At 63.4% G+C, this 113,890-nt stretch carries 106 protein-coding genes and 1 riboswitch (2 of these 107 cut by a window edge); of the genes, 40 read left to right on the forward strand and 66 right to left on the reverse strand.

The window, feature by feature from the left end; translation table 11 throughout:
• Window positions 1-1,439: the 3' portion of an urease subunit alpha gene (gene ureC, locus N8H22_RS01470; protein ID WP_264588852.1), read on the forward strand. The gene continues 262 nt to the left of window position 1, outside the view; 1,439 of the gene's 1,701 nt are visible here — the last part of the coding sequence; its start codon lies beyond the left edge, outside the window; its stop codon occupies window positions 1,437-1,439.
• 31 nt (window positions 1,440-1,470) lie between these two features.
• Here ureC and N8H22_RS01475 read toward each other — a convergent pair whose 3' ends face one another.
• On the reverse strand, window positions 1,471-1,914 hold the full coding sequence (locus tag N8H22_RS01475) for a hemerythrin domain-containing protein (protein WP_264588853.1): 444 nt from the start codon (window positions 1,912-1,914) through the stop codon (window positions 1,471-1,473).
• An 82-nt stretch (window positions 1,915-1,996) separates the two neighbouring features.
• On the reverse strand, window positions 1,997-2,263 hold the full coding sequence (locus tag N8H22_RS01480) for a DksA/TraR family C4-type zinc finger protein (RefSeq protein ID WP_264588854.1): 267 nt from the start codon (window positions 2,261-2,263) through the stop codon (window positions 1,997-1,999).
• Window positions 2,264-2,506: 243 nt separating this feature from the next.
• Here N8H22_RS01480 and N8H22_RS01485 point away from each other — a divergent pair, with 243 nt between their 5' ends.
• Entirely contained in the window at window positions 2,507-3,217 is a 711-nt protein-coding gene (locus tag N8H22_RS01485) for a TorF family putative porin (protein ID WP_264588855.1), read from the forward strand.
• A 2-nt stretch (window positions 3,218-3,219) separates the two neighbouring features.
• Here the strand turns inward: N8H22_RS01485 and N8H22_RS01490 are convergent, their stop codons facing one another.
• Both N8H22_RS01490 and N8H22_RS01495 read right to left on the reverse strand, forming a co-directional pair.
• A complete protein-coding gene (locus N8H22_RS01490; RefSeq protein WP_264588856.1) occupies window positions 3,220-4,083 on the reverse strand; it encodes an oxaloacetate decarboxylase in 864 nt (287 codons plus the stop codon).
• A gap of 122 nt (window positions 4,084-4,205) precedes the next feature.
• Window positions 4,206-5,075 (reverse strand): DMT family transporter, encoded by an 870-nt coding sequence (locus N8H22_RS01495; RefSeq protein ID WP_264588857.1) that lies wholly within the window; start codon window positions 5,073-5,075, stop codon window positions 4,206-4,208.
• 171 nt (window positions 5,076-5,246) lie between these two features.
• On the opposite strand from N8H22_RS01495, the gene N8H22_RS01500 reads away from it, so the two are divergent.
• The 5 genes from N8H22_RS01500 (at window position 5,247) to N8H22_RS01520 (ending at window position 8,650) form a co-directional block, all read left to right on the forward strand.
• The gene (locus N8H22_RS01500; RefSeq protein WP_264589321.1) at window positions 5,247-5,732 is read left to right on the forward strand and encodes a GNAT family N-acetyltransferase; all 486 of its coding nucleotides are present in this window, start codon (window positions 5,247-5,249) and stop codon (window positions 5,730-5,732) included.
• Window positions 5,733-5,881: 149 nt separating this feature from the next.
• Window positions 5,882-6,382: an urease accessory protein UreE gene (ureE, locus tag N8H22_RS01505; RefSeq protein WP_264588858.1), complete on the forward strand. Its 501-nt coding sequence runs from the start codon at window positions 5,882-5,884 to the stop codon at window positions 6,380-6,382.
• Window positions 6,383-6,402: 20 nt separating this feature from the next.
• Window positions 6,403-7,077, forward strand: coding sequence for an urease accessory UreF family protein (locus tag N8H22_RS01510; RefSeq protein WP_264589322.1), 675 nt, complete (start codon window positions 6,403-6,405; stop codon window positions 7,075-7,077).
• 357 nt (window positions 7,078-7,434) lie between these two features.
• Window positions 7,435-8,049, forward strand: a complete 615-nt coding sequence (ureG, locus tag N8H22_RS01515) for an urease accessory protein UreG (protein ID WP_151320346.1) — start codon at window positions 7,435-7,437, stop codon at window positions 8,047-8,049.
• 28 nt (window positions 8,050-8,077) lie between these two features.
• On the forward strand, window positions 8,078-8,650 hold the full coding sequence (locus N8H22_RS01520) for a HupE/UreJ family protein (protein ID WP_264588859.1): 573 nt from the start codon (window positions 8,078-8,080) through the stop codon (window positions 8,648-8,650).
• Between the two features lie 20 nt (window positions 8,651-8,670).
• On the opposite strand, the gene N8H22_RS01525 is transcribed toward N8H22_RS01520, so the two are convergent.
• The 6 genes from N8H22_RS01525 to N8H22_RS01550 form a co-directional block, all read right to left on the reverse strand.
• Window positions 8,671-8,913 (reverse strand): DUF2789 domain-containing protein, encoded by a 243-nt coding sequence (locus N8H22_RS01525; RefSeq protein ID WP_264588860.1) that lies wholly within the window; start codon window positions 8,911-8,913, stop codon window positions 8,671-8,673.
• 80 nt (window positions 8,914-8,993) lie between these two features.
• A complete protein-coding gene (amn, locus tag N8H22_RS01530) occupies window positions 8,994-10,466 on the reverse strand; it encodes an AMP nucleosidase (protein WP_264588861.1) in 1,473 nt (490 codons plus the stop codon).
• A gap of 196 nt (window positions 10,467-10,662) precedes the next feature.
• Window positions 10,663-12,174, reverse strand: coding sequence for a succinate CoA transferase (locus tag N8H22_RS01535; RefSeq protein WP_264588862.1), 1,512 nt, complete (start codon window positions 12,172-12,174; stop codon window positions 10,663-10,665).
• Between the two features lie 535 nt (window positions 12,175-12,709).
• On the reverse strand, window positions 12,710-13,822 hold the full coding sequence (locus tag N8H22_RS01540) for a hypothetical protein (RefSeq protein WP_264588863.1): 1,113 nt from the start codon (window positions 13,820-13,822) through the stop codon (window positions 12,710-12,712).
• A 57-nt stretch (window positions 13,823-13,879) separates the two neighbouring features.
• The gene (locus N8H22_RS01545; protein WP_264588864.1) at window positions 13,880-15,526 is read right to left on the reverse strand and encodes an acyl-CoA dehydrogenase family protein; all 1,647 of its coding nucleotides are present in this window, start codon (window positions 15,524-15,526) and stop codon (window positions 13,880-13,882) included.
• Window positions 15,527-15,672: 146 nt separating this feature from the next.
• Window positions 15,673-17,676 carry a hybrid sensor histidine kinase/response regulator gene (locus N8H22_RS01550; protein ID WP_264588865.1) on the reverse strand — a complete coding sequence of 668 codons (2,004 nt, stop codon included), beginning with the start codon at window positions 17,674-17,676 and terminating at the stop codon, window positions 15,673-15,675.
• 214 nt (window positions 17,677-17,890) lie between these two features.
• Here N8H22_RS01550 and N8H22_RS01555 point away from each other — a divergent pair, with 214 nt between their 5' ends.
• The 10 genes from N8H22_RS01555 (at window position 17,891) to lnt (ending at window position 27,532) form a co-directional block, all read left to right on the forward strand.
• Window positions 17,891-18,685, forward strand: coding sequence for a bifunctional hydroxymethylpyrimidine kinase/phosphomethylpyrimidine kinase (locus N8H22_RS01555; RefSeq protein ID WP_264588866.1), 795 nt, complete (start codon window positions 17,891-17,893; stop codon window positions 18,683-18,685).
• Between the two features lie 14 nt (window positions 18,686-18,699).
• Entirely contained in the window at window positions 18,700-19,341 is a 642-nt protein-coding gene (gene thiE / locus N8H22_RS01560) for a thiamine phosphate synthase (protein ID WP_264588867.1), read from the forward strand.
• A 56-nt stretch (window positions 19,342-19,397) separates the two neighbouring features.
• Window positions 19,398-20,681, forward strand: a complete 1,284-nt coding sequence (gene hemL, locus N8H22_RS01565; RefSeq protein WP_264588868.1) for a glutamate-1-semialdehyde 2,1-aminomutase — start codon at window positions 19,398-19,400, stop codon at window positions 20,679-20,681.
• A gap of 8 nt (window positions 20,682-20,689) precedes the next feature.
• Window positions 20,690-21,313, forward strand: a complete 624-nt coding sequence (locus N8H22_RS01570) for a hypothetical protein (RefSeq protein WP_264589323.1) — start codon at window positions 20,690-20,692, stop codon at window positions 21,311-21,313.
• 119 nt (window positions 21,314-21,432) lie between these two features.
• Complete coding sequence (locus N8H22_RS01575; protein WP_264588869.1) at window positions 21,433-21,972, forward strand: tetratricopeptide repeat protein; 540 nt, start codon at window positions 21,433-21,435, stop codon at window positions 21,970-21,972.
• 147 nt (window positions 21,973-22,119) lie between these two features.
• A complete protein-coding gene (gene miaB, locus N8H22_RS01580; protein WP_264588870.1) occupies window positions 22,120-23,448 on the forward strand; it encodes a tRNA (N6-isopentenyl adenosine(37)-C2)-methylthiotransferase MiaB in 1,329 nt (442 codons plus the stop codon).
• Window positions 23,449-23,578: 130 nt separating this feature from the next.
• Complete coding sequence (locus tag N8H22_RS01585) at window positions 23,579-24,586, forward strand: PhoH family protein (RefSeq protein WP_264588871.1); 1,008 nt, start codon at window positions 23,579-23,581, stop codon at window positions 24,584-24,586.
• Window positions 24,579-25,061 carry an rRNA maturation RNase YbeY gene (ybeY, locus tag N8H22_RS01590; protein ID WP_264588872.1) on the forward strand — a complete coding sequence of 161 codons (483 nt, stop codon included), beginning with the start codon at window positions 24,579-24,581 and terminating at the stop codon, window positions 25,059-25,061. Before N8H22_RS01585 ends, ybeY begins: the two co-directional genes overlap by 8 nt.
• Window positions 25,062-25,071: 10 nt before the next feature.
• Window positions 25,072-25,911 carry an HlyC/CorC family transporter gene (locus N8H22_RS01595; RefSeq protein ID WP_264588873.1) on the forward strand — a complete coding sequence of 280 codons (840 nt, stop codon included), beginning with the start codon at window positions 25,072-25,074 and terminating at the stop codon, window positions 25,909-25,911.
• A gap of 109 nt (window positions 25,912-26,020) precedes the next feature.
• A complete protein-coding gene (gene lnt, locus N8H22_RS01600; RefSeq protein WP_264588874.1) occupies window positions 26,021-27,532 on the forward strand; it encodes an apolipoprotein N-acyltransferase in 1,512 nt (503 codons plus the stop codon).
• Window positions 27,533-27,541: 9 nt separating this feature from the next.
• Here the strand turns inward: lnt and N8H22_RS01605 are convergent, their stop codons facing one another.
• Together N8H22_RS01605 and N8H22_RS01610 are read right to left on the reverse strand one after the other, a co-directional pair.
• Window positions 27,542-28,303 (reverse strand): YdcF family protein, encoded by a 762-nt coding sequence (locus N8H22_RS01605; RefSeq protein ID WP_264588875.1) that lies wholly within the window; start codon window positions 28,301-28,303, stop codon window positions 27,542-27,544.
• Between the two features lie 62 nt (window positions 28,304-28,365).
• The gene (locus N8H22_RS01610) at window positions 28,366-28,815 is read right to left on the reverse strand and encodes a hypothetical protein (RefSeq protein WP_264588876.1); all 450 of its coding nucleotides are present in this window, start codon (window positions 28,813-28,815) and stop codon (window positions 28,366-28,368) included.
• A 256-nt stretch (window positions 28,816-29,071) separates the two neighbouring features.
• Here N8H22_RS01610 and leuS point away from each other — a divergent pair, with 256 nt between their 5' ends.
• From leuS to N8H22_RS01635, 5 genes are all read left to right on the forward strand, one after another.
• On the forward strand, window positions 29,072-31,678 hold the full coding sequence (gene leuS / locus N8H22_RS01615; protein ID WP_264588877.1) for a leucine--tRNA ligase: 2,607 nt from the start codon (window positions 29,072-29,074) through the stop codon (window positions 31,676-31,678).
• Between the two features lie 43 nt (window positions 31,679-31,721).
• Window positions 31,722-32,327: an LPS assembly lipoprotein LptE gene (gene lptE, locus N8H22_RS01620; protein ID WP_264588878.1), complete on the forward strand. Its 606-nt coding sequence runs from the start codon at window positions 31,722-31,724 to the stop codon at window positions 32,325-32,327.
• Between the two features lie 42 nt (window positions 32,328-32,369).
• On the forward strand, window positions 32,370-33,401 hold the full coding sequence (gene holA / locus N8H22_RS01625) for a DNA polymerase III subunit delta (protein ID WP_264588879.1): 1,032 nt from the start codon (window positions 32,370-32,372) through the stop codon (window positions 33,399-33,401).
• Window positions 33,402-33,510: 109 nt separating this feature from the next.
• A complete protein-coding gene (gene arfA, locus N8H22_RS01630; RefSeq protein WP_264588880.1) occupies window positions 33,511-33,669 on the forward strand; it encodes an alternative ribosome rescue factor ArfA in 159 nt (52 codons plus the stop codon).
• A 62-nt stretch (window positions 33,670-33,731) separates the two neighbouring features.
• Window positions 33,732-35,015: a lytic murein transglycosylase gene (locus tag N8H22_RS01635; RefSeq protein ID WP_264588881.1), complete on the forward strand. Its 1,284-nt coding sequence runs from the start codon at window positions 33,732-33,734 to the stop codon at window positions 35,013-35,015.
• 89 nt (window positions 35,016-35,104) lie between these two features.
• On the opposite strand, the gene N8H22_RS01640 is transcribed toward N8H22_RS01635, so the two are convergent.
• The 13 genes from N8H22_RS01640 to N8H22_RS01700 form a co-directional block, all read right to left on the reverse strand.
• On the reverse strand, window positions 35,105-35,449 hold the full coding sequence (locus tag N8H22_RS01640; protein WP_264588882.1) for a hypothetical protein: 345 nt from the start codon (window positions 35,447-35,449) through the stop codon (window positions 35,105-35,107).
• Window positions 35,450-35,683: 234 nt separating this feature from the next.
• Entirely contained in the window at window positions 35,684-36,655 is a 972-nt protein-coding gene (gene lipA, locus N8H22_RS01645; protein WP_264588883.1) for a lipoyl synthase, read from the reverse strand.
• On the reverse strand, window positions 36,652-37,308 hold the full coding sequence (gene lipB, locus N8H22_RS01650; protein ID WP_264588884.1) for a lipoyl(octanoyl) transferase LipB: 657 nt from the start codon (window positions 37,306-37,308) through the stop codon (window positions 36,652-36,654). Before lipB ends, lipA begins: the two co-directional genes overlap by 4 nt.
• Entirely contained in the window at window positions 37,308-37,592 is a 285-nt protein-coding gene (locus N8H22_RS01655) for a DUF493 domain-containing protein (protein WP_264588885.1), read from the reverse strand. Before N8H22_RS01655 ends, lipB begins: the two co-directional genes overlap by 1 nt.
• Window positions 37,593-37,658: 66 nt before the next feature.
• Window positions 37,659-38,816 (reverse strand): D-alanyl-D-alanine carboxypeptidase family protein, encoded by a 1,158-nt coding sequence (locus tag N8H22_RS01660; RefSeq protein WP_264588886.1) that lies wholly within the window; start codon window positions 38,814-38,816, stop codon window positions 37,659-37,661.
• A 54-nt stretch (window positions 38,817-38,870) separates the two neighbouring features.
• The gene (locus tag N8H22_RS01665; protein WP_264588887.1) at window positions 38,871-39,860 is read right to left on the reverse strand and encodes a septal ring lytic transglycosylase RlpA family protein; all 990 of its coding nucleotides are present in this window, start codon (window positions 39,858-39,860) and stop codon (window positions 38,871-38,873) included.
• Window positions 39,857-40,837 carry a lytic murein transglycosylase B gene (gene mltB, locus N8H22_RS01670; RefSeq protein WP_264588888.1) on the reverse strand — a complete coding sequence of 327 codons (981 nt, stop codon included), beginning with the start codon at window positions 40,835-40,837 and terminating at the stop codon, window positions 39,857-39,859. The genes N8H22_RS01665 and mltB overlap by 4 nt, the downstream gene beginning before the upstream one ends.
• Window positions 40,838-40,884: 47 nt before the next feature.
• Window positions 40,885-42,030 (reverse strand): rod shape-determining protein RodA, encoded by a 1,146-nt coding sequence (rodA, locus tag N8H22_RS01675; RefSeq protein WP_264588889.1) that lies wholly within the window; start codon window positions 42,028-42,030, stop codon window positions 40,885-40,887.
• Window positions 42,027-43,919 carry a penicillin-binding protein 2 gene (mrdA, locus tag N8H22_RS01680; RefSeq protein ID WP_264588890.1) on the reverse strand — a complete coding sequence of 631 codons (1,893 nt, stop codon included), beginning with the start codon at window positions 43,917-43,919 and terminating at the stop codon, window positions 42,027-42,029. Before mrdA ends, rodA begins: the two co-directional genes overlap by 4 nt.
• A gap of 15 nt (window positions 43,920-43,934) precedes the next feature.
• Window positions 43,935-44,402, reverse strand: coding sequence for a 23S rRNA (pseudouridine(1915)-N(3))-methyltransferase RlmH (gene rlmH / locus N8H22_RS01685; protein ID WP_264588891.1), 468 nt, complete (start codon window positions 44,400-44,402; stop codon window positions 43,935-43,937).
• 3 nt (window positions 44,403-44,405) lie between these two features.
• Complete coding sequence (rsfS, locus tag N8H22_RS01690) at window positions 44,406-44,765, reverse strand: ribosome silencing factor (protein ID WP_264588892.1); 360 nt, start codon at window positions 44,763-44,765, stop codon at window positions 44,406-44,408.
• 15 nt (window positions 44,766-44,780) lie between these two features.
• Complete coding sequence (gene nadD / locus N8H22_RS01695) at window positions 44,781-45,425, reverse strand: nicotinate-nucleotide adenylyltransferase (RefSeq protein WP_264588893.1); 645 nt, start codon at window positions 45,423-45,425, stop codon at window positions 44,781-44,783.
• Entirely contained in the window at window positions 45,418-46,686 is a 1,269-nt protein-coding gene (locus N8H22_RS01700; protein ID WP_264589324.1) for a glutamate-5-semialdehyde dehydrogenase, read from the reverse strand. Before N8H22_RS01700 ends, nadD begins: the two co-directional genes overlap by 8 nt.
• Before the next feature lie 181 nt (window positions 46,687-46,867).
• Here N8H22_RS01700 and N8H22_RS01705 point away from each other — a divergent pair, with 181 nt between their 5' ends.
• On the forward strand, window positions 46,868-48,187 hold the full coding sequence (locus N8H22_RS01705; protein WP_264588894.1) for a bifunctional DedA family/phosphatase PAP2 family protein: 1,320 nt from the start codon (window positions 46,868-46,870) through the stop codon (window positions 48,185-48,187).
• Between the two features lie 60 nt (window positions 48,188-48,247).
• On the opposite strand, the gene N8H22_RS01710 is transcribed toward N8H22_RS01705, so the two are convergent.
• From N8H22_RS01710 to N8H22_RS01720, 3 genes are read right to left on the reverse strand one after another with little or no spacing between them, the layout of a single operon-like run.
• A complete protein-coding gene (locus tag N8H22_RS01710) occupies window positions 48,248-48,838 on the reverse strand; it encodes an LON peptidase substrate-binding domain-containing protein (protein ID WP_264588895.1) in 591 nt (196 codons plus the stop codon).
• Window positions 48,839-48,848: 10 nt separating this feature from the next.
• On the reverse strand, window positions 48,849-49,568 hold the full coding sequence (locus N8H22_RS01715; protein WP_264588896.1) for an LrgB family protein: 720 nt from the start codon (window positions 49,566-49,568) through the stop codon (window positions 48,849-48,851).
• Complete coding sequence (locus N8H22_RS01720; RefSeq protein WP_264588897.1) at window positions 49,565-49,927, reverse strand: CidA/LrgA family protein; 363 nt, start codon at window positions 49,925-49,927, stop codon at window positions 49,565-49,567. The genes N8H22_RS01715 and N8H22_RS01720 overlap by 4 nt, the downstream gene beginning before the upstream one ends.
• 171 nt (window positions 49,928-50,098) lie before the next feature.
• Between N8H22_RS01720 and N8H22_RS01725 the strand changes: the two genes are divergently transcribed.
• Genes N8H22_RS01725 through N8H22_RS01735 form a run of 3 tightly spaced genes read left to right on the forward strand, consistent with a single transcriptional unit; the run spans window position 50,099 to window position 52,940 of the window.
• Complete coding sequence (locus N8H22_RS01725; protein ID WP_264588898.1) at window positions 50,099-50,554, forward strand: MaoC family dehydratase; 456 nt, start codon at window positions 50,099-50,101, stop codon at window positions 50,552-50,554.
• A gap of 45 nt (window positions 50,555-50,599) precedes the next feature.
• Entirely contained in the window at window positions 50,600-52,279 is a 1,680-nt protein-coding gene (locus N8H22_RS01730) for a C13 family peptidase (protein ID WP_264588899.1), read from the forward strand.
• A gap of 19 nt (window positions 52,280-52,298) precedes the next feature.
• Entirely contained in the window at window positions 52,299-52,940 is a 642-nt protein-coding gene (locus tag N8H22_RS01735) for an oxidoreductase (protein ID WP_264588900.1), read from the forward strand.
• A gap of 98 nt (window positions 52,941-53,038) precedes the next feature.
• On the opposite strand, the gene orn is transcribed toward N8H22_RS01735, so the two are convergent.
• Together orn and N8H22_RS01745 are read right to left on the reverse strand one after the other, a co-directional pair.
• Window positions 53,039-53,581, reverse strand: coding sequence for an oligoribonuclease (orn, locus tag N8H22_RS01740; protein ID WP_264588901.1), 543 nt, complete (start codon window positions 53,579-53,581; stop codon window positions 53,039-53,041).
• A gap of 28 nt (window positions 53,582-53,609) precedes the next feature.
• Window positions 53,610-54,419, reverse strand: a complete 810-nt coding sequence (locus N8H22_RS01745; RefSeq protein ID WP_264588902.1) for a class I SAM-dependent methyltransferase — start codon at window positions 54,417-54,419, stop codon at window positions 53,610-53,612.
• Between the two features lie 123 nt (window positions 54,420-54,542).
• Between N8H22_RS01745 and rsgA the strand changes: the two genes are divergently transcribed.
• Window positions 54,543-55,574, forward strand: coding sequence for a small ribosomal subunit biogenesis GTPase RsgA (rsgA, locus tag N8H22_RS01750; RefSeq protein ID WP_264588903.1), 1,032 nt, complete (start codon window positions 54,543-54,545; stop codon window positions 55,572-55,574).
• A 28-nt stretch (window positions 55,575-55,602) separates the two neighbouring features.
• On the opposite strand, the gene motB is transcribed toward rsgA, so the two are convergent.
• Window positions 55,603-56,607, reverse strand: a complete 1,005-nt coding sequence (motB, locus tag N8H22_RS01755) for a flagellar motor protein MotB (RefSeq protein WP_264588904.1) — start codon at window positions 56,605-56,607, stop codon at window positions 55,603-55,605.
• Window positions 56,608-56,616: 9 nt separating this feature from the next.
• Window positions 56,617-57,468 carry a flagellar motor stator protein MotA gene (motA, locus tag N8H22_RS01760; RefSeq protein ID WP_264588905.1) on the reverse strand — a complete coding sequence of 284 codons (852 nt, stop codon included), beginning with the start codon at window positions 57,466-57,468 and terminating at the stop codon, window positions 56,617-56,619.
• Window positions 57,469-57,625: 157 nt separating this feature from the next.
• Between motA and N8H22_RS01765 the strand changes: the two genes are divergently transcribed.
• The 6 genes from N8H22_RS01765 (at window position 57,626) to N8H22_RS01790 (ending at window position 66,233) form a co-directional block, all read left to right on the forward strand.
• A complete protein-coding gene (locus tag N8H22_RS01765; protein ID WP_264589325.1) occupies window positions 57,626-59,149 on the forward strand; it encodes an HDOD domain-containing protein in 1,524 nt (507 codons plus the stop codon).
• A gap of 45 nt (window positions 59,150-59,194) precedes the next feature.
• Window positions 59,195-60,010, forward strand: coding sequence for a rhodanese-like domain-containing protein (locus N8H22_RS01770; protein ID WP_264588906.1), 816 nt, complete (start codon window positions 59,195-59,197; stop codon window positions 60,008-60,010).
• An 11-nt stretch (window positions 60,011-60,021) separates the two neighbouring features.
• On the forward strand, window positions 60,022-60,885 hold the full coding sequence (asd, locus tag N8H22_RS01775; protein ID WP_264588907.1) for an archaetidylserine decarboxylase: 864 nt from the start codon (window positions 60,022-60,024) through the stop codon (window positions 60,883-60,885).
• Window positions 60,886-61,185: 300 nt separating this feature from the next.
• Window positions 61,186-62,910, forward strand: a complete 1,725-nt coding sequence (locus N8H22_RS01780) for a molecular chaperone (protein WP_264589326.1) — start codon at window positions 61,186-61,188, stop codon at window positions 62,908-62,910.
• A gap of 61 nt (window positions 62,911-62,971) precedes the next feature.
• Window positions 62,972-65,038 carry an EAL domain-containing protein gene (locus tag N8H22_RS01785; protein ID WP_264588908.1) on the forward strand — a complete coding sequence of 689 codons (2,067 nt, stop codon included), beginning with the start codon at window positions 62,972-62,974 and terminating at the stop codon, window positions 65,036-65,038.
• Window positions 65,039-65,159: 121 nt separating this feature from the next.
• Window positions 65,160-66,233, forward strand: coding sequence for an NAD(P)-dependent alcohol dehydrogenase (locus N8H22_RS01790; RefSeq protein WP_264588909.1), 1,074 nt, complete (start codon window positions 65,160-65,162; stop codon window positions 66,231-66,233).
• Window positions 66,234-66,286: 53 nt separating this feature from the next.
• Here N8H22_RS01790 and serB read toward each other — a convergent pair whose 3' ends face one another.
• Window positions 66,287-67,501: a phosphoserine phosphatase SerB gene (serB, locus tag N8H22_RS01795; RefSeq protein WP_264588910.1), complete on the reverse strand. Its 1,215-nt coding sequence runs from the start codon at window positions 67,499-67,501 to the stop codon at window positions 66,287-66,289.
• 175 nt (window positions 67,502-67,676) lie between these two features.
• Between serB and N8H22_RS01800 the strand changes: the two genes are divergently transcribed.
• Entirely contained in the window at window positions 67,677-69,200 is a 1,524-nt protein-coding gene (locus tag N8H22_RS01800) for an AhpA/YtjB family protein (protein ID WP_264588911.1), read from the forward strand.
• 162 nt (window positions 69,201-69,362) lie between these two features.
• Here the strand turns inward: N8H22_RS01800 and N8H22_RS01805 are convergent, their stop codons facing one another.
• The 9 genes from N8H22_RS01805 to N8H22_RS01845 form a co-directional block, all read right to left on the reverse strand.
• Window positions 69,363-70,070: a PqiC family protein gene (locus N8H22_RS01805; protein WP_264588912.1), complete on the reverse strand. Its 708-nt coding sequence runs from the start codon at window positions 70,068-70,070 to the stop codon at window positions 69,363-69,365.
• Between the two features lie 193 nt (window positions 70,071-70,263).
• Window positions 70,264-72,522: a DNA topoisomerase IV subunit A gene (gene parC / locus N8H22_RS01810; RefSeq protein WP_264588913.1), complete on the reverse strand. Its 2,259-nt coding sequence runs from the start codon at window positions 72,520-72,522 to the stop codon at window positions 70,264-70,266.
• On the reverse strand, window positions 72,519-73,046 hold the full coding sequence (locus N8H22_RS01815; RefSeq protein ID WP_264588914.1) for a TIGR02281 family clan AA aspartic protease: 528 nt from the start codon (window positions 73,044-73,046) through the stop codon (window positions 72,519-72,521). The genes parC and N8H22_RS01815 overlap by 4 nt, the downstream gene beginning before the upstream one ends.
• Window positions 73,043-74,026, reverse strand: a complete 984-nt coding sequence (locus N8H22_RS01820) for an esterase-like activity of phytase family protein (protein ID WP_264588915.1) — start codon at window positions 74,024-74,026, stop codon at window positions 73,043-73,045. The genes N8H22_RS01815 and N8H22_RS01820 overlap by 4 nt, the downstream gene beginning before the upstream one ends.
• The gene (parE, locus tag N8H22_RS01825) at window positions 74,023-75,909 is read right to left on the reverse strand and encodes a DNA topoisomerase IV subunit B (protein ID WP_264588916.1); all 1,887 of its coding nucleotides are present in this window, start codon (window positions 75,907-75,909) and stop codon (window positions 74,023-74,025) included. Before parE ends, N8H22_RS01820 begins: the two co-directional genes overlap by 4 nt.
• A 15-nt stretch (window positions 75,910-75,924) precedes the next feature.
• The gene (locus N8H22_RS01830) at window positions 75,925-76,542 is read right to left on the reverse strand and encodes a YqiA/YcfP family alpha/beta fold hydrolase (protein WP_264588917.1); all 618 of its coding nucleotides are present in this window, start codon (window positions 76,540-76,542) and stop codon (window positions 75,925-75,927) included.
• Window positions 76,543-76,619: 77 nt separating this feature from the next.
• Window positions 76,620-77,435, reverse strand: coding sequence for a 3',5'-cyclic-AMP phosphodiesterase (cpdA, locus tag N8H22_RS01835; RefSeq protein ID WP_264588918.1), 816 nt, complete (start codon window positions 77,433-77,435; stop codon window positions 76,620-76,622).
• A 112-nt stretch (window positions 77,436-77,547) separates the two neighbouring features.
• A complete protein-coding gene (locus N8H22_RS01840) occupies window positions 77,548-77,994 on the reverse strand; it encodes a DUF1249 domain-containing protein (RefSeq protein ID WP_264589327.1) in 447 nt (148 codons plus the stop codon).
• Entirely contained in the window at window positions 77,991-78,608 is a 618-nt protein-coding gene (locus N8H22_RS01845) for an NUDIX domain-containing protein (RefSeq protein ID WP_264588919.1), read from the reverse strand. Before N8H22_RS01845 ends, N8H22_RS01840 begins: the two co-directional genes overlap by 4 nt.
• 216 nt (window positions 78,609-78,824) lie before the next feature.
• Here N8H22_RS01845 and N8H22_RS01850 point away from each other — a divergent pair, with 216 nt between their 5' ends.
• Window positions 78,825-79,562 (forward strand): RsiV family protein, encoded by a 738-nt coding sequence (locus N8H22_RS01850; RefSeq protein WP_264588920.1) that lies wholly within the window; start codon window positions 78,825-78,827, stop codon window positions 79,560-79,562.
• A 57-nt stretch (window positions 79,563-79,619) separates the two neighbouring features.
• On the opposite strand, the gene thiC is transcribed toward N8H22_RS01850, so the two are convergent.
• Window positions 79,620-81,503, reverse strand: coding sequence for a phosphomethylpyrimidine synthase ThiC (thiC, locus tag N8H22_RS01855; RefSeq protein ID WP_264588921.1), 1,884 nt, complete (start codon window positions 81,501-81,503; stop codon window positions 79,620-79,622).
• Between the two features lie 101 nt (window positions 81,504-81,604).
• A riboswitch (TPP riboswitch) is annotated at window positions 81,605-81,711 on the reverse strand.
• A 153-nt stretch (window positions 81,712-81,864) separates the two neighbouring features.
• On the opposite strand from thiC, the gene N8H22_RS01860 reads away from it, so the two are divergent.
• A complete protein-coding gene (locus N8H22_RS01860; protein WP_264588922.1) occupies window positions 81,865-83,316 on the forward strand; it encodes a TolC family outer membrane protein in 1,452 nt (483 codons plus the stop codon).
• A 67-nt stretch (window positions 83,317-83,383) separates the two neighbouring features.
• Here N8H22_RS01860 and waaA read toward each other — a convergent pair whose 3' ends face one another.
• Window positions 83,384-84,652, reverse strand: a complete 1,269-nt coding sequence (gene waaA / locus N8H22_RS01865) for a lipid IV(A) 3-deoxy-D-manno-octulosonic acid transferase (protein ID WP_264588923.1) — start codon at window positions 84,650-84,652, stop codon at window positions 83,384-83,386.
• Window positions 84,653-84,847: 195 nt separating this feature from the next.
• On the opposite strand from waaA, the gene N8H22_RS01870 reads away from it, so the two are divergent.
• The 3 genes from N8H22_RS01870 (at window position 84,848) to N8H22_RS01880 (ending at window position 87,804) form a co-directional block, all read left to right on the forward strand.
• Window positions 84,848-86,023 (forward strand): FAD-dependent oxidoreductase, encoded by a 1,176-nt coding sequence (locus N8H22_RS01870; protein WP_264588924.1) that lies wholly within the window; start codon window positions 84,848-84,850, stop codon window positions 86,021-86,023.
• A complete protein-coding gene (locus N8H22_RS01875; RefSeq protein ID WP_264588925.1) occupies window positions 86,020-86,829 on the forward strand; it encodes an aldo/keto reductase in 810 nt (269 codons plus the stop codon). Before N8H22_RS01870 ends, N8H22_RS01875 begins: the two co-directional genes overlap by 4 nt.
• An 87-nt stretch (window positions 86,830-86,916) precedes the next feature.
• Window positions 86,917-87,804: a metal ABC transporter ATPase gene (locus N8H22_RS01880; RefSeq protein ID WP_264588926.1), complete on the forward strand. Its 888-nt coding sequence runs from the start codon at window positions 86,917-86,919 to the stop codon at window positions 87,802-87,804.
• Window positions 87,805-87,855: 51 nt separating this feature from the next.
• Here the strand turns inward: N8H22_RS01880 and hldE are convergent, their stop codons facing one another.
• The 4 genes from hldE to msbA all read right to left on the reverse strand — a co-directional run bounded on the left by hldE (window position 87,856) and on the right by msbA (window position 93,435).
• On the reverse strand, window positions 87,856-89,277 hold the full coding sequence (gene hldE, locus N8H22_RS01885) for a bifunctional D-glycero-beta-D-manno-heptose-7-phosphate kinase/D-glycero-beta-D-manno-heptose 1-phosphate adenylyltransferase HldE (protein ID WP_264588927.1): 1,422 nt from the start codon (window positions 89,275-89,277) through the stop codon (window positions 87,856-87,858).
• A gap of 63 nt (window positions 89,278-89,340) precedes the next feature.
• A complete protein-coding gene (locus N8H22_RS01890) occupies window positions 89,341-90,735 on the reverse strand; it encodes a PIG-L family deacetylase (protein ID WP_264588928.1) in 1,395 nt (464 codons plus the stop codon).
• A gap of 3 nt (window positions 90,736-90,738) precedes the next feature.
• Window positions 90,739-91,635 (reverse strand): antimicrobial resistance protein Mig-14, encoded by an 897-nt coding sequence (locus N8H22_RS01895; protein WP_264588929.1) that lies wholly within the window; start codon window positions 91,633-91,635, stop codon window positions 90,739-90,741.
• On the reverse strand, window positions 91,636-93,435 hold the full coding sequence (gene msbA / locus N8H22_RS01900) for a lipid A export permease/ATP-binding protein MsbA (protein WP_264588930.1): 1,800 nt from the start codon (window positions 93,433-93,435) through the stop codon (window positions 91,636-91,638).
• Between the two features lie 34 nt (window positions 93,436-93,469).
• Between msbA and N8H22_RS01905 the strand changes: the two genes are divergently transcribed.
• A complete protein-coding gene (locus N8H22_RS01905; protein ID WP_264588931.1) occupies window positions 93,470-94,084 on the forward strand; it encodes a lipopolysaccharide kinase InaA family protein in 615 nt (204 codons plus the stop codon).
• Here the strand turns inward: N8H22_RS01905 and N8H22_RS01910 are convergent.
• From N8H22_RS01910 to glnE, 18 genes are all read right to left on the reverse strand, one after another.
• Window positions 94,069-94,953, reverse strand: a complete 885-nt coding sequence (locus tag N8H22_RS01910) for a phosphotransferase (RefSeq protein ID WP_264588932.1) — start codon at window positions 94,951-94,953, stop codon at window positions 94,069-94,071. The genes N8H22_RS01905 and N8H22_RS01910 overlap by 16 nt on opposite strands.
• A gap of 147 nt (window positions 94,954-95,100) precedes the next feature.
• Window positions 95,101-95,934 (reverse strand): lipopolysaccharide core biosynthesis protein, encoded by an 834-nt coding sequence (locus N8H22_RS01915; protein WP_264588933.1) that lies wholly within the window; start codon window positions 95,932-95,934, stop codon window positions 95,101-95,103.
• Window positions 95,925-97,130 (reverse strand): O-antigen ligase family protein, encoded by a 1,206-nt coding sequence (locus tag N8H22_RS20095; RefSeq protein WP_264588934.1) that lies wholly within the window; start codon window positions 97,128-97,130, stop codon window positions 95,925-95,927. Before N8H22_RS20095 ends, N8H22_RS01915 begins: the two co-directional genes overlap by 10 nt.
• A 65-nt stretch (window positions 97,131-97,195) precedes the next feature.
• Window positions 97,196-97,852 (reverse strand): HAD family hydrolase, encoded by a 657-nt coding sequence (locus N8H22_RS01925; RefSeq protein ID WP_346658357.1) that lies wholly within the window; start codon window positions 97,850-97,852, stop codon window positions 97,196-97,198.
• Window positions 97,852-98,598 carry a 3-deoxy-manno-octulosonate cytidylyltransferase gene (locus N8H22_RS01930; RefSeq protein WP_264588936.1) on the reverse strand — a complete coding sequence of 249 codons (747 nt, stop codon included), beginning with the start codon at window positions 98,596-98,598 and terminating at the stop codon, window positions 97,852-97,854. Before N8H22_RS01930 ends, N8H22_RS01925 begins: the two co-directional genes overlap by 1 nt.
• Before the next feature lie 6 nt (window positions 98,599-98,604).
• Complete coding sequence (locus N8H22_RS01935) at window positions 98,605-100,218, reverse strand: aldolase catalytic domain-containing protein (RefSeq protein ID WP_264588937.1); 1,614 nt, start codon at window positions 100,216-100,218, stop codon at window positions 98,605-98,607.
• The gene (locus tag N8H22_RS01940) at window positions 100,211-101,500 is read right to left on the reverse strand and encodes a capsule biosynthesis protein (RefSeq protein ID WP_264588938.1); all 1,290 of its coding nucleotides are present in this window, start codon (window positions 101,498-101,500) and stop codon (window positions 100,211-100,213) included. The genes N8H22_RS01935 and N8H22_RS01940 overlap by 8 nt, the downstream gene beginning before the upstream one ends.
• A complete protein-coding gene (locus N8H22_RS01945) occupies window positions 101,500-102,381 on the reverse strand; it encodes a DUF6625 family protein (protein WP_264588939.1) in 882 nt (293 codons plus the stop codon). Before N8H22_RS01945 ends, N8H22_RS01940 begins: the two co-directional genes overlap by 1 nt.
• A 6-nt stretch (window positions 102,382-102,387) precedes the next feature.
• Entirely contained in the window at window positions 102,388-103,500 is a 1,113-nt protein-coding gene (locus tag N8H22_RS01950) for a glycosyltransferase (RefSeq protein ID WP_264588940.1), read from the reverse strand.
• Window positions 103,487-105,241 carry a carbamoyltransferase gene (locus N8H22_RS01955; RefSeq protein ID WP_264588941.1) on the reverse strand — a complete coding sequence of 585 codons (1,755 nt, stop codon included), beginning with the start codon at window positions 105,239-105,241 and terminating at the stop codon, window positions 103,487-103,489. Before N8H22_RS01955 ends, N8H22_RS01950 begins: the two co-directional genes overlap by 14 nt.
• Window positions 105,242-105,425: 184 nt before the next feature.
• Complete coding sequence (locus N8H22_RS01960) at window positions 105,426-106,862, reverse strand: lipopolysaccharide kinase InaA family protein (RefSeq protein WP_264589328.1); 1,437 nt, start codon at window positions 106,860-106,862, stop codon at window positions 105,426-105,428.
• A 5-nt stretch (window positions 106,863-106,867) separates the two neighbouring features.
• Window positions 106,868-107,605 carry a lipopolysaccharide kinase InaA family protein gene (locus N8H22_RS01965; RefSeq protein WP_264588942.1) on the reverse strand — a complete coding sequence of 246 codons (738 nt, stop codon included), beginning with the start codon at window positions 107,603-107,605 and terminating at the stop codon, window positions 106,868-106,870.
• Window positions 107,602-108,408 carry a lipopolysaccharide core heptose(I) kinase RfaP gene (rfaP, locus tag N8H22_RS01970; protein ID WP_264588943.1) on the reverse strand — a complete coding sequence of 269 codons (807 nt, stop codon included), beginning with the start codon at window positions 108,406-108,408 and terminating at the stop codon, window positions 107,602-107,604. The genes N8H22_RS01965 and rfaP overlap by 4 nt, the downstream gene beginning before the upstream one ends.
• A 70-nt stretch (window positions 108,409-108,478) precedes the next feature.
• A complete protein-coding gene (locus N8H22_RS01975; protein ID WP_264588944.1) occupies window positions 108,479-109,600 on the reverse strand; it encodes a glycosyltransferase family 4 protein in 1,122 nt (373 codons plus the stop codon).
• Window positions 109,600-110,601 (reverse strand): lipopolysaccharide heptosyltransferase I, encoded by a 1,002-nt coding sequence (gene waaC / locus N8H22_RS01980; RefSeq protein WP_264588945.1) that lies wholly within the window; start codon window positions 110,599-110,601, stop codon window positions 109,600-109,602. Before waaC ends, N8H22_RS01975 begins: the two co-directional genes overlap by 1 nt.
• Entirely contained in the window at window positions 110,602-111,636 is a 1,035-nt protein-coding gene (gene waaF, locus N8H22_RS01985; protein ID WP_264588946.1) for a lipopolysaccharide heptosyltransferase II, read from the reverse strand.
• A gap of 78 nt (window positions 111,637-111,714) precedes the next feature.
• Window positions 111,715-112,638 carry a branched-chain-amino-acid transaminase gene (gene ilvE, locus N8H22_RS01990; RefSeq protein WP_264588947.1) on the reverse strand — a complete coding sequence of 308 codons (924 nt, stop codon included), beginning with the start codon at window positions 112,636-112,638 and terminating at the stop codon, window positions 111,715-111,717.
• Window positions 112,639-112,684: 46 nt separating this feature from the next.
• Window positions 112,685-113,890, reverse strand: the 3' end of a protein-coding gene (gene glnE, locus N8H22_RS01995) for a bifunctional [glutamate--ammonia ligase]-adenylyl-L-tyrosine phosphorylase/[glutamate--ammonia-ligase] adenylyltransferase (RefSeq protein ID WP_264588948.1). It continues 1,731 nt past the right edge of the window; only the last 1,206 of its 2,937 coding nucleotides appear in the window; its start codon lies beyond the right edge, outside the window; it ends in the stop codon at window positions 112,685-112,687.

Consider the following 113,890-nt stretch of genomic DNA (forward strand, 5'->3'; position numbering starts at 1 on the left):
AGGACGGCCGCATCGCCGCCATCGGCAAGGCCGGCAACCCGGACATTCAGCCCGATGTGACCATCGCCATCGGCGCCGCGACGGAAGTGATCGCCGGCGAAGGCATGATCCTCACCGCCGGCGGCATCGACTCGCACATCCACTTCATCTGCCCGCAGCAGATCGAAGAGGCGCTGATGAGCGGCGTCACTACCATGATCGGCGGCGGCACCGGGCCGGCCACCGGCACCAACGCCACCACGGTGACGCCCGGCCCCTGGCACATGGCGATGATGCTCAAGGCCGCCGACGCCTTCCCGATGAACATCGGCTTCACCGGCAAGGGCAACGCCTCGCTGCCCGAACCGCTGATCGAGCAGGTCAGGGCCGGGGCCATCGGCCTCAAGCTGCACGAGGACTGGGGCACCACCCCGGCGGCCATCGACAACTGCCTGAGCGTCGCCGACCAGTACGACGTGCAGGTGGCGATTCACACCGACACGCTGAACGAGTCCGGCTTCGTCGAGACGACCCTCGGCGCGTTCAAGGGCCGCACCATTCACACCTACCACACCGAGGGCGCCGGCGGCGGCCACGCGCCGGACATCATCAAGGCCTGTGGCTTCGCCAACGTGCTGCCCAGTTCGACCAACCCGACCCGGCCGTTCACCAAGAACACCATCGACGAGCACCTGGATATGCTGATGGTCTGCCACCACTTGGACCCGAGCATTGCCGAGGACGTGGCCTTCGCCGAGAGCCGGATTCGCCGCGAGACCATCGCCGCCGAAGACATCCTGCATGACCTCGGTGCCTTCTCCATGATCAGCTCCGACAGCCAGGCCATGGGCCGCGTCGGCGAGGTGATCACCCGCACCTGGCAGACCGCCGACAAGATGAAGAAGCAGCGCGGCGCCCTGCCCGGCGACGGCGCGGGCAACGACAACTTCCGCGCCAAGCGCTACATCGCCAAGTACACCATCAACCCGGCGATCACCCATGGCGTCAGCCACGAGGTGGGCTCGATCGAAGTGGGCAAGTGGGCCGATCTGGTGCTCTGGCGCCCGGCGTTCTTCGGCGTCAAGCCGACGCTGATCCTCAAGGGCGGCGCCATCGCCGCCAGCCTGATGGGCGACGCCAACGCCTCGATTCCCACACCGCAACCGGTGCACTACCGGCCGATGTTCGCCAGCTACGGCAGCTCGCTGCATGCGTCGAGCTTCACCTTCATCAGCCAGGCCGCCTTCGAGGCCGGCGTGCCCGAGCAGCTGGGCCTGAAGAAGAGGATCGGCGTGGTGAAGGGCTGCCGCCAGGTGCAGAAGAAGAACCTGATCCACAACGACTACACGCCGGACATCCAGGTCGACCCGCAGAACTATCAGGTGCGCGCCGATGGCCAGCTGCTCTGGTGCGAGCCGGCCGAGGTGCTACCGATGGCGCAGCGGTACTTTCTGTTCTGATCATGCTCCCGCCCGTGCACGCAGGAGGGCCTCAGCGCCCTTCCTTGAGCGCGGCATACTCATCCAGATAGGCCTTGGCCAGCCGCTCCTTGTCGTTGTCGTCGAGCAGCTTGCCGGCCATCTGGAAAAACTTGTGCTCCTCTTCCTCGAGGTGATGCTCGACGGTCTCGCAGAGCTTCTTCGCCAGCGCCAGCCAGGCGGGGCTGCTGAATTCAAGCGCCTCGAGCTCCTCGATCATCTCGTCCATCTCGTGATGCTCGGCGATGGCGTGGCGCGACAGGTCGACGCCCAGGTCGTCCTGCATCAACGGGATATAGAAATGCCGTTCCTCGGCGGTCTCGTGCGCTTCCAGCTCGGTCTTGAAGCCATCGAACAGCTCATGGCGCTCCGGTGAGTCGCCGGAGGTCTGACACAGTTTGGCGGCCAGCTCGCGCTGGATCTCGTGGCTCTGGCGCAACGCTTCGAAGATGGTCATCAGTCAGTCCCTATTTTCCATTGGTGACAGCCTTGGACCCTCCGGCACGGCGCCGGTGCCTTGCCAGGCGACTATGCACAGCTCAACGCAGCTGGCTGTCCTTGCTGCCCCGGCGGTTGTAGCCGCTGAAGCGGGCGTCCTGACGATCCTGTTCGCGCTGGCAGTTCACGCACAGCCGTACCCCCGGCACCGCGCGGCGGCGCGCCTCTGGAATGGCGGCGCCGCATTCTTCGCAGTGCGCCAGGCTATCGCCCTGCCCCAGCTTGCTGCGTGCGCGCTGAACCGCATCGTCAATGGTGCTGTCGATCTGCTCCTGTACCGCGCCGTCGCCTGCCCAGCCATTGGCCATAAGCTTCTCCCGCCTGCCGCTGCGGCAGGCTTGCGTGTGCCACCCATAGTTTCGAGTGTTGCCGATCCGCAGGGTTCGGCAAACCGCCGTCGCGCCGCGAGGCCGCCTGTCGACGGCGGGTGGTGAATCGACAGGCGGACCGTGACCGCCAGGCAGTGCTGGTTATCCTGAACCGCTGAAACAGCGCCTGAGCGTCGTCCCGCGGCGGCTGTTGAACCATGCATTCGTCAGTTTTCGGGGGAAATGATCCGGCCACTCCCGCTCTTCTCCATCGGCCTCGCGCTGCTCGCGGGCTGTACCTCGCCCGGCGAGACGCTGGAGCGCGAGGTGGGCGAGTTCGATCTGCGTCTGGGCCGCGATGCGACCCGCAGCATGGCCCACGGCCTGGTGCAACCGGCCAGCACCGGTGTCTTCCACGGCGGCCTGGACCTGAGCCATGCCAGCGGCTGGTACACCGGCCAGTGGTCGCCCAGTGCCGGCATCAGCGCCGACAGCGAGCTGGAGGTGAACTCCTACCTGGGTTACGCCAGCCAGCCTGTGGCGGACATGCCGGGCTACGAGCTGGGGGTGATTCACTACAGCTTTCCCGGCTTCAGCGAGTGGAACCGCAACCAGTACTACGCCGGGCTGAACCTCGCCGGCCACCAGCTCGGTGCGGCGCTGAGCAGTGCCGCGGAGCGCACCGACAGCACGCTGTACCTCGATCTCGGCAGGGTCACGCCATTCGGCGTCGGCGTCCGCATGCAGTACAGCCACCACGTCCTGGAAACCCCACGCCAGCTCGACGACGGCGAGTCACTGCGGGTATTCGGCGACTGGTCACTGAACCTGTCGCGACCCTGGCTCGGGGGCCAGCTCGATCTTTCCTACAGCGACTCGAGCCTGCGCGGTTGCGACATCCGCCCCGGCTGCGACGGCCTGTTGCAGTTCAAGGCGGAGCGGCCGCTGTACTGAGGCTATTCCTTAACCTGCATGTATTCCTCGGCCCAGACCATGTATTCCGCCGCGGTGGAATATTTCACCGAGAGTTCGGAGGCGCTGAGGTCCGAGGCATCGATCTCGCGCTGCTCGCGCAGGCAATCGTAGGTCGCCTTGATCGCCGCGAAATAGGCCGCGTGGCCGTTGACCACGATGCGCACGCCGAGCGCCGCCAGCCGGGCATTGTCGCGCAGGCGCGGGTTGCCGTAAGTCACCAGCATCAGCGGGATGCGGACCTTATCGGCAACTCGCTCCAGCTGCTCGAAATCCTCGATGCCGACCAGGCAGATAGCATCGGCACCGGCCTTCTCGTAAGCCTCGGCGCGGGCGATCACTTCATCGATACCGATCACCCCGGCGTTAGTGCGCGCGATGATCGCCAGCTCGGGATCGATGCGCGCCTCCAGTGCCGCACGGATCTTGCCGACCGCCTCGAACATGCCGATCAGGTCAGTGGATTTGCGACCGAATTTGGCCGGCAGCAGCGTGTCCTCGATGGTCAACGCGGCGATGCCTGCCCGCTCGAGCTCGATCACCGTGCGCATCACGTTGAGCGCGTTGCCGTAGCCGTGGTCGGCATCGGCGATGATCGGCAGGCGGCTGACACGGCCGATACGCGTGGCCTGCTCGACGAACTCGCTGAGTGTGATCAGCGCGAAATCGGGGGCGGCCAGCACCTGCAGGGAGGCGACCGAACCGCCGAGGATGCCCACTTCGAAACCGAGATCGGCGGCAATGCGTGCGGACATGGGGTCAAACACCGAGGCGGTGTGGTAGCAGTGCTCCGAAGCCAGGAGCTTGCGGAATTCGCTGCGCAAGGAGTGATGGGAAGTTCGCTGCATAAATGGTTACTACCTGAATTGAGCACGCAAGGATCGAGAAGCCCTTGTCGATTCGTTGGAAGCTGCCCGGCGGGTCAAACGACACATTGCCGTGCAGCCGAAGCAGCCGGTCGGCACCGGCGTCAGCGCGGAGCCCCCGGGCGCTGCTGGACATAGGCCATGAACAGGCCGCTGCCGATGATTACCGCCATGCCGAGCAGCGCACCGGGGTCGGGCGCGTGATCGAAGACCAGGTAGCCGACGATCCCGGCGAAGATGATCTGGCCGTAGGTGAACGGCGCCAGGGTCGCGGCGCTGGCGAAACGGAAGGCATTGGTCAGCAGCAGGTGGCCGAGCATGGCCATGCCACCGAGCGCCCCCATCAGCGCCGCGTCGTGCAGCGTCGGGGTGCGCCAGTTGAAGATCACCAGCACGGTCATCGTCACACAGCCGACCAGGCTGGTGAGGTAGTTGCTGGTGACCGGGTGATCGGTCCCGGCCAGGCGTCGCGTGATCAGCTGATAGACGGTAAACGAAAGCGCGGCACCGAACGGCAGCAGTACCGCCGGGGTGAACAGCGCGGAGCCCGGCCGCACGATGATCACCACGCCGAGCAGACCGACGCCCACGGCAAGCCATTGGTTGCGATTGACTCGCTCACCGAGCAACGCCGAAGCGACGGTCACCAGCAATGGCGTCAGAAAGATCACCGCGGTGGCTTCGGCCAGCGGGATGTAGTGCAGCCCGTTGATGAACAGCAGGCTGACGCCGACCAGGCTCAGCCCGCGCAGCAATTGTGGCCACGGGCGCAGCGTGCGGAATACGCGCTGACGCATGCGCGGCACGAACAACGCCGTCATCAGCACGGTCTGCGCGACATAGCGCGCCCAGATGACCATGAACACCGGGTAGATCGCAGAGAGGTGCTTGGCCAGGCCGTCGTGACTGGCCAGCAACAGGCCCGACAGCAGAATCAGCAGAACGCCGTAAAGCGGATGGGAGTGATCGTTCAAAGAAGCCCCGAAAACTTGTTAGCAGCCTAATTATTATGCCTGCAAATACGCCCGCAGTCAGGCGACACCGCCCAGGAGGGCATCATTTGGCGTATGATTACCGGCTTTTTCGCCGGGCCGCACGGCAACCTGCGGCGTATGAGTGATGTTGCGATGTACACGTTAAGACCGATGCAGGAGCACGACATTCCCGCGGTGCTGGCCATTCAGGACGAATGCTATGCCGCCGAGGTGCTGGAAGAGGAAGCGGTGATCCGCTCGCGCCTCGCTGCCTTCCCCCGGCTGGCCTGGGTAGCCGAAGACGAACAGGGTGTATGCGCCTACCTGTTTGCTTACCACTCGCGAGTGGGCAAGGTGACGCCGCTGGATGGCGAGTTCCAGCAGCACGAGGAAGCCGACTGCCTGTACCTGCACGACCTCGCCGTGGCACGCCGTGCCGGTGGCCGCGGTATCGGCCCGGCGCTGGTCCAGCGGAACCTGCAGCAGGCGCAAGCGGCCCAGCTGCGCTATTCGGCGCTGGTATCGGTGCAGGACTCCGCCGCCTTCTGGGCGCGCCAGGGCTACATCGAGCACGAGCAGCTCGAACCGCAGCAGGCCGGCAACCTCGCCAGCTACCAGATCCCGGCGGTGTACATGGTGCGCAGCCTGCACCAATAAGAAGCACGCCTGCGCAATGCCGCCGGCGTACGCACCACAGGCGTGCGCGACCGGCCCCATAATCATGCACGCCCAGGCCAAAACCCGTCTGCCAAGCGGGTTGGCAAGCCGCTTGCTGTGTCCCGGTATCACACGACCGGGACCTTCCAATGCTGGTGATCCACCAACGTACCGCCGCTCGCTCCGAGTGGCAGGCCGAACTCGAACTGACCTACGACGCCCGCAGCAAGAGCCGCCTGCGCTGCTTCAGCCGTAACGGCGAGGAAGTCGGACTGTTCCTCGAGCGCGGCCAGCCACCGCTGCACGACGGCGAATGCCTGCTGGCCAACGATGGTCGGGTGGTACGCGTGCGCGCCCGTCCCGAACGGCTGCTGCACGTCACCTGCGCCAATGCCTTCGAACTCACTCGCGCGGCCTACCACCTGGGCAATCGCCATGTCGCCCTGCAGGTTGGTGATGGCTGGCTGCGGCTGCTCGACGACTACGTGCTCAAGGACATGCTGCTGCAGCTGGGCGCTACGGTGCAGGCTGTCGAGGCTCCATTTCAGCCCGAACACGGCGCCTACGGTGGCGGTCATCATCATTCCCATGCCGGCGAGGCGGAATTCAGCTACGCACCACGCCTGCATCAGTTCGGCGTACGTCCGTGAACGCCGTCGCGACGAGCAGCCTGCATCCGGCCTGGGCACTGCTCCGGCTGGCCAGCCCGCAGCTGCCAATCGGCGGCTACAGCTATTCCCAGGGGCTGGAAATGGCGGTGGAGAACGGCCAGGTGCACGGCCCGGACAGCGCCCGGCGTTGGCTAGAGGATCAGCTGCTGCTCAACCTCGCGCGCTTCGAAGCGCCGCTCCTGCTCGCCCATTGCGAAGCCGCCGTGGAGGATGACTGGCCGCGCCTGTTGCAACTGGCCGCGGAACATCGCGCCAGCCGCGAAACCCGCGAGCTGCAACTGGAGAGCCGGCAGATGGGCTATTCGCTCGGCCAGCTGCTCGACGGCCTGCCGGAGCTCGATCAGCCGGCGCGTGACTGCCTGGCGGCTGCCGGCGAGCCCGGCCTGGCCCTGGCCTGGGCATTGGCCGCCCGCGCCTGGCGCATCCCGCCGACCGAGGCGCTGGCCGCCTGGTTGTGGGGCTGGCTGGAGAACCAGCTCGCCGTGCTGATGAAGACGCTGCCGCTGGGGCAGCAGGCGGCTCAGCGGTTGACTTCGGCGCTGTTGCCAAGCCTCGATGAGGCCGCTCGCATCGCTGCCGAGCGGGCGCCCGAAGATTGGGGGAGCCTGGCGTTCGGGTTGGCGCTGGCGAGCATGGGGCATGAGCGGCAGTACAGTCGGTTGTTCAGGTCATGAGGAGGGCGAGTCCGGCTCTGGCGCCTGTAGCGGTAGGCGCGAGCTCTGCTCGCGAAGCTGCTGGACACGCGCGACGCACTGTATTCGACGAGCCAACGCAAAGGCGTCTCGACCGCGAAACTGTTGGCTTTTTGCCTGAGTGCCAGAGCGCCGCGCTTTACTCGGCGCGAGCGACAGGTTGCGCCAAGGAAATCGCGGCGCCCCACGGAAGCACTCAAGCCACTACCGGCACGCACCGCATCCGCGAGCGGCAAACAAGCTCACCCAACGAATCCCATCCCCCTGCCCCAATCGGCAGCGGCACGCCCTTCGCACCAACCCCAAGGCAGCCACACCGCCTTCCAGAGGAGACCACCCATGAGCACCCAACCCCTGCGCGTCGGCATTGGCGGGCCGGTCGGTTCCGGCAAGACCGCCCTGACCCTCGCCCTGTGCCAGGCCCTGCGCGAGCGCTACAACCTCGCCGTGGTGACCAACGACATCTACACCCAGGAAGACGCCCAGTTCCTCGTGCGTAACGAGGCGCTGGCGCCCGAGCGGATCATCGGTGTGGAGACCGGCGGCTGTCCGCACACGGCAATCCGCGAGGACGCCTCGATCAACCTCGAGGCCGTGGAGCAGCTCAACCGGCGCTTTCCCGGCCTGGATCTGATCATCGTCGAGTCCGGCGGCGACAACCTCTCGGCGACCTTCAGCCCGGAGCTGTCGGACCTGACCATCTACGTGATCGACGTCTCCGCCGGCGACAAGCTGCCGCGCAAGGGCGGGCCGGGCATCTGCAAGTCCGACCTGCTGGTGATCAACAAGATCGACCTGGCGCCGATGGTCGGTGCCTCGCTGGAGGTGATGGATCGCGACGCCCGCAAGATGCGCGGCGAGCGACCGTTCGTCTTCAGCAACCAGAAGGTCGGCCAGGGTCTCGAGGAGATCATCGCCTTCATCGAAAAACAGGGAATGCTCAGCGCCGCCTGATGTTCGCCCACTCATCCAAGGAGTCTTTATGAATCTGCGCAAACCACTGCTCGCCACCCTTCTGCTGCTCAGCCCCGCGCTGGCCCTGGCTCACCCCGGGCATGACCACGCCGGCGTGCTGTCCGGTATCGCTCACCCCGTCTTCGGTCTCGATCACCTGCTGGCGATGGTCGCCGTCGGGCTGTGGGCGGCCCAGCAGACCGGCAAGGCGCGTTGGGCGCTGCCGCTGATCTTCGTCACCACCATGCTGCTCGGCGGCCTCGCCGGCTTTGCCGGTATCGAGATGCCGCTGATGGAAACCGGCATTGCCGGCTCGGTGCTGGCCCTCGGCCTGCTGGTGGCGCTGGCGGTGCGCCCGCCGCTGGCCGTCGCCGCAACATTGACCGCCCTATTCGCCGCCAGCCACGGCGTCGCCCACGGCCTGGAACTGCCGGAGCTGTCCAGCCCGTGGGGTTATGCCGCCGGCTTCATGCTCGCCACCGCGGCGCTGCATGGCGCCGGTTATGCGCTGGTGCGTTACCTGCCGCAGGCTGGCGCGCCGCTGGTGCGTATCGCCGGGGCCGCCTCGGCGCTGACCGGAGCCTGGCTGCTGGCCAGCTGACCATGCGGTGCGGCGCCGTCTCAGTGGTACTGCCGGCGCAGCGCCACGTTGAGGCGGTCGACCACTTCGGCCCAGTCGGCATCCTCGAGAATTTCTTCGCGCAGGAAACTCGCCTGGGCCGGGCTCCAGAATGGCGCGTCGGCCAGGGCTATGCCTTCTGCCAACGGCGAATGACGTTCGATGAACTGCCTGATCGAGACATCGTCGTTGGGCAAGCCCAACTGCTCGAACAGGTTGTGGAAGGCGTGGATCGACTGTTCCATGTGAACCTCCGGTGCTTTCGCGGGAATGAACGCCTTGAGTATCGTCCATTCCCGCGAGAGCGTCGGCGGCATGTGCCGACTCAGCGGAACGGCGGCTCGTCGAAGCTGCGCAGCTTGCGCGAGTGCAGCGAGTTGAGCTGGCTGCGCAGCAGGTCCAGCGCGGTGATGCCGATCTTCAGGTGCTGGCTGACTGCGCGCTCATAGAACGCATTGGCCGAGCCGGGCAGCTTGATCTCGCTGTGCAACGGCTTGTCCGAAACGCACAGCAGCGTGCCGTAAGGCACCCGCAGACGATAACCCTGGGCGGCGATGGTGCCGCTTTCCATGTCCACCGCCACGGCGCGCGAGAGGTTGATCAGCGGTCGCTCCTGCGCCCAGCGCAACTCCCAGTTGCGGTCGTCATAGGTCAGTACGGTGCCGGTACGCAGACGCTTCTTCAGCGCTTCACCCTGCTCGCCGGTGACCTTGGCGGCCGACTCCTGCAGCGCCTGCTGCACTTCGGCCAACGCCGGCAGCGGAATGTGTGGCGGCAGTACGCGATCGAGAATGCCGTCGCGGCGCATATAGGCGTGGGCCAGCACATAGTCGCCAATCGACTGCGACTGCCGCAGCCCGCCGCAGTGGCCGATCATCAACCAGCAGTGCGGGCGCAGTACGGCGAGGTGGTCGGTGATGTTCTTGGCATTGGACGGGCCGACGCCGATGTTGACCAGGGTGATGCCGTGGCCGTCCGCGGCGATCAGGTGATAGGCCGGCATTTGGTAGCGGTGCCACATCACGCCGCCGATGATCGCCTGCGCCTCGCCCTCCTCCATGCCGCGCTCGATCACCACGTTGCCGGGCAGCACCATGCGCACGAAGCGGGTGTCGTCGCGCAGCATGTCCAGACCATGGCGGATGAACTGGTCAACGTAGCGGTGGTAGTTGGTCAGCAGGATCCACGGCTGTACGTGACGCCAGTCGCTGCCGGTGTAGTGCACCAGGCGGCGCAGGGAGAAGTCCACCCGCGCGGCATCGAACAGGGCCAGCGGATAGGGGTCGGCATGCTCCCAGTCGTAGAGCCCGTCGGCGATGTCATCGCAGGCGGCGGACAGATCGGTGCTGGGGAAGACCCGCGCCAGCTCGGCGGCGGTCACGCCGCTGCCGGACAGCTCGTCGCCCTGCTCGATCACATAGGGATAGGGGATGTTGCGCTCGCTGATGCCGACTTCCACCTTGACGTTGAAGTCGTGCATCAACGGGCGCAGCTGGTCGAGCAGATAGGCGCGGAATGCTGCCGGATGGGTCACGGTGACGCTGTAGACACCGGGTGCCTGCACCTTGGCGTAGGCACGGGTCGAGGCCGGTACTTCGCCGTGGCATTCGTAAGTCAGGCGCAGTTCCGGGTAGCGGAACAGGTCGCGCTCGTCCGCGCTTGGCTCGGTGCGGTTGGCAACGTAGCGCTTGAGTGCCCGGTTGAGCGCAGTCGTGGCGCGCTGGTGAAGCTCGGCCAGGTGATCGACCGCTGCCTCGGCAGTGCTGGCGACGGTGAAACGCTGGGTATCGGGAGTCATGCGGCAAGGTCCTGTCTGTGCGAATGGCAGTATCTTGGCCGGAATTCTTGACGAATGTACATGCCGCACGCAGGCCACGGTGCTTGCGCGCAGGCACAAAAAAACCGATGCCGGCTACCCGGCATCGGTTCCTTCGGTTGGTTCCGGCAGCGCCCGAAAACCCGGGCGACTACCAGTCCCGCCAATCAGCTGACGATTACTTGTTCAGCTTCATGGTGCCGTGCTGGGCCAGATGAGTGTGCCAGGAGAAGGCCTTCTCCAGCACGTGCGGGGTGTGCCCGCCGCGGGTCTTGGCTTCCTCGAGGTAATCCAGCGCCTGCTGCTTGTAGTCCGGGTGCATGCAGTTGGCGATGATGCGCTGGGCAGCTTCGGCCGGAGCCAGACCACGCAGATCGGCATAGCCCTGTTCGGTGATGATCACGTCGACATCGTGGTTGGTGTGGTCCACGTGCGTGACGAACGGCACAACGGAGGACACATTGCCATTCTTCGCGGTAGAAGCGGTCACGAAGATGGTGATGCGGGCGTTACGGGCGAAGTCACCCGAGCCACCGATACCGTTCATCATGTGGGTGCCGCTCACGTGGGTGGAGTTCACGTTGCCGTAGATGTCCACTTCCAGCGCGGTGTTGAACGAGATGATGCCCAGGCGACGGATGACTTCCGGATGGTTGGAGATTTCCTGCGGACGGAACACCACCTTGCCAGCGTACTTGGCCATGTCCGAAGCGAGGTTTTCCACGCGCTTCTTGGACAGGGAGAACGCGGTACCGGCGGCGAACTTCACCACGCCAGCGTCGATCAGGTCGAACACACCGTCCTGCAGCACTTCGGAGGCCACCACCAGGTCCTTGAACTCGGAGGTGCGCATGCCGTTCAGCACGGCGTTGGCCACAGAACCCACGCCGGACTGCAGCGGCGCCAGGCTGTTGGTCAGGCGGCCGGATTTCACTTCTGCGCGCAGGAAGTCCAGCAGGTTGTCGGCGATCTTCTGGGTTTCTTCGTTCGGCTCGAACAGCGGCGATGGGATATCCGGCTCGCTGGACAGCACGATGCCGCGCACCTTGGCCGGATCGACCGGAATGCCCACTGTACCGATACGGGTGCTGACGTCGAACACCGGGATGGCTTCGCGAGTGTTCTCGCCGGCGGGACCCGGGATGTAGATGTCGTGCATGCCTTCGTATTCACGCGGAGCGGAGGTGTTCAGCTCGATAATCACGTGCTTGGCGGTCTGCACGAAGATCGGCGAGTTACCCACCGAACCAGTCGGAATGATCTGGCCGTCTTCGGTAATGGCCGCCGCTTCGATGATGGCGTAGTCGACCTGTGGCAGCACGCCCTGGCGAATCAGCTCCGCGGTATGGGACAGGTGCTGGTCGATGTAGAGAATCTCGCCGGCGTTGATCTTCTTGCGCTGGACCGGGTTGCCCTGGTACGGAATGCGCTTGTTGATGATGCCGGCTTCGGCCATGGACTGGTCGGCCGCCGGTCCCATGGAGGCGCCGGTGAACAGATTGACCTTGAATTTTTCACGCTGGCCGCGCTCGGACAGCGCCTTGGGGAACACCTTCGGCTCGCCGAACAGGGTGAAGCCACTCATGCCCAGTGTCATGCCGTCTTCGATCCACGACGCGGCCTCTTCTGCCGGGACAACCTTGTCGAGAAACGCCGCGTTGCGAATGTACTTGTTTAGATCCGTTGCCATGAATTCACCTCTGAAACTCATCGAATGCTCGTCCGTGAAGGCTCTGCAAAGAATTCGCTAGTGCCTGACGAGGCATGGAGACGGCGGCTTCAAGTTCGGAGACAAAACGCCCATGTCTTTTGCCGCTCAATCCGTTGGAACCTCAAAAAATCATGCCGCGCTTGCAACCCCGTACTGTAGTCGCTCGCTGCATTCTAGGGTCCTCAGCTCGTTTGGCTGTTATACGAAGGTACTAGCAAGCCTACGGGACAAAAAGCCCACAGCTGGTATAGACGGGGCAAGAGTAACCAGCAAATCGGCCGGTCCGAACCTGCTAGCACCGCCATACAGCTGCGGCGCACTGTGCGCCAGTCACGCGCCGATATCCAGCCCCGCCCGCCAGCGGCGTGCGGTAGAGCCGCTCGCGACCGTCGTGGCGACTGGCGATGAAGCGATAAGAATCGCTATTCAGCAGCGGAATCCCTGGACTGCGTCGTCCCGGCTCAACGTGGGCAAGCCCCTGTACAACGACGCCCGCTGATGACGCTACCGCCGTTCAAACCGCCAGATCGACCTGCTGCACACTGCCCACCTGGCCATTTTCAAATAGAAACAGCCCGGTGCTCCTGACCCGCCCTTCCAGTTGCTGCTGGGCAATCAGGTCGAAGTCACCATAAGCGCGCGCCAGACCGATGGCACCGACTCCGGCGGAGCGCAGATCAACCTGTCCGCCCGCACCTTGCGCGTCCGGGCGCCACAGGCGGAGTTGTTCGAAGACACTGTCACCTTCGTCAATGAAGCCGTTGCCGTCCTCGTCATACGCGCTCAGGTCGGCGAAGCCATCGCCGGAGAGGGCGCCAAACAGCTCGCGACCGTCATCGACACGACCATTGCCATTGCGGTCCAGCGCCAGGAAGGCGCTGCCGGAGGCAAGACTGGCCAGGCTGTCGCGGTCACCGTCGGCATCGAGGTCGAAGCCGACGCGGTTGCTGGCATCCAGGCGTACCGGGCCGCCCCCGAGGTTGAGCACCAACGGGTCCTGCAATACCGCGCCGGCACGCATCGAAACGCTGGCGCTGCTGTATTGCACGCTGAGCATTTCGAGACTGAGCCCGTACTGGATCGTGCGCCCGTCGGCGGTGTTGACCGTGCCGCTGGCGCTGACGCTCAGCGACTCGCCGCGCCATTCCTGCACGCTGTACTGGTAGTTCAGAAAATCGCCATTCCCAGTCGGCTCCACCAGCGGCATGGCGCCGCCTGCAGATGGCGCCGCTGGCGCTGGCATGGCCAGGCCCGCGGAGAGCCTGTCGAGGGTGGCGTCGATCTCTTCAACCTCGCGCCCCAGCACCGCCAGCAACATACGCAGCTTGCGCAGGCTTTCTTCGTCGGGCGTGAAATCCAGGCTATGTGGGCCGCTCTCCGTGGCGGCGGGAGCCGCTTGCGGCAGGCCGTCAGCCAGGCTCTCCAGCTGTTTCGACGAGATCACCGGACGGTCCTGGGCAAGAAGCACTTCGGCCCGGCTGGAGCTGTTCACTTCGCTGCGCTCATGCCGACTGATCTGCAACCGCTGGCCGCCACGCTGCATGTCCAGTGTCTCGTTGACCTCGCGGCCTGCCGTGTAATGCCGCTCGGCACTCAACCCAAACTGTGCACTTGAGGTAATTCTCATGCCGCAATCCTCCACTCGTTGCCACCATTTCGGCATCACTGAGCAAAAGTTGAGCAATCAACCCAAAGACGGGGCGCTGCGGCTTAGCAGCGCCTGGATATCGAGCCCCTTCGACAAGGTGCCATAAACTCGCCCCCGTCCTTCCAGACGACTGGCGATAAACGCATCACTGACTGCAGCATTACCCGCTTCCAGCAACAGCCCGGCCTGCAAGGCCACGGCAATATCCTCGGTAAGCTGGCGGGCGCGGTACTGGATATCGTCGGGATCGCGCAACGCCGTGCCGAGTCGCTCGATATGCAGCTTCAGGCGCGCGTCGCCATGGCCATCGCCGAGCTCGTCGAACAGCGCGTCGAGCACACCGGCCTCCTTCGACAACGCACGCAGCACGTCCAGGCACTGCACGTTGCCGGAGCCTTCCCAGATGGAGTTGACCGGCGCCTCGCGGTACAGACGCGGCAGGATGGTTTCCTCGACGTAACCGGCGCCACCGAGGCATTCGCTGGCCTCGGCGATCATTTCCGGGGCGCGCTTGCAGATCCAGTATTTACCTACCGCAGTGACCAGCCGGGCGAATCTGGCTTCGCGCTCGTCGTGCAGATTGTCCAGGGCGCGGCCCATGCGCAGGGTCAGGGCCAGAGCGGCTTCGCTCTCAAGCGCGAGGTCGGCCAGCACGTTGCGCATCAGCGGCTGCTCGATCAGCGCCCGACCACCTACATGGCGGTAGGTGCAGTGATGCAGAGCCTGGGTCAGCGCCTGGCGCATCAGCGAGCTGGAGCCGATCATGCAGTCGAAGCGGGTCATGCCGACCATTTCGATGATGGTCGGTACGCCGCGCCCCTCCTCGCCGACCATCCAGGCCAGCGCGCCGCGGTACTCCACCTCGCTGGAGGCGTTGGCCCAGTTGCCCAGCTTGCTCTTCAGCCGCTGGATGTAGAACGCGTTGCGCGTGCCGTCCGGACGATGGCGTGGCAGGAGGAAGCAGGACAGCCCCTTGTCGGTCTGCGCCAGCGTGAGGAAGGCATCGCACATCGGCGCCGAGCAGAACCATTTGTGTCCGACCAGCTCGTAGGCTGCTCCCGGCCCACCAGCGCCGAGCGGATAGGCACGGGTGGTGTTGGCACGCACGTCGGTGCCACCCTGTTTTTCAGTCATGGCCATGCCGATGGTGACGCCGGCCTTCTGCTCCATGGGCAGATTGCGCGGATCGTATTCGCGGCTGAGGATCTTCGGCAGCCAGCGCTCGGCCAGCTCGGGCTGCAGACGCAGCGCCGGCACGCTGGCAAAAGTCATGGTCAGCGGGCAGCTGCTGCCCGCTTCGGCCTGATTGTGCAGATACATCAAGGCGGCGCGCGCCACCTGCGCACCGGGCTGCGGATCGCTCCAGGGCAGCGACGGAATGCCATGCTCGATGGCCGTGCGCATCAGCTCGTGATAGGCCGGATGAAATTCCACCACATCGATGCGATGACCGTAGCGGTCGTGGCTCCTGAACACCGGCCTGTTCTCGTTGGCGAGAAAGCCGGCCGCCATCAGCGGCCCACCGGCAAGCGCGCCATAGGCATCCAGACGCGCGCCGGCCCAGCCAGCCTGGTAACGCTGCACCCACTGTTGCAGCGGCAGGTCGATGCGATAGAGATTGGCGCCGTCGAGCGGCGGCACCTGGTTGGTAACCTCATGAGTTTCGGCGGGGTGCAGGTTCATCGCGGGCTCCTCGATCCGTATCCGTCGTGGCTTGCAGCAAGCTTAGCCGCGCCGGGACAGGTGCCCCTCCACGGGGCCGTATCGGGAAGAGTGAAGCATGGCGCTGGTGGCCGCTGAAGCGGGGTATCGGCCAAAAGGGCCGCGCCTCAGGCAATCGGACCAGGCGTGACGGTACGGGAGGACAGATCGCGGCCGAGGGGGCTGTGCGTCAACAGGCCCACCGTCAGGCGCAGGCGGAAACGACTGCCATGGCCCGGCCGCGAGCGATGATCGAGCTGACCGTCGAGCAGCACCGCCAGCCGCTGGCTGATGGCCAGACCGATACCGAGTCCGCCGTAGCGCCGCGTCAGGGACGCATCGAGCTGCCGGAACTGCTCGTACAGCGAATCGTCGTCGGAGGCACCGAAGCCGATACCGGTATCGATCACCTCGAACTGCAGGGGCAGCTGCAGCGTCGCCGGTCCCGCCTGACTGATGCGCAGGGTGACGCTGCCCTGGCGAGTGAACTTGATGGCATTGTCCAGCAGGTGACCGATGATCTGCTCGAGCTTCTCGGCATCACCGTGCACCAGGTCCGGCAGCGGCCCGTCGAGTTCGACGGAGAAATCCAGCCCCTTGCCATCGGCCCGCGGTGCGAAACGCTGCTGCAGGGCGTCGGTCAGTTCGCGCAGGCTGAACGGTGCCCAATCCGGCTGCTGTTTACCGGCACGCAGCTCGCTGAGCACCAGGATGTTGTTTACCAGACGCAGCATGTCGCGCGACGAGTCGGTGGCAATGCGCAGGTATTGCTGGCGCTCCGCGGGCGTCTCCGACGATGGCAACAGCTCCAGCGCTCCCATCACGCCCATCATCGGCGTGCGCAGCTCATGGCTGATGCTGGAGAGAAACTCGTCTTTCAGCCGGTTGCTTTCCGCCAGTTCGCTATTGAGCTGCTCCAGTTCGGCGCGGGAAGCCTCGAGGATGCTGGCGCGCTCGTCCTTGAGCACGTTGATGCGGTCGGCCAGCGCCATCGACAACAGCACCACCTCCAGCGCCGCGCCGATCTGGCTGGCGTACATGGTGAGGAACATGTGTGGCAGGTAGCCGAGCACCATCAGCGTGTTGATCTGCCCGCCGATCAGCAGCGCGCTCCAGGCGATGATGAAGTAACGCGCCATGCGCATCTTGCGCAGCCAGGCAGCGATACCCGCGGCGAAGATCGCCAGGGTGAACAGCAACGCCATGATCGTCGCCAGGCGTAGCGACACACCGTAATCGGTGAGCAGCGCCAGCAGTATCACCAGCGAACAGAGCCCCATCATCAGCAACAGCAGGCGATCGACCCACGGGCTGTGCTCCGCGGTGCGCAGGAAGCTGCGGGCAAACTGGCAGCCGAACAGCCCCGCCGCGCCGATGAACAGCGGCGTGGCGACATTTGCCCACCAGGGATGATCGGGCCACAGATACTGCAAACCGGCACCGTTGACCGAAATCTGGTAGAGGCCAAAGGCCGCGATATAGAGGATGTAGTACAGGTAGCTGACGTCGCGAATGCTCAGGTAGATGAACAGGTTGTAAACCAGCATCGCCAGCAGCACGCCGTAGATAATACCCAGCACATAGGTATGGCCGGATTGCTCTTCCAGATAGGCATGGGGACTCCAGAGGGTCAGCGGCACCTGGATCGACCCCTGGCTCTGCACCCGCAGATAGAGGCGCTGAGGCTGATGCGGCGCCAGCTCGAGCTGGAACAGGTAATTGCCCTGGCCGATCTCGCGGCTGGACCACGGCAGGGTGTCGCCGGTGCGTCGCGCCAGCCGGTAGCCGCCAGCAGGGTCGGGCAGGTAGAGCTCCACGCTGTCCAGAGGGGGATAGCCCAGCTCCAACAGCCAGCGTTGCGGCCCGCCAGCGGCCGACGGTCGGTAGTTCAGATCGACGCGTATCCAGTAGACAGAGCGCGAATAGCCGCCATTGAGCACGGCGGCGGCGTGCCGGCGAAAACGCTCGTCGAAGTCGGCGGTGCTGACGTCTTCGATATGCGCCTGGCCGCGCAGGTCCTCATAGACGTCCATGACCTGGCCCAGCGGGACGCGCCGGGCATGCTCGTCGAAATCGACAGCCTCTGCCAGCAGCGGCAATAGCGCGAGGATGAACAGGAGAAAATGCCGCATGAAGCCTCGTTAATGCAGGTCGAGACACCTCTGGAACCACCGGTCCAGGACTTCGTCGCGGCTGTCCGTCAAAAGCAAAGTGCCATCAATCTAGCACAGCGCCGTCGGGGTCGATAAATCGCGTCAGCCGGATTATCGCATCACCGACAGCCGCGCGCGCCGACCTGCGGACGCGATGATCCGCGCACACGGTTTGGTGATAAGCTCGCACGCCATGAAAACGCCTACCTCCAGACCCATCGTCCTCTGTCTGTCCGGCCATGACCCCGTTGGCGGCGCCGGCCTGCAGGCGGACATCGAGGCCCTGCTCGCCCAGGGTTGCCACGCCGCCCCGACAGTCACCGCGCTGACCGTGCAGGATACCGTCGACGTCAGCGATTTCCGTGTTCTCGACCGTGCCTGGGTGCTTGCCCAGGCCGAGGCGGTGATCGCCGACGTGCCGATCGCCGCCGTCAAGCTGGGCATGCTCGGCTCGGTGGAAATGGTCGAGACGGTACTGGAGATCATGGCCAAGCTGCCTGGCGTACCACTGGTCTGCGATCCGGTGCTGCGGGCCGGTGGCGGCGGCGCGCTGGGCAAGGACGATGTCGGCTACGCCATGCGCGAGCGCCTGTTCCCGGTATCCACCATCGCCACGCCCAATCTGCCGGAAGCACGCATTCTCGCCGAACTGCCGCAAGGCAGCGCCGATGAATGTGCCGAACGCCTGCTGCCGCATATCCGCCATCTGCTGATCACCGGCGGCCACGGCGACGAGCGCGAGGTGCACAACCGCCTCTACTGTCGCGACGGCAGCCGTCACGACTTCACCTGCGCGCGCCTGCCGGGCAGCTATCACGGCTCCGGCTGCACGCTGGCCAGCACGCTCGCCGGGCGCCTGGCACTCGGCGAGGAATTGACCAGCGCCGTACGATCGGCACTCGACTACACCTGGCGCACCCTGCGCGACGCCGAGGCACCTGGACACGGACAGTACATCCCCCGACGCCTGCCGCTGGATCTGGCCTGACAGGAGTGCTGCGCATGAAGGAATCCACCCAGCTCCGCGGCCTTTACGCGATCACCGACAGCCAGTTGCTGGCCGACGGTCGTCTGCTGCCCTATGTCGAAGCGGCGTTGCAAGGCGGCGCGCGGCTGCTGCAGTACCGTGATAAATCCGGCGACGATACCCGCCGCCTGCGCGAAGCCGCGGCATTGCGTGACCTCTGCGAACGCCACGGCGCGCAATTGATCATCAATGACGACGCCGAGCTGGCCGCGCGCCTGAGCGTGGGCCTGCATCTGGGCCAGGAGGACGGTTCGTTATCCGCCGCCCGCGCGCTGCTTGGGCGCCAGGCAATCATCGGCGCCACCTGCCATGCACAACTGCCACTCGCTGAGCAGGCCGTCACCGAGGGCGCGAGCTATATCGCCTTCGGCCGCTTCTTCAACTCAAACACCAAGCCTGGCGCACCAGCGGCCAGCATCGAATTACTGCAGCAGGCGCGCAGTCGTTTCAGCCAGCCGATCGTCGCCATCGGCGGCATCACGCTGGAGACGGCGCCGCAACTGATTGCCGGTGGCGCCAGTCTGATCGCGGTGATCCACGCGCTGTTCGCCGCCGAAACCGCTGCCGAAGTGCAGCGCCGCGCCGAAGCCTTCACTCGACTATTCAGCAACCCCTGACTCCCGCCCAGGCGGCCGCACTGCGTCGGTCCGCCCCACGTATCGCGAGGCCCCGCATGTCCCGTTCCGAAACCCTCTTCGCCAGTGCCCAGACCCACATCCCCGGTGGCGTCAACTCGCCGGTGCGCGCTTTCCGCAGCGTCGGTGGCACTCCGCTGTTTCTCAAGCACGCCGAAGGCGCCTATGTGATCGATGAGGACGACAAGCGCTATGTCGACTATGTCGGCTCCTGGGGCCCGATGATCCTTGGCCACAGCCATCCCGAAGTGCTTGATGCGGTGCGCCGTCAGCTCGACCACGGACTGTCCTATGGCGCGCCGACGGCGATGGAAACCCAGATGGCCGAACTGGTCTGCAGCCTGGTGCCGTCGATGGAGATGGTGCGCATGGTCAGCTCCGGCACCGAAGCGACCATGAGCGCGATCCGTCTGGCCCGTGGCTACACCGGCCGTGACGCGATCATCAAGTTCGAGGGCTGCTACCACGGCCACTCCGACAGCCTGCTGGTCAAGGCTGGCTCCGGTGCGCTGACCCAGGGCGTGCCAAGCTCGGCCGGCGTGCCGGCGGACTTCGCCAAGCACACCCTGACCCTGGCCTACAACGACCTCGCCGAAGTCGAATCCACGCTGAAGGAGAAGGGCGAGCAGGTCGCCTGCATCATCGTCGAGCCGGTAGCCGGCAACATGAACTGCGTGCCGCCGGCACCGGGCTTCCTCGCAGGCCTGCGTCGCCTGTGTGACGAGCACGGCGTGGTACTGATCTTCGACGAGGTGATGACCGGCTTCCGCGTCGCCCTCGGCGGTGCGCAAGCGCATTTCGGCGTGACGCCGGACCTGTCCACCTTCGGCAAGATCATCGGTGGCGGCATGCCGGTCGGCTGCTTCGGCGGCAAGCGCGCAATCATGGAATGCGTCGCTCCGCTCGGCCCGGTCTACCAGGCCGGTACGCTGTCGGGTAACCCACTGGCAATGGCCGCCGGCCTGACCACGCTGAAGCTGATCAGCCGCCCGGGCTTTCACGCCGAGCTGACCGATTACACCAGCCGTATGCTGCAGGGACTGCAGGATCGCGCCGATGCCGCCGGCATCCCCTTCGTCACCACTCAGGTCGGTGGCATGTTCGGCCTGTATTTCAGCGGCGCCGACGACATCGTCACCTTCGCCGACGTGATGGCCAGCGACGCCGAGCGCTTCAAGCGCTTCTTCCACCTGATGCTGGACGGCGGCGTCTACCTGGCGCCCAGTGCATTCGAGGCCGGGTTCACCTCCATCGCCCACGGCGAGGCCGAGCTCAACATCACCCTGGATGCGGCCGAGCGTGCCTTTGCCCAGCTGAAATGAGCCCGGTGCTGGAGCTGCTGCAGGCCCTCCTGTTGAGCACGAGCGCCGCGACCAGTGCCGTCTGCATCGGTCGTGCGCGACGGCATTACGGCGACGCCGACCAGCCGGCGCTATTCTGCGCCCTGCTCGGCTTTGCGCTCGCTGCCGGCAGCGGCGTCTGCCTGCTCGCCAGTCAGCTCGATTTCGATGCTGGGGAGGCGCAGCGCTGGCTGGAGCGCGCCACCCTGTTGCTGGGTCTGCCGCTGATCGCGCTGGCAGCACTGACCCTCGGCCGGAGCTGGGCGTGGAGCCGGCCGACCTGGGGCCGCGTGCTGCTTGGCCTGTGCGCGTTCTTCGAGCTGGCACGGCAACTCGGCTGGAGCGCACCCTACGCGCTCGGGCTGGTGCTCGGCAGCGCATTGCTGGTGACCTACGCGGGCTTTCTGCAGTGGCCACAACGACGGCCGACCATGCTCGCCGCTCTTGCCGGCGCCCTGCTGCTCGCCTGCACGCCGCTGGAGTTCGGAGGAGCCGGCAGCAGCCCGCTGAGCGACTACCGTCCCCTGCTGCTGGCACTCGCCAGCCCCTTGCTCGTCTGGCTTTTGCTCGATCTACCGGGCAATGCGCGCATCGACCGCGACGCTTCCGCATAAAAAGCCGGCACGGCGGGTGAAAGGCTTTGTAAGCCTGCGGTCACTTATCCATAATGTGACCGCTGACGCGTTTATGTCTGCTACCCGTAATCGCCCTGCTTCTCGAGGCGCCTCGATTGATGACCCGCACCGGCCGCATCCTGTCTTTGGGCTGTCTGCTGCTTTCGCCATTGCTGGCTCACGCCGGCGGCAATTCGCTGCTGATTCCGGCGACGGCGCGCTGCGCGCTGAACACGGTTCCCGAGGAGCTCCCCGCCGCCCTGCGCGCCTGCCAGCAGGCCGCCAGCGAGGGCGATCTGCAGGCGGCCTTCGAGCTGGGCGAGTTCTACTATGACGGCCGCCGCGCCCCACGCGATCTGGCCAAGGCCCGCCACTGGTTCGAACAGGCTTCGCTGCACGGCCACGCGGCCGCCCAGCATCGCCTCGGCGTGATGTTCTTCCGCGGCGAGGGTGTCCGGGCGAACAATGTGCAGGCCTACGTGGTGCTGAAGATGGCCGCGGTCAACGGTGACGAGGATGCCCTCGATACCGCCGACCGAGTGTCCGAGCAGATGCGCCGCGATGAACTGGAAATCGCCACCCAGGTGCTCGGACAGATCTTTCGCGACTACCTGCAGGACCTGCAGGCCGCCGAGGACCGAGACCCGCTCCAGCCATAGGTGGGGCGGGCTTCCAAAAGTCGGGGCGCCCGGCCACTCAGCGCCGTTTCGCCAGCCGTCCGTGCCTTTATCGCCCCCCATGCTTTTATCGGCTTATCCCTGAGCCTATAATCGCCGGTCATTTTTTGCACAACGCCGGCCCGTAACATGACCCGCAAGCTTTTCATCGAAACCCACGGCTGCCAGATGAACGAGTACGACAGCTCGCGCATGGTCGACCTGCTGGGTGAACACCAAGCTCTGGAAATCACCGAGAATCCGGCAGAAGCCGACGTGATTCTCCTCAACACGTGCTCGATCCGCGAGAAAGCCCAGGAGAAGGTCTTTTCGCAACTGGGTCGCTGGCGTGAACTGAAGCAGGACAACCCACAGCTGGTAATCGGCGTCGGTGGCTGCGTGGCCAGCCAGGAAGGCGCGGCAATCCGCGATCGCGCGCCCTACGTCGATGTGGTCTTCGGCCCGCAGACCCTGCACCGCCTGCCGGAGATGATCGATGCTGCGCGCACCACCCGGCAGCCGCAGGTCGACATCTCCTTCCCGGAGATCGAGAAATTCGACCGCCTGCCCGAGCCGCGCGTCGACGGCCCCAGCGCGTTCGTCTCGGTGATGGAAGGCTGCAGCAAGTACTGCACCTTCTGCGTGGTGCCCTATACCCGCGGGGAGGAAGTCAGCCGTCCCTTCGACGACGTGCTGGCCGAGGTGATCCACCTGGCTGAGAACGGCGTGCGTGAAGTGACCCTGCTGGGCCAGAACGTCAACGGGTACCGCGGTACCACGCACGACGGCCGCATCGCCGACCTCGCCGAGCTGATCCGCGTGATCGCCGCTATCGAAGGTATCGATCGCATCCGCTACACCACCAGCCATCCGTTGGAATTCTCTGATGCACTGATCCAGGCCCACGCCGAGGTGCCAGAACTGGTGAAGTACCTGCATCTGCCGGTGCAGGCCGGCTCCGATCGCATCCTCGCGGCTATGAAGCGCAACCACACTGCACTGGAATACAAGTCACGCATCCGCAAGCTGAAGGCGGCGGTGCCGGACATCCTGATCAGCTCGGATTTCATCGTCGGCTTCCCCGGCGAGACCGACAAGGATTTCGAGCAGACCATGAAGCTGATCGAAGACGTCGGCTTTGATTTCTCCTACTCCTTCGTCTACAGCGCGCGCCCCGGTACGCCGGCCGCCGATCTCGCCGACGACACCCCGGAAGAAGTGAAGAAGCAACGCCTGGCAATCCTGCAGCAGCGCATCAACCAGCAGGGCTTCGAGAACAGTCGGCGGATGGTGGGCACCACCCAGCGCATTCTGGTCAGCGACTATTCGAAGAAGGACCCCGGGATGCTGCAGGGCCGAACCGAGCACAATCGCATCGTCAACTTCCGCAGCGACAATCCACGCCTGATCGGTCAGTTCGTCGACGTGCATATCGACGATGCTCTGCCCCACTCACTACGTGGCACATTGCTGCCTTGAGAGCCGTACCGCGTGCCCCCATGTGAATGCAACGGGGCCGCGGTGCACCGGCGAACGCGCTTTCCGCTTTGCACCTGCAGCGCTATTCTTCATTCACCTATCCGCCGAAACCGGCCACACATACAAGCCCTTGAACGCACCCATAGAACCTCATCGTTTCACCCTCGAACCCTTTGAAGCCCGCCGCTTCGCCAATCTCTGCGGCCAGTTCGACGAGCATCTGCGCCTGATCGAACAGCGCCTGGAGCTGGAAATCCGCAACCGCGGCAACCAGTTCGAACTGATCGGCCCGAGCAACGTGGCCAAGTCCGCCGAAAACCTGCTGCGCCGGCTGTACCGGGAGACCAAGACCACCGAACTGTCGCCGGACATGGTGCATCTGTACCTGCAGGAATCCGGGATGGAAGAGCTGGCCAACCCGAACGCCCACCAAGGCGTCGCCCTGCGCACCAAGAAGGGCATGATCCGCCCGCGCGGTGCCAACCAGCAGCGCTACGTCAAGGCCATCCTCGATAACGACATCAACTTCGGCGTCGGCCCGGCCGGTACCGGCAAGACCTACCTCGCCGTGGCCTGTGCGGTGGACGCGCTGGAGCGTGAGCAGGTGCGCCGCATTCTGCTGGTGCGCCCGGCGGTGGAAGCCGGCGAGAAGCTCGGATTCCTGCCCGGTGACCTGGCGCAGAAGATCGACCCCTATCTGCGCCCGCTGTACGACGCCCTCTACGAGATGCTCGGCTTCGAGAACGTGGCGCGCCTCATCGAGAAACAGGTGATCGAGATCGCGCCGCTGGCCTACATGCGCGGGCGCACGCTGAACAACAGCTTCATCATCCTCGACGAGAGCCAGAACACCACCCAGGAACAGATGAAGATGTTCCTCACCCGCATCGGCTTCGGCTCCACCGCGGTGATCACCGGCGATATCACCCAGGTCGACCTGCCACGCGGCACCAAGAGCGGCCTGGCGCATGTGATCGAGGTGCTCAAGGGCGTCAATGGCATCAGCTTCACCCACTTCCAGCCCAAGGATGTGGTGCGCCATCCACTGGTACAGCGCATCGTCGAGGCCTACGAGTCGTTCGAGGATCGCCAGGCCCAGACAACCAAGCGAACCGCCCAGGACCAGCGCCATGATTGAGCTGGATCTGCAGCTGGCCACTAGCGGCAGCGCGCCTGCCGCCGCCGAGTTGCAGCGCTGGTGCGAGCTGGCGCTGCGCCAGCGCAGCGGCGATTCCGAGTTGACCATTCGTCTGGTCGACGAAGACGAAGGCCGAGAACTGAACCGCACCTGGCGGCACAAGGACTACCCGACCAACGTCCTGTCGTTCCCCGCGGACGTGCCAGACGAACTTCTCGACATCCCGCTGCTCGGCGATCTGGTGATCTGCGTGCCGGTGGTCGAGCGCGAGGCCGCCGAGCAGGGCAAGCCGCTTGCGGCGCACTGGGCCCACCTGGTCATCCACGGCTGCCTGCATCTGCTCGGCTACGATCACATCGAGGATGCCGAAGCCGAGGAAATGGAGGAGCTGGAACGCCAGCTGCTGGCCGAGCTCGGGCATCCCGACCCCTATGCCGAACTTTCGCCCGAGACGGGCACTGACAAGGACTCTTGAGTCGCACACCATGAGCGAAGATCGATCGACCAGCGGGCAGAAGTCCTGGCTGGAAAAACTCACCCAGGCTTTTGCCCATGAGCCGAAAACGCGGCAGGACCTGCTGGATATCCTGCGCGAAGCCCATCAGAACAAGCTGCTCGACAACGAGGCGCTGGCCATCGTCGAAGGCGCCATCCAGGTCGCCGACCTGCAGGTGCGCGACATCATGGTGCCGCGCTCGCAGGTGATCAGCATTCGTGCCGACCAGACGCCAAAGGAGTTCCTTCCGGCAGTGATTTCGGCTGCGCACTCCCGCTATCCGGTGGTTGGCGAGAGCCTCGACGAAGTGATCGGCGTACTGCTGGCCAAGGATCTGCTGCCGCTGATCCTCAAGGACGACCAGCACAGCTTCGACATCAAGGACCTGCTGCGTCCGGCGACCTTCGTCCCGGAATCCAAACGCCTCAATGTGCTGCTGCGCGAATTTCGCGCCAACCACAACCACATGGCCATCGTCATCGACGAATACGGCGGCGTCGCCGGACTGGTGACCATCGAGGACGTGCTCGAGCAGATCGTTGGCGACATCGAGGACGAGCACGATGTCGAAGAAGACAGCTACATCCGCCCACTGCCCAGCGGCGACTTCCTGGTCAAGGCGCTGACTCCGATCGAGAACTTCAACGAGTTCTTCGGCAGCGACTTCTCTGACGACGAGTTCGACACCCTGGCCGGGCTGGTGATGAGTACCTTCGGTCATCTGCCCAAGCGCAACGAGATCACCGAGATCGACGGCTTCCGCGTCCGCGTGCTCAATGCCGACAGTCGTCGCGTGCACATGCTGCGCGTTACCCGCCTGGCCAGCTAAGGTCGTCGTCTTCGCCGAGGGCCAGCCGTAACGGCCCTCGGCGCCCGACTTGCCCCACCACCCCGATTCCCCTTAGCCTGCCCCGCATTTGTCCCCGCAAGGAACACCGATGCTCTGGATCACCCGCCCCGGCTGGCCGGGCAATCTGCTGGCGCTGGCTGCCGGCGCGCTCACCACGCTGGCGCTGGCACCGTTCGACCTCTGGCCGTTGGCCCTGCTGTCGATCGCCCTGTTCTACCTCGGTCTGCGCCAACTGGCGCCCAAGGCTGCGGCCGGACGCGGCTGGTGCTACGGCTTCGGCCTGTTCGCCTCCGGCGTGAGCTGGGTCTACGTCAGCATCCATGACTTCGGTGCAGCTGCGCCGCCGCTGGCCGGGCTGCTGACTCTTGGCTTCGTCGCCGGGCTGGCACTGTTCTTCGCCCTGCTCGGCTGGCTCTGGGCGCGCTGGTTCAGGCGCGAGCAGGCGCCGCTGGCCGACGCGCTGGCCTTCGCCGCACTCTGGCTGGCACTCGACGCCCTGCGCGGCTGGATTCTCACCGGTTTTCCCTGGCTCTATGTCGGCTACAGCCAGCTGCATGGACCGCTGGCAGGGCTGGCCCCGCTGGGTGGCGTCTGGCTGCTGAGCTTTTGCATCGCGCTGAGTGCCGCGCTGCTGGTCAATCTGCCGCATCTGCGTACACACAAGATGCAGCTCGCGGCCGCTCTGGCACTACTCGCCGCGCCCTGGATCGCCGGATTGGGACTCGGACAGCACGCCTGGACACAGAGCAAAGGCCAGCCGCTGACGGTCGCCGCGGTACAGGGCAACGTCGCGCAGAGCATGAAGTGGGATCCGAAGAAGCTCGAAATGCAGCTGCTGCTGTATCGCGACATGACCTTCCGCAGCCGCCGCGCCGACCTGATCGTCTGGCCGGAAACCGCCGTGCCGATTCTCAAGGAGCACGCCGAAGGTTATCTGCAGATGATGGCGGACTTCAGCCGGCAGCGTAACGCCGCACTGATCACTGGCGTGCCGGTTCGCCAGCCCAACGCGGCTGGCGAGCTGCGCTACTACAACGGGCTGACCTCCGTCGGCTCAGGTGCTGGCACCTATCTGAAACAGAAGCTGGTGCCGTTCGGTGAATACGTGCCACTGCAGGAAGTCCTGCGCGGACTGATCGCCTTCTTCGACCTGCCGATGTCCGATTTCGCCCGCGGCGAACCGGGCCAGCCATTGCTGCAGGCCAAGGGGCTGCAGATCGCGCCTTATATTTGCTACGAAGTGGTCTATCCGGAATTCGCCGCAGGCCTGGCGGCTCAGAGCGAGCTGCTGCTCACGGTGAGCAACGATGCCTGGTTCGGCCGCTCCATCGGCCCGCTGCAGCACCTGCAGATGGCACAGATGCGGGCCCTGGAGGCCGGACGCTGGATGATCCGCGCCACTAACAATGGCATCACCGTGCTGATCGACCCCTACGGGCGCATCACCGAGCAGGTTCCGCAGTTCGAGGAAGCGGTGCTGTACGGCGAGGTCACGCCGATGCAGGGACTGACACCCTATCTGCAATGGCGCTCCTGGCCGCTGATCGCCCTGTGCGGGCTGTTACTAGCGTGGGCCTTGCTGGCTCGGCGCAAAGCCTAGGCCCAGTGTTCAGCGATACAGCAGGGGATAGACCAGCATGCCCAACGCCTCGTTGAGCAACAGGCTGCTCTGCCAGACCACCTTGGCCTCCGGCAGCCAGCCGCCGAATGGCCGCCCGTGCGGCACGCCGATGAAACCCACCGGCGCGGCGACGACCTCGATGCCGTTCTGCTCGAAGCACCAGCGCGAGCGCACCATGTGCGCGGCCGAGGTGACCAGCACCACCCTCTCGATGCCCGCTGCCTTGAGCATCTCAGCGCTATAGAAGGCATTCTCCCAGGTGGTACGACTGCGCTCCTCCAGCCAGCGGGTCGCTACCCCGAAATCCTGTTGCAGTACCTGAGCACCGATCAACGCTTCGCTCGGCGGCTGGCCAAAATGCAGCCCGCCGCTGGTGAGGATCGGCAGTCCCGACACCTTGGCCAGCCGCGAGGCATAGCGCAGCCGCTCCAGCGCGGTGTAGCCAGGCTGATCCGCCCCCCAGGCCGGATCGGCCTGTTCACGACCGGCGCCAAGCACAACGATCGCACCAGCCCGCTCGCCAAGCACCGGCCACTGCTCTTCCGGCAGCGCCGCCTCGCGCTCGATCAGGCGTGCAGCCCACTCTAGCGTGACCGGCAGGCTGGTCAGCCACAGGCCGCCAAATCCGAGGATGAAGCACAAAGCAGCTAGCCGTGGTGCGCGCCGCCGCAGCCACCACGCAGCGAGCAACAGCAGCAGCAAACCGCCCGGCGGCAGCAATAGTTGTTTGACGATATAGCGAAGCGGCATGCGGTACCCCCGTGACGATACCGCGCAACTCTACGTTGCCCACGCCACACTCGCTATGCCACTCAATGACGACGGTAGGAAAACAGCCGCTGGCGCGCGCGCAACAGTTGCGAACCGCACACCGGGCAGATCGCCGGCCCAGGCCCTTCCGGCCAGTGCACCTCGCTATTGCACAAAGCGCAGCTCAACGTTTGCTGCAATGACAGCGGCACGTGCTTGCCACGTCCACCATGACGGCCACGCGGGACGCTGCGCAACGAAGGCCGCAGCGCTTGCCGTGAAAGATGCTCCTGTTCTTCGGCGGCAGCATGCCAGCCAGAGAGCCATTGCGAATCGCGCTGCAGATAGGCGCGGATCAGTTCAAATTCGGCGGGAGTCAGTCCACGGACTTCCAGTTCCGCATCTCCGGCTTCCCCCGCAGCCGCAACGCGCTCTGCCTCCTCCAGCGCCTGCGACAGACGGTGCAGTACACGCCCGTAAAGACTGTCTTCTTCTGAGGGCTCTTTACCCATGATTCACCTCGCTTTCATCCCGCCCCCATTGAAAGCGTAGCTCAGAGTTCACCGCCTACTCCGTCAACGACGGACGGCACTCCGCCACAGTCGGCAAATCGGGTTTCCCTAGGCTGCGGGGGGTCATGTATGCTACGGCGCTTCCATGCCTCCGTCCGCCACCCGGGTCGCGTTTGCACAAGGTCGTCCCGACCTGCCAGCCGAGCCTGCGCCAGCGCATTCGCGGAGAGCCAGCCCCTACCCAACGCCAGTAGCCATGCACGAACAGTATCAGCCCCGCGAGATCGAAGCCGCCGCGCAATCCCACTGGGATTCGCAGAAATCCTTTGAAGTAAGCGAACAGCCCGGCAAGGACACCTTCTATTGCCTGTCGATGTTCCCCTACCCCAGCGGCAAGCTGCACATGGGCCACGTGCGCAACTACACCATCGGTGACGTGATCGCCCGCTACCAGCGCATGCAGGGCAAGAACGTGCTGCAGCCCATGGGCTGGGACGCCTTCGGCATGCCGGCCGAGAACGCCGCGATGAAGAACCAGGTGGCGCCGGCGAAGTGGACCTACGAGAACATCGCCTACATGAAGGCCCAGCTGAAAAGCCTGGGTCTGGCCATCGACTGGTCGCGCGAAGTCACCACCTGCAAGCCGGACTACTACCGCTGGGAACAGTGGCTGTTCACCCGCCTGTTCGAGAAGGGCGTGATCTACCGCAAGAACGGCACCGTCAACTGGGACCCGGTCGACCAGACCGTGCTGGCCAACGAGCAGGTCATCGATGGCCGCGGCTGGCGCTCGGGTGCGCTGATCGAGAAGCGCGAGATCCCGATGTACTACTTCAAGATCACCGCATACGCCGACGAGCTGCTGGAGAGTCTGGACGAGCTGGACGGCTGGCCGGAACAGGTCAAGACCATGCAGCGCAACTGGATCGGCAAGTCGCGCGGCATGGAGATCAGCTTCCCCTACGATGTGGCCAGCATCGGCAGCGAAGGGCTGATGAAGGTCTTCACCACCCGCCCCGACACCCTGATGGGCGCCACCTACGTGGCGGTGGCCGCCGAACATCCGCTGGCTACCTTGGCGGCGCAAAACAACCCCGAGCTGCAGGACTTCATCGACGAGTGCAAGCGCGGCGGCGTCGCCGAAGCCGACATCGCCACCCAGGAGAAGAAGGGCCTGGCCACTTCGCTGCGCGTGCAGCATCCGCTGACCGGCGAGCTGCTGCCGGTTTGGGTCGCCAACTACGTACTGATGAACTACGGCGAGGGCGCGGTCATGGCCGTGCCGGCGCATGACGAGCGCGACTTCGAATTCGCCAGCAAGTACGGCCTGCCGATCAAGCCGGTGGTGCGCACCAGCGCCGGCGACGAGACGCCCGCGCCCTGGCAGGACGCCTACGGCGAGCACGGCCAGCTGATCAACTCCGGCATCTTCGACGGCCTGGATTTCGAAGGCGCCTTCGACGCCATCGAAGTGGCGCTGCAGAAGAAGGGCCTCGGCCAGGCGCGCACCCAGTTCCGCCTGCGCGACTGGGGCATCAGCCGCCAGCGCTACTGGGGCTGCCCGATCCCGATCATCCATTGCGACAGCTGTGGCGACGTGCCGGTGCCGGAAGCCCAGCTGCCGGTCGTGCTGCCCGAAGACGTGGTGCCGGACGGCGCCGGCTCGCCGCTGGCGAAGATGCCCGAATTCTACGAATGCAGCTGCCCGAAGTGCGGTGCACCGGCCAAGCGCGAAACCGACACCATGGACACCTTCGTCGAGTCGTCTTGGTACTTCGCCCGCTACGCCAGCCCGAACTACGACAAGGGCATGGTCGACCCGGCCGCAGCCAACCACTGGCTGCCGGTCGACCAATACATCGGTGGCATCGAGCACGCCATCCTGCACCTGCTCTACGCGCGCTTCTTCCACAAGCTGATGCGCGACGAAGGGCTGGTCAGCTCGAACGAGCCGTTCAAGAACCTACTGACCCAGGGCATGGTGGTCGCCGAAACCTACTACCGCACCCTGGAAAATGGCGGCAAGGACTGGTTCAACCCGGCCGATGTCGAGGTCGAGCGTGACGCCAAGGCCAAGGTGATCGGTGCCAAGCTCAAGACCGACGGCCTGCCGGTGGAAATCGGCGGCACCGAGAAGATGTCCAAGTCGAAGAACAACGGCGTCGATCCGCAGGCGATGATCGATGCCTACGGCGCCGACACGTGCCGCCTGTTCATGATGTTCGCCTCGCCGCCGGACATGAGCCTGGAATGGTCCGATTCCGGCGTCGAGGGCGCCAGCCGCTTCCTGCGCCGCGTCTGGCGTCTGGCCCACGCGCATGTCAGCGCCGGGCTGCCAGGCGCGCTGGATGTGGCCGCACTGAACGACGAACAGAAGGCCGTGCGCCGCGCGATTCATCTGGCGATCAAGCAGGCCAGCACCGATGTCGGCCAGCACCACAAGTTCAACACCGCCATCGCCCAGGTCATGACGCTGATGAACGTGCTGGAAAAGGCGCCGACCGCCGGTGAACAGGGCCGTGCGCTGCTGCAGGAAGGCCTGGAAACCGTCGCCCTGCTGCTGGCGCCGATCACCCCGCACATCTGCCACGAACTCTGGCAGCAGCTGGGCAAGAGCGGCGCGATCATCGATGCGCAGTGGCCTGCCGTCGACGAATCCGCCCTGGTGCAGGACAGCCTGACCCTAGTAGTGCAGGTCAACGGCAAACTGCGCGGCCAGATCGAAGTGCCGGCCGGCGCCAGCCGGGAAGAGGTGGAGACCACCGCCCGCGGCAACGAGAACGTGCTGCGCTTCACCGAGGGCCTGACTATTCGCAAAGTCATCGTGGTGCCGGGCAAGCTGGTCAACATCGTCGCTAACTGATTCGGTCCCGGCGCCTGCGCCGGGCCTGCGAGGGGATAACAAGATGAACAAACGGAATCTGGTGGTGCTGAGTCTGACATTGCTGCTGAGCGCCTGTGGCTTCCAGCTGCGCGGCACCGGCGACGTCGAGTTCGGCCTCAAGGAACTCGACCTGCAATCGCGCAACAGCTACGGCGAGACGCGCAAGCAGCTCAAGCAGGTCCTCGAAAGCAACGACGTACACGTGCATGCTGGCGCACCCTACAGTCTCAATCTGGTAAAGGAGTCGGAGCGTCGGCGAACCGCCAGCTACACCAGCTCGGCACGCAGTGCCGAATACGAGCTGACCAGTACCCTCGATTACCAGTTCCGTGGTCCGCAGAACCTGCTGCTGCTCGAAGACAGCATCGAAGTGCAGAAAGTCTATGTGCATGACAGCAACAACCTGATCGGTAGCGACCAGGAAGCCGCCCAGCTGCGCCAGGAAATTCGTCGCGAGCTGGTCCAGCAACTGGTGCTGCGCATTCAGCGCATCACCCCCGCGCAACTCGATGCACTTCAGCAGGCCGCCGAGGCCAAAGCTCGCGCCGAGGCAGAAGCACTCGAGGCAGCACGCCGCGCGCAGGATGCGCAGCCGCAGCAATCGCCGATCGAACTGCCGATGCAGTAAGCCGCACAGGCGCGCGGCAAAGCGCGCCTCTCGCGCCTCCCTATGAAGCTCACTCCCGCCCAACTTGCCAAACACCTGCAAGGCCCGCTGGCTCCGGTCTATGTGGTCAGCGGTGACGAGCACCTGCTCTGCCAGGAAGCCTGCGATGCAATTCGCGCAGCAACGCGTGCGCAAGGCTTCAGCGAGCGCCAGGTATTCAACGCCGAAAGCGGATTCGACTGGAGCCAGCTGATCGAGGCCGGCGCCAGCCTTTCGCTGTTTGCCGAGAAGCGCCTGCTGGAGCTGCGCGTCCCCAACGGCAAGCCGGGCGACAAAGGAGCGGCGGCCTTGCTGGAATATCTGGCCCGGCCCGCCGAAGACACCGTGTTGCTGGTCAGCCTGCCCAAGCTCGACGGCAGCACGCAGAAGACCAAGTGGGCGAAGGCTCTGATCGACGGCAAGGACGTGCAGTTCCTGCAGATCTGGCCAGTGGACGCCGCGCAGCTTCCGCAGTGGATTCGCCAGCGTCTCGCTCAAGCCGGACTGTCGGCCGACCAGGAAGCGGTGGAGCTGATCGCAGCACGGGTCGAGGGCAACTTGCTGGCCGCTGCTCAGGAAATCGAGAAGCTCAAGCTGCTGGCCGAAGGAGGCCAGGTGAGCGCAGCGACGGTGCAGGCGGCAGTGGCCGACAGTGCTCGTTACGATGTTTTCGGCCTTATCGATGCCGCCCTGCTTGGGCACGCAGCCCATGCCCTGCACATGCTCGACGGTCTGCGCGGCGAAGGCGTGGAAGCGCCGGTGATTCTCTGGGCCCTGGCGCGCGAGGTACGCCTGCTTGCCAATATCGCCCAGCAGCATAGCCAGGGCACGCCCTTGGACCGCGCATTCAGCCAGGCGCGTCCGCCCGTATGGGACAAGCGTCGACCGCTGGTTTCCAAGGCGTTGCAGCGCCATAGCGTCGCCGGCTGGAATCAGCTGCTCATGGCGGCGCAACGCATCGACGCGCAGGTCAAGGGGCAGGCCGAAGGGGACCCCTGGATAGGTCTGACCCAATTATGTCTGCACCTCGCCGGCAAGCGCCTCGGTATTGCCTGACCCTATCAGCACACCTGAAACGCTCGCGCACAATGCTCACCACCAGTGGACATTTTTTGCACAGCGCCTATGATGCGCTCGCCTGCTCGATCCACATGAGGGCATCACCATGAGCAAGAGTCGCAAGCACGCCAACAAGGCCAAACGCCTGGTGGCGCAACCGCTGTTCCGCAGCCGCCAGGAAACGCCGAAGAAAGGCAAAGGCAGCTACCGTCGCGAAGCCTCCCAGTCCACCAACTGGGAGGCTTCGGTCCTTCTGGCGGGCTAAAACGCCAAGTCCGGCAAAGCGTGTTAAGGTTTGCGACCGACGACACACTCCGAGATTGCTGCATGCTTTACCCCTTCGTTCCCGTTCTGCTGCTACGCTCGCTGGTCGCCGGTGCGGCGCTTAGCCTGGTCGTGGCCTGCGCTGCCGAACCGCTGGCACAAGCGGCACTAACTGACAGCCGCCAATCTTCCGCTCCAATCGCCGGCAGCGACGTCGAGGCCACCCCACACCTCAGTTTTAGCGAATGGCGCGAGCAATTCCGGAGCGAGGCCTTGGCCGCCGGCATTTCCCCCGAGCTGTTCGATCAGGCCTTCGCCGGGGTCAGCCCAGATCCCGGCGTGATTGCCGCTGATCGCAGTCAGCCCGAATTCACTCGCCCCGTCTGGCAATACCTCGACGGAGCGCTCTCCACACAGCGCGTGCGCAGCGGGCAACAATTGCTCAAAGAGCATCGCACAACGCTGGAGCGGATCGAGGCACTCTATGGAGTCGATCGCCAAACGCTGGTGGCGATCTGGGGCCTGGAGAGCAGCTTTGGTCAGATCCAGGGCGACAAGTCGGTGGTTCGCTCACTGGCCACTCTCGCCCATGAAGGTCGCCGCCCGCAATTTGCCAAGAGCCAGCTGATTGCGGCGTTGCAGATACTGCAGAGTGGAGACATCCGCATAGAACAGATGCGTGGCTCCTGGGCCGGCGCGATGGGGCAGACTCAGTTCATCCCAACGACCTATAACACCCACGCTGTCGATTTCGATGGCGATGGGCGTCGTGACATCTGGAACAGCGCAGCCGATGCTCTGGCCTCGGCTGCTCATTACCTGCAGGCGTCCGGCTGGCAGCAAGGCCAGCCCTGGGGCTTCGAAGTCAGCCTGCCCGAGGCGTTCGACTACGCGCTGGCGGACGCGGAGCTACGCAAGCCACTCGCCGAATGGCGCCGTCTGGGCCTGCGCGGCGTGCCGCAGGGGCAGGACGAACGCACCGCGAGCCTGCTACTGCCCGCAGGGCACCGCGGGCCAGCGTTTCTCGTGACGGACAACTTCCGCGCCATTTTGCGTTACAACAATTCATCCGCCTATGCCTTGGCCATCGGGTTGCTCGGCGAACGCTTCCAGGGTGGCGGCGAGATCGCCGCAGGCTGGCCACGCGGCGAACAGCCATTGAGCCGCTCCGAGCGACTGGAACTGCAAGAACGCCTCGACCGCCAGGGTTTCAACCCCGGCAAGCCCGACGGCATCATCGGCGCCAACACACGCAAGGCCATTCGCGGCTTCCAGCAGCAGTTGGGCTGGCCAGCGGACGGCCACCCCAACCAGGAACTCCTAGGCCGGCTCCGCGCCCAGCCGTGATCCTCTAGGTGACATCCGACATGCACAAAAAAGCCCTGCCATTGGCAGGGCTTTTTACTGCTTGACCAGCGCGGCTGGCTGCCAGCCGCTCAATGTTTGACGGCAACCTCGTACAGGTAGTCCGGCAGAGGATCGACCACGATCTGCTGGCCCTTGTAGTGAGCCTGCACAGCCTCGCGCGCGACCACTCCATGCGGAACACGCTCGTCACCACCGAGCCGCTGGCGGGCGCGATAGTCGATTACACAGCCGTCCGCCTCGACCCAGAAATGCGGCGACAGCACCTTACCGTCCAGCTCCACTTCCCCCAGCATCGCCCGATAGGGAATGTGCTGTCGCGCCAGACGCGTCACCACTAGGCGACTCATGGCGTCGCACTCGACCTTCGCGGCGTCCAGATCATCGAGCAGGTTCTTCAACTGGGGTTGGTTCATGTGCAGTGGCCCTCGGCCTTGTGATGTCAGACGCGCGCTACTATAGACGAAGGTCTAATGCGGTGAAATGCCGCAATTTTCTTGCCAACCACAACGCCGATTGCAGATACGGACACGACGAAACCGCTCGCGATGACAGCGAGCGGTTTAAGGAAGGGAGTTAAACGATGGAGACGCAGCGGTGGGGCAGTGCCACATGCGTTCGGCCCTGTGTCCCGGGCCGAACGCTAGTCGCTATTCCTTGGCGGCGTGGGCTTGCTGATCGGCGTGGTACGAAGAGCGCACCAGCGGGCCGGAGGCAATGTTCTTGAAGCCCATCTTCATACCTTCGTCGGCAAACCAGGCGAAGGTGTCGGGATGGACGAACCGCTGGACCGGCAGGTGATTGCGCGACGGTTGCAGGTACTGGCCGAGGGTCAGCATATCGATATCATGCTCGCGCATGCGCTGCATTACCTCGATGACCTCCTCGTCGGTCTCGCCAAGCCCAAGCATAAGCCCCGACTTGGTCGGTACGCCCGGCACGCGCTTCTTGAAGTTTTCCAGCAGATCCAGCGACCACTCGAAATCCGAACCAGGGCGGGAAGACTTGTACAACCGCGGGACGGTTTCCAGGTTGTGATTGAACACATCTGGCGGCTCGCTGGCGGTGATGTCGAGGGCGATCTCCATGCGCCCGCGATAATCCGGCACCAGCGTTTCCAACTGGATGTTCGGCGACAGCTTGCGAATCTCGCGCAGACAGTCGGCGAAATGCTGGGCGCCACCGTCACGCAGATCGTCACGGTCCACGGAGGTGATCACCACGTACTTGAGCCGCATGTCGGCGATGGCCTGTGCCAGATTCTTCGGTTCGTCAGGATCCAGCGCATTGGGTCGACCATGGCCGACATCGCAGAACGGGCAACGTCGCGTACAGATGTCGCCCATGATCATGAAGGTCGCGGTGCCGCTGGAGAAGCACTCGCCCAGGTTAGGGCAGGAGGCCTCCTCGCAGACGCTATGCAGCTTGTGCTTGCGCAAGGTCTGCTTGATCTGGTCAACCTCCGGCGAAACCGGAATACGCACACGGATCCAGTCAGGCTTCTTCGGCAGCTCATCGGTGGGGATGATCTTCACCGGAATCCGCGCGACCTTTTCGGCGCCACGCAGCTTGACCCCGGCCTCAACCTTGGCCGGACGCTTGCCCGTTTCAACACTACTCATATGCTTTCGATTCCGCCCGCGAGGGTCTTCTGTTGCGCGTATCCAAGGTGCTGGGCCAGCTGAGCCCGTAACCGACCAAGCACTTCAGAGAAGTCCACCGGTCCGATCAGGTCACGCAACTGAGTCATCGCCAGCCCCGCATAGCCGCAGGGATTGATGCGCCGGAAAGGTTCGAGGTCCATGTCCACGTTCAGCGCCAGGCCGTGGAAGGAGCGGCCATTGCGGATGCGCAAGCCAAGTGAGGCAATCTTCGCGTTATCGACGTATACGCCTGGCGCATCAGGCTTGGCCTGTGCGGCGATGCCGTAGCTGGCGAGCAAGTCTATAAGGCTCTGCTCGATATGACTGACCAATGCGCGCACACCAAGTCCGCGGCGGCGCACATCGATCAGCAGGTAGCAGACCAACTGGCCCGGGCCGTGATAGGTCACCTGGCCACCGCGGTCGACCTGCACCACCGGGATATCGCCTGGGAACAACACGTGCTCGGCCTTGCCGGCCTGCCCCTGGGTGAATACCGGGGGATGCTGCAGCAGCCAGATCTGGTCGGCTGTCTCCGCATCACGCTGGTTGGTGAAGCGCTGCATGGCCTGCCAGGCCGTCTGGTAGTCGACCAGCCCCAGCTCACGTACGCCGAGGGCTTCGCTGCTCATCACAGCACCATGTGGACGCGGCCGGTCGCACGCAGATCGACGTGGATCGCCTGCAACTGCTCGACACCGGTGGCGGTGATCAGTACCTGTACGGAAAGGAAGCGCCCGTTGCGGCTATCGCGCATCACCAGCGTAGCCTCGTCGAAATCGGGCGCGTGACGCTGGATCACTTCGATCACCGTCTCTCGGAAGCCCTCGCCTGCATCGCCGATCACCTTGATCGGGTAACGCTCGCAGGGGAACTCGATTTTCGGCGCGGTTACTTCATTTTTACTATCGGTCATAGCGTGACGGACTCGTGATCCGCAGGCACGCCAGCGCGGGATGAGCCCTGGCGTGCCGAAGCGTGGTCAGTTAAACAGGCTGAAGAAGAACAGGCGAATGCTATCCCAAAGACGGCGGAACAGCCCACCCTCTTCCACCGCTTCCAGTGCGACAAGATCGGTGCTGTGCAGCACTTCCTCGCCGAGTTTGACGTCGACCTTGCCGATGACCTGGCCTTGCGCGATCGGAGCGACCAGCGTGTCGCTGAAGCTCATGCTCGCCTCGAGCTTGTCCAGCTGACCGCGCGGTAGCGTCAGCGTCAGGTCCTCGGCCAGGCCCGCCTTGACCTGACGCTGCTCACCCTTCCATACCTGCTGCTGCGCCAGCTCGACGCCTTTCTGATAGAAAGTGCGGGTCTCAAAGAAGCGGAAGCCGTAGGTCAGCAGCTTCTGCGTTTCAGCGGCACGCGCCTGCTCGCTATCGGTGCCAAACACCACGGAGATCAAGCGCATGCCATCGCGTACCGCGGAGGCCACCAGGCAGTAGCCAGCCTCTTCAGTGTGTCCGGTCTTCAGGCCGTCGACCGTCTTGTCGCGCCAAAGCAGCAGGTTGCGGTTGGGCTGCTTGATGTTGTTCCAGAAGAACTCTTTCTGCGCGTAGATGGCGTAATGCGCGGGGTCTTGGTAAATGATCGCGCGGGCCAGCTTGGCCATGTCGTTGGCGGAAGAATAATGGTCCGGATCCGGCAGACCGGTGGCGTTCATGAAATGCGTGTTGCTCATGCCCAGGCGCTGCGCAGTGGCATTCATCAGATCGGCAAAGGCCTCTTCGCTGCCGGCGATGTGCTCAGCCATGGCGACGCTGGCGTCATTGCCGGACTGGATGATGATGCCGTGCAACAGGTCGTCCACCGAAACCTGGGTGTTGACCTGAATAAACATCCGCGAGCCGCCGGTGCGCCAGGCCTTCTCGCTGACAGTCACCATGTCGCTGTCGCTGATCTGGCCCTTCTGGATTTCCAGCGTCGCGATGTAGGCGGTCATCAGTTTGGTCAGGCTGGCGGGCGGCAGGCGCTCGTCGCTGTTGTTCTCCACCAGCACCTTGCCGCTGGCAGCGTCCATCAACATGTAGGACTTCGCCGCCAGCTGCGGCGGCGACGGAATTACAGGAGCAGCCCAGACCGCCGGAGCGATCGTCAGCAGTGCGAGAACAATGAAGCGAGGCATGAGGGTGGTGATGTTCATCCGTTTCTCAAATTGGGTTCAGTAAAACAAAGGTTGTGCAGCGACGTGAGGAACTCAGTCGGCCCGCACGCGACGGGGCTGCCCCAGGTTGGCCAGGCGAACGCTCTGCTCCAGCTGGGTCGCCTCGTCCGCGGTCTTGATGGGGCCAAGGCGGACCCGATGCAGAGTCTGTTGATTGTGCACCACCGAGCTGATGAACACTGGCGCAGACACTAGGCCACTCAACTTGTCCTTGAGCAGTTCGGCCGCATCCGGATTGGCAAAGGCGCCGACCTGAAGGAACAAACCGGACGCCAGCTCGGCGCGCCCTGAGCGTTCGAGCTCGACTGGCACCACCGCCGCGGCATGCTGCTGCGGTGGCGGCGTGTATTGCTCGATGGGCTGAGCCTGCGGCCGGGCTGCAGACTGCACTGCTGTAACGGTCGGCGCCTGCGCCATGACCATCGGTGCCGGTCGGCCCTGCTTGGCCCACCACTCCTGGGGATCGATACCCTCCACCTTTACCCGCGCGGTCCCGGTTTCGGCATAGCCGAGCTTCTTCGCTGCAGCGAACGACAGATCGATGATGCGATCGGAATAGAACGGCCCGCGATCATTGACCCGCAAGGTCACGCTCTTACCGTTATCCAGATTGGTGACCTTGACATAGCTGGGCAGCGGCAGGGTCTTGTGCGCCGCACTCATGCCATACAGGTCGTACTTCTCGCCATTGGCAGTCGGCTGGCCGTGAAACTTGGTGCCGTACCAGGAGGCGATGCCGGTAGCGGAGTAGCGGCGGCCATCGCTGATCGGGAAATACGTCTTGCCCAGGACCGTATAGGGGTTGGCCTTGACCGGACCATAGTGCGGCATCGGCGTCGCGTCGGGGATCTGCGATACATCGACGTCCCACCAAGGCGCGCCATCCTTGTGCGGGCGTGCGAAGTCGCCAGGACCACTGATGCCGGTCGGGGCGGACGACGACTGCGCTGGCGGTTTTGCCGAACAGCCGACGAGCAGCGCAGCGGCAATTGTCAGGGTCAGGAGCGCAGGCGAACGCGTCATAACTGTTGTCCTCGCGCCGCAGCCAGCTGCTCGGACAGCTGATGCACCGCCATGGCGTACATCACGCTGCGGTTATAGCGGGTGATGACGTAGAAGTTCGGCAGCCCCAGCCAGTACTCGTCACCCTCGGCGCCTTCCAGACGGAAGGCGGTGACGGCGGTATCCTCGGCGACTGGCGACTCGACGCTCCAGCCCAGTTCGCGCAACTCGGCCACGGTCTTCACCGGATCGAGGCCAGGGCTAAGCCCTTCAGCTGCGCGCTCGCCGGCAATCTCGGCGCGCGCAACCACCGGCTCGCCGTTGGCCCAGCCGTGCTGCTTGAAGTAGCTCGCCGCACTGCCGATCGCATCCACCGGGTTGTTCCAGATGTCGATGCGACCGTCATCATCAAAGTCCACCGCGTAGGCGCGGAAGCTGCTCGGCATGAACTGCGGCAGACCCATCGCCCCTGCGTAGGACCCCTTGAGCGTCAACGGATCCACCTGTTCCTCGCGCGCCAGCAAGAGGAACTCCTTGAGCTGCTGGCGAAAGAACGGCTGGCGTGGGGGGTAATCGAAACCCAGCGTCGACAGCGCATCGATGACTCGGTAGCTACCAGTGTTGCGCCCATAGAAGGTTTCCACGCCGATGATCGCGACGATCACCTGCGCCGGCACGCCATAGACCTGCTCGGCGCGCGCCAGCGCCTCCTCGTTCTGCCGCCAGAAATCCACACCCTGGGCGATGCGCGAGTCAGTGATGAAGATCGGCCGATATTCCTTCCACGGCTTGACCCGCTCGGCCGGACGCGAAATTGCATCGAGAATCGCCTGCTTGCGTTCGGCCTGGGCGAACAGCTCAAGCAGCTGCTCACCGGCAAATCCGTAGTCACGCGTCATCTCGGCGACGAACTCGTCCACGTTCGGCCCCTGGTAATCGGCTGCGATGGCGATCTGCGCACCGCCGAGGGTACCCAGCAATCCCACCGTGCAAAGCATCCGCGCCTTCCAGCCACGCCGTAATGAAGTCAAGAAATACGCTCTCATCAAACTTGCGCGATCCACTTGCGATGGGTGTGGATCGACATCAAAACCCCGAACCCTGACAACAGGGTCACCAATGAAGTTCCGCCGTAACTAATGAAGGGCAATGGCACACCCACTACCGGCAGCAATCCGCTGACCATGCCGATATTGACGAAAACATAGACGAAGAAGGTCATCGTCAGCGCACCGGCCAGCAGTTTGCCGAACAAGGTCTGCGCCTGTACGGTGATCACCAGCCCACGCGCGATCAACAGCAGGTACACGAGCAGCAGCAGACAGACGCCGACCATGCCGAACTCCTCGGCGAGGACCGCAATGATAAAGTCCGTATGACTTTCCGGCAAAAAATCCAGATGGGACTGCGTGCCCATCAGCCAACCCTTGCCGAACACGCCGCCCGAGCCGATCGCGGCCTTCGACTGAATGATGTTCCAGCCGGTGCCCAGCGGATCGCTTTCCGGGTCAAGGAAGGTCAGCACCCGCTGTTTCTGATAGTCGTGCAGCACGAAGTACCACATGGCCACGGCGATCGGCACCAGCGCCGCCGCCGCGCCCATGATCCAGCTCCAGCGCAGGCCGGCGATGAACAGCACGAATGCGCCTGAGGCGAGAATCAGCAACGAGGTCCCCAGGTCGGGCTGCTTGAGGATCAGCGTGAACGGCACCAGGATCAGCGCAAGGCTGATCAGCGTGTGCTTGAAGCGCGGAGGTAGCGGCCGTGCCGAAAGATACCAGGCGATCGTCATCGGCATGATGATCTTCATGAATTCCGAGGGTTGGAAGCGGATCACCCCAGGGATGTTGATCCAGCGGGTCGCGCCCATCGCGGTGTGGCCGACGAACTCCACCGCCAGCAGCAGCCCCACCACCGCGAGATAACCCAGCGGCACCCAGCGCGCCATGAAGCGCGGTTCCAGCTGGGCGATCACCAGCATCGCCCCCAGGCCAAGACCGAACGATGTGGATTGCTTGATCAGCAGGTCCCAGTTCTTGCCACTGGCCGAATAGAGAATGAACAGACTGCCGGCAGCCAGCAGCAGCAACAGCAACATCAGCAATGCATCGATGTGCATGCGTTGCAGCAGGCTGGCGCGACGCCGCATGACATCCTCGCGGGACAGGGTACGGTCGAAGCTGCCGTTCATGGTGTCTTGCCTTCCATGCCGGGCAGCGCGGCAAATTCGGCCTTCAGCTCACCGTCTTCGCCCAGCAGCCAGGCATCCATAACCTGCTTGGCCACCGGTGCCGCGACGCCGGAACCCGACTCGCCGTTCTCGACCATCACCGCCACGGCGATCTGCGGGTTCTGTACCGGGGCGAACGCAACGAACAGCGCATGGTCGCGATGCCGTTCGTTGAGTTTGCCGCTGTCGTATCGTTCACCCTGCTTGATCGCCACCACCTGTGCGGTGCCGCTCTTGCCGGCGATCCGATAGGCCGCACTGTCGCCGACCTTCTTCGCCGTGCCGCGCGCGCCATGCAGGACCTGCTCCATACCGTGGATCGAATAGTCCCAGAACTTCGGATCGCGCAGCTCGATGTCCGGTAGCGGATTCGGATCGACCGGCGGCTCGTCCCCGATGCGCTTGGCCAGATGCGGACGAACCCACTTGCCGCGCGTCGCCATCAGCGCGGTGGCCTGCGCGAGTTGTAGCGGCGTGGCCTGCATGTAGCCCTGACCGATACCCAGAATGACGGTTTCGCCGGGATACCAGGCCTGGCGATAACGCGCTCGCTTCCATTCCCGCGAGGGCATCAGTCCGGCGGTCTCCTCGTACATGTCGAGCGCCACGCGCTGACCGAGGCCAAAACGCGTCATGTAGCTGTGCATGCGATCGACGCCCAGCTTATGCGCCATGTCGTAAAAGTAGGTGTCGTTCGAGCGCATGATCGCGAGCTCCAGATCCACCGGACCGTCGCCACCGCGGTTCCAGTTGCGATACTTGTGCTTGACGTTGGGCAGCTGATAGTAGCCCGGGTCGTACACCCGGCTGGTCGGCGTGATGACACCGGCATCCAGCCCGGCGATCGCCATCATCGGTTTGATCGTCGAACCGGGCGGATACAGGCCGCGCAGCACGCGGTTGTACAGCGGCCGGTCGATGGAGTCGCGCAGCTCGCCATAGGCCTTGAAGCTGATCCCGGTGACGAACAGGTTGGGATCGAAGCTCGGCTGGCTGACCATCGCGACGACTTCACCGCTGTCCGGCAGCAGCGCCACGATCGCTCCGCGACGGCCGGCGAGCGCGGCTTCGGCGGCCTCCTGCAGCTTGAGGTCAAGGGTCAGTGTCAGGTCCTTACCGGGGATCGGATCGGTACGCTTGAGCACGCGCAACACACGGCCGCGTGCGTTGGTCTCGACCTCCTCGTAGCCGACCTGGCCATGCAGCACGTCCTCGTAGAACTTCTCGATGCCAGTCTTGCCCATGTGGTGGGTGCCGCTGTAGTTCACCGGATCGAGCGTCTGCAGTTCCTTCTCGTTGATCCGCCCGACATAGCCGACCGAATGGGCGAAGTGCGGGCCCTGAGGGTAGTGGCGCACCAGCTGCGCCGACACCTCGATGCCGGGCAGACGGAACTGGTTCACCGCGATGCGCGCGATCTGCTCTTCCGTCAGCTCGTACATGATCGGCACCGGCTCGAACGGCCGGCGTCCCTGCAGCACGCGCTTCTCGAACAGTTCGCGCTCCTCGGCCGGCAGCTGCAACACCTCGACCACCCGGTCGAGCACGCCGCGCCAGTCCTGCCCGGCGCGCTCACGGGTGACCGTCAGGCTGAAACTCGGGCGGTTGTCGGCGATCACCCGGCCGTTGCGATCGAAGATCAGTCCGCGGTTGGGCGGGATCGGCTGCACATGCACGCGGTTGTTTTCCGACAGCGTCGAATGGTGCTCGAACTGCACCACCTGCAGGTAGTACATGCGCGCCACCAGCACACCGATCAGCAACACCACCACGACAATGCCGACCAGCGCGCGACTGCGCACCAGCAGGGCATCCTTTTCGTGGTCCTTGAGGGGGATCGGTTGCGGCATGGATCGGTCGTCGGACTACTTGTGATAGGGGTGGCCGGACAGCAGCGTCCAGGCACGATAGATCTGCTCGCCCACCAGAATCCGCACCAGCGGATGCGGCAGTGTCAGCGGCGATAGCGACCAGCGCTGCTCGCTGCGCGCACACACCTCCGGCGCCAGCCCTTCCGGGCCGCCGACCATGAGGTTGACGTTGCGCGCATCCAGCCGCCAGCGCTCCAGCTCCGTCGCCAGCTGCTCGGTGCTCCACGGCTTGCCGTGCACCTCCAGCGTGACGATGCGCTCGCCCGGTTGCACCTTGGCCTGCATCGCCTCGCCTTCCTGGCGAATCAAGCGCGCGACGTCGGCATTCTTGCCACGCGTGTTTAGCGGAATCTCCACCAGGTCGAGCGGCAATTCGGACGGCAGGCGCTTGGCATATTCCTGCCAGCCGTCTTCCACCCAGCGCGGCATCTTCGAACCGACCGCGACCAGCTTGATCCGCACCTCTTACTCCGGGTCGTGGCTGTGCTGCGCGCGGCTCTGTTCGGCGCCCTGCCAGAGACGCTCGAGATCGTAGAACTGCCGGGTTGGCACCTGCATGACATGCACCACCACGTCACCGAGGTCGAGCAGCGCCCACTCGCCGCCCTCCAGGCCTTCGCTGCCCAACGGGCGCACGCCCTGCTCCTTGACCTTCTCCAGCACGTTGTCGGCCAGCGACTTGACGTGACGGCTCGAGGTGCCGCTGGCGATCACCATGTAATCGGTGACGCTGGTCTTGCCACGCACATCGATGGTGACGATGTCCTGGGCCTTCAGATCTTCCAGTGCGGCAATCGCCAGCTGGACCAAAGCTTCATTATGCATAACGTGAAAACAACCTCAGTTCGACGCCCGGTAGAGTCCGTGCGCGTTGATATAAGCCAGTACGGCGTCGGGCACCAGAAAACGCACCGACTTGCCGCTGGCCAGCAATTGACGAATCTGCGTCGCAGACACCTCCAGCGGTGTCTGCCAGACGAAGGCGATCTGTCCGGCCCCGCCGGCAAGCGCCTGCGGGTCGGGAACGCTGCGTGCAGCCACCAGATCCTGCAGCACCTGCGGCGCCTCGCTGCCGGCATCCGGCCGCTGCATGACGAGGATATGGCAATAATCGAGCAGCTCTTCCCAGCGATGCCAGGTCGGCAGCCCGCAGAAGGCGTCCCAACCCACCAGCAGCAGCAGCTGATCGGTCGGCGCCAGCTCGGCACGCAGCGAAATCAGCGTGTCGATGGTGTAGGACGGTTTCTCCCGCTCCAGCTCGCGAGCATCCACCAGCAGCGGCGGCAGGTCCTGTACGGCGAGACGCACCATGGCCAGACGATCCTGCGCCGAGCAGCTCGGCGTATCGCGATGCGGCGGGCGCGCGTTGGGAATCAACCGCAGCTCATCGAGCCCGAACATCTCGGCGACTTCCAGCGCTCCGCGCAGGTGACCGATATGCACCGGATCGAAGGTACCGCCGAGCAGGCCAATGCGTTTAGGCATTCTGACCGCGCAACTGGCCGTCGCCGACGACCACGTACTTCTCGCAGGTCAGGCCCTCGAGGCCGACCGGACCACGGGCATGCAGCTTGTCGGTGGAGATACCGATCTCCGCGCCCAGACCGTACTCGAAGCCATCAGCGAAACAGGTCGGCGCATTCAGCATCACCGAACTGGAGTCCACCTCGGCGAGGAAGCGGCGCGCCGCGCCCTGATGCTCGGTAACGATCGCATCGGTGTGATGCGAGCCGTAGTGATTGATGTGTTCGATCGCCTGGTCCAGCCCGTCCACCACCCGGATCGACAGGATCGCCGCCAGGTATTCGGCATGCCAATCCTCTTCGGTCGCCGGCTGCGTCTCGATCAGCGCGCGGGTCCGCTCGCAGCCGCGCAGCTCGACGCCCTTGTCGCGCAGGCGTGCAGCCATCGCCGGCAGGAAGTCGGCGGCCACGTGCTGGTCGACCAGCAGCGTCTCCATCGCCCCGCAGATGCCGTAGCGATAGGTCTTGGCGTTGAAGGCGATGTCCTGGGCCTTGGCCAGGTCGGCATCGGCCGCGACATAAACGTGGCAGATGCCGTCCAGATGCTTGATCACCGGCACGCGTGCATCCCGGCTGATGCGCTCGATCAGACCCTTGCCGCCTCGCGGCACGATCACATCGACGAACTCCGGCATGCTGATCAGCGCACCCACGGCAGCGCGATCGGTGGTTTCGACCACCTGCACACAGGCCGCCGGCAGCCCCGCCTCGGCCAGTCCCTGCTGGATGCAGGCGGCGATGGCGCGGTTGGAATGGATCGCCTCCGAACCGCCGCGCAGGATGGTCGCATTGCCCGACTTCAGGCACAGACTCGCCGCATCGATGGTCACGTTCGGCCGCGATTCGTAGATGATGCCGATCACCCCCAGCGGCACCCGCATCCGGCCGACCTGGATACCCGACGGCATGTAGCGCATGTCACGGATCGCGCCAACCGGGTCGGGCAGTGCGGCGACCTGGCGCAACCCCTCGATCATGCCGTCGATCCGGGCCGGGCTCAGCGCCAGGCGGTCGAGCAGCGCGGCATCCAGGCCATTGGCCCGCCCCGCGGCGAGGTCCTGCTCGTTGGCGGCGACCAGTTCGCTGCGCGCGGCATCCAGCGCGCAGGCGGCGGCCTGCAGGGCACGGTTCTTCTGCGCGGTGCTGGCGCGTGCGAGGACTCTTGAGGCATCGCGCGCGGCGCGCCCCAGGCGGGTCATGTAATCGAGCACGGACTCGGTCATGGTCTTGCTGGCCTGACGAAAGGGAAAGCGGCTGATTATAGACACGCCAGCTCCCCACGCACAGCGGCGTCGGGCGAAAGGGCCGCTCGGCGAACAGCGCCGGCGTCGCTATCATCGGCGCGGAGAAACCCTGCTCGCCGCACCGAGTCGAACAAGGCCTGACCGTCACAAGGAAATCCGCATGAGCCAATGGCTCGAACCCTTCACCGCCTGGCTCGGCACGCACCCGCAGTGGCTTGGCCTGGTCCTGTTCATCGCCGCCTGCGCCGAGTGCCTGGCCGTGGTCGGTCTGCTGATCCCCGGCACCGTGCTGTTGTTCGCCATCGCCATGCTCGCTGGCAGCGGCGCCTTGACCCTGAGCGAGACGCTGCTGCTGGGCTTTGGCGGCGGCCTGCTCGGCGACCTGATCTCCTACGGCCTCGGCCGGCGCTATCACCAGGGCATCCGCCGCCTGCCCGGCCTGCGCCACCACCCCGAGTGGCTGCTGCGCGCCGAGCACTATTTCGCGCGTTATGGCGTCGCTAGTCTGTTGGTCGGCCGCTTCATCGGCCCGCTGCGACCGATGCTGCCGATGACCGCCGGCATGCTCGACATGCCTTTCGGCCGCTTCCTGCTGGTGAGCCTGATCGCGGCGGCCGGCTGGTCGATGGCTTACCTGCTGCCCGGCTGGACCGCCGGTGCCGCGCTGCGCCTGCCCCTGGCCGAAGGCTTCTGGGGCGAAGCGGCGCTGATCGTCGGCGCGATCCTCATGCTGATCGCCGCCGTCATTCACGGCAGCTTCCGCCACCAGCGCTGGGTCAGTGCCATCGCCGCCGGACTCAGCGTGCTGATCCTGCTCGGCCTGTTTATCGGCTGGCCACACTTCAAGGAGTTCGACGAGGGGCTGCTGGCGGTGGTTCAGACCGAGCGCAGCGCGACGATGGATCGCGTCATGGTTCTGATCACCCGAGCTGGCGACTTCCACACGCAGCTGTGGGTCGCAGTGCTGCTCAGCCTGTTGCTGTTGCTCCTGCGCCAGTGGCGCGCCGCCTGCTTCGCCATCGCCACGCTGCTGGGGACGGCACTCGCCAACGGTACGCTGAAGGCGACCTTCGCCCGGGTCCGTCCGGAGGTCCTGATGGAGCCGCTGAACAGCTACAGCTTCCCTAGCGGCCACAGTTCGGCCGCCTTCGCGCTATTCCTCACCCTCGGCGTGCTCGCCGGCCGCGACCAGCCGCCACGGTTACGACTGGCCTGGCTGCTGCTGGCCGGACTGCCGGCCACCGCCATCGCGCTGTCGCGGGTGTATCTGGGCGTGCACTGGAGCACCGACGTGCTCGCCGGCGCCCTGCTCGCCGCCACCGCCTGCTCGCTCAGCCTGACCCTGGTGCAATGGCGGGCACCGCTACCGGCGCTATCGCCGCGAGCCTGGTGGCTGATCCTGCCGGCCTGCCTTGGCCTGCTCGGCGCCTTTTCGGTGTGGGCATTACCAGAGGCGATGCAGATGTATCGCTATGGCTGAAGTCTGCTGCACCATGCGTGACGGTGGTGCTATCTGTGGACAGCAGGAGCTCCACCGCCCCTAGCCCGACAGTTCGCCCTGCAATGCCTCGAGCAGCACCTGAATCTGCGCCAGCTGTTCATCAGGCGCATCCAGCGCCAGCAGTTCGAGCTTCTGTTCGGCCTGAAACGGCAGCAGATAGGCCAGCTGGGCCGCTAGGTCACGCTGGCCGCTTGGCGAACCGCCCATGCCGAGACTCTCGACCATCGGATGGCGAGCAAGCGCCTGCAGCAGCACGACAAGATCGGCGTGCGCCTCGTCGAGCGGCTGTTCGGCCGGTTCGACCAACCAGTGCACTTGGGCGACGCTCAACTGATCGTGCTGCACCTCGGCAGACTCCACGCGAAAGCGCCGCCCGCCCTCGACCCGGATTCCCAACAGGCCGTTGGGCAGCTGCTGCCAGTCGCGGATCAATGCCTCGCAGCCGATCGTGGCATAGGCACTCGGCGCCATGCCGACCTCGTGCCCTTCGAGAATGTGCACCACGCCAAAACCATGACCGGCCTTCAGACAGCGGGTGAGCATGTCCAGATAACGCGGCTCGAACACTTGCAGATCGAGGGTGCAACCGGGAAACAGCACGGTATGCAGCGGGAACAGGGGTAGTTTCATGCTGCCTCCGTCACAACAACAGGGACACCGCCAGCGGCAGCAGCACCGCCGTCATCACCCCCATCAGACTCATGGCCAGTGCCGCGAAGGCACCGCATTCATCGCCCTCCTGCAGCGCCTGGGCCGTGCCCACCGCATGGGCCGTAAGACCGAGGGCCATGCCGCGCGCGGCAGGATGCTGGACACCACAGCGACGCAACAGCGCCGGGCCGAAGATCGCGCCGAGCACCCCGGTGATCATCACGAACACCGCGGCCAGCGCGACGATTCCGCCAATCTGCTCGGCCACCAGCATGGCGATCGGCGAGGTGACGGATTTTGGCGCCAGGGTCATGAGAATCATGCGATCGGCGCCGAACAGCCAGGCCAGCCCCATGCCCAGCGCGGTAGCCGCGGCACCGGCCACCAGCAGAGTGATCACGATCGGCCCGAACAGCTCGCGGATGCGGCGCAGGTTGAGATACAGCGGCACGGCCAGGGCTACCGTTGCCGGGCCGAGCATGACGGTCAGCAGACGCGCGCTATCGGCGTAATCGGCATAGCTGAGCCCGCACAGCAGCAGCACGCCAATCACCAGCAACGCGGACAGCAGCACCGGCTGCAGGAACACCCAGCGGGTCTTCTCGTAGGCGGCGAAGGCCAACTGGAACGCCGTCAGGGTAATGCCAACGCCGAACAGCGGATGGTGGATCAACGCCTGCCAGGCGGCTTGCCACTCGAGCACGATCATGTGCCCTCCTGCCGGCGCTGCTGCCGGCGGATCAATGCCTGCATCAGCCAGCCGGTGAAGACCAGCGAGATCAGCAGGGAAATCACCAGCACACCGACGATCGCCCAGAAATCCTGCAGGATCGCCTCGGTGTAGACCATCACACCTACCGCCGGCGGCACCAGCAACAGCGGCAGATAGCGCAGCAGGCTGCTCGCCGCGAGCTGCAGCGACTCGCTCGCCCGGCCACGCAGCAACAAAGCGACAAACAGCAGAAGCAGGCCAATGATCGGCCCCGGTAGCATCGGTACGAGCAGCACATTGAGTACCGTGCCGAGCAGCTGGAACAGCACCAGCCAGGTCAGGCCGCGTAACAGCATAAGACGCCCCTCCAGCAAAAGTTCGCGATTATAAGCTGCAATGTCTCGCCGGCGCGGCGGCCGGACCTGCTATGACGCGTCATTCGCCACGCCATGCGTGATTGCGCCAGCTCCCTGCGCATGCTGATCTACCGCCAGCGCACAACGACAACAACCCGCTGAGGAAGACTCATGCCCCAAGTACCCATTGAAGAGCTCAAGGACTACATCGGCAAGGATCTCGGCCGCTCCGACTGGCTGACCGTCGATCAGACGCGCGTCGATCAGTTTGCCGAGTGCACCGGCGATCACCAGTTCATCCACGTCGACCCGGAGAAAGCTCGACAGACACCCTTTGGCGGCACCATCGCCCACGGCTTTCTCTCCCTGTCATTGCTGCCGATGCTGATGGGCGACCTGCTGGTCGTCCCGCAAGGCACCCGGATGGCCGTCAACTATGGCCTCGACAGCCTGCGCTTCATCCAGCCGGTGCGAGTCGGTTCGCGGGTGCGCCTGGCCGTGACCCTGCTCGACGCTTTCGAGAAGAATCCAGGCCAATGGCTGCTCAAGGCCCGCGCCGAAATGGAAATCGAAGGCACGGAGAAACCGGCCTATATCGCCGAAACCCTGGCCCTCTGCTTCGTCTGAACGGATTGCGGCATACTGCGGGCATTCCGTCGTCTGGATGTCCGCATGCGTCGCCTTACGCCCCTGCTCCTTGCCTGTCTGCTCGCCGCTTGCGGCGACGGCGAACCCCTGCTGCCGGCAGATGCCGTGCTCCCCGACGGCGGCCGCTATCGCGGCACGTTGGTGAACGGCCTGCTGCACGGCGAGGGACGCATCGACTACCCCAACGGCAGCGGCTATCGGGGCGAGTTCAAGGCGGGCCAGTGGCATGGCCTGGGGGTCTGGCATGGCGCCAATGGCGATCGCTATGAAGGCACTTTCGAGCATGGTTTGTTCCACGGCCAGGGACGCTTCAGTTTTGCCGCCGGCGGCATCTACGAAGGGCAATTTCGCCAGGGGCGCATGCACGGCCTGGGTAGCTTCAGCCAGGACGGCACCACCTATCGCGGCGAGTTCCAGAACGACGTCTATCACGGTGACGGCGTCCTCGAGTACGCCGACGGCCTGCGCTTCCAGGGCCGCTTCGCCAACGGCCAACCCCACGGTCCGGGCACACGCAGCGACGAAGCGGGTTCCTACAGCGGCCAGTTCAGCGAGGGCGTGCTCAACGGTCAAGGCAGCTACCTCGCCAGCAGCGGCGAACGCTACAGCGGCCGCTTCGAGGACGATCAGTTCCACGGCCCGGGCCGCTACGAGGACGGCAACGGCGATGTCTGGGAGGGTCATTTCGTCCACGGCGAACTGACCGGCGAGGGCCGCCATACCGGTGCCGATGGTAGCCGCTACAGCGGCGGATTCCGCCGCTGGCAGTATCACGGCGCCGGCGAACTCGAGCGCCCGGACGGCAGCCGCTATCGCGGCCAGTTCCGCCAGGGCAAGTTCAGCGGTGAAGGCGAACTGACCCTCGCCGACGGCAGCGTGCAACGCGGCAGCTGGCGCAACGGCAGACGCGTGCGTGACGAACTGGGACACCGCCTGCCTGACCCGCTCGAACTGGGTCTGCTGCGGCAGGGAGCACTGCTCGAGCAGGCGCTCGCCGCGCTGCCGCCCTCTACCCCCGCCGCCGAGCTTTACAGCCTGGTGCTCGCTGGCGATGGTCGGCAGAGCGTGTTCCTGCGCGAGGCCGACTACGTGCAGCGCCTGCTGGCCGAACGCTTCGCCGCCCACGGACAGATCAGTCTGGTCAATCATCGCGATCATCTGGCTGAGCGCCCACTGGCGACCCGCGAGAACCTGGCGCGGGCGATCCGCACGCTGGCCGAACGCAGCGGGCCGGAGGACCTGATCTTCATTTATCTCACCAGCCACGGCACCGCCGATCACCGCCTGATCCTGCAGCAGCCACGGCTGGGACTGGACGACCTGTCGGCAACTGAACTGGCCGAACTGATGGGCCCGCTAGCCGAGCGCAGCCAGGTAATGGTCATTTCCGCCTGTTACTCCGGCGGTTTCATCGAACCACTGAAAAGCCCGCAGCGACTGGTGATGACCGCCGCCCGCGCCGACCGGGTGTCCTTCGGGTGCTCGGAGGAGAGCGACTTCACCTACTTTGGCCGAGCACTGTTCGCCGAAGCCCTGCAACAGACCGAAGACATTGTGCAAGCCTTCACGCTGGCGCAAACGAGGGTTGCCGAACGCGAGCAGGCCGACGACTATCAAGCCTCCGAACCCCAGTTGTGGGCGCCCGAGCACGTCGTCAAGCACTGGCGGAAACTGCAGCAGCAACGCCCCGTCACCCCTCATTGATCGCCACAGGAGCACGACCATGTATCTGACGCCCCAGCGCATTCTGCTTGCCGGCGCCACCGGGCTGACCGGCGAACACCTGCTCGACCGATTGCTCAACGAGCCCACCGTGGAGCGCGTGCTGGCGCCGACGCGCAAACCTCTGGCGGTGCATCCGCGCCTGGACAATCCGGTCGGCGCACTGGCATCGCTGCTCGACCAGCTGAGCGGACCGATCGATACCGCATTCTGCTGCCTGGGCAGCACGCTCAAGCAGGCCGGCACGCAGGAAGCCTTCCGCGCCATCGATTTCGAACTGGTGGTCGCCTTCGCCCGGCGCGCCCGGGAACTCGGTGCGCGTCACCTGCTGGTGATCAGCTCGCTGGGCGCAAGCCTGGACAGCCCGCTCTTCTACTGCCGGGTCAAGGGCGAGATGGAAGCAGCCCTGCAGGCGCAGGACTGGCCACAGCTGACGATCGCACGCCCTGCACAGCTGCTCGGCCCGCGGCTGGAACTGCGCCTGAGCGAACGCCTGGCCGCACCGCTGTCGCAGCTGCTGCCGGGCAAATACCACGGCATCGAGGCGTGTACGCTGGCCCGCGCGCTCTGGCGCCTGGCGCTGGAGGAAGGCGACGGGGTGCGCATCGTCGAATCGGACGAACTGAGAAAGCTCGGCAAGTAGGTCGGGGTTCTTCGCGACGCGCAGATACAGGGGCGGAGCCTCCCGGCGCGGCACCAACCTGCGAAGGATGAGGCCAGGCTTGCCTGACCTCTCAGCAGTCAGACCTTGATGAAATGCTCGCGATAGTGACGCAGCTCGGCGATAGAGTCGCGGATGTCATCCAGCGCCAGATGCGTGCTGCTCTTCTTGAAGCCTTCCATGATCTGCGGCGCCCAGCGTGCGGCCAGTTCCTTGAGGGTCGAGACGTCCAGATTGCGGTAATGGAAATAGGCTTCCAGCGTCGGCATCTGCCGGTAGAGGAAACGTCGATCCTGACAGATGCTGTTGCCGCAGATCGGCGACTTGCCCTTCGGCACCCACTGCTCGAGAAACGCCAGGGTCTGGGCTTCGGCTTCGGCAGTCGAGACACGACTTTCGCGTACGCGCTGGGTCAGGCCGGAACCACCGTGCTGGCGGGTGTTCCACTCGTCCATCCGCGCCAGCACCTCGTCACTCTGATGCACTGCGATCACCGGCCCCTCGGCCAGCACGTTGAGCTGACTGTCGGTGACGATGGTCGCCATCTCGATGATCACATCGGTATCCGGATCCAGACCGGTCATTTCCAGGTCGATCCAGATCAGGTTCTGCGCATTCTGCATGGTGGGCTCCTTGGCTGTGGCGCGCAGTTTAGCCGGTCGCGCCCTGTCCGTCAGGTGAGCGGCGGCCGCCCGGTCGCCAGATCAACAGCTGAGAATCCCGCCAGTCGCTGACGGCCAGCCGCTCCTCGGGTTCGACGCCCGGCACCCCGAAGCTGTTGCTGATCAGCAGCGCATCCGCTCGCATCTGCGCACTGGCCTTGCGCCACAGCGCCGGCATCGGCGCCGGAGAGAGAAAGCAGTAGACCACCTCAAAATCCGCCAGATCGACCCGCCACAGGTTGCGGAAAACGATCCGGCAGTTCGACCGCGGCAGGCAGCGCAGCCAGGCGATGGCGAACGTCAGCGGCGCCGTTTCCACACCGACGAAACGCGCCTGCGGAAAGGCCCGCGCCAGGCGCGACAAGCTGCCCGCCAACCCGCAGCCCAGATCGACGAAGCGGAAGTGCCCCGGCAGTGCGCGGAGGCGCTGTTGCAGACAGCGCTCCGTGGCAGTCCCGGTCAAGTACAGCGGCACGCGCTCGACAAAGGCGTTCCAGTTCAATAGCAGCAACAGCACCAGCGCGGCCGCCGGAAGCCACGTCGGCAGACTGTGATTCTGGAGCAACGCCAGCCCCGGGACGAAGCCGAGGTTGATCGGCAACCACCAGGAAGACAGCCCCAGGCGGGCACCCAATAACGCCGCGATCACGCCCTGCACCACAGCCGCCTGCAACAGGGACAGCCGGACGTCCAGCAGGCGCAACGCGCCCAGCAGCAACAGCCAGGTCAGCAGCACCGCTGCGAACTGCGCACAGAGCGCAGTCAGAATTGGAAGACGGGAGCGCAGCGAATCGAACATGGCAGGCGACGGTCCGGAACGGCCCGCCAGTCTACCCGCCACACCCGCCCCGAAACAGGCCGCCAGCCCCCGCGTGAGGCCATGCTAGACTCGCGTTCCTTCATCGACTGACAGCCCAACCACATGGCCAAACGCCAACTCAACCGCCGGCAGAACTGGCGCATCGAGAAAATCCAGGAAGAACGTGCCGCACGTGCCGCACGCCGTGAATCACGGGCACTGGAGGAACTGGAGGGGGGCGATCTGGGGCCGGAGCAGTTCGGCCTGGTGATCGCCCACTTCGGCGTACAAGTGGAGGTGGAGGCGCAGGAAGGCGAACACAGCGGTCAGGTCTTCCGCTGCCACCTGCGCGCCAACCTGCCGGCATTGGTCACTGGCGATCGGGTGGTATGGCGTCCGGGCAATCAGGGTATCGGCGTGATCGTCGCACAGCTGCCCCGACACTCGGAGCTGTGCCGCCCGGACACCCGCGGCCAGCTCAAACCGGTAGCAGCCAATGTCGACCTGATCGTGATCGTCTTCGCCCCGTTGCCCGAGCCCCATGCCAACCTGATCGACCGCTACCTGGTCGCCGCCGAGCACGCTGGCATCCGCCCGCTGCTGCTATTGAACAAGGCGGATCTGATCGACGAGCAGAACGAGGGGGCGCTGAATGCGCTGCTGGCGGTTTATCGCACTCTGGGTTATCCGCTGCTGGAAGTGTCCGCGCACGGCGGCGCCGGAATGGACGAACTGCGGGCCAGACTCGACGGCCACGTCAGCGTGTTCGTCGGACAATCCGGTGTGGGCAAGTCCTCGCTGGTGAACAGCCTGCTGCCCGGCGTGGACACACGCGTCGGCGCGCTCTCGGAGCTGACCGGCAAGGGCACGCACACCACCACCACGGCGCGACTGTTCCATTTCCCCGGCGGTGGCGAGCTGATCGACTCTCCGGGCATTCGCGAATTCGGCCTCGGACATGTCAGTCGCGACGACGTCGAGGCTGGCTTCATCGAATTCGCCAATCTGCTCGGGCACTGCCGTTTCCGCGACTGCAAGCATGATCGCGAACCCGGTTGCGCTCTGCTCAAGGCACTCGAGGACGGGCGCATTCAGCCACAGCGCATGGCCAGCTACCGGCACATCCTCAGCAGCCTGCCCGACTCCGATTACTGACCCGCTGCCCTAGCGACGACCGCGACCATCAGCGCACCGGCTGATCGAACTTCAACACGCCTTCCTCGAAGATGTTCAACCGCTCGCGCAGCTGCTCCGGTTGCAGCGGTGCCCCCGGCGCTCCGGGCTCGGGTGCGGTTGCCGACGGCGCGCCGGCCTCTTCGTCTTCGCCTCCGGCCGGCGCAGGCTGCTCGCCTTCGATGGTGCGCTGCGCCTTCTTGGTCAGCACGAGAATATCGATGCGCCGATTGATGGGGTTGAGCGGGTCCTTGCGATCGAACAGCGCCGACGACGCGTAACCGACGACGCGAGCAATCTGCTCCTCCGGATAGCCGCCGGCCACCAGGGTGCGCCGGGCCGCATTGGCACGACTGGCAGACAGCTCCCAGTTGCCGAAATCGGTGCGCCCGAGATAAGGCTTGGCATCGGTATGTCCACTGATGCTGATCTTGTTCGGCACCGCGCGAATGGTGTCGCCCATGGCCAGCAGAATGTCCTCGAAATAAGGCTGCAGCTGGGCACTGCCGAGGGCGAACATCGGCCGGTTCTCGGCATCCATGATCTGGATGCGCAGGCCATCCTTGGTGATCTCGAAGAGGATCTGGTCCTTGAAGCGTCTCAGGTCGGGATTCTCGTCGACCTTGTTCTGCAACTCCTGCAGCAGCAGCTCGAGCCGCTCCCGCTCGAGCTGCTCGGCGAAGGTTTCGGCCTGCTCGGCATCGATCTTCGATTCCGCCTGCTGCACCGCCGGATCGATCTCCGGATGGAGGGTGCGGTCCGGCGACGGCGTGGGCGTGCCGCCCAGGTCGATGACGTGCGGACTGGCGCTTTCGGTGAAGCCGATCGGATCCTGGAAGTAGCCGGAAATGGCGCGCTTCTGCTCCGGCGTGGCCGAACTCATCAGCCACATCACCAGGAAGAACGCCATCATCGCCGTCATGAAGTCGGCGAAGGCGATCTTCCAGGCACCACCATGATGGCCGCCGGCGGTCTTCTTGACCCGCTTGACGATGATCGGTTGGTTGTTGTCCATGCGCGGGCCTTAGCTGCCACGCATGGCTTGTTCGAGCTCGGAGAAGCTCGGCCGGTGGGCATGGAACAGCACCTTGCGCCCGAACTCGACGGCCAGCGTCGGCGGCATGCCGGAGGCCGAGGCGACGAGGGTGGCCTTGATCGCCTCGTAGAGGTTCAGTTCTTCCCTGGCATCGTGCTCGAGCGCCGCCGACAGCGGGCCGAAGAAGCCGTAGGCAGCAAGAATGCCGAGGAAGGTACCGACCAGCGCGGCGCCGACCTTCTCGCCAATCTCGGCGTTGTTCGCATCGGCCAGCACCGACATGGTCAGCACGATGCCGAGCACCGCAGCCACGATCCCCATCGCCGGCAAGCCGTCGGCGATTCGGTTAACGGCGTGCGACGGGTGCTCCAGCTCTTCCTTCAGGCTGGCCAGTTCCATGTCGAACAACCCTTCCAGCTCGTGCGGCGCCATGTTGCCGGAGGACATGATGCGCAGGTAATCGCAGATGAAAGCAGTCATCCGCTCATCCTTCAGCACGCCGGGATACTTGCTGAACAGTGGGCTGGCGGCCGGATCCTCGAGATCGGCCTCGATGGCCATCATGCCCTCGCGGCGGCTCTTGTTGAGTATCGAATAGAGCAGGCCGAGCACTTCCAGATAGTAGGTTTGAGTGAAGCGGCTGCTGAACATCTTCAGCGATTTCTGGAACACGATCTTCGTGGTGCTGGCCGGATTGGCCTGCAGAAAGCCGCCCAGTGCAGCGCCGCCAATGATCATCACCTCGAATGGATGGATGAGCGCGGCGAGCGCACCGCCCGAGAGGATGAAACCACCGAGCACACTGCCGATTACCACGAGAATGCCGAGAATCTTGACCATAGGTACCGTCTGGAAAACTGAATGCGGACCGACCGGAACGAGGCGAAGCACGCCGGTCTGGCGCTGCGTCAAGGAGGGTATCTGAAAGAATTGTTCTGGTTATCGGAACTTTTGCGCCAGACTAAAGGCCATCCCGATGAAAAGCCAGTTCGGCGCCATGACCACAACGACTTCGCTTCCTCGCAGCATCCCCGCCTGGATCAAACTTCTCGACGATACCCAGCTACCTGCGTTTGCCTCTACGCATGAAAGCGTTCGCCAAGCGTTGCGCGACAGCAGCCAGTCCATGCGCCAGATCGCCGAACTGATCCAGCCCAGCCCGGTGCTCGCGCTTTGCTTCATCCGCGAAGCCAACAGGCATCGCGCCGCCGACAGCAAGCCCGCCGAGAGCCTCGAAACCGCGCTCAGCCGCATCGGTCTGCAACGCGCCGAACAACTGCTCAACCGCATCCCCGCAGCGCAAACCAGCGATATTCCCCACGCCCTGCGACAGATGGTGCTGATCAGCCGGCACGCCAGCCAGCAGGCCAACGGCCTGTTCGCCGGCCGGTTGGCGCGCCTGTGGCAAGACATCCACTGGGGCAGTCTGCTGTTTCTCTCGCCAGTGTGGGCATTACTCGCGGCCCATCCACCATTGCTCGAAGCTTGGGAGCAGCGCGTGCTGGTTAACGGCGAACCGGCCAGCCGCGTCGAACAGCAGCTGCTTGGCGTCTCGTTATTGGAGCTGTGCCTGCGTGTCGCCGAACACTGGCACCTGCCGGACTGGATCATTCAGGGCTACCGCCTGCTCAGCGGCAATCGGCGCCTGCTGGTCAAGGCACTGCACATCGCCCGTGACAACGAGCATCCGCTGCATCAACAGCAGATGCTCGATGCCGATCCCGAACTACGCCGCTGGCTGACCCTGCCGAGCAACACCATCGTGCTCGCCAACGGCCTGGCGCTATCGGCCCACCATAGTTGGAGTGGTGTGCACACCCTGCGCTGGCAGCACCTGGCCGGACTCTATCTGCAGCTGCCCCTGGCACAACTGCAGCAACTGGTGCACCAGCAGGCCGTGAACAGCGCCCGCGCGTTCGGCCCGACCGACCTCTGGCACCCAGCACAAGGACTGCTGTGGCCTTGGGATAGTCGCTTCCAGCGGGAGAAAATCGGCACCGCGAGCACACCCGACGCCCAGGCACTGGCCCTCTGGCGTGACAGCTGCCGGCAGCTACTCCAAGAGCCCAGCCCGTTCAGCAACGTGCTACAGCTGACAGCCTGCGCGCGCACGGCCGTGACCAGCATCGGCATGCAACGTGCCTTGCTGATGCTGCTCGACCGCAAGAATCAGCGCCTGGTCGCCCAGCAGGATGTCGGCTTGCCGCCACACGCCGCACGCCTGATCCTCGACCCCGCGCAAAGCCAGGTACTGCGCCGCCTGCTGGAAAAGCCGGCACTGCTGCGCCTGAAGCCAGAAAACATGGCGATGTTCTCGGCGCTGCTACCCGGCACGCTCAAGGCACTGTTTGCTGGCGAGCATCTGTTGTTGCGCTCGCTGGGCAGCGGCGGCCGCGTGGTGATGCTGCTGATCGCCGATCAGGGCAACGCTCCGTTCAGTGATGCGACCCTGCAAGCGTTCGACAAGACCATGCAGTGCATCGAGCGAGCGCTGAGCCACTTCAGCAAGCGCGGCGCCTGAGCTTTTTCGCTAGACTTCGCCTTCACCGACTAGCCGAGGCCTGCCGTGTCCGCCTTTTCCAACCTGCCGCTGGTGATCGAACCTGCCGATCTGGCCGAACGCCTGCATGCGCCCGAACTGATTCTCGTCGACTTGACCAGCGCTGCGCGCTATGCCGAAGGCCACCTGCCCGGCGCCCGCTTCGTTGATCCGAAACAGACCCAACTGGGCCAACCGCCGGCACCGGGACTACTGCCACCCAAGGCACAGCTCGAGGCGCTGTTCGGCGCTCTCGGCCATCGCCGCGAAGCAGTTTATGTGGTGTACGACGACGAAGGCGGCGGCTGGGCCGGTCGCTTCATCTGGCTGCTCGACGTTATCGGTCATCACCGCTACCACTACCTCAATGGCGGGCTGCATGCCTGGCTGGCCGAGCAGCGACCGCTGTCGCAGCAGGTACCGCCGGCCGTCGACGGTTCGGTGGTACTGGAACTCGACAGCGCGCCGATCGCTACCCGTGAGTACATCGAAAGCCGCCTCGGCGCTGACGATCTGGTGATCTGGGACGCACGCTCCGCGCAGGAATACCGCGGCGAGAAGGTGCTTGCCGCACGTGGCGGCCATATTCCCGACGCAGTGAATTTCGAATGGACCGCAGGCATGGACGCCGCACGCGCGCTGCGCATCCGCGGCGATATCGCCGAGCAGCTCAGCGCGCTCGGCATCGTGCCGGAAAAGGAAGTCATCACCCATTGCCAGACGCATCATCGCTCCGGCTTCACCTACCTGCTGGCCAAAGCTCTGGGCTATCCCCGCGTCAAGGGCTACGCCGGCTCCTGGGGCGAGTGGGGCAATCTGCCCGATACGCCGATCCAGCCATGAAAAGGTCATCCATGAAAGATCGCTTGTTCGTAATCAGCCAGTACCTGCTGCCGCATCACCTGATCTCGCGCCTGGCCGGCTGCCTCGCCGAATGTCGCCTGCCGTGGGTGAAGAACACCTTCATCCAGTGGTTTGCCCGGCATTTCCAGGTGGACATGAGTCAGGCCCAGGTCGAGGACCTCACCGCCTATGAGCATTTCAACGCCTTCTTCACCCGCGCACTGAAAGACGGGGCACGTCCGCTGGACCCGACATCCGGTGCCATCCTCAACCCATGTGACGGCGCCATCAGCCAGCTGGGCAAGATCGAACAAGGCCGCATCGTCCAGGCCAAGGGCCACAGCTACAGCGTGATGGAACTGCTCGGCGGCGACCATGAGCGTGCTGCCCCGTTCATGGGTGGCGACTTTGCCACCATCTACCTGTCGCCCAAGGACTACCACCGCGTCCACATGCCGCTCAGCGGCACCCTGCGCGAAATGGTCTACGTGCCGGGCCGGATCTTCTCGGTGAACACCGTGACCACCCAGGGCGTGCCGGAGCTGTTCGCCCGCAACGAGCGCGTGGTGTGCATCTTCGACACCGAGCGCGGACCGATGGCGATGGTGCTGGTCGGCGCGATGATCGTCGCCAGTATCGAAACCGTCTGGGCCGGCCTGGTCACGCCGCCCAAGCGCACGCTGAAGACGTTCCGCTACGACGAAGCCGCGCGGGCGCCGATCCAGCTGGAGAAAGGCGCCGAGATGGGCCGCTTCAAGCTCGGCTCCACAGTCATCCTGCTCTTCGGACCGGAGCAGGTGCGCTGGGCCGAACAACTGGGGCCGCTGAGCCCGGTCTGCATGGGCGAAGCGCTCGGCCAGGCGAAACTCGACTGAGATTTAACCGCCGCCTTTCGCCCAACGGCGAAGGCGGCGGCGCGGAACGCCTCCTGACTGCACCGCTGGCACCCAGCACGTGCGGCATTACTGCATTACGGAACTACCGATCATCGGATAATATCAAAGAGCCATCACTCGCCATGAACTATGGCACGATGCCAGCTGATAAAGTTCGCCGATAGACGTGCCGATGTAAGAGCTGCAGGAGTTTGCCGGTTGCAAAGCCAACATTTGCTATTACGCGTACCCACACCGACCCAGCAGAGCCTGTCCTTCTGCGAAGTCAACGTGCGCGCCATGCAGCAATGGCTTTCCGGCCTGCCCAAGGCCAATCTGGGCGAGATGGCCCGTCAGCTGTACCAGGCGCTGGTGGAACTCAACCAATTGCGCGTCCCGTCGCAGACCCGGCTGCAGTTGCTCGAGCTGCTGCGTCCGGAAGTGCATTACGTCTGCACCCACCTCGAGCGGCATTACCTCAACCAGCCGATCGTACTCGGCGAACGACCACGCAAGGTTGCCGGCCTCTGCCAGGCTCTGCAGAACCACCTCGCCACTGGCTACAAGCTGATCGTCGTCCGCGTCATCGCGCGACCGGAACGCGATCGCCAACAACTGCTGACGGTCGCCCTGCAGCGTGCGGTGCATAGCCTCGTGGCTTTGCTGGTGCGTTCGACCCAGCTGTACAGCCCAGCCGCCGAGAGCCTCTGGCTGGAGCTGCACAGGCTTTACCAGCTGGCCACGCAAAACGCGCTGCAAGGCGTTCCGGTACGTGACGAACTGGCGCATGACGGCCACGCCCTAAGTACCGAGCAGTGCTACATCGCCGCACTGCTGCTCGGCTGCGCCCGCTGCAACCAGATGCGCCAGCAGGCTGTTGCCCAGCTGAGCAAGGCACTCGAAGCGTGGAGCACGCTAGTTACTCTGCAATCGGCCGTCTCGGCGTCCAGCCTGTTCGTCTTCTCGCCCCAGAGCGACAGTGCACCGCGCTATCGTTCGCTGTTCGCTCGCGATGCGCTGCAGAGCATGCTGGGAATCGATCCGAGTCGACTGGTCGTCGCGATCACCGACCATCTGCGTCTGGCTGCGGAGTATCGCGAGCGCTCGGCATTGCCGGCAGCGAGCGGCATCGGCGATGAGCTGTTGCTGCATGTGAGTGCCGCCTGGGGTGATATCTCCGAACGCACCTTCCAGCGCACCCCAGCCAACGGCTCGTTGCGCCTGTGCATCGGCATGACCGCACTGCACTACCAACTTGCCGGCCAGCGCCCCTTCAATGCCGTGCTGGAACGCCACGAGGAACCCAGCTGCGCGATCTTCAAGGCCAACAACGGCGCAGCGGACATCTGGGCAACCGCTTTCGACGCCCAGAGCAGCGCGACCGACAACATGCTGCCCGATGAGCACATCGAATTCGTCCGTCCGACAATCCGCAGCGAAACACCGCCACCCGTCACAGCTCCTACCGAAGAGGCTTACCCCACCTTCGAGGTGCAGCTGGTCAACCATAGCCCCGGCGGTTACTGCCTGGCCTGGCCGGCCGAGGTGCCCGCACAATTGCAGGCCGGCGAGTTGCTGGGCCTGCGCGACGGCGGCGACAAGGGCTGGAGTGTCGCCGTGGTGCGCTGGATCCGCCAGGTCCGCGGGGGCGGGGCGCAGATGGGTATCGAGCTGATCGCACCCCAGGCGCAGCCGTGTGGCCTGCGTCTGCTGCGCAAGGCCGAACAGGCCAGCGAATACTTACGTGCGCTGCTTCTGCCGGAGATCGCCGCGATCTCGCAGCCAGCCACGCTGATCGCTCCGCGCCTGCCGTTCCAGCAAGGCCACAAGGTGCTGATCAACCAGGACGGCGAGGAACAGCGCGCAGTGCTCAATCGCCGCCAGAGCCATACTGGCAACTACAACCAGTTCGAGTACCGTCTCATCGGCGAGCTACCGGCCGAGCGAGAGACCCTGGTCACAGCCTGGGGAACGCAAGGAAACAGCAGCGATGGAGATTTTGACTCGCTCTGGAAGTCGCTGTAGATTGCCGGCACTCGTATTTCCGCCCCTTCGCGCCCTGTCGGCGCGCTATTGATCTGTCGCCATGGCCCTGCAAAAGAAAACCATCCGCCTGCTGATCCTCGAGGATTCGCAGAACGAAGCCGAGCGTCTGGTCAGTCTGTTCCGCAATGCCGGGCAGGCCACCCGCGTCCATCGGCTCACCTCGAGCGACGACCTGGCAGACGCCCTGCAACAAACCTGGGATCTGCTGATCAGCGCACCGAGCAGCGAAAACCTCGAGCCGAGCGAAGCCATCAGCGCCATCCGCCGGCAGTCCAAGGACATCCCGATCATCCAGCTCACCGAGGGCCATGACGCCGAGGCGATCACCGATGCGCTGCAGCTCGGCGCGCAGGATGCACTCCCTCAGGGCGAGGACGAATGGCTGATCCTGGTCGCCAACCGCGAACTGGCCAACCTCGAGGAGCGCCGAGCGCGCCGCTCGGCGGAAGTGGCGCTGCGCGAAGCCGAGAAGCGCTGCCAGCTGCTGCTCGACAGCTCGGTGGATGCCATCGCCTACGTACACGACGGCATGCACATCTACGCCAACCGCGCCTATCTGGAGCTGTTTGGCTACGAGGATGTCGAGGATCTCGAAGGCATGCCGATGATCGACCTGATCGAAGCCTGCGATCAGGTCAACTTCAAGACCTTCCTGAAGAACTACCAGACGCTCGAAGGCAGCAGCGAACTGACCTGCGGCGGCGTGCGCGCCGACGGCGAAAGCTTCAAGGCACGCATGCACTTCTCGCCGGCATCCTACGATGGCGAACCCTGCATCCAGGTGGTGATTCGCGCCGAAAGCGACAGCGCCGAACTGCAGAAACTGCGCGAGATCAGCACCCAGGACCCGATTACCGGTCTGCACAACCGCAACCACTTCGCCGAATTGGTCGATGCCGCCGTCGAGCGCGCAGTCAACGCCAGCCAGAACGCCAGCCTGGCCTATATCCGCGTTGATCGCTTCGCCGGCCTACAGGCGGAAATCGGCCTGAGCGATGCAGACCGCCTGCTGCGCCAGCTGGCCGACCTGCTGCGCGACCACTTCGGTTCGAGCGCGCAGTTGGCCCGTTTCGCCGACGACGTATTCACCGTATTGCAGCCTGGCGTTACCCCGCATCAGGTAGAACCGGACCTGAAGAAACTGCTCAGCCGGGTCGAGGGTCACCTGTTCGACATCGACGGGCGCACCGTGCAGACCAGCCTGAGCATCGGCGTCGCCGGTCTGGACGAGAAAACCGCACGCGCGCAGGACGTCATCGAACGTGCGCATCGCTGCGCCGACGACCTCACCGACGGCAACGCCCTGAAGCTCTACAACCCGGCCGATGAACTGGCAGCCGCCGCGAATCGCGGCAGTATCGTGGCGATGCTGCAGCAGGCACTGGAGACCAACAGCTTCCGCTTGCTGTTCCAGCCGATCATCAGCCTGCGCGGTGACAGTCACGAACATTACGAGGTGCTGCTACGCCTGCTTGACCCACAAGGCGCCGAAGTGCCGCCGGCGCAGTTCCTGAGCGCTGCCAGCGACGCGGGCCTGGCCGGCAAGATCGACCGCTGGGTGATCCTCAACTCGATCAAGCTGCTCGCCGAGCATCGCACCAAAGGCCACAGTACGCGGCTATTCCTGCACCTGTCCGGCGCCAGCCTGCAAGACGCCGGACTGCTGCCCTGGCTCGGGGTCGTGCTGAAGGCGGCTCGCCTGCCGGCCGATGCGCTGGTGTTCGAGCTCAACGAGCCAGACGCCGTGGCCTATCTCAAGCCTGCCAAGGCGCTGGCCGAGGGCTTGGGCGAGTTGGGCTGCCACCTGGCGCTTAGCAACTTCGGCTGCGCGCTCAACCCCTTCAATACGCTTCGGCACCTGAACGCCGAGTTCATCAAGGTCGACGGATCCTACACTCAGGATCTGAGCCGCCAGGAAAATCAGGAAGCCCTGAAGCAGCTGCTCGCCGAACTGCATGAGCACAAGCGTCAGAGCATCGTGCCCTTCGTCGAGAGCGCCACGGTCCTGGCCACCCTCTGGCAGGCCGGAGTCAGCTATATTCAGGGCCATTACCTGCAGGGCCCCAGCCAGTCGATGGACTACAACTTCTCTTCCGACGAAGAGTAACGCGCTCGGCAAACGAGCGCGGCGGCGAGGTCAAACGTCGGCAGCTTGATCAGGATCAGCCAGGCGTCACATCACTCGACTAGAGTGTCCGGACGCCTTTTGATCCTTGAGGAGCCACACCATGGCCATGATGAAAGCCGCCGTGTTCGTCGAACCGGGTCGTATCGAACTGCAAGACAAACGCATTCCCGAGATCGGCCCCAACGATGCCCTGCTGCGCATCACCACCACCACGATCTGCGGCACAGACGTGCACATCCTCAAAGGCGAGTATCCGGTCGAGCGCGGCCTGACCATCGGCCACGAACCGGTTGGCATCATCGAGAAGCTGGGCAGCAATGTGCAGGGTTATCAGGAAGGCCAGCGGGTCATTGCTGGTGCCATCTGCCCGAACTTCTCCTCGTATGCCAGCCAGGATGGCCTGTCATCCCAGGATGGCGGCTGCAGCTGCCATGGTTACAAGCCCATGGGCGGCTGGCGCTTCGGCAACACCATCGACGGCACCCAGGCCGAGTACGTGCTAGTACCTGACGCTCAGGCCAATCTGGCGCCGGTGCCCGACGGGCTGACCGACGAACAGGTGCTGATGTGTCCGGACATCATGTCCACCGGTTTCGCCGGCGCCGAGGCGGCCAACATCAAGATTGGCGACATCGTGGTGATCTTCGCCCAGGGGCCGATCGGCCTCTGCGCCACCGCCGGCGCCAAGCTGCGCGGTGCCAGCACCATCATCGCCGTGGACGGCGTCGATGCGCGGCTGGATATCGCGCGGCAGATGGGCGCCGACGTTACGCTGAACTTCCGCAATGTCGATGTCGTGGACGAGATCATGAAGCTGACCGGCGGACGCGGGGTTGACGCTTCGATCGAAGCCCTGGGTTTGCAGTCGACCTTCGAGAGCGCCCTGCGGGTGCTCAAGCCCGGCGGCACGCTATCGAGCCTGGGCGTGTACTCCAGTGACCTGACCATCCCGCTGGGCGCCTTCCATGCCGGCTTGGGCGACAACAAGATCATTACGTCGCTGTGTCCTGGCGGCAAGGAACGCATGCGCCGGCTGCTGAACGTGGTGGCTTCTGGGCGGGTCGACCTCAGCCCGCTGGTCACCCACCACTATGCCCTGAGCGATATCGAGTCGGCCTACGACCTGTTCGCTCACCAGCGTGACGGCGTGCTGAAGGTCGCGATCAAGCCCTGACGAAGCCTTGCCATGCGGGACGGCAACCGTCCTGCATGGCTGGGTCATCGAAGTTACTCGGCGCCTTCGCGATCGCGGTAACCGAGCAGATAGAGAATGCCATCGAGCCCTAGGGTGGAAATGGCCTGCTTGGCCGACTGTTTGACCAGAGGCTTGGCACGGAACGCCACGCCGAGCCCCGCAAGTCCGAGCATCGGCAGGTCATTGGCACCGTCGCCAACGGCGATGGTCTGCTCGAGGCACAACCCTTCCTGCTCGGCCAGTTGGCGCAACAGGTCGGCCTTGCGCTGGGCGTCGACGATCGGCTCGACGGCCACCCCGGTGACCTTGCCGTTCTCGATCTGCAATTCGTTGGCAAATACGTAATCGATGCCGAGCCGCGCCTGCAGCTGCTTGGCGAAATAGCTGAAACCACCGGAGAGAATCGCCGTCTTGTAACCGAGCCGCTTGAGTTCGGCGAACAGCAGTTCGGCACCCTCGGTCAGCCGCAGGCTGGCACCGATATCCGCCAAAACTTTTTCCGACAGGCCCTCAAGCAGCGCCAGGCGCTCCTTGAAGCTGGCGCGAAAATCCAGCTCGCCGCGCATGGCGCGCTCGGTGATTTCCATCACCTGCTCGCCGACGCCGGCAGCCTTGGCCAGCTCGTCGATGACCTCGGCCTCGATCAGTGTCGAGTCCATGTCGAACACCGCCAGACGGCGATTGCGGCGGAAGATCGAGTCACGCTGGAAGGCGATGTCGACGTTCAACTCCTGCGCCACGCTGAGGAACTCCGCACGCAGTGCCGCAGTATCTTCCGGCTCACCACGCACGGAGAACTCGATGCAGCCCTTGCCCAGCTCCTCGGGCATGTCCAGCGGCATACGCCCGGACAGGCGGTCGATGTGGTCGATGTTCAGGCCGTACTTGGCAGTGATCGAACTCACCCGCTGCAGCTGCTCGGCGGTCACCTTGCGCGTCAGAAGAGTCACAATGTGCCGCGGCTTGCCCTGGCCGGCCACCCACTGCTGATAGTCGTCTTCGGAGACCGGCGTGAAGCGCACCTGCTGGTCATGCTTGTAGCCCATGAACAGCACATCCTTGAGCACCGCCGACGCACCCTCGCTATCGGGCAGCTCGACCAGGATGCCGAACGACAGGGTGTCATGGATCACCGCCTGACCGATGTCGAGGATGTTCACGCCCCCCTGCGCCAGGACGCCGGTGATGGCCGCTGTCAGCCCGGGACGATCTTCCCCGGTGATGTTGATCAGGACGATTTCGCGCAAGGCGCAACTCCCATGACAAATAAGGCGGGCATTCTACAACAACTGCGCCCACCGAGCCGGTAGCCAGCGATCCGCTACACGGCTGCACTTCGTCCGCTTTGAACATGAGACCTTCAGCCGCAATCGCGCTTTCCGTATACTGCGCGCCAATTCCCTTCGAGAAGAGCCGAGCTCTGTGAACCGGCCCGCACCCCTCAAGCCAGACAATTTCTTCCTGATGATCTACCGCGCGCTGCGTCAGCATCGCGTGCCGCTGGTGCTGCGCATCGCCAGCCACACGCTGCTGCTGGTGGCACTGGCGCTGATCATCTACGCCTGGGTGATCGGCATGCAGTTCAAGCATGCCATGGAGCAGCAGGCCGATGCCCTCGGCCAAAGCCTGGTAACCCAGACTGCCGCCTCTGCCACCGACCTGCTGGTGGCCAACGACATCCTCAGTCTCAACGTGCTGCTGAGCAATCTGGTGAAGAACCCGCTGGTCGCTCATGCCGCCATCTACAGTGTGGACAACCGGGTGCTGGCCGAATCCGGCGCGCGGCCACAGCACAGCCTGCTCGGCGACGACAACGGGCTGTATTCCACACCGATCAGTTTCCAGGAGGTGATCGCCGGACACCTGCGCATCAGCCTGGACATGGAGCAATTCCAACAGCCGATGACCATCAGCCTGCAGAGCATGGGGCTGCTCAGCCTGATCCTGCTGGCGCTGGCGTTGACCTTGAGCATGCGCCTGGGGCGCCAGCTGTCCACGCCGCTGATGCAACTGCGCCTGTGGCTGCGTGACCCGGACGACCCGGCACCCGGCGCCGGCCGTCAGGACGAGATCGGCGATCTGGCCCGGCAGCTCCAGGCACGCCTGGTACCGGAGAAGCCCGAGCCGGAGATCGATCTCGGCGAGATGCTCGACGATGGTTATTTCGACCAGGGCGATACCAGCGCCTTTGACGAGACACCTGCGACCAGGCCGTCCGCACCGACCGAACCACGGTTTGCCGAACCGGCACTGTCGCGCCAGACGCTGCCGGCAGACGACGGGCTTGACGACGGATTCGATCCGTTCGCCCAGGATGACCCGCCACTTGCAGCGCCCTACGTGCCGGTTGTAACGCCACCGGCCACGCCAGCGAAGAGTGCGGTGCTGGCCATCCAGCTCGGCGGCCAGGAGCAGCTGCGACGCCTGCCGCGTGAGCGCCTGACCGATCTGCTGCAGCGCTATCGGGATTGCCTGCAACAGGCCGCGACGCTCTATCAGGCCGAACTGCAGACGCTCAACGACGGCAGTAGCCTGATGCTGTTCCACAGTCAGGACGACGAGCAGAACTATCTCACCCATGCCATCTGCTGTGGCGAGCTGATGCGCGCCCTCGGCCATGCGCTGCAGATCGAGGTAGCCGATAGCGGCATAACCTTGCAACTGCAACTGGGCCTGACCGAAGGCGAAGGACTCTACGAACTCAGCCAGGGCGACCTGCTGCTCAGCGACGCCGCCCAGGCCGCCCTGGCGATGTCGCTGCACAGCCGCAATCTGCTGCTGGTTGAGCGCAGCATCGGCGAGGATCCACTGATCAAGCAGCGCGCACGCATCCGCCCGATCGCCAGCCCGGAAGGTGCCTGCTGCGTCGAGCGCCTGCTCGAGCCCTACCCTTCATTGCTGGAGCGGCAGCTGGCCCGCATGCACGAGCTGCGCCAGCGCGGCTGACTACTGCCGCTCGCCACGCACCTTTCCTAGCGCGCTACGAGCGCCGACCTGCTGCAACTCCAAAGCCGGAAAATGACAGGCAGCCGACTGCGCAGTCGTGAAGAGCAGACGTGGTGTAGGGAGGGGATCGAGGACCGCGAGCCTTAGCCGGCCCGCGCCTTATCAGAAGCGGAACACTTCCATATCGGTACGGATCGGCTCGATGGCGGGAATCCGTGGCATATCCGCTTCGGCGGACTTGTTCTGCGCTTTGGCGGGCTCACGCTTCGGCACTGCCGGCTTGGCGGTCGCCAGCGGTTCGATCTCCGCCGCCAACATCTCGCTGAGACGTTGTAGCAACACGCTCTGGGCATGCACCTGATCCGCCGTAGAGCCCTGATGCGCCTCCTCCAGGCGAACCAGTCGGCTGCCCTGCTGCTTGCCCTGCTTATCCAGAAGACGCCACTGGGCCTCCAGCACCGCCGGGTGCGCCGGCCCGGAATCCAGCCGGGTAATCGCCAGTTCGACCTGAACCTCTGGCGCAAAGCCGGCGCCCGCAGGACTCAGCTGCAAGCGCTGGGTTTTCAGCCGCCAGGCCAACTGGCGCAGCAGCAGCTGCTCGACATCGCCCTGCAAACTGCCAGCCCAGCGTGCCTGCTGCGCGTCGGCCGCCAGGCTGCCGTCGGGTAGGCGCTGCAGCAGGGCATCACGCTGCAGGTAATCGGCCAATGTCACCGGCCCCAGCAACACTGCCGGCCCGCCGGACTGCTCGGGCAACTCGGTGGCGCCATTCTCCAGGCGATACATGGGCAGTGGCTGCTGCAGCATGCAGCCGGACAAGCTGGCGCTGAGCACCAGCAAGACAGTCGAGAGACGCAGCAACTTGTTCATTACCTTCTTAACACCATGATCAAGGCCTTGCGCCGCCGGTTCGGGCAGGCGCCAGCCCCTCGGGAACCTCACCGAACGGCCGGCCAGACGGTTCGCACCGATCCGATGGTTGGATCGACAGAGCGTCGCCAGTTTGAAAGTTGGCTATCTTCCGTGAATCCAGCCGGGGATGCCAGCACTGAAGCACAGCTGATCAGCCCGCGCTCTCGACCTGCAACCCATCGACGCGCTGGAAGCCGCGCGGCAGCTTGTTACCCCGCCGCCCACGTTCGCCCTTGTAGTGTTCCAGATCATCGGCCTTGAGTGACAGCGTGCGTTTGCCGGCCTGCAGGGTCAGCGTCGCGCCTACCGGCAGCACGGCCAGATCGACAAGGTATTCCTCGCGACTGGCAACGCGCTCACCGGGAATACCGATGATCTTGTTGCCCTTGCCCTTGCCCAGCTGCGGCAGGTCGCGCACCGGGAATACCAGCAGGCGACCCTCGGTCGTCACCGCAGCCAGCCAGTCCTCATCGCGGCTGTTCAACGGCCGCGGTGCGACCACTTTCGCGCCGGCCGGCAGTGACAACAGCGTCTTGCCAGCCTTGTTCTTGGCCTGAAGATCCTCGCCCTTGACCACGAAACCGTAGCCGGCATCCGAGGCGATCACGTACAGGGCGTCGTCATCGGGTAGCAGCACGCACTCGAAACTCGCGCCTGGCGGCGGCGTCAGGCGGCCGGTCAACGGCTCGCCCTGACCGCGGGCCGAGGGCAACGAATGCGCCGCCAGCGAGTAACTGCGTCCGGTGCTGTCAATGAACACCGCGAACTGGTTCGAGCGCCCGGCGGCAGCGGCCTTGAAACCGTCACCGGCCTTGTAGGACAGCCCGGTCGCATCGATGTCGTGGCCCTTGGCGCAGCGCGCCCAGCCCTTCTCGGAAATCACCACGGTGACTGGTTCGGACGGTAGCAGCTCGTTTTCCGACAGTGCGCGGGCCTCGGCCCGCTCGATAATCGGAGAACGCCGTGCGTCGCCGTAAGTTTCGGCATCGGCCAGCAGCTCCTTGCGCACCAGCTTCTTCAACTTGGCTTCGCTACCAAGCAGCGCCAGCAACTGCTCACGCTCTTTCATCAGCTCGTCCTGCTCGGCGCGGATCTTCATTTCCTCCAGCCGCGCCAGCTGGCGCAGGCGAGTGTCGAGGATATAGTCGGCCTGCAGTTCCGACAGATCGAAGCGCGCCATCAGCACCGGTTTGGGCTGATCCTCGGTCCGGATGATGTGGATTACCTCATCGAGATTGAGGAACGCCACCAGCAAACCGTCCAACAGATGCAGGCGCTTCTCCACCTTGTCCAGGCGGAACTGCAGGCGCCGACGCACGGTGCCAATGCGATACACCAGCCACTCGCTGAGCAGGGTGCGCAGGTCTTTCACCTGCGGCTTGCCGTCCAGGCCGATGACGTTGGTGTTGACCCGGTAGCTGGACTCCAGGTCGGTGGTGGCGAACAGGTGGGTCATCAGCTCGTCAGCATCCACACGATTGGAGCGCGGGATGATGACGATGCGGCAGGGGTTCTCGTGGTCCGACTCGTCGCGCAGGTCGGCGACCATCGGCAGCTTCTTGGCCTGCATCTGCGCGGCGATCTGCTCCAGCACCTTGGCGCCAGAGACCTGGTGCGGCAGCGCGGTGACCACAATATCGCCGTCTTCAACGCGATACACAGCGCGCATGCGTACCGAGCCGCGACCGCTTTCATAGATCTTCAGCAACTCCGCGCGCGGCGTGATGACTTCCGCCTCGGTAGGGAAATCCGGACCGAGAATATGCTCGCAGAGCTGCTCGACGGTAGCGTTCGGCTCGTCGAGCAGACGCACGCAGGCAGCCGCAACTTCGCGCAGGTTGTGTGGCGGTACGTCGGTGGCCATGCCCACGGCGATGCCGGTGGTGCCGTTGAGCAGCAGGTTGGGCAGGCGCGCCGGCAGGGTCGCCGGCTCGTCGAGAGTGCCGTCGAAATTCGGCACCCAATCCACCGTGCCCTGACCCAGCTCGGACAGCAGCACCTCGGAATAGCGCGACAGCCGCGCCTCGGTGTAGCGCATCGCGGCGAACGACTTGGGATCATCCGGTGCACCCCAGTTGCCCTGGCCGTCGACCAGGGTGTAGCGGTAGCTGAACGGCTGGGCCATCAGCACCATGGCCTCATAGCAGGCGCTGTCGCCGTGGGGGTGGAACTTGCCGAGCACGTCACCGACGGTACGCGCCGATTTCTTGTGCTTGGCATCGGCATTCAGGCCCAGCTCGCTCATCGCGTAGACGATGCGCCGCTGCACGGGCTTCAGGCCGTCGCCGATATGCGGCAAGGCGCGGTCCATGATCACGTACATGGAGTAGTTCAGGTAGGCCTGTTCGGTGAACTCGGCGAGGGAGCGACGCTCCACGCCGTCCAGGCTCAAGTCGAGGGATTCGCTCATGGTCGATCCGTGGCAGATTGGCGCAACACCAGGGTGCCGGCGCGCTGGGTGAATTCGAGTTGTTTCAGGGCGCTCATGCCGAGCAGTACCTGCTCGCTGAGGAAGCCCGGCGCAATGATGGCGCGCACGTTACGCAGCACGATGTCGCCAAGCTGCAGGCTGGCGATTTCCGTGCGAAAACCTGTGGTCTTGCCGTTGGCGGTCTGCAGCATTACCGGCGCACCACGCTGCAGACGCAGACGCTCGGCCAGCTCGACCGGCACCGCCACGTCGGTGGCACCAGTGTCGAGCAGGAAGGTGACGGGCACCCCATTGATCTGCCCGCCGGCGACGAAGTGCCCGCTGCGATTGCCGGCCAGCTGCACCTCGATCTGGCCGCCGTCGATGCGCGAGACCGGCTCGCGGTTGGGATTGACACGCTCGTCTTCCCAGTCGGCAAAGAACCGGGTGGCGAGAAACAGACCGGCGGCCCAGGCGAGCACCAGCATCACTCGCCCGGCCCGTCGACCGACCGTCTGGCTCACGGCTGCTCGCCCCAGCCGCCGGCAGGTGCGGCGAAGCGCCAGACGATCGGATGCTGCTTGCCGTCGCCACGCTGCAGGCCGTTGTTGTCGACGCCGATCCAGGCTCCTTCGGCATCGACCCACAGGGCCTCGGCGGTGCCGAACCGCGTCGGGTAGCGTCGCTCCTCGCTCAACGCCGTTGCGGCGAACGACCAGCAACGCTCCCTCTCACCGCTGGCCGGCGCGCGACGGCACAGCCGATGCGCCAGCGGCTCCAGGGTGAACAGTTTGTCTTGATGGAAGGCGACTGCGGTAAAACCCGGCGGCGCAGGCTGCAACCCCAACGCCGGCGGCGGCAGCTCCCGGCCACCCTCGGACAGCAGCACACAACCGCCGGTGCAGTACCAGCTGTTCTGTCGGCGATGCAGCACCAGCAAGCCGCGGCGCTCGCGCTCGGCGGCCAGCCAGAGGCGCTCCGCGCTCGGGTCGACGGCAATACCCTCGAACATGGCGTTGAAGTGCAGCAGCATGCCGCTGGCGCGTGCCTGGCGCACCAGCGACGGCGGCAACCGCAGCCATTCGGCGCTGCCGGCAGGGTTGACGCGCAACACCGCCGCATGCGCTTCGCTGACCAGATAGCGATTACCCAGGCTGTCGCAACTCAGTCCCTCGAAATCCATCTGGCCGCCGCGCAGCTGGCCGCTAACCCAGGCACGCATACGCATGCCCCAAGGCAGCCCACTGTCCGGCGGGGCCGGCACCTCGAAGCGTTCGGCCTCGGCCTGCCATTCGCCGACACCATCGCGCAGGCGGTAGAGCTGGTTATCGTCGCGATCGGATACCGCCCACAGCGCATCGCCACACCAGGCCAGTCCCGACAGGTTGCCGGCCGTCATGCCGGCGATCGCATGCTCGCTGAGCAGCTCCAGCTCGCTCGCCGCGGCCGTAACCGGCAGCGGTGCGACGGCCAGACACAACAGCGCGAGCCAGCGACGGATCAAATCAGCACCTCGGCCAGATTACCCTTGGACTCCAGCCAGCTCTTGCGGTCGCCGGCGCGCTTCTTGGCCAGCAGCATGTCCATGATCTCGCGGGTGCCGTCGAAGTCGTCGAGAGTCAGCTGTACGAGCCGGCGGGTGTTTGGATCCATGGTGGTTTCGCGCAGCTGCGGCGGGTTCATCTCGCCAAGCCCCTTGAAGCGGGTGACCTGCGGCTTGCCGCGACGCTTCTCGGCCACCAGACGCTCGAGGATGCCGTCGCGCTCGGCCTCGTCGAGGGCGTAGAAGATGTCCTTGCCCAGATCGATGCGGTACAGCGGCGGCATCGCCACATAAACGTGGCCGGCTTCCACCAGCGGGCGGAAATGCTGGACGAACAGCGCGCACAGCAGCGTGGCGATGTGCAGACCGTCGGAGTCGGCGTCGGCGAGGATGCAGATCTTGCCGTAGCGCAGCTGCGAAAGATCGCTGGAGCCCGGATCGAGCCCCACCGCCACAGCAATGTTGTGCACTTCCTGGCTGGCCAGCACCTCACCGCCATCCACTTCCCAGGTATTGAGGATCTTCCCGCGCAGCGGCAGGATCGCCTGAAACTCCTTGTCGCGCGCCTGCTTGGCGCTACCGCCGGCCGAATCACCCTCAACCAGAAACAGTTCGGCGCGCGCCGGATCCTGGCCCGCGCAGTCAGCCAGCTTGCCCGGCAACGCCGGTCCCTGGGTGACCTTCTTGCGCTCGATCTTCTTGCTTGCCTTGAGCCGGCGACCGGCGTTGCTGATCGCCAGTTCGGCGAGCTGCAGGCCCATTTCGGGGTTGGCATTGAGCCAAAGGCTGAAGGCGTCCTTGACCACGCCGGAGACGAAAGCGGCTGCCTCGCGGGAGGACAACCGTTCCTTGGTCTGCCCGGAGAACTGCGGCTCCTGCAGCTTCATCGAGAGGACAAAAGCGATGCGTTCCCAGACATCCTCCGGCGCCAGCTTCACTCCGCGCGGCAGCAAGCTGCGAAACTCGCAGAATTCGCGCATGGCATCCAGCAAGCCCTGACGCAGGCCGTTGACATGGGTGCCGCCCTGAGCGGTAGGGATCAGGTTGACGTAACTTTCCTGGATACTGTCGCCGCCCTCGGGCAGCCACAGCAGTGCCCAGTCCACCGCTTCGGTATTACCCGCCAAGGCGCCAACGAAGGGTTGGTCCGGCAGACGAGCGAACTCGCTGACCGCGTCGACCAGGTAGGAACGCAGGCCGTCCTCGTAATGCCACTCGACCTTCTCGCCGCTGGCCTTGTCCTCGAAGCTGACATTCAGTCCAGGACAGAGCACCGCCTTGGCCTTGAGCACGTGCTTCAAGCGGCTGATGGAAAACTTCGGCGAATCGAAGTACTTGGCATCCGGCCAGAAATGCACGCTGGTACCGGTGTTGCGCTTGCCCACCGTACCGATGATCTCCAGATCGCTGGCCTTGAAGCCGTCGGCGAAGCTCATGCGGTACTCGTTGCCATCGCGACGGACGGTGACCACCACTCGGGTCGACAGCGCGTTGACCACCGAGATACCCACGCCATGCAGGCCACCGGAAAACTGGTAGTTCTTGTTGGAGAACTTGCCGCCGGCGTGCAGCTTGGTCAGGATCAGCTCGACACCGGGCACGCCCTCGTCCGGATGGATGTCCACCGGCATGCCGCGGCCGTCGTCGATGACCTCCAGCGAGTGGTCGGCATGCAGGATCACCTGCACCGACCTGGCGTGGCCAGCCAGCGCCTCGTCGACACTGTTGTCGATGACTTCCTGGGCGAGGTGATTGGGCCGCGAGGTATCGGTATACATGCCCGGGCGCTTGCGCACCGGATCGAGACCGGAAAGGACTTCGATGGCTTCTGCGGTGTAAGACATGGACGTCTCGATAGCTTATGAATCGGAAAAGTCGGTTGCGAGCCAGAGCGCCGGATCGAATCCGGCGAATGCCAGCAGCGCTGGCAGACGCTCGACAAAGCCCTGAAAACCGTGATCGCCGCCTGCCTGGATGCGCACAGCGCAGCCTTGGTAGAAGCCGGCGGCATGACGATAGTCCAGCGTTTCGTCGCCGGTCTGCAGCCAGACCTGATAGCGCTCGGCATCCTGCGGCGGCGGCACTTCCAGCTCCGCCAGCGCCGCGACATGGTCATGAGTAAGCTCCCAGACCTCGCCGCTGTAGAGATTGGTCTGCGGCCCCAGATAGCCGTCGAAACGCCGATGTGGCGTCACCGCCGGATTGATCAGCAGCGCGCGCAAACCGTGCCGTTCGGCGAGGTGGGTCGCATAGTAGCCGCCGAGGGAGCTGCCGACCAGCAGCGGCCTCCCCAGCTCGGCGAGCGCCGTCTCCAGCTGGGCGATGGCCTGACGCGGGTGGTGGTGCAGCGCAGGCACGCGCAGGCGCTCGGCCATGCCGATACGCGCCAGCGCGCGACTCAGCTGACGAGCCTTCTGCGACAGCGGCGAACTGTTGAGGCCGTGGATATAGAGGATGGCGGGCTGATCGCTGGTCATTCGGTTCGCTGGCAGGCAAAGGACGGGGAAGGCTACAAGGCGGACGCCGCAAGGTGCAAGCCGCCTGCCGGCGAGATTCAGTAGCCCTTGACGCTGTAGTCCACCTCGAACGCGATGCCATTGACCCGCGACACGCCAGTTTCCAGGCGCCCGTCGCCATACAGCCGCAACCAGCGATAGCCGGGGGCCAGGGTATCGACCTGGAAGCTCTCGCTGCGAGGTGTGAACTGCACGCCAGTGGAAGGCGAGGCGAGCAAGCGCACGCCGTTACGCGACTGGTCGAACTCCTGGTGGATGTGCCCCCAAAGCAGTGCCCGCACGTTGCTGTAACGATCCAGCACCTCGAACAGCCGCTCGGGCTCTTGCAGGCCGATGCTGTCCATCCAGCGGCTGCCGACCGCCACCGGATGATGGTGCAGGCACACCAGATGATGCCGTTCGGGGGCAGCGCGCAGTGTATCGTCGAGCAGCTCGAGCTGCTGTCCGTCCAGCATGCCGAATACCGCGCCGGACACCAAGGTGTCGAGCATGATCACGCGCCAGCCGCCAAGTTCCAGCACCGGCTCCATCAGGCGCGTGCCGCGCGTTGCTTCGAGCATGGCCGCACGCTCGTCATGATTGCCCGGACACCAGCGCGCCGGAGCGGCAATCCGTGCGGACAGTTCACGAAAGCGCAGATACGACGCCACCGAGCCATCCTGAGACAGATCGCCGGTAGCCAGCATCAGGTCGATCCGCGGCTGCTCAGCGAGCACCAGGTCGATCACCCGCTGCAGGCTTTCGCAGGTATCCATGCCCAGAAGCTTGCCTTCCGCTGGCGCGAACAGATGGCTATCGGTGATCTGCACCAGCAGCACCGACTCTTCAGCAGCAGTCAGGGACGCACCAAGCAAGGGCCCTTCTCCTTGAGGGAAATCGCAAACGAATTATGGTAGGGCACACGCGGGAGGGAAACCGCAGGAAGTGGGCGTGGATCACAGAAACGGCGCTCGCCCGGGCGGGCGCTCAGAGCACCGGTTCCAGCTCGTGGCCGCACGCCTGACAGTGGCCCAGCCACTCACCGAGGAACAGATTGAGCTGCGTCTTCTCATCGGGCTGGTGCATCTGCGCGTTGGGGTAGGCATAGATGCCACGCAACCGCCGGGCATTCTCGGCGCGGATGACCTCGGCCATGCGCGCGTCGTGGTAGACCCGCACCTCCATCTTGGGCACCGGCAACCAGCTCAGGCAGTGTTCCTGACTGACCTGCAGCGTCGTGGTGTAGGGACAGCTTTCCAGCACCTCGAGTACCAGCACACCAAGCAGCAGGTCACCTTGACTGATGGCGATGCGGCGCGCCTCGCACGCGTGACGCATGTTCGGCAACAGACGCATCAGGCGCAGATAATTGGCCTCGCAGGCAGCCTGCAGTTCCAGCAGGTCGACGCGGTAGCGCTCGCGCGTTTTTCTCATGTCCAAGCCCCCCGCACCTTGTCGCGATTCAGCGCCAGCCACTGCAGCGCGATGATGCTGGCGGCATTGTCGATACGACCGTCTTCCACTGCACACAGCGCTTCCTGCAATGTCCAGACGTGCACGCGGATATCCTCGCCCTCCTCGTCCAGGCCGAAGATGCCGTCTGCGCCCTCACTGTCGCAATGACCGATATACAGATGAACGCGCTCATCGCTGCCACCTGGCGAAGGAAAGTACTGACTGACCGGCCACAGCGCTCCCAACTCAAGTCCGGCCTCTTCGATCGCCTCGCGACGCGCGACCTCCTCGGGTTGTTCGTCCTTGTCGATCAACCCCGCCACCAGCTCTATCAGCCAGGGATTGTCGACCTTGCCCAACGCGCCGACGCGGAACTGCTCGATCAGCACCACCCTGTCCAGACGCGGATCGTAAGGCAGCACGCAGACCGCATCATGACGCACGAACAACTCGCGACTGAGCTCGACACCCATCTCGCCACTGAACTGACGATGGCGCAGGTGCAGGCGCTCCAGCCGGTAGAAACCGCTGAAACATTGCTCTCGTCGGAGGATCTCGACATCATCCGGGCCGGGCTTGAAGGTTTCGCTCATGGGTACTACTCACATATCGGTTTGATCCGCGCCGCACGCCGCCGCGGATGACTGCAACCGTCACATCGTGAGCGGCTTCGACTCATCCTAACGCGCGGTTTCTTCTGGCGCAGCCCTTTGCAGACCACCGTTCCCGGAGAAAGCTCCGTGCACTGGCCAGCACGAACTTCACGCCGCATCCGTAATCGAAAGCGCACCGTCATGCTTGGACGAACCATGAATTCACCCGTTTCCATCCGCAAGTTCATCATGCTGAGTGGCTTCGCCATGCTACTGAGCGCCTGCCAGCACTTTTCCGCAGAGCATCCGATCGAAGTCCGCCAGAACCTCACCGAACAGCGACCGACCGGCTGCACCGGAGAGAGCTGCCCGCTGGTGAACATCGACACCCTGGACTTCGCCGACGAACCGCAGCTGAATCGCCTGATTGACGCGCGCCTGCGACAGATGACCGTTAACGGCCCGGACGAGCGCCTGCCCGAGTCGCTGGCAGGCTACGAGGCCGAATTCCTGCGCAACGCCGAACCCGGCTGGGCCAGCTACCTGCAGGCCAAGCTACGTGAGCAGCACGGCAACACGCTGGTCGTAGAGCTCTCGAGCTATCTGTACACCGGCGGCGCCCACGGCATGCCCGGCCGCGGCTTCATCAACTACGACCGCGAGCGCGATCGCGAGCTGCGTCTGGACGATGTACTGATCCCGGGTCAGGAAGGCAACTTCTGGCGTGTTGCGCGCCAGGCGCACCAGCGCTGGCTGGCGGAGAACGGCCATGCCCAGGACCCCAGGTTCATCGACTCATGGCCCTTCCAGCAAACCGCAAACATCGCGCTGCTGAAAGACAGCGTGCTGCTCAAGTACGACGTGTACAGCATTGCGCCGTACTCAAGCGGGCACCCTGAACTGTTCATTCCCCATGAACAGCTGGAAGGCATTCTGAAAGCGAAATATCTCTGAGGATACGAAGCGGGCCGGCATCTGCCGGCCCGCTTCGACTCGTCTACAGCCTGTCGGTCAAACCTGCTTGTAGATCACCGAGCCCTCATCCTTGAAGCGCGAGGACTGCTCGGCGAAGCCGGCCTCGATGGCCTTCTGCTCGTCGGTCAGGCCGTGCTCGGCGGCGTACTCGCGCACTTCCTGGGTGATCTTCATCGAGCAGAACTTCGGCCCGCACATGGAGCAGAAGTGCGCGACCTTGGCCGACTCCTTCGGCAGCGTCTCGTCGTGGAAGGCGCGCGCGGTGTCCGGATCGAGGCCGAGGTTGAATTGGTCCTCCCAGCGGAACTCGAAGCGCGCCTTGGACAGCGCGTTGTCGCGGATCTGCGCGCCCGGGTGGCCCTTGGCCAGGTCGGCGGCATGCGCGGCGATCTTGTAGGTGATGATGCCGGTCTTCACATCATCCTTGTTCGGCAGGCCGAGGTGCTCTTTCGGCGTGACGTAGCAGAGCATGGCGCAGCCGAACCAGCCGATCATCGCCGCGCCGATGCCGCTGGTGATGTGGTCGTAGCCCGGCGCGATGTCGGTGGTCAGCGGGCCGAGGGTGTAGAACGGCGCCTCGTCGCAGCATTCCAGCTGCTTGTCCATGTTCTCCTTGATCATCTGCATCGGCACGTGGCCCGGGCCTTCGATCATGGTCTGCACGTCGTGCTTCCAGGCGATCTTGGTCAGCTCGCCGAGGGTTTCCAGCTCACCGAACTGCGCGGCGTCGTTGGCGTCGGCGATCGAGCCGGGACGCAGGCCGTCGCCCAGCGAGAAGCTGACGTCGTAGGCCTTCATGATTTCGCAGATGTCTTCGAAGTGCGTATAGAGGAAGTTTTCCTGGTGGTGCGCCAGGCACCACTTGGCCATGATCGAGCCGCCGCGCGAGACGATGCCGGTGACCCGCTTGGCGGTCAGCGGCACATAGCGCAGCAGCACGCCGGCGTGGATGGTGAAGTAGTCCACACCCTGCTCGGCCTGTTCGATCAGGGTGTCGCGGAACAGCTCCCAGGTCAGGTCTTCGGCGATGCCGCCGACCTTCTCCAGCGCCTGGTAGATCGGTACGGTACCGATCGGCACCGGCGAGTTGCGGATGATCCACTCGCGGGTTTCGTGAATGTGCTTGCCGGTGGACAGGTCCATCACGGTGTCCGAACCCCAGCGGATGCCCCAGGTCAGCTTGGCGACTTCTTCTTCAATGCTCGAACCGAGAGCACTGTTGCCGATATTGCCGTTGATCTTCACCAGGAAGTTGCGGCCGATGATCATCGGCTCCAATTCGGTGTGGTTGATGTTGGCCGGAATGATCGCGCGGCCGCGGGCGACTTCGCTACGGACGAATTCGGGGGTGATTTCCTTGGGAATGGCCGCGCCGAAGCTCTGCCCGGCATGCTGTTCCTGGAGCAATCCGGCTTCGCGCGCCTCAGCGAGCTTCATGTTCTCGCGGATGGCGACATACTCCATCTCGGGGGTGATGATCCCCTTCTTGGCATAGTGCATCTGGCTGACATTGGCGCCCGCTTTGGCCCGGCGCGGGTTGCGCACGTGGGCGAAGCGCATGGCCGTCAGCTCGGCATCGTTCAGGCGGCGCTGGCCAAACTCGGAGGTCAGCCCCGGCAGTTTCTCGGTATCGCCGCGCTCCTCGATCCAGGCGCTGCGCACGTCGGCCAGCCCCTTACGCACGTCGATGCTGACAGTTGGGTCGGTGTAGGGGCCGGAGGTGTCATACACCGTGACCGGGGCGTTGATCTCGCCCCCGAAGTCAGTGGGTGTCACGTCCAGGCTGATCTCGCGCATCGGCACGCGGATGTCCGGACGCGAGCCCTGCACATAAATTTTCTGCGAACGCGGGAAAGGTTGGATGGACTGCTGGTCGACCTGAGCGGATTCGCTGAGGTTCTTCGGTTGTTCGGCACGCATCGGCTGACTCCAGATTGGTGTCGGAGCGAACCTGAAAAACACGGCGGGTAAAGGGCATCGGGCGCGCCGGGATTGGCGCCGAGTGAACTCGCCGGAACGGCTGGCGAGCACATCTTGTTCCCTACGCAGGCCTTAACCTGATCAGGTTCAACGGGATCCGGAACTTTCCGATCTCAGCCTTCGCTTCAAGGCACCCCGACAAGAACGGGAGTGAGTCTAATCAAGACCCGCGGGGAAAACCACGCTGACAGACGCTGCGAACCGACCATTCGGTCATTTTCCCCACTCGTGCGCCGCGCCTTGACCCTCTGTTGCCTGCCGCTTAGCCTTGCCCATCAGTTCAAATCAGGATGGACCCAAGATGCTGCGTAGACTTCCCCTGGCTATTGCCGTGGCAGCCATCTTCGCCGGGACGGCCTGGGCCGAAACCCCGCTCGCCAGCAAGACCGACCTGCTCAGCGTCTATCAGGAAGCCGTCAACAACAACGCCGATCTGGCCGCCGCCCGCGCGCAGTTCCGCGCCCGCCAGGAAGTCGTGCCGCAGGCGCGCGCCGGGCTGCTGCCCAACCTCAGCGCCGGTGCCGAACTGAACGACACTGAAACGGACGTCGATACCAGCCAGGGCTCACGCTCGCTGTCACGCAGCGGCACCGTCTATCAAGCAACCCTCAGCCAGCCGATCTTCCGCGCCGACCGCTGGTTCCAGCTCAAGGCCGCCGAAGCCATCAGCGAACAGGCGGCGCTGGAATACTCGATCGCCGAGCAGGACCTGATCCTGCAGAGTGCCGAAACCTACTTCGCGGTGCTGCGGGCGCAGGACAACCTGGCGGCAGTGAAGGCCGAGGAATCTGCCTTCAAGCGCCAGCTGGACCAGGCCAACGAACGCTTCGAAGTGGGTCTGTCCGACCGCACCGACATGCTCGAGGCCCAGGCCGGTTTCGACACCGCACGCGCCAACCGCATGATCGCCCAGCGCCAGGTCGACGATGCCTTTCAGGCGCTCTACACCCTGACAAACCGCGAATACCCCGCGCTGGAGGGCATCCAGCACACCCTGCCGGTACTGCCGCCGACACCCAACGACGCCGGCGCCTGGGTCGATACCGCGACGCGGCAGAATCTCAACCTGCTGGCGGTGAACTATGCAGTGACCGCCGCGGAGCAAACCCTGCGCCAGCGCCGTGCCGGCCATGCGCCAACCGTCGATGCGGTGGCTGCCTATCGCAAAGGCGACAATGACAGCCTGGGCTTCACCAACAGCGGAATGAGCGACGCTCTGCCGGGCTACCCGCGCTATACCGGCGACGCCGAGCAGCGCAGCATCGGCCTGCAACTGAACATCCCCTTGTACAGTGGCGGCCTGACCAGCTCGCAGAGCCGCGAAGCCTTCCATCAGCTCAGCCAGAGCGAACAACAGCGCGAAAGCCTGCGGCGCCAGGTGGTGGAAGCCACGCGCAATCTGCATCGCGCGGTGAACACCGATATCGAGCAGGTGCAGGCGCGCCGCCAGTCGATCATCTCCAACCAGAGCGCGCTGGAAGCCACCGAAATCGGCTATCAGGTCGGCACCCGCAACATCGTCGACGTGCTCGATACCCAGCGTCGGCTATATGCCGCCGTGCGCGACTACAACAACGCGCGCTACGCCTACATCCTCGACAACCTGCGGCTGAAGCAGGCCGCAGGCACGCTCAGCCCAAGCGATCTGCAACAGCTGGCGGCCTACCTGAAGCCGGACTACAACCCGGATACCGACTTCCTGCCGCCCGACCTGCCGCAGACCATAGGCCAGCCGGTGCGAGTGGACTACTGAGCGCTACCGAAGCCCATCGGTGCCGCGGCGAAACCTTTCGATCCCGCGCCCCGTGGGCTTCACGCAACTAATGAAGCAGCCGCTGCAAGCCGCCCAGCAAGCGCTCGAGCGCGCCCTGATTGGCCTTGAGCACGCTCAACCCCCCATCGCGCATCCGCCGCACCCGGGCGGGGTCCCGCCACAGTTCGCTCACCGCGCTCGTCAACTCCCCGGCGTCTTTCACCTCGCGCAACGCGCCCGCATCGCGCAGCTGGGCCGATATCTCGAGAAAGTTGAACAGGTGCGGACCGCTGAGTACCGGCTTGCCCAGCGCCGCCGGCTCCAACAGGTTGTGCCCGCCATTGGGCACCAGACTGCCGCCGACGAAGGCAACGTCGGCCAGCGCATAAAGAAACAACAGCTCGCCCATGGTATCGCCGACCAATACCTGGGCCTGAGCGGTAACCGCTTCTTCCCGGGAGCGCCGAACGGTAGCAAAACCCTCCCGGCGACACAGCTCGACCACCGTAGCGAAGCGCTCCGGATGTCGCGGTACCAGCACCAGCAACGCCTGCGGATGTTCGGCCAGCAGCTGCCGGTGGGCGGCCAGGATGACCTCGTCCTCGCCAGCATGGGTGCTGGCGGCAATCCATAGCGGCCGCTCCAGCGCCGACCACTGCTGGCGCAGGTCGGTTGCACGCGCCAGCAGCGCAGGGTCGATGATCAGGTCGAACTTGATTGAGCCGGTCACCTCGACGCACTCGCTATGCGCACCGAGCTGGCGAAAGCGCTCGGCCTCTGCCGCGGTCTGCACCGCGAGCAGGCTAAGCTCGCCCAGCATCGGCGCGGTCAGTCGGCCGAAACGTGCGTAGCCGCGGGCCGAGCGCACCGACAGGCGGGCATTGGCGAGCGCCACCGGGATACCACGGCGCGCGCACTGATGAATATGGTTGGGCCAGAGCTCGGTTTCCATCACCACCGCCAGTCGTGGCTGTAGCCGATTGAGAAAGCGCGCCGCCGCCCAGGGCAAGTCGTAAGGCAGGTAGCAGTGCTGCACGCTGTCGCCGAACAGCGCCTGGATGCGCTCGGAACCGGTTGGTGTCATGCAGGTGACAGTGATCGGCAGCTGCGGGTAACGCGCCATCAGCGCGCGAATCATCGGCGCCGCAGCGATGCTTTCGCCCACCGAAACCGCATGCACCCAGATGCCTCCCGGCCGGAACGGCGGCAGTCCGACGGCGAAGCGCTCGCCGATGCGGCGCGAATACGCCGGCGCGCGCCAGGCGCGCCAGAGCAGACGCAGGAAGACCAGCGGCAGACCGAGATGAAACAGCAGGCTGTAGAGGGTGCGATTCATGGGGGCGGAGTTTACTCGAAAGCTGGATCGCCTCGCGCCCACCATCCGCTTCCGCACCGGGCGGGCTGAGGTCCTCAGAGGTCGCCTACGGCTTCCAGATTCAAGCGCGCGGGTATCTGCCACTTCGGTGCCGCCGCTTGTGGCCACCGCGGTCCGGTTATACTGCCGGCCTGTCTAGCCCAGCGAGGTCCGCTAATGCCCGAATCCCTCAGCACCGACGTCCTGATCGTTGGCGGCGGCGTCGCCGGTCTCTGGCTCAATGCACGTCTGCGTCGTCAGGGCTTTGCCACCCTGTTGGTCGACAGAGGCGCATTGGGCGGCGGCCAGAGCGTGAAGTCCCAGGGCATCATCCACGGCGGCACCAAATACGCGCTGCACGGTGCACTGACCGGCGCCTCCGAGGCCATCGCCGACATGCCACGCCGCTGGCGCGAGGCGCTCGAGGGGCACGGCGAACTGGACCTGCGCGGCGTGCGCCTGCTCTCCGATGCACACTATCTGTGGTCACCGGGCACCCTGACCGGCAATCTCACCAGCTTCTTCGCCAGCAAGGCCGTCCGTTCGCGGGTCGGCCAGGTCAAGGGCGCCGAGCTGCCGCCGGCGCTGCAACATCCCGGCTTCAAGGGCAAGGTGTACCGCCTTAGCGAGCTGGTGTTGGACGTGCCCAGCCTGATCGCTCGCCTGGCCGAGCTGGCCGGCGATAGCCTGCTGGCCGGCCAGCAGATCGAGCCGCTGCGCGACGGGGCCGAGCTGGTCGGCCTGCGCGTCGATGGTCGCGAAATCCGTGCCCAGCGCATCGTCTTCAGCGCGGGCGGCGGGACCGCCGAGCTGCTCGCCGCGCTCGGCCTGCAGCAGCCGGCCATGCAGCGCCGCCCGCTGCACATGGTCATCGTCAAGGCGCCTACGCTCAAGCCGCTCTACGCCCATTGCCTGGGCGGCGGCACCAAGCCGCGGATCACCGTGACCAGCCACCCGACAGCCGACGGCGAGTGGGTCTGGTATCTCGGTGGCGATCTGGCCGAAGCCGATGGCGTGGCGCGGGACGAAGCCCGCCAGATCGCTGTAGCAAAAAAGGAACTGGCCGAACTGGTGCCCTGGATTGACTTGTCCGCTGCGCACTGGGCCACGCTGCGCATCGATCGCGCCGAACCGGCGCAGTCGGCCCTCGCGCGCCCGGACAATGCCTTCCTCGCCGAGCACGGCCGTCTGCTGATCGGCTGGCCGACCAAACTGGCGCTGTCGCCCGATCTAGCCGACCGCGTCGAAGCCGCCCTCGCCCGCGATGGCATCCGTCCCAGCCAGCATCCGGCGCTACCGGAACTGCCAAGGCCACCGCTGACCGGGCCGTTCTGGGAGGGCTTGCTGCCATGAGCGCGACCCTGCACGGCCTGCACCGGCCGCTCGGCAGCACCGGCTTGACGATCTCGCCACTGGGTCTGGGGACCGTCAAACTGGGGCGCGACCAGGGCGTGAAGTACCCCAACGGTTTTTCCATTCCCGACGACGCGCAGGCGCGCCAGCTGCTGGCGCTCGCCCGCGAACTGGGCATCAACCTGATCGATACCGCCCCCGCCTATGGCGTTAGCGAGGAGCGCCTGGGCCCGTTGCTCGCCGGCCAGCGCGACGACTGGGTGATCGTCAGCAAGGTCGGCGAGGAGTTCGAGAATGGCCTGTCGCGCTTCGATTTTTCCGCGGCGCACACACGCTTTTCCGTCGAGCGTAGCCTAAAGCGCCTACACACCGACCGCCTCGAGCTGGTGCTGGTACATTCCGACGGCAACGACCTCGACATTCTGCAACACAGCGCCGTCTACCAGACCCTCGCCGAGCTCAAGCGCGAAGGCAAGATTCTCGCCTATGGGCTCTCCGGCAAGACCGTCGCTGGCGGGCTGCTGGCGCTGCAGCAGGGCGACTGTGCGATGGTCACCTACAACCTCAACGAGCAGGCCGAACGCCCGGTACTGGACTACGCCGCGACCCACGGCAAGGGCATCCTGATCAAGAAGGCGCTGGCCAGCGGCCACGCCTGTCTCAAACCGGGAGAGGATCCGGTACGCCGCAGCTTCGAGCTGCTGTTCAGCCATCCGGGCGTCAGTGGCGCGATCATCGGCACTATCAACCCACAGCACCTGACGGATAACGTACGCACTGCAGCTGCCGTTCTTACCGGCAACTGACGGTTTGCTGAGCTAGGCTCTTCCATTCGCTTGCAAGGCAACGAACTGCAACCGTCCACGCCCACCCCGACGCAAAGGAGGAGGCGAATGCCGAACATTCTCGTACGCAAGAATCCCACCGCGTTCAAGACCTTACCGCTGTACGTCGAGGCCGGCCATGACAGTCTGAGCTACCAGAGCCTGGGCCGGCCGCTGAATTTCGCCGAGGTCATCGAGCGCCGGCGCCCGGTTGAGGTGGCCGATCCGGGCCGCTTCGCCATCGAGCTGGCCAATCTGGGCGTCTCGGTCCGCCTGACCCTCTGCTGGCAGGGCCGGGAATACTGGGTACTGGTCCGGCAGCAGCGCCTGGACCGCGGCGACGTGGTGCTCAAGCTGATCTCCGGTTACGTGCCGGCGCATGAGCTGAATCTGCCATTGCTGACCGCCATCCAGGAGATTGCCGAAGAATGCCTGCTGGAAACGCCAGAAGGCTGGCTTGGCGGACGCTTCGGCGACACCTGGCTGCCGACACCTTACGAAGGTGCCCTGCGTTACCGGGAGGCGGTGCACTTCAAACTCGCCTCGCAGTCCGGCGCCACGCGCCCAGTGCATTGCGGCAACATGGTGCTGATGGAACGTCCGCGCGCCTATGTGCACCTGCCGACAGCCTCGCTGCAGCTGGTCTACGACATGCGTCTGGAGCTGCCGAAGGAGGCGCGCCAGCTCAGCCTGTTCCACGTCGACGAACGCCTCGAGGAGGGCCAGCTGGTAGCTCGACTGGAGCGCGGAAAGCCCGACCTCTATCTGCTTCCTCTGCACCAGGGTCAACCCCAGGATCAGCTCCTGCAACTGCGCAACGGCCAATTCAGCCCGGTGAGCACGCGCGGACTGTGGCTGTCGGAAAGCTTCGCGCCGCAGGACGGCTGGGTGGTACGCGAGGAGCGTGTTCGCTGGAGGGACTGGTGGGCCGCCAGGCCGGTGGCGGCAGCGCGCTAGGCGCTCCCCAGACGACTCCGCAGAAAGCGGCGGCGTCCCTGCCGGTGGCTGTCAGCGGCTGCGGATCTTCTCGACAATGGCGGTGGTCGAGCTGTTTTCCACCAGACCCAGCACCTTCACCGCGCCGCCATAGGCCTTCACCAGTTCGGCACCGACCACCTGCTCGACACCGTAGTCGCCGCCCTTGACCAGCACATCGGGACGGACCTGGGCCAGCAGGTTTTCCGGCGTGTCTTCGGCGAAGCACACCACCCAATCCACCGCCTCCAGCCCGGCCAGTACCGCCATGCGACGATCCACCGAATTGATCGGTCGGCCCGGACCTTTCAGACGACTCACCGAGGCATCGTCGTTGACCGCGACGATCAGCCGGTCGCCCTGCGCACGCGCCTGCTCGAGATAGGTCACATGCCCAGCATGCAGGATGTCAAAACAACCGTTGGTGAAGACGATCTTCTCGCCTTGGGCACGGGCATCCCCGACGACAGTCAGCAGTTGCTCGACGGTCATCACGCCGCGTTCCGAGCCTTCCTCGCGCTGCACCGCGCGACGCAGCTCCGGCGCACTGATGGCAGCGGTACCCAGCTTGCCGACCACGATGCCGGCCGCCAGGTTGGCCAATGCCACCGCCTGAGGCAGCTCCTCGCCGGCGGCCAGGGCGGCAGCGAGAGTGGAAATCACCGTATCGCCGGCCCCTGTGACGTCGAACACCTCACGCGCCCGTGCCGGCAAGTGCAGCGGCGCATGATCGGGACGCAGGAGGGTCATGCCATGCTCGCCACGGGTGACCAGCAAGGCGCCGAGATCCAGCTTGCGCATCAGCTCCGCGCCCTTGGCCACCAGCTCGGCCTCATCGGCACAATGACCAACGATCGCCTCGAATTCGCCAAGGTTCGGCGTGATCAGCGAGGCGCCTCGATAAATCTCGAAGTCTTTACCCTTGGGGTCGGCAAGCACCGGAATGCCACGGTGCCGCGCCGCCTGGATCAGCGCCTGATGGTTCTTCAGCGCGCCCTTGCCGTAGTCAGACAGCACCAGCACCTTGACCCCGGCCAGCAAGCCTTCCACCTCGGCCAGCAAGGCCGCCGGATCAGTGTCGAACGATTCCTCGAAATCCATCCGCAGCAATTGCTGATGCCGGCTCATCACGCGTAGCTTGACGATGGTGGGCTGGTGCTCGATGCATTGGAAATGCGCTTCCACACCGGCGGCAGCGAGGCTGTCGGCCAGGCTCTGACGCGCCTCGTCCTCGCCGGTCACACCGACCAGTCGGGCAGGCGCGCCCAGAGCGGCGATGTTCAACGCAACGTTGGCCGCGCCACCGGGGCGATCCTCGATCTGCTCGACCTTGACCACCGGCACCGGTGCCTCGGGCGAGATGCGCGACGTACCGCCATGCCAGTAACGGTCGAGCATGACATCGCCCACTACCAGAACCGGGGCGTGGTCAAAACGGGGCATGGACAGTTTCATGAAGAGCTCCGGCGGGCAGAAAAAAACGGCGGGATCATAGCATGCGACCGGCGAGTTACCGGGCTATAGCTCGCGCACCCAGAAAAGCTCGTGCCGGCGCACGGCCTTGCGGAAGAACTCGTCGTCGCCGGTGCGCGGCCAGCGGCGGCCGACAAGGACAGCCTGGATCAGCCGGCGCAGGCGTTTCTTGAGTGGTAGCGGGCCCTGCAAATCATGTTGCATGCCCAGCGCCAGCGCCTTGTTCAGCCGCGCCTCGGCACCCAACGTGGGACTCCACAGGCGATCCGCAGGCAGCGCTTCAATCGCCGGCGGCAGTGCGACCCCACCCTCGGCCGGCCCCATCGGCCAGCGATCATTGTCGTGCAGATGATTAGCGTAGAGCAGTAACGCCTCAGGCATCCACTCGCCCTCCTCGATCGCCTGATACAACGCACGCGTGGCTGCGACATGATCGGCATGCGGATCGAGTTCGGGATGTGGCGTAACCACCACCTCAGGGCGGAAGTGCTCCAACAGCGCGCGCAGGTCGGCCTGAAGGTTCCGCCAGCTGGGCAGGCCATCGGTATCGGCAGGCAGTGAAAGCGGATTGTGCTGGCGCACGTTACGGATATCCAGCTCGCCCGACTCGCGGGAAGCGAACGCGCGCCCCGGTTCTTCGGCCATAGCCGGTAGCTGCAAACAGTAGTAGCCGAGCTGCACGCAACGCGCCTGCGGCACGCCTCCCCAAAGCGGAACAGCCAGACTGTCCCAGGCGCGCAGGCGCCCTTTCAGCCGAGCCGCGGCGGCTGGGTCCAGACCAAGGCGCCGGTAGCCTTCCGCCTCGATCTCGCCCTGGGTCAAAGTCACGATCATGACATCACGCGCGCGACTGTACAGACCGAAGGCTGCCAGTTCGGCATCGTCAGCGTGCGGCGCGATGATCAGCAGGCGACGCTCGGCATAGTCCGGATTACGCATCGCATGCAGCGTTGCATCGCTCGGCAGCCGGCAGAAGCGCCCGCGAATGCGAAGGGCACCCTGGCAAAGCAGTTCATGCTGACCTGACAGATTGAGATAGCGCCGCCCCGCGACGCCACGCTCGAAGTCCTGCCGGTCAGCATCGATCCATACCTGCGGATCCAGCCAGCGGCCGAGCCAGGACGCCTGCAGTTGTACCTCGAGAACCAGCGTATCAGCAGGCTGGAAATCGCCTGGCAGCACCAACCGCCCGCCTTCAATGAGCACGGGGTAGTGCATGGCATCGGCCGGAAACTCGTACCTGTAATCGTCCTGGGGACGATAGAACAGATGGTCGGCGAACCATGCCTCGTGGGCAATCCAGCCCAGCACCAGCAGCAGCGGCACCAGCCACCAGCTGACCAGCACGCCAATGAGCAACAACGAAATGAGCGCGATCAGCAGCGCGATACGCTTGTTCTTGCGGTGGCGTTTAAGCAGCTGCTGCTTGCGTGCGCTCATGGCTCATACCTGATAAACCGGAACTCGGTTGCACCAGCGGTCCTTGTACTCACGGTCCGCACGGCCGAAGGAATACCGCAGCGGCTTGCCCAGCGCACGCGCCTCGGTCCAGGCCGCCTGGGTGTTAACAAAACTGAGCACGCTGCCCGGGCTGAAATCACGCTGCTGCGGATCGACGCCGCCGTTGATGTACTCGATCGACACCCACTTCGGCGCCTCCACCCGATAGAGAATCTGGATGGCGATCGGCTGCTCGTCGAGAAACACCACCGACCCGATCATGAACTCGCGAAGTAGCTCGAACACTTCCTGCAAGTGAGCTTTGCCAGGCGCCTCGAAGTTCCACCGTCGCTGAAACAGCTCGGCATAGATTGCCGCCTGCTCCGCTGCCGAGAAGTCGAGCATCGGACGCAGCACGCCTCCCGCTTCCTCCAGCTGGCGCTGCTCGCGACGCTGGTTGTAGCGGAATTTCTTCGAGTACTCCTCCGGCTCACGCGCCAGTGCCAGACCTTCTGGCTGCTCACGAAGCGTGCTGATACGGCCCGCATTGAGTTCGGATACATAGCGCATGCGCTGGCGTACCGGGACGCTCGCCTGCTCGGCCACCGGCAGGATGATCTCGGCATTGCCCAGGTCGAACAGGCCGCGCTTGCCGGTCTTTTTCAGAACATCCTTGGAGAGCGCCAGGTGCCGGCCCCAGCATGGGACTGCGGCGATCCATTCACCCTGCCGCTCCCAAGCCAGGTAGCGCACCGGAATGTCCGCAAGACGCGCCAAACGCTCGATGACGTCAGGATGCGTGGCGACACTCCCCCCATAGCGCTGCCAGACTTCGGCGTAGGTCGGCGCATCGATTACGCGCCAGCCACGCTCGCGCCAACTTTGGAGGAACTGCAACATTCAGGATTCCTGCTCGTCGGCCACTTCATCTTTGAACTGCGTCGCGTGGAGCCTCGCATAAGCTCCGTTGGCTGCCAGCAGCTCGGCGTGGGTGCCGCGCTCGACGATGCGTCCCTGCTCCATCACCAGAATCAGATCGGCTTTCTCGATGGTGCTCAGGCGATGGGCGATGACCAGCGTGGTGCGACCTTGCATGACATGATCCAACGCACCCTGGATATGCCGCTCGGATTCGGTATCCAGCGCCGACGTCGCCTCGTCAAGAATCAGCACTGGGGCGTTCTTCAACAGCGCACGAGCGATCGCCAGACGTTGACGCTGGCCTCCGGAAAGCAATACGCCATTCTCCCCGACCTGGGTGTCATAACCCTGTGGCATCTGCTGAATGAACTCATCGGCGTAGGCCGCCTCCGCCGCACGCCGGATGTCCTCGATCGGCGCGCCCGCCAGATCGCCGTAGGCAATGTTGTTGGCAACCGAGTCGTTGAACAGCGTGACCTGCTGCGTCACCAGCGCGATATGACGGCGCAGATTGCGCAGCGTGTAATCCTCCACCTCCACACCGTCCAGCAATATCTGCCCCTGATCATGGTGGTAGAAGCGCGGAATAAGATTCGCCAACGTCGACTTGCCGCTACCCGAGCGCCCGACCAGCGCAACCATCTGCCCGGGCTCGACGGTGAAGTTGATGTCCTGCAGCACCTGCTTGTCGCTGCCGGGATAGACGAAGTTGAGGCCACTGACCTGCAGATGACCGGCGACCCGTTCGCGCTCTAGCGTTCCACTGTCTCTTTCCGGCTGCTCGTCGAGTTGTTCAAAGATGCTCTCGGCGCCCGAAACACCTTTCTGAATCGTCGAACTGACCTCGGAAAGTTGTCTGATCGGCTTGGGCAGCAGACCCGCAAGAGTGATGTAGGCCACCAGGTCGCCCGCTGATGCGTCACCACGCATGAACAGCACCAGAAACATCAGCACAGCCATGGCACTGTAGATCACGAGTTGCAGCGTGGGTGTATAGACCGCGTTGGTCTTAGTCATACGCAGTTGCTTGGCCGTGTTGTCCCGACTGGCGCCCATGAAGCGAGCCTGCTCGTAGGCCTCGCCACCAAAACTGCGCACCACCCGATAGCCTTGAATGGTTTCTGAAGCGACGTGCGTCACGTCGCCCATCGCGACCTGAATCTTCTTGCTCTGCTTGCGAAACTTCTTGCTGGCGCTGGCCACCATCACCCCGATCACCGGGAGGATCGCCACCATCACCATGGTCAGTTTCCAGTTCATCCACAGCAACGTGGCGAACAGGAAGATCACCGTCATACCCTCGCGCACCACCACCTTGATCGCATCGGTGGCCGCCCCGGTGACCATGGTCACGTTGTAGGTGATCCGCGAGATCAGGTGTCCGGAGTTGTGGCTGTCGAAATAGCGGTTGGGCAGCGTCAGCAAGTTGTTGAACAGCGCGATGCGCAGGTCGTGCACTAAGCCCAGCGACACTCTGGCCAGAAAATAATTGCCGAGATAGGAGCCGATGCCCTGCAGCAAAGCGATAAGAACGATCAGCATGGGCACAAGCTGAACGAGGTTCAGATCGCTTAGATAAGGTACATCGGGGAACAGGCTCGCCTCGGGATTGGCGAGGCCATCAACAAAATACTTGAGAATGTAGCCAAGCATCGGCTGGGTGGACGAGAAGATTAGAAATCCCAGAATACTGATAACGAACAGGCTCCAGTACGGCAAGACATACCTCAGCAACCGCAGGTACACTTTCAGACTGGATTGCTGGTTGGAATCGGCCATTGGCAAGCCTCATACGACTGGCTAGAGGAACAAGATGCGGATTGTATCAGGACCGGAACTGCAGGATTGGCTGGAGCAGGGGACAGTGCTCGAAAAAGACAGCCGAGGACCGAAGGTCGTCCTACTGCAGAACAGCCTGATCCTTAAAATCTTCCACACGCGACGCCACCCCTGGTTCGCCAGAGCGATTCCACCGGCACAGCGCTTCGCGAAGAACGCCAGAATTTTGCACGATCTCTTTATACCAGCACCAAAAGTTGTCGAAACGCTATGGCTGGACCGTGCAAAAGGACTCAGCGCATGCATCTACGAACCCCTTCCTGGAATATCGCTGGAAACATTATTCAAAGACAAACCAAACCAAATGGAGAACTTGATCCCAGCATTTGCCTCGTTCGTTTTAAAATTACATCGACAAGGCATCTACTTCCGCTCACTGCATCTGGGAAACGTGCTCTTCCTACCTGAGGGGGGCTTTGGCTTGATTGATTTTCTCGATCTCCACAAGAAGCGACGGCGCCTGAGCAGCTGGCAAGCAAAGAGAAATCTCGAGCACTTGCAACGCTATCTACAACGTAGAAAAATTCCGGATTTCCCCATAGATAGACTAATCCAGAACTACAACACTGCTGCTCAAGCGTGCGAGTAACCCTCTAACAGTCCCAAGCAGTAAATCTTATGCTCTGCTTTTCGAGCAGAAAGAAACACACTGTAAAAGAACACCAGAGAAAACCAGAAATCGTGAAATGAACAATGTTCCGCGATTGGGTCGTATCCTCGGCGAGCAAAATCTTCTAGCTCAGCATCGCCCAGCAAGCCACCGCTCAGCACCAAGGCCAGGGCCAGATCAAATCCGGGCGGATAGAACCCGAAATTGTCCCAATCCAGAACCAGAGCTCCTCCGCCCATGTTTGGCCTGCTTAAATCCCCATGCCCAACAAATCTAGGCAGCGCCTCGCAGCGATCACGCATGATCTTAAGCAGGTCAACGTTCCCGCCCGCTCGCAGCACTACCCCCAAGGTCTTCTGAAAACAGCGCTCGAAGCCAAAGTGCAGCGACAGATCGAGCAACTCCGCAGGCACATCAGCCCCACTGACACCGAGACTTGCTAACCGGTTTGTAATCGAAACGACCTCGTCAATGTACGAGTGCTGATCAATCGGCGTGAACTCGACAAACTCGAGTCTTGCGACTACCAACCGATTTCCACCCTGCGAGCAACGCAGCGCAGGCACACGAACGTATTCGCCGCCCAATTTCGGAACTACTTGCTCATAAAAATACTGGCACTTCCGCCAATCCAATGAGTCTGCAGCATAAATTTTTTCAAAAAATAAACCACTGCTGCACGCCAACTTCCTGTAGCTATTTAACGTGTATCGCCCCTTGCCTGATCCAACGAATTCCCGTAATTCGCAAGACTCGTCAAAAGAAACTCCTGAATCAAAGCGCATCAACGCAAGCTCGTAGGCAGCATGATCATTGCGCAACGCATGCTTCTCCGCCAACTGCTTCATTTGGGAAAAATCTCCGGCAAAGCCGAAGCGTCGCATCAACGAAGAAAGAAACCGCACACTGCCCCCTAGGCAAAAACGCTGATCAATGAAGCTTTGTACCAAGCCTTACGAAAACAAGAAAAGACGCACGCAGGTCCAGCCGGAGCTTTATTTAGCCGCCAGCAGTCGATCCACTTGCTCGTAGTTTATTTTTGGAATCAGGTCGTCTGGAATACGACTATTTTTCGAGAGGTTATAGACAGCAAATTTCGAACTAACTATCTTTCTTGCCATCAGCGCGAAACTTGGAAAGATATATTCTTCATAATCATCGCCGAGCCGACTTGGCACGATCTCTCCCTTCGGATCATAAAACTGGCCAGCCTCTGGCGTCATATCCACACCGACCAGAAAAACTTTATCGAAACCCAAGTGGTAAGCCACTTGCAAAGCAGCATAGGCGATAGTTCTGCCATTGAAGTAGCCGTTCGCCATGTTTCGGCTGAACCCGATTCGATTCGGCTTCTGCCGAAAAAGCGACCACTCCACAGCGAAATCAGGATTATTTCGCACCGACCATGCGAACCGCCGATCAGTCATCGCGGCATGACCAACGGCTCGATTCACTCTTTCCAACAAGTACAGATTCTCACCGGACAATACTTCAGGGCTATGCTTCGCAACCTCATTGAACGCTGAACGACTAAGCGCCGCGTTTGCCGATAGCCTTATGCCCGTCGCTACCGCCAGCCCCTTGCGAGCTGCAACACCTTTGTCATCACACAGATAGAAAAGTGGCTTAACACCCTCCTCGACAAACCGCATGATTGATCCGTTCACAGCAATCATCGGCACATTCCGATACCACTGCATGGGAAACTGGTTGACCGAAGGTCCGGAGGCGATGATGAAGAGAGCGCCGCTAAAACGCCCTTTCAGCGCGGAAAAATCGTTAAGCCTTATCGATCCCAGGCCTTCCAACTCCTCAACCGTCAAGCCCATCGCTGTCCCTCCCTATTGATACTGCTACCTAGCGCAACCGCAATAGGAAACCAGATCCATAACCAGATCAGATTCGGTGAATGTATAAAAGAATGGAGCTCAAAAAACATAACACCGATACTGGCAAGCAATATCGAAAGACACAAGACAGAGAAATCCGAACGATCAGCCCACATCAAGTGGATAGACTTCAACAGTAACGAAACAAAAATCAGCAACCCCACAATTCCATACTGAAAGAGAACTTCCAGATAGAGACTATGGGTATTGACCACGGTCTGCCCAGGAATCTGCATTTTGCTCATTTCCACTCCGGCGCCATGGCCAAAGAGCCAGAAACCAGACATGCTATCCAGCACCATTTTCCATATAAGAGTCCGATAGCTCGTACCACGCTCCAACTCAATTGAAAATATTTCAGGAAATTTGAATCCGAGCAGCACCAGCGCGCCTAACAGTGCGCCTCCGAAGATAGCCCAGAACACAAGCCGGCCACGCAGAACCAACAAAACGAGACCACCAAGTCCCAGCGCGAGCCAGGCGCTTCGCGAATAGGTCAGAAAAACATAACCAGATATGATCAACAGGCAGCAAATCCAGAACAATCTAGCTGACGATTTCCGAGTAACCAGTACGCACCAACATGCGGTCAGGCCAGCAAATGCCATGTGCATTCCCGAAATAATCGGATTGAAAAACTCGGCAAAACCGGGAATCCCCGAGCTGTGCAAACGAAACGCCCGATAGCTGAAATCCAGCCCCCGCCTATCCAACTCAGTGACGAGCGTCACCAAGGCAGCCACACCACCCAGCGCAGCTGCTGCCTGTAGCAGACTCCGCAGCTTGGCTTCGTCCACAGCCTTCAACAACGCCACGGCACAGATGAACACGGCGAGCACGAATCCACGCCGCAGCACTTCTGATTGGCCTCCGAACATTAATACGCTAACTCCAATCCAGCATGCTAAAAGCACCAGGATGACGAGGAGGCCTTTATCCTGCGTCGTACAAACGGGCCGGCCCGCCACAAGGTAACAAAGAAAAAATGCCAGCAAAGCAAAACGCGTACTACTAGCCCAAGCGGAAGTTTCACCGGGCCACCAAAATCTTCCCAGCATTACAACCGCGACGGGAAGCAAAGCCATTAAAGGCAGCCACGGCCTAACAGAATGATTAACTTTTTCAAAAATATTCACACACTAAACCATCACGATATTACGACTAGGCAAACAACCCAAAATCGCATAGATAAAAGGAAAATTCAAAAAATTAGCGATCCGATATTTCTGCAGCTTTCAACAGGAACTGGCTGGCTAGAAAAATATTCCTGCCAACCCTCGAACTCCGTCCACTCACTGACAAATATAAAATCCAAACCAGCATTGATCGCACTTAGATAATCGAAACGGCTATCCCCTAAGAACAGTGCGGGCAACCCTATATTTTTACGGTCAATTTCGCGCGCGAGAATTTCACCCTTATCTGCTGGACTCCCGTATATCCCACCATTAAAAAGAGATGAAAGCCCTCTAATTGCGAAGATTTCACGCAACTCCCCCTGATCGCCACCTGAAACAATCATCCAATTACTATTCGGCAGCGCGGCCCTAAGACTCTCGAGCCCCTCAGCCACTTGACAGGTAAGTAAACCTTCTCGGACGTGCTCGGCATAACGAGACAGGAGCCCATCCAGCTCATCGACGCTCGCGTGCCGGACAATACTAGTAAGAAAATATTCGAACTTCTTATATCTGGAAATACCACCATTGGCGACGTGATACTTTACGAGAGCAGTTGCCGCCTCGGCACCAAAAGGCAGTGCCGCCTGGTAAAAGGCATCGGTCTTTACGCGATTTGAGTCCAGTATTACCCCATCACAATCAAAGACGAGCGAGTGATAGTCAGTAAGGGCACGCATCATAATTCTCGCTCGCGAATCACCGCCTCGGCACGTGCGACGTCCTCTGGGTTGTCCACGGCCACGGATTGCGCGGAAAGCTCGATCATGCGCACATCCCAACCCAGTTCCAGGAAGCGCAGTATCTCGATATCTTCCAGATTCTCTAGCGGCGTTTTCGCTGGGTGGGATGCGAAATCCTCCAGAGCCCGTCGGGGAAATGCATAAACGCAGACCTGCCGCCACGCGCACGCGAAAGAGTGAGACTTGTTACCTGGAATAGGCGCACGGGACATATACAGCAACCGGCCGTCAGGGCGCATGACCACCTTAGGAGTGCTACTACTGTGGTACATGGCTTCACTGTCGATCACACAAAAGCCATTGAGGATCTCACCCGGATGGGAGCTCAAACAGTCCAGAAACCTCGTCAGATCCTCAGGGTTGAATACTGGTTCGTCTCCCTGAACGTTGATGAACACATCGGCCGTTAATTGATCCGCGCATTCGGCGACCCGGTCAGTTCCCGTCAGGCAGTCGCTTGACGTCATCAGAACGTTGATTCCATGCGCGCGGCACGCAGCCTCGATGCGCAAGTCATCGGTAGCAACATACACACGCTCTGGCGGGCACGCCTGAATACATTGCCTATAGGTACGCACCACCATCGGTACACCAAGGAGGTTGATCAACGGCTTACCTGGAAGACGGGTGGACTCGAAGCGTGCCGGAATGATTACTGCATAATTGGGAAGTTCAGAAGGCATTGTTATTCACAGCGCATAAATGGAGCCACAAGGGACCTGATAACGAGTCGGGGTAACTGCCAGCAGCTCAGGCGCAGACGGAACACGCTGATAGGCTTCAAGCATCTGATTGACTTCCAGTGTTCGAGGATCATCCGCCGAGTAGCCATCAAAGCCTGCCAACAGTATCCGAGACGCCTCTCCGCTCGCTGCAACAGCCAGCGCATAAGCAGCAACCAGCGACGTAGGCAGGATGCAGTGCTGCCGTGCGAAGCTGAAGTGCCCAGACTGTACGGCGATTCCAAAGTCGAGCATCTTCTTGCCCTCCAGCGCCGCCCGCACTTCCGCCGGAAGCATATGCGCTGGTGTAATCAAGGGCTGCGGCAGTCGCCTGTGTTCGCGACAGTCAGCCATCAGACGGAAGGGATGGCATGCGGCGCGGGCATCAATTAACTCTCCCGCGACGTCGCCTTGTGTGTTCAGAGCAATTACGAACGGCTTGGCCCGTTGAATGTAGTCCTCCAACCCCTGCCGGTGACGAGCCACTCCTGGCCCACTACCAAGCAGAAGAACCTCCCGGCCAGCGATCAGCTCCCTTGGTGACCAGGTGCCTTGTGGCTCGCCGGAATAGAAATGGCGCGCGGACTCCAAGGTTCCCGGATTGAACTTCTTCCCACCCTGATGTTTAAGGAAGTCGATGACGACCAAAAGGTCCTCTTCCGCGTAACGCGAGTCGGCAAGCATTTCTTGAATGTAGGTCGGATGAATCCCGTAGATACCTGCCAGAAAATAGTACGGGTTGGTACCCCACCCATGACGCTGCTGAAGCGGCTGCAAATGCCGCGAAATCAGATTAAACAACGGCGCCACGTTCACGGGCCGACTCCGTTTCGCCATCAGCTCAATGACCAAATACTCGGTGCGGACGTTACCTGGACCTCGCCCCATCCCGGTGACGGTGCTGTCTAACCAGCTGACTCCATCGTCGAGCGCCCGCAAGGTGTTCGCCAGGGCCATGGCGCAGTTGTCGTGAGTATGGATACCCAAGGCGCCCTGCCACCCGCGACGCAGCGCTTGCACAACCGCTGAAGTCTGGTCCGGCGAAAGGCTGCCCATGCTGTCGGCAAAATATAAGACGTCCAGCGAATGCCCCTGAGCCAAGCGGGCAAGACGTTCTACTTCCTGCGGATCGCGGTCAGCAATCTGCATCAGATTTATGCCCACCGAATAGCCTTGCTCGCAAAGCCAGTCGCACGCAGAGAGAGCCGCCTCGAACTCATGGATGTGGCAAGCCAACCGCACCAACTGCACGGGCGATTGCTCAGCTGGAGTGAATAGGTGACGCAGTGCAGGCAACATGCCATCGGCATGTCCGAGTACCTCGCTGGCATTCACCATGACTCCGATCTTCAAACCGTCGGGTACGTTCAGGCTTCGCAGGAAGCTGTCGGTGGTATATGCGAACGCGCCACGGAAACCCGAGGCCGGAAACCCCCGAAAGCCTAGCTCCACATAATCGATGGAAATGGCGGCCATCGCCTGCAGATAGTCCTGAACCAGAGCCTCGTCGAAATCCCAATTGTTGTAGTAGCCACCATCTCGGAGTGTGCAATCGAGCAACACCGTCCGCTGATCACTCATTGGTTTGCCCTCTCACTTCACTCTGCCGACATTCAAGCCCCGCAGGAGGTAGGAATACACCGTCACAACGCCCCGAAGTAAGCAACTGCTCAAGCAGATCGATGTTCTGTTGCAAGCCATGACTAGCCGCTGCGAGATGATGTTGAGCGAACTGTTCGGCAACCAGAACGCTCGCCGGATACTCAACCTCCTTCTCGCGAATCCGTCGTTCCAACTCATCAACTGCGCAGATGCAGGGACCAAAAAAACGCTCTTGATCAAAGATATCCGGCTGCCCACTGCAGTTGACATAAATTACCGGCCGCCGGGCTAGCGCTGCCTCGATCACAGCGTTGGACATAATATTGATCACAATAGAGGCGCGACCCAGCGCTTCGGCCAGACCGCATTCGCTCGGCAAGACCTGCAGATTGGGCATAACATCCGCGGCCTCGTGCCAGAACGGCACCCGGCTGCGCGGGTGTGCCTTGATCAGCACCTCATGATCAGGATTTCGCTCGGCCCAACTACGAATCAGCTCGTAGGTACGGGTGTAGCCCGGCTCCTTCTCCTTGTCGGGTCCCACCCCGAGAACCAGAACAACCCGACGATCAGCACTCGCAGGCGCCAGATCGAAAGCATCGTCGATCATGTGGGAACCCGCCATTACCGCGGTAGACGCACCAAATCTCAGCTTTCGCCGCTGTAAGGCTTCAAGGGAGCTGCGCCCGAACAGAAAATAGTAGTCGTAGTCATTCATTCCCAAACGCTGCGAGCCCTCAACCGTCGTTGCATGAGCCAGATGAATCAGGAGCCCACGCTGAGCGTTCAATGCAAGACGCAGAAATGGCGCGTAGAGACTTCCATTGCGGTCATTAAGCAATATCCGCGGCCTGTGATGCAGGACCAGCCATTGAGCGTAAGCGGCATATCCGAGATAGCGTAATGGGACTCGCTGTGGTGGCCGTGCAAGTAATCGATACGCAAGAATTGTCTTCGGTTGCTGCAGGGCTGTTTCGATCAACGAATGCCCTCGCTGACGAAGCGCCTCCATCAACAGTCGTTTTCGGTGAAACGCGATAACCTTCGGAGCAGACTGCAGCAGCAGAAAGTCACAGGGTTCGGCCTTGATTTCCTGGCTCAGACGGAAATAAGCGCGCAGCCCGAATAGCACATCATTAATCACATCCCGACTGAAGCGCAGCGCACTTCCCAGCCGACCATGCTCCTCGCGCAATACGCGCCATCGATATCGATCCAGCTCCCGCGCTTTAAGGCGCCATGCATCTACGAGCAGCGTCACTACGCGGCCTCCGGATGAAAACCATCTTTATCGATCCGCCAACTTTTCTGACACGCCAAAGCCTGAGCCTCGTCATAGCTCATCACGTCGCCAAGTGACGCCCAGTTTTTCTTCCAAACCAAGAAGTGCAGGTATGGGAATTTCCTATCCCCATCCTTGGAGTTACGAAGACACCCTTCACTCCATACCCAGTAAGAGGGGTAATCTTGTGTACCGTCAGTCCACGGCCTAATGCCATTAGGCGTGCTGAATGCCTCCTTGAACTCCGCAACACGACGCCAGCGATTAAACAACCCAACGAACACAAAAAGTGGTTTAGGAAAGTTCTTTCGCCAAAGAAATATTCGACTGAACCCTCCTTCATCTAAGGCATGATTTTTCGGATCCTCGGCACGCCGTACAAAATCAGGAATTTTCCAAAAAAGCTTATTCACCTCAGGGGCATTACGCAAAAGACAAAGATGCCCAGAAACACGCCGTTCATGCGTCGCAAGCAGTTTGTAGCGACTCAAGCGCTCCCTCGTGAAATAAGCACGCAAGTCGCCATAAATCACATCCAGATCGCTAAACCCCCAAAAGTCATACTCCGCAACATCCGCCTCATGTAGGAACCCCAGGGCCGGCTTGAGATCACACAACTTATAAGGATTGGACGGCCGAAAATGTATGCCTAGGCGGGCAGATATAAAACCACAATAGTCATCAAATGTAGTGAAACGCTGTTGCACATTATTCGGAAGGCATTTCAATTGATCACAATCACCAATCAATAGCCAATTAACATCCTGGTTAGCTCGGCAGCTCTCGATAAAAAACGGCATCCAAAACGGCCACCTCCCAAAGTATGGAATTATTATAATAATACTTGGGTTTTTTCTCATTAAGCGCTACTCCCAATACTCACCGAGGCGCCAGAATCGCACTCTCGAAACGGCATCGGTAAATTGTTCTTGTATGCGAATCAGCTGCCTAGAAGTTATCTCACGGAATTGCAGCTCATTTTTTGAAGCAATATCTACGAGACTAGTAGCCAAGGCCTTAGGGTCCGCCGACTGAAAAAACTGCTCGGCATAACCAACCACCTCCTTTCCGCCACCAGTGTCGTTACAGATCACCGGCACGTTTGCCGCCATCGCCTCAAGAAGAACCATCCCGAATGGCTCATGGTCTGAACTCAAAGCAAAGACGTCGAACGCCCTGAAGTAACGCCGTCCGTGACGAATCTGACCCAAGAAGCGAACCTGCTTATCTATACCAAGCTCGACTACCAACGCCTTTAGCGACGACTCCAGAGGGCCGCTTCCCATGATCGCCAGCAGACTACCGGTCGGCAGTTGAGGTAGCGCCAATGCGAAGCCGCGAATCAGGGTAGCCTGATCCTTATCAGGGTGTAGTCGACCCACATTACCGACCACCCAAGCATCCTGGGGTAGCTGCAGCAATGTGCGAGCTTCTTCACGAGACACCTGTTCAGCCTGCACCGCCTCGATATCGATGCGGTTGTACAGCGTTTCTATGCGTTCGGCAGGCCAGCTCGTCAGGCAGGCGCGGATGTCATCGCGTACGGCGTTGGAAACACCCAACAAGGTCAGACGCTTGCGATAGAAGTTGGCGAACAACTGACGGGAACGGCGCTGGTAATCGCCAAAGGCATGGTGCACGCCGATTACCGGTAGCGTAGTGCCTAGTAGCGCCACGTAGATCGGTTTGAATCGATGTGCGATACAGAAAGCGAAAGTGCGTGTCGTGGCAATCTTTCGAATATCGCGGATCGCCCGCAACTTCAAACCACGTACGTCACGGCTGCTGTAATCGAGGAAGATCACCTCGTCCGAAGCCGAGCCTCGCACCACCTCATCGCTTGGGGCCCCGATGAGGTAAACGGTGCAAACTTTGTATGGCGTGCCAACGAAAAGCGCGGCGTACTGCCGCGCACAATCGAGAAAGGGTCCGTCATAGCTGTGGCAGAACTGCAGCACCCACTGCTCAGACGCCGTCATACCAATCCTTCCCGTCCTTGACCACGAGAATGTCCTCCATGATCAGGTACTGCAGGTCGGAACCGTAGAACATATCCAGCGCATCGGTCGGCGAGCAGATCATCGGTTCGCCGCGACGGTTGAGCGAGGTGTTCAATGACACGCCGTTGCCGGTGAGTTTCTCCAGTTCAAGCATCAGGTCGTACCAGCGAGGATTGTGGCGGCGCTCCAATACTTGGGCGCGCGATGTACCGTCCTCGTGCACCACTTCGCCAACGCGGGACTTCCACTCCTCATTGACCTCGAAGGTAAAAGTCATGAATGGGCTCGGATGGTCGACCTTGAGCATCTGTGGCGCAACCGTGTCGAGCATGGACGGACAGAAGGGTCTCCAGCGCTCGCGGAACTTGATCTGCTCGTTAATGCGATCAGCCACGCCCGGCACGCTCGGACAGCCAATGATCGAACGGCCGCCAAGGGCGCGCGGGCCGAACTCCATGCGTCCCTGGAACCAGGCCACGGGGTTGCCGTCCGCCATGATTCGAGCGATGCGCTCGGGGGTGTTGGCGATCTGCTTGAACACCGGCTTGTTCGGGTGCCGGGCACAGGCAGCGATAACGTCTTCGTTGGAATAAGACGGGCCGAGATAGACGTGCTCCATCTTCTCCACCGGTACTCCGCGCTGGACCGATACATACGCCGCTGCACCGACGGCGGTACCGGCATCGCCCGAGGCCGGCTGAACGAACAGTTCCTTGACCTCGTCACGGGCGATGATCTTCTGGTTGAGCTTGACGTTAAGCGCGCAGCCGCCAGCGAAGGCGATCTTGCCAGTTTGCTTGATGATGTCGCCCAGATAGTAATCCATCATCTCAAGCGCGAGCTTCTCGAACAGCGCCTGCATGGCGGCCGCGTAATGGATGTAGGGATCGTCGGCGATGTCGCCTTCGCGCTTGGGCCCCAGCCACTCGATCAGCTTGGGCGAGAAGTAGTAGCCCTTGCCTTTTTCCTTGTAACGACGGAAGCCGATGACGTTGGCGTACTCGGTGTTGATGGTCAGCTCGCCGTTCTCGAATTTGGCCAGCCGCGAGAAGTCGTACTTGGCAGCATCACCGTACGGCGCCATGCCCATCACCTTGAATTCGCCGTCAAGCATCTCGAAGCCGAGGAATTCGGTGATTGCACCGTACAGGCCACCCAGCGAATCCGGATCGTAGAATTCCTTGATCTTGTGGATACGGCCATTCTCGCCATAGCCGAAGAAGGTGGTGGCGTACTCGCCCTTGCCGTCGATGCCGAGGATCGCGGTCTTCTCAGTGAAGCCGGAGCAGTGGTAGGCGCTGGAGGCGTGGGCCAGGTGATGCTCGACCGGCTGGATCTTGATCTTCTTAAGGTCGAAGCCCAGTTGCTGCAGGCACCATTCGATGCGCTTCTTGTAGCGGTAGTAGCGGCGGTTGCCCATGAGAATGGCATCCAGCGCACGGTCCGGTGCATACCAGTAGCGCTTGGCATAGTGCCAGCGCGCCTTCTCGAAGATGCTGATCGGCGCGAACGGAATAGCCACCACATCGACGTCACTCGGCTTGATGCCCGCCTGCTCCAGACAGAACTTGGCGGACTCGTAGGGCATACGGTTCTTGGCGTGCTTGTCGCGCACGAAGCGCTCTTCTTCGACAGCAGCGATCAATTTGCCATCGATATAAAGCGCCGCGGAAGGGTCATGGCTGAGAGCGCCGGACAAACCGAGAATCGTCAGTGCCACGGAGAAGCCTCTTGAATGAGTGATGGCGCAAGGCTATCACGGAACCGATAAACACGGCCGTTACGGACGGTCGCACACAAAGCGGCAAATTATACCGACACCATTGGCCTGGAAGCATCAGTAGGAACGGCGCAGCGCCTGCCAGGCTACGAACGGCAGCGCCAGAACTATCTGATGCGACGATTCATGGCTGTGGCAAGCGCGCATCGAGCAGGCGATGCAAAGCCGAGTCAGCCGGCCAGTTGCGCAGAAAGCGCGCCCGATCACGGGCATAGGCGCGAACGAACGCAGCATCGCTCCTGTGCTGCCGTACCGCATCGAGATCAATCAGGGACCAGCGACCGTTTTCCCAGAACAGATTGTGCCCCTTGAGGTCGCCGTGGCTGATGCGATCGCGAATCAGGCTGGCAAAGAGACGGTCGAGCGCCTGCAGCTCGTCTTCTGGAGGGGTAGCGTCCAGATATCGCTGCCAGTGGGCGATGATATCCGGCCCATCCAGCACCTCGGTCACCAGCCACGCCGGGCCTCGTAGCCACAACCAGCGGCGCTCGATCACAGCCAGCAGGCGAGGCGTGGCGATCCCGAGAAAATCGAGGCGATTGCCTTCGACCCAACTGTGCCAAGCACGGCTGGGCCGCCAGAAGCGCTTTAGCCAATGCAGCGGGTTCTTGATGTTGTAGCGCTTGATCAGCAGCGCCCGGCCATCCAGCTCGGTTCGCGCGACCGTTGCCGCGCCCCCGGTCTTGAACAGCTTGCCCCGCGCGATGAACCCATCCGGATCGGCCAACACCGCCCGCAAACCGGGTTCTTCATCGCGCCGCACGACCCGCGCACCGAACGCCCCGATACACGCGCTGAACAGCGTGCAGTCGCGGGCGATCTTTTTCAGGTAATCACGCAGACGCCAGGTACGCGTCTGGTGAATCTCCTTGAGTAGCGCTTCCAGCGGCAACGCATGCGCGCTGTTGGCGAGCAGATAATGCACCAGCAACTCTTCGATGAACGGCTCGATCTCGGCCGGCAACTGGGCAAAGAAGACGCCCAGGTTTTCCAGCACCCGCTCGCGCGACAACGGACTACCTGGCGTCTCGGCCTTCACCCCGCCGCCATCGACTACGTAGAGCCGACCGTCCAACTTAAGCAAGTTGTCCAGATGAAGATCAGCCTGCCAGATGCCATGCGCATGCATATGAGCAATCAGCTCCAGCGCCTCCGCTAGCACGAGCTGTTGAGCATCAGACAGCAGGGTTTCTCGTTCCAGCTCCCGCCAAGACTCCCAAAGACTTCGAGCGCCCTCAAGGTAATTGAAGGTCAACCACCCTCCCTCGCCTTCAAGCCACCCTTCATCCAGCAGCACAGGAGTACGCATACCCTGCTCGCTCAAGAGAGCTGCCCCTTCACGCTCTCGCTGGAAATGTCGGGCGGCTTTGTCGCCGACCAACAACTTGACCAATACCGGCTGTCCGTTCCGGATCGCCCGTCCGACATAACGCTGCCCCGGCAATACTCGCAACCAGGTATCAATGAGCAGCGCCGAGGCACCCGCCCCTTCCGCCGTCACGTTGAGCTCGAGAGGTAGCGAAGGATGACGACCGGATCTCGCCAGGTCGCTGAGCTTCAGTCGATTCATTCGCGCCCCTCAAAATACTTCAGCACCGCCCGCAGCTTAGCCTTGTCACTGGCGTCCAGTTTCTGGCGGCCACTGTACTGAAGATAGAAGCGCAAGCGCTGGGTACGCCGGAGCGTGTACTTAGCCACCTTATCCAGACACGCCAGGTCCTTGATCACTCGCCGCTCTAGAAACGGCCCCCACCAGAAGTCGCCGGTCGGGCAATCAATGAAATACAGCCGCCCCTGCCGATCCACCAGCAGATTGCGCCACTTCAAGTCGTTATGAGCGAACCGGTGTTCATGTAGCGTTCTGGTCGCGGTGGCAAGTTCGCGACTGATCCTGTCAACCCAGTGAGGATCTGCCAGGCGTGGATCCTTGTTCGCCGCCATTGCGGCCAGGTCTATCGCCCCCTCCAGCTCCCGCGTGATCAACGCGCCGCGTGAAAAGGCACCACACCTGCGCTCTACGCCATAAGCCACGATGGATGCAGTCAGAATGCCCCATTGTGAAAATCGCTGAAGATTCAGCCATTCAACTTCAATGCGCGGCCGGCGAAAGTAGGTGCGCAACCGAGAGCCAATCGCCCTGTAGCGCTTGACGTAATAGCGCACACCAGCAATCTCAACCCTGAGAACATCAGAAATGGAGTCCCGGGTAATGCGCTCCCCCTCGAGGGCGAAAACGCTTGCCAGGCTACCGAAGTCCGGACTCAGATCGGCATATGCTGGCTCGAGAACCCAGCGACTCGTCAAAGCGCATCCCCATAGCGCTGCTTGCGCGCCTGCAGTTTTTCCGCCTTGCGCTGCAGCCAGGCCAGCAAGGCGACCTCGTCATGAAGAATCTCGCGCAGCGGCCGCTGAAAGTAATCACGCAGAAAGCGTAACTTGTCACGCCGGGTCAGGCCGATCTCCAGCGCCGAGAAGTACAGCCCGGCCAGGTCCTTGTCGCGCCAGCGGCGCGGCGTCTGGCCACGCGTCTGCGCGCGGTGCAGGTCAATCAGCGACAAGCGGAAATCACGCGCTGTAACGGGCTTGTCGGTGTGCAGCAGAAAGTGACAGATATAGAAGTCCCGATGATTCACACCGGCGCGGTGCATGGTACCGGCCATGCGGGCGACTTCGGCGATCAGTGCGCGCTTGAGCGCCGGTAACGGCGGCTGCTCGCGCCAGTTCACCGAGAAATCCTCGAGGCTGACGGTCGGCGCAAGCTCTTCGGTGATGATGAACGAATGCTGGCTGGCCGGATTGGCCCCGCGCTCACCATAAGCCACCGCGGTCATGGTCGGCACGCCGACTTCGTGCAGACGCTGGATCGCCCGCCATTCCTGGCCGGCGCCGAGCACGGGCGCCTTGGCAGTCAGCAGATTCTTGGCGATCTCGCCCCAGCCGATACCTCGATGAATCTTGACGAAGTAGCCGCGTCCGGCGACTTCGGTCCGCAGCGTGCGGCGCCCCTCCAGCTCGCGATAGACCTGACCCTGCAGGCGCTCGACTTCGACGAAGGGATCCTTGTCCTGCCAGAGACTCTTGAACGGTTCCGCTAGCATCAGGCGCATAGGCACTCCCGGCGCGTCATTCCGGCCTGAGGGGCCAGCCACTTGCAAGTGAACGCATGCTCCGCGGCCGTCATGCCTTGCCCTCCAGAATCACATCGGCGGCTTTCTGCGGCATTGAATAAAGATCCGCCGTATCGGCGAACGCCAGCGCATTGCGACTCCAGACGGCCCTCTGCCGGTCATCTTCGAGCATCTGCGCCAGCAGACGATCGAACGCTCCCTGATCGAAGGGGCTCGGCACCACGCAACCGCAATCGGCTTCGGCAATGTAGTGCGCATAGCCGCACACATCGCTGACCAACACCGGCAGCCCGGCCACCAGGGCCTCCAGCAACACCGTGCCGGTGTTCTCGTTGTAGGCCGGATGGATCAGCAGATCGGCGCCCAGCAGGAAACGCGGAATGTCACTACGGCCCCGGAGAAACTCGACCATGCTAGAGACGCCCAGCGCCTTGGCTTGTAGCTTGAATGGCTTGGGATCGTCCTGACCGATCACCAGCAGCCGAGTGCGCCGACTCAGTTCGCGCGGCAGCGCAGCCAGGGCCTTGAGGCTACGGTCGACGCCCTTGGTCTTGAAGCCGGAACCGATCTGAACCAGCAGCAATTCGTCGGGCCGCACCTCGAACTCCTCACGGAACTCGGCGCGAATCTGCGCGGCATTGACCGGCGCGCGGCGGTCCTGGGCGATCCCCGGCGGCAGCAGGTGAAAGCGCGTGGCTGGCGTGCCGTAGTGCTTGACGAACAGCGGCTGCTGCACCTCGGAGATCATCAGGATCTCGGTCTTCGCCTCTGGCGCGAATACCGCGCGCTCGTACTCGGCGAAGTGCTTGTAGCGGCCCCAGCGCCGGTAGATCGGGTTGCGCAGGGTCTGCGCCTTGTCCTCGAAGCAGGGGTCGGCCGCGTAGTACACATCCAACCCGGGCATCTTGTTGAAGCCGATCACCCGGTCCACCGGGCGCTTGGCCAGGTCCGTCTCGACCCAGGCGGTGAAGCGCTCGTTGCGGGTGTGATTGAACAGCGCCTTGACTGGCGCGATCAGCACCTCGAAGCCATCCGGCACCTCGCCTTCCCAGACCATCGCGTAGACACGGATCCCATGGCCACGGCGCTGGCACTCCAGGGCGATACGCATGAAGTCGCGCTGCAGTCCACCGAAGGGAAAGTACTTGTAGAGAATGAAGGCCAGTTGCATCAGACGGACTCCGGGGCCCGCAGCAGGGCTTTCAGTTCGGTGACGACGCGTTCGGGGCGCAGATCGTCGAAACAGGGCTTGTGCCGATCTCCGCTGCCGGCATTCGGGCCGCTGGCGCACAAATGCACCTGGGAGCGCCCGTAGGCACCGACCCGCCCGGGCAGAGTCGGCCCATAGAGCGAAACGCTCGGCACGTCCAGCGCCGCGGCCAGGTGGCCGAGGCCGGTATCCACCGCGACGCAGGCGCGCGCACCAGCGATTACCCGGGCGACACCGGCGAGATTGAGCTTCGGCAGCACCGCAGCGTTGGCAATGCCGCTGACAATGCGCTCGGCCCGCGCCTTCTCTTCGGCATTACCCCACGGCAGGCGGATCGCCCAGCCGAAATCGCTCATGCGCTCGGCCAGCTCGCGCCAGTAGGCTTCCGGCCAGTGCTTGCTCGGCCAGGTGGTGCCATGCAGGAATAGCAGGTAGGGCTGATCGCTGGGAGCGGCCATCTGCTCGCGATCGAGCCCGTAGTCGGCGACATCCTGCAGCAGCGGATAACCGAGCGCCTGGGCGAACAGCTGGCGTACCCGTTCCAGCGCATGCTGATCACGCGGTACCGCATAGCAGCGATCGTAGAAGCGCGCGGCGATGGGCTCGCGGGCCGAATCGCGATCCAGCCCGACCACCGGTGCCTTGACGTAGCGCGTCAGCCAGGCGCTTTTCAGCAAGCCCTGGGCATCGATCACCAGGTCGTAACGGCCTTCCCGCAGGCGTGCCTTGAAACGCTGCCATTCACCGTTGCGCAGGGTCTGCAACGGGTGCTTGCGCCAGCGACGAATCGCGACCGGGATCACCTGCGCCACCGCCGGATGCCAGGCCGGAATTTCGGCGAAGCCCTCCTCCACCACCCAGTCGAACTGGACGCCGGGCAGCGCCCGCTGTGCATCGGTCAGCGCCGGCAGGGTATGCACGACATCGCCCAGCGACGAGGTCTTGACCAGCAGAACCTTCAATCAGCGTACCTCGACCAGCTGCGGCAGCAGGCGATCCAGCGCCTCGATCACCACATGTGCCTGCAGTTCGCGCATGCAATTGTTGTGGCCGAAACGGCAGGTGCGCTCGAAACAGGGACTGCAATCCAGACCCAGACGCACCACTTCCACTTGGTCGGAAAGCGGTGGGGTAAAGGCCGGCGAGGTAGAACCGTAGACGGCAACCAGTGGGCGTCCCAGCGCTGCGGACACATGCATCAGCCCTGAGTCGTTGGATACCACCGCTTCGGCGCAGGACAGCAGGTCGATGGCCTCTGCCAGGCTGGTCTCGCCAGCCAGGTTCACCGTCTCCTCGCGCAGGCCCGGAATCAGCCGCTGGCGGATGTCTTCGCCCACGCCATGGTCGTTCTTCGAACCGAACAGCCAAACCTGCCAGCCGTCACGGATCTTCGCCTCTGCCACCTGGGCGAAGTGCTCGGCCGGCCAGCGCTTGGATTCGCCGAACTCGGCACCGGGGCACAGCGCCAGCACCGGACGATCCAGGCTGAGGCCGAAACGAGCCAGCGCAGCGTCACGGATCTCGGCGTCGATGCGCAGCGAAGGGTTTGGATATGGCTTGGGCAGCTCGACACCGGGCTCGAAGGCCAGCGCCATGAAGCGCTCGATCATCAGCGGGTAACGCTGCTTGTCGAGCTTGCGCATGTCGTTGAGCAGGCCAAAGCGCATTTCCCCGCGCCAGCCGGTGCGCTTGGGAATGCCGGCGAAGAACGGCACCAGCGCCGACTTCAGGGAATTGGGCAACAGGATCGCCTGCTCGTACTGACCACGCAGGCTTTGCGCGACCTTGCGCCGGGTCGCCATGTCGAGCACACCGTGCCCGAGCGGAAAGCTCAGGGCCTGGCGTACCTCGGGCATGCGCTCGAGAATCGGCCGGCTCCATTCGGGCGCCAGCACGTCGATCTGACAGTCGGGATGGCGCTGTTTCAGGCAGACGAACAGCGTCTGCGCCATCACCATGTCGCCCACCCAGCTGGGTCCTACGATCAGTATGTTCATAAGCTCTAAGCCATAAGCTGAGGGGCTGGAAGCCTGGCCGGCAAGCGAATCATGCGTCGCCGGCTCCCAGCGCCAGGCTTACTTGACCAGTGTCCGCCACTCGGCGTGGGCATCGGTCTTGCCGGTGACCAGGTCGAAGTAGGCTTTCTGCAGCTTCTCGGTGACCGGGCCGCGACGGCCGATACCGATGGCGCGGCCATCCACTTCACGAATCGGGGTCACTTCGGCGGCAGTGCCGGTGAAGAAGGCTTCGTCGGCGATGTATACCTCATCGCGGGTGATGCGTTTCTCGACCACCTTCAGGCCCAGCTCGCTGGCCAGAGTCAGCACCGTACCGCGGGTGATGCCGTTCAGGCAGGCGGTGACTTCCGGGGTGTAGATCACGCCATCCTTGATGATGAAGATGTTCTCGCCCGAACCTTCGGCCACGTAGCCTTCCGGATCCAGCATCAGCGCTTCGTCAGCGCCGCCGGAAATGGCTTCCTGCAGGGCCAGCATCGAGTTGATGTAGGCACCATTGGACTTGGCGCGGGTCATGGTGATGTTGACGTGGTGACGGGTGAAGGAACTGGTGCGCACCTTGATGCCCAATTCCAGCGCCTCGTCGCCCATGTAGGCGCCCCAGTGCCAGGCGGCGACGATCACGTGCACTTTCAGGCCGCTGGCGCGCAGGCCCATGCCCTCGCTTCCGTAGAACACCATCGGGCGGATGTAGGCGCTTTCCAGATTGTTCTCGCGTACCGCGGCGCGGGTCGCCTCGTTGATCTCTTCCTTCGAGTACGGCATCGGCATGTTCATGATGTGCGCCGAGTCGAACAGGCGGTCAGTGTGCGCCTGCAGGCGGAAGATCGCCGTGCCGTCTGGCGTGTTGTAGGCGCGCACACCTTCGAACACGCCCATGCCGTAGTGCAGGGTATGGGTCAGCACATGGGTGGTCGCATCGCGCCACTGCACCAGTTCGCCGTCATACCAGATGACGCCATCACGATCGGCCATCGACATCTTGCCAGCTCCTCAGAATTCGAATTTGCCAGTAGCCCGACGGGGCTCAGCTAAGGCCCAACTCACGCCAGATGCGCATGACAGCGCGGCGCTCGTCGTGGAATTGATCCCCACTCACCACTCCGGGCTGCTTCTGCAGTGATTGCCGGTGGGCTGCCGCACGGTAGGCCTTGTAGGCGTCCTGCAGCAGCCGGACCTCATCGCCGGTCATCAACCCGGCCTGCTCCAACCCATCGAGAATGCGGATGTTATCGGTATAGCGCAGCAGTTCGGGATGCTGGTGCGACCACGCCAAAGCCGCGTATTGCACCATAAATTCAATATCCACGATACCACCGGCGTCCTGCTTGAGATTGAACTCGGCGGCTGCCTCGAAGGCGTTGTCATCTACGCCGGCGTGGCTGGAGCGCGTGCCGAGGTTGTCGCGCATCTTCGCGCGCATCTCGCTGACTTCGCGGCGCAGCGCCTGCAGGTCGCGCGCACGACCGAGTACCGCGGCCCGCACCCGCTCGAAATCCGCCGCCAGTCGCGGGCAGCCGACCAGCACCCGAGCCCGCACCAGCGCCTGATGCTCCCAGGTCCAGGCTTCCTGGCTCTGGTAGCGCTCGAAGGCGGCCAGCGAGCTGACCAGCAGCCCGGACGCACCGGACGGCCGCAGGCGCATGTCTACTTCATAAAGCTGGCCGGAAGTGGTCTGGGTCGTCAGCAGGTGGATGATGCGTTGCCCCAGACGCGTGAAGAACTGCGCGCTGTCGATCGGCTTGGCGCCATCGGTTTCGGCGGCCGGGTCGCCGTCATGGATGAACACCAGGTCGAGATCCGAGCCATGCCCCAACTCGATACCGCCAACCTTGCCGTAGCCGACGATGACGAACGCCGGATCGCAGAGCGTGCCGTCGCTGCGGCTCGGCTGGCCGTAACGCGCGACCATGTAGCGCCAGGCGAGCATCAGCACCTCCTCCAGCACCGCCTCGGCCAGCCAGGTCAGGTAGTCGCTGACCTTCATCAACGGCAGCGTACCGGCAATTTCCGAGGCGGCGACTCGCAGACGGTGCGCCAGCTTGAAGTTGCGCAAAGCCTCCATCTGTTGCTCAAGATCGTCTTCGGGAATGCGCATCAGCCGCTCGCGCAGTTCGGCGGCCAGCTCCGGCGCCTGCGGCGGACTGTAAAGACGCCCGGCGTTGAGCAGCTCGTCGAGCAACAACGGGAAGCGGGCGATCTGCTCGGCGATCCACGGGCTAGCGGCACAGAG

This window comes from Stutzerimonas sp. S1 (assembly GCF_025966695.1).
In the GTDB taxonomy this organism is placed as follows: domain Bacteria; phylum Pseudomonadota; class Gammaproteobacteria; order Pseudomonadales; family Pseudomonadaceae; genus Stutzerimonas.

Excerpts from the sequence above, each read along its gene's own strand:
- N8H22_RS01475 (WP_264588853.1), bottom strand. The coding sequence starts at position 1,914 with ATGACCATCTTCGAAGCGTTGCGCCAGAGCCACGAGATCCAGCGCGAG.
- N8H22_RS01535 (WP_264588862.1), bottom strand. The coding sequence starts at position 12,174 with ATGGCAACGGATCTAAACAAGTACATTCGCAACGCGGCGTTTCTCGAC.
- N8H22_RS01930 (WP_264588936.1), bottom strand. The coding sequence starts at position 98,598 with ATGCCTTCTGAACTTCCCAATTATGCAGTAATCATTCCGGCACGCTTC.
- N8H22_RS01635 (WP_264588881.1), top strand. The coding sequence starts at position 33,732 with ATGCTTTACCCCTTCGTTCCCGTTCTGCTGCTACGCTCGCTGGTCGCC.
- asd (WP_264588907.1), top strand. The coding sequence starts at position 60,022 with ATGAAAGATCGCTTGTTCGTAATCAGCCAGTACCTGCTGCCGCATCAC.
- hldE (WP_264588927.1), bottom strand. The coding sequence starts at position 89,277 with ATGAAACTGTCCATGCCCCGTTTTGACCACGCCCCGGTTCTGGTAGTG.
- N8H22_RS01840 (WP_264589327.1), bottom strand. The coding sequence starts at position 77,994 with ATGAGAAAAACGCGCGAGCGCTACCGCGTCGACCTGCTGGAACTGCAG.
- lptE (WP_264588878.1), top strand. The coding sequence starts at position 31,722 with ATGAACAAACGGAATCTGGTGGTGCTGAGTCTGACATTGCTGCTGAGC.
- N8H22_RS01540 (WP_264588863.1), bottom strand. The coding sequence starts at position 13,822 with ATGAGAATTACCTCAAGTGCACAGTTTGGGTTGAGTGCCGAGCGGCAT.
- N8H22_RS01545 (WP_264588864.1), bottom strand. The coding sequence starts at position 15,526 with ATGAACCTGCACCCCGCCGAAACTCATGAGGTTACCAACCAGGTGCCG.
- thiC (WP_264588921.1), bottom strand. The coding sequence starts at position 81,503 with ATGCGTGCCGAACAACCGAAGAACCTCAGCGAATCCGCTCAGGTCGAC.
- N8H22_RS01520 (WP_264588859.1), top strand. The coding sequence starts at position 8,078 with ATGAATCTGCGCAAACCACTGCTCGCCACCCTTCTGCTGCTCAGCCCC.
- nadD (WP_264588893.1), bottom strand. The coding sequence starts at position 45,425 with ATGCCTAAACGCATTGGCCTGCTCGGCGGTACCTTCGATCCGGTGCAT.
- rsfS (WP_264588892.1), bottom strand. The coding sequence starts at position 44,765 with ATGCATAATGAAGCTTTGGTCCAGCTGGCGATTGCCGCACTGGAAGAT.
- parE (WP_264588916.1), bottom strand. The coding sequence starts at position 75,909 with ATGTCTTACACCGCAGAAGCCATCGAAGTCCTTTCCGGTCTCGATCCG.
- orn (WP_264588901.1), bottom strand. The coding sequence starts at position 53,581 with ATGCAGAATGCGCAGAACCTGATCTGGATCGACCTGGAAATGACCGGT.
- N8H22_RS01935 (WP_264588937.1), bottom strand. The coding sequence starts at position 100,218 with ATGAGTGATCAGCGGACGGTGTTGCTCGATTGCACACTCCGAGATGGT.
- N8H22_RS01665 (WP_264588887.1), bottom strand. The coding sequence starts at position 39,860 with ATGACGCGTTCGCCTGCGCTCCTGACCCTGACAATTGCCGCTGCGCTG.
- N8H22_RS01850 (WP_264588920.1), top strand. The coding sequence starts at position 78,825 with ATGAATTCACCCGTTTCCATCCGCAAGTTCATCATGCTGAGTGGCTTC.
- N8H22_RS01730 (WP_264588899.1), top strand. The coding sequence starts at position 50,600 with ATGCGTCGCCTTACGCCCCTGCTCCTTGCCTGTCTGCTCGCCGCTTGC.
- ilvE (WP_264588947.1), bottom strand. The coding sequence starts at position 112,638 with ATGTCGATGGCCGATCGTGATGGCGTCATCTGGTATGACGGCGAACTG.
- rsgA (WP_264588903.1), top strand. The coding sequence starts at position 54,543 with ATGGCCAAACGCCAACTCAACCGCCGGCAGAACTGGCGCATCGAGAAA.
- N8H22_RS01875 (WP_264588925.1), top strand. The coding sequence starts at position 86,020 with ATGAGCGCGACCCTGCACGGCCTGCACCGGCCGCTCGGCAGCACCGGC.
- N8H22_RS01660 (WP_264588886.1), bottom strand. The coding sequence starts at position 38,816 with ATGAACATCACCACCCTCATGCCTCGCTTCATTGTTCTCGCACTGCTG.
- N8H22_RS01605 (WP_264588875.1), bottom strand. The coding sequence starts at position 28,303 with ATGCCGCTTCGCTATATCGTCAAACAACTATTGCTGCCGCCGGGCGGT.
- N8H22_RS01880 (WP_264588926.1), top strand. The coding sequence starts at position 86,917 with ATGCCGAACATTCTCGTACGCAAGAATCCCACCGCGTTCAAGACCTTA.
- N8H22_RS01735 (WP_264588900.1), top strand. The coding sequence starts at position 52,299 with ATGTATCTGACGCCCCAGCGCATTCTGCTTGCCGGCGCCACCGGGCTG.
- N8H22_RS01945 (WP_264588939.1), bottom strand. The coding sequence starts at position 102,381 with ATGAGAAAAAACCCAAGTATTATTATAATAATTCCATACTTTGGGAGG.
- ureE (WP_264588858.1), top strand. The coding sequence starts at position 5,882 with ATGCTGGTGATCCACCAACGTACCGCCGCTCGCTCCGAGTGGCAGGCC.
- N8H22_RS01780 (WP_264589326.1), top strand. The coding sequence starts at position 61,186 with ATGCAGCAATGGCTTTCCGGCCTGCCCAAGGCCAATCTGGGCGAGATG.
- miaB (WP_264588870.1), top strand. The coding sequence starts at position 22,120 with ATGACCCGCAAGCTTTTCATCGAAACCCACGGCTGCCAGATGAACGAG.
- mrdA (WP_264588890.1), bottom strand. The coding sequence starts at position 43,919 with ATGCCGCAACCGATCCCCCTCAAGGACCACGAAAAGGATGCCCTGCTG.
- N8H22_RS01500 (WP_264589321.1), top strand. The coding sequence starts at position 5,247 with ATGCAGGAGCACGACATTCCCGCGGTGCTGGCCATTCAGGACGAATGC.
- holA (WP_264588879.1), top strand. The coding sequence starts at position 32,370 with ATGAAGCTCACTCCCGCCCAACTTGCCAAACACCTGCAAGGCCCGCTG.
- N8H22_RS01595 (WP_264588873.1), top strand. The coding sequence starts at position 25,072 with ATGAGCGAAGATCGATCGACCAGCGGGCAGAAGTCCTGGCTGGAAAAA.
- motB (WP_264588904.1), bottom strand. The coding sequence starts at position 56,607 with ATGGACAACAACCAACCGATCATCGTCAAGCGGGTCAAGAAGACCGCC.
- N8H22_RS01765 (WP_264589325.1), top strand. The coding sequence starts at position 57,626 with ATGACCACAACGACTTCGCTTCCTCGCAGCATCCCCGCCTGGATCAAA.
- N8H22_RS01905 (WP_264588931.1), top strand. The coding sequence starts at position 93,470 with ATGCGGATTGTATCAGGACCGGAACTGCAGGATTGGCTGGAGCAGGGG.
- N8H22_RS01725 (WP_264588898.1), top strand. The coding sequence starts at position 50,099 with ATGCCCCAAGTACCCATTGAAGAGCTCAAGGACTACATCGGCAAGGAT.
- N8H22_RS01785 (WP_264588908.1), top strand. The coding sequence starts at position 62,972 with ATGGCCCTGCAAAAGAAAACCATCCGCCTGCTGATCCTCGAGGATTCG.
- arfA (WP_264588880.1), top strand. The coding sequence starts at position 33,511 with ATGAGCAAGAGTCGCAAGCACGCCAACAAGGCCAAACGCCTGGTGGCG.
- N8H22_RS01870 (WP_264588924.1), top strand. The coding sequence starts at position 84,848 with ATGCCCGAATCCCTCAGCACCGACGTCCTGATCGTTGGCGGCGGCGTC.
- amn (WP_264588861.1), bottom strand. The coding sequence starts at position 10,466 with ATGACTCCCGATACCCAGCGTTTCACCGTCGCCAGCACTGCCGAGGCA.
- N8H22_RS01610 (WP_264588876.1), bottom strand. The coding sequence starts at position 28,815 with ATGGGTAAAGAGCCCTCAGAAGAAGACAGTCTTTACGGGCGTGTACTG.
- N8H22_RS01555 (WP_264588866.1), top strand. The coding sequence starts at position 17,891 with ATGAAAACGCCTACCTCCAGACCCATCGTCCTCTGTCTGTCCGGCCAT.
- N8H22_RS01805 (WP_264588912.1), bottom strand. The coding sequence starts at position 70,070 with ATGAACAAGTTGCTGCGTCTCTCGACTGTCTTGCTGGTGCTCAGCGCC.
- N8H22_RS01485 (WP_264588855.1), top strand. The coding sequence starts at position 2,507 with ATGATCCGGCCACTCCCGCTCTTCTCCATCGGCCTCGCGCTGCTCGCG.
- N8H22_RS01830 (WP_264588917.1), bottom strand. The coding sequence starts at position 76,542 with ATGACCAGCGATCAGCCCGCCATCCTCTATATCCACGGCCTCAACAGT.
- lipA (WP_264588883.1), bottom strand. The coding sequence starts at position 36,655 with ATGAGTAGTGTTGAAACGGGCAAGCGTCCGGCCAAGGTTGAGGCCGGG.
- N8H22_RS01950 (WP_264588940.1), bottom strand. The coding sequence starts at position 103,500 with ATGACGGCGTCTGAGCAGTGGGTGCTGCAGTTCTGCCACAGCTATGAC.
- N8H22_RS01975 (WP_264588944.1), bottom strand. The coding sequence starts at position 109,600 with ATGCAACTGGCCTTCATTCTCTACAAGTACTTTCCCTTCGGTGGACTG.
- N8H22_RS01705 (WP_264588894.1), top strand. The coding sequence starts at position 46,868 with ATGAGCCAATGGCTCGAACCCTTCACCGCCTGGCTCGGCACGCACCCG.
- motA (WP_264588905.1), bottom strand. The coding sequence starts at position 57,468 with ATGGTCAAGATTCTCGGCATTCTCGTGGTAATCGGCAGTGTGCTCGGT.
- N8H22_RS01490 (WP_264588856.1), bottom strand. The coding sequence starts at position 4,083 with ATGCAGCGAACTTCCCATCACTCCTTGCGCAGCGAATTCCGCAAGCTC.
- N8H22_RS01915 (WP_264588933.1), bottom strand. The coding sequence starts at position 95,934 with ATGGGCTTGACGGTTGAGGAGTTGGAAGGCCTGGGATCGATAAGGCTT.
- thiE (WP_264588867.1), top strand. The coding sequence starts at position 18,700 with ATGAAGGAATCCACCCAGCTCCGCGGCCTTTACGCGATCACCGACAGC.
- N8H22_RS01575 (WP_264588869.1), top strand. The coding sequence starts at position 21,433 with ATGACCCGCACCGGCCGCATCCTGTCTTTGGGCTGTCTGCTGCTTTCG.
- N8H22_RS01790 (WP_264588909.1), top strand. The coding sequence starts at position 65,160 with ATGGCCATGATGAAAGCCGCCGTGTTCGTCGAACCGGGTCGTATCGAA.
- ybeY (WP_264588872.1), top strand. The coding sequence starts at position 24,579 with ATGATTGAGCTGGATCTGCAGCTGGCCACTAGCGGCAGCGCGCCTGCC.
- rfaP (WP_264588943.1), bottom strand. The coding sequence starts at position 108,408 with ATGCGCCTGATGCTAGCGGAACCGTTCAAGAGTCTCTGGCAGGACAAG.
- N8H22_RS01700 (WP_264589324.1), bottom strand. The coding sequence starts at position 46,686 with ATGACCGAGTCCGTGCTCGATTACATGACCCGCCTGGGGCGCGCCGCG.
- parC (WP_264588913.1), bottom strand. The coding sequence starts at position 72,522 with ATGAGCGAATCCCTCGACTTGAGCCTGGACGGCGTGGAGCGTCGCTCC.
- N8H22_RS01890 (WP_264588928.1), bottom strand. The coding sequence starts at position 90,735 with ATGAGCGCACGCAAGCAGCAGCTGCTTAAACGCCACCGCAAGAACAAG.
- waaF (WP_264588946.1), bottom strand. The coding sequence starts at position 111,636 with ATGAACATACTGATCGTAGGACCCAGCTGGGTGGGCGACATGGTGATG.
- lipB (WP_264588884.1), bottom strand. The coding sequence starts at position 37,308 with ATGAGCAGCGAAGCCCTCGGCGTACGTGAGCTGGGGCTGGTCGACTAC.
- N8H22_RS01550 (WP_264588865.1), bottom strand. The coding sequence starts at position 17,676 with ATGCGGCATTTTCTCCTGTTCATCCTCGCGCTATTGCCGCTGCTGGCA.
- waaA (WP_264588923.1), bottom strand. The coding sequence starts at position 84,652 with ATGAATCGCACCCTCTACAGCCTGCTGTTTCATCTCGGTCTGCCGCTG.
- N8H22_RS01640 (WP_264588882.1), bottom strand. The coding sequence starts at position 35,449 with ATGAACCAACCCCAGTTGAAGAACCTGCTCGATGATCTGGACGCCGCG.
- N8H22_RS01845 (WP_264588919.1), bottom strand. The coding sequence starts at position 78,608 with ATGAGCGAAACCTTCAAGCCCGGCCCGGATGATGTCGAGATCCTCCGA.
- msbA (WP_264588930.1), bottom strand. The coding sequence starts at position 93,435 with ATGGCCGATTCCAACCAGCAATCCAGTCTGAAAGTGTACCTGCGGTTG.
- N8H22_RS01480 (WP_264588854.1), bottom strand. The coding sequence starts at position 2,263 with ATGGCCAATGGCTGGGCAGGCGACGGCGCGGTACAGGAGCAGATCGAC.
- N8H22_RS01710 (WP_264588895.1), bottom strand. The coding sequence starts at position 48,838 with ATGAAACTACCCCTGTTCCCGCTGCATACCGTGCTGTTTCCCGGTTGC.
- N8H22_RS01910 (WP_264588932.1), bottom strand. The coding sequence starts at position 94,953 with ATGAAGCAGTTGGCGGAGAAGCATGCGTTGCGCAATGATCATGCTGCC.
- N8H22_RS01895 (WP_264588929.1), bottom strand. The coding sequence starts at position 91,635 with ATGTTGCAGTTCCTCCAAAGTTGGCGCGAGCGTGGCTGGCGCGTAATC.
- leuS (WP_264588877.1), top strand. The coding sequence starts at position 29,072 with ATGCACGAACAGTATCAGCCCCGCGAGATCGAAGCCGCCGCGCAATCC.
- N8H22_RS01925 (WP_346658357.1), bottom strand. The coding sequence starts at position 97,852 with ATGCGTGCCCTTACTGACTATCACTCGCTCGTCTTTGATTGTGATGGG.
- lnt (WP_264588874.1), top strand. The coding sequence starts at position 26,021 with ATGCTCTGGATCACCCGCCCCGGCTGGCCGGGCAATCTGCTGGCGCTG.
- N8H22_RS01715 (WP_264588896.1), bottom strand. The coding sequence starts at position 49,568 with ATGATCGTGCTCGAGTGGCAAGCCGCCTGGCAGGCGTTGATCCACCAT.
- N8H22_RS01860 (WP_264588922.1), top strand. The coding sequence starts at position 81,865 with ATGCTGCGTAGACTTCCCCTGGCTATTGCCGTGGCAGCCATCTTCGCC.
- N8H22_RS01720 (WP_264588897.1), bottom strand. The coding sequence starts at position 49,927 with ATGCTGTTACGCGGCCTGACCTGGCTGGTGCTGTTCCAGCTGCTCGGC.
- mltB (WP_264588888.1), bottom strand. The coding sequence starts at position 40,837 with ATGCTTTGCACGGTGGGATTGCTGGGTACCCTCGGCGGTGCGCAGATC.
- N8H22_RS01655 (WP_264588885.1), bottom strand. The coding sequence starts at position 37,592 with ATGACCGATAGTAAAAATGAAGTAACCGCGCCGAAAATCGAGTTCCCC.
- N8H22_RS01525 (WP_264588860.1), bottom strand. The coding sequence starts at position 8,913 with ATGGAACAGTCGATCCACGCCTTCCACAACCTGTTCGAGCAGTTGGGC.
- N8H22_RS01745 (WP_264588902.1), bottom strand. The coding sequence starts at position 54,419 with ATGTTCGATTCGCTGCGCTCCCGTCTTCCAATTCTGACTGCGCTCTGT.
- ureG (WP_151320346.1), top strand. The coding sequence starts at position 7,435 with ATGAGCACCCAACCCCTGCGCGTCGGCATTGGCGGGCCGGTCGGTTCC.
- rodA (WP_264588889.1), bottom strand. The coding sequence starts at position 42,030 with ATGAACGGCAGCTTCGACCGTACCCTGTCCCGCGAGGATGTCATGCGG.
- hemL (WP_264588868.1), top strand. The coding sequence starts at position 19,398 with ATGTCCCGTTCCGAAACCCTCTTCGCCAGTGCCCAGACCCACATCCCC.